The 115,343-nt window shown below is 51.8% G+C and carries 94 protein-coding genes, 4 pseudogenes and 3 riboswitches (2 of these 101 running past the window's edge); of the genes and pseudogenes, 73 read left to right on the top strand and 25 right to left on the bottom strand.

Annotation, left to right across the window (positions count from 1 at the left end; genetic code table 11):
- Positions 1-304, bottom strand: partial view of an ABC transporter substrate-binding protein gene (locus tag PV433_RS25185; protein WP_332074770.1) — the 5' end (the start) only. The gene continues 983 nt to the left of window position 1, outside the view; the window shows 304 of its 1,287 coding nt (coding positions 1-304); the start codon lies at positions 302-304; the stop codon falls past the left edge of the window.
- Positions 305-350: 46 nt separating this feature from the next.
- Positions 351-1,088 (bottom strand): histidine phosphatase family protein, encoded by a 738-nt coding sequence (locus PV433_RS25180; RefSeq protein ID WP_332074769.1) that lies wholly within the window; start codon positions 1,086-1,088, stop codon positions 351-353.
- Positions 1,089-1,358: 270 nt separating this feature from the next.
- Here PV433_RS25180 and PV433_RS25175 point away from each other — a divergent pair, with 270 nt between their 5' ends.
- The 7 genes from PV433_RS25175 (at position 1,359) to PV433_RS25145 (ending at position 9,768) form a co-directional block, all read left to right on the top strand.
- Positions 1,359-2,231: an AraC family transcriptional regulator gene (locus PV433_RS25175; RefSeq protein ID WP_332074768.1), complete on the top strand. Its 873-nt coding sequence runs from the start codon at positions 1,359-1,361 to the stop codon at positions 2,229-2,231.
- A gap of 230 nt (positions 2,232-2,461) precedes the next feature.
- Entirely contained in the window at positions 2,462-5,581 is a 3,120-nt protein-coding gene (locus PV433_RS25170; protein ID WP_442951574.1) for an ATP-binding protein, read from the top strand.
- A gap of 240 nt (positions 5,582-5,821) precedes the next feature.
- Positions 5,822-6,433: a TetR/AcrR family transcriptional regulator gene (locus PV433_RS25165; protein WP_332074766.1), complete on the top strand. Its 612-nt coding sequence runs from the start codon at positions 5,822-5,824 to the stop codon at positions 6,431-6,433.
- A gap of 6 nt (positions 6,434-6,439) precedes the next feature.
- Complete coding sequence (locus PV433_RS25160) at positions 6,440-7,033, top strand: GNAT family N-acetyltransferase (RefSeq protein WP_332074765.1); 594 nt, start codon at positions 6,440-6,442, stop codon at positions 7,031-7,033.
- Between the two features lie 324 nt (positions 7,034-7,357).
- Positions 7,358-7,714 carry a Rieske (2Fe-2S) protein gene (locus PV433_RS25155; protein WP_332074764.1) on the top strand — a complete coding sequence of 119 codons (357 nt, stop codon included), beginning with the start codon at positions 7,358-7,360 and terminating at the stop codon, positions 7,712-7,714.
- 15 nt (positions 7,715-7,729) lie between these two features.
- Complete coding sequence (locus PV433_RS25150; protein ID WP_332074763.1) at positions 7,730-8,797, top strand: amidohydrolase family protein; 1,068 nt, start codon at positions 7,730-7,732, stop codon at positions 8,795-8,797.
- 182 nt (positions 8,798-8,979) lie between these two features.
- Positions 8,980-9,768 carry a helix-turn-helix domain-containing protein gene (locus PV433_RS25145; protein WP_332074762.1) on the top strand — a complete coding sequence of 263 codons (789 nt, stop codon included), beginning with the start codon at positions 8,980-8,982 and terminating at the stop codon, positions 9,766-9,768.
- Between the two features lie 22 nt (positions 9,769-9,790).
- On the opposite strand, the gene PV433_RS25140 is transcribed toward PV433_RS25145, so the two are convergent.
- Positions 9,791-11,131, bottom strand: coding sequence for an ABC transporter substrate-binding protein (locus tag PV433_RS25140; protein ID WP_332074761.1), 1,341 nt, complete (start codon positions 11,129-11,131; stop codon positions 9,791-9,793).
- Positions 11,132-11,505: 374 nt separating this feature from the next.
- On the opposite strand from PV433_RS25140, the gene PV433_RS25135 reads away from it, so the two are divergent.
- The 3 genes from PV433_RS25135 to PV433_RS25125 all read left to right on the top strand — a co-directional run bounded on the left by PV433_RS25135 (position 11,506) and on the right by PV433_RS25125 (position 14,915).
- Positions 11,506-12,030 carry an RNA polymerase sigma factor gene (locus tag PV433_RS25135; RefSeq protein WP_332074760.1) on the top strand — a complete coding sequence of 175 codons (525 nt, stop codon included), beginning with the start codon at positions 11,506-11,508 and terminating at the stop codon, positions 12,028-12,030.
- A complete protein-coding gene (locus PV433_RS25130; RefSeq protein ID WP_332074759.1) occupies positions 12,027-13,178 on the top strand; it encodes a hypothetical protein in 1,152 nt (383 codons plus the stop codon). Before PV433_RS25135 ends, PV433_RS25130 begins: the two co-directional genes overlap by 4 nt.
- Positions 13,179-13,478: 300 nt before the next feature.
- Positions 13,479-14,915, top strand: coding sequence for a PAS domain S-box protein (locus tag PV433_RS25125; RefSeq protein ID WP_332074758.1), 1,437 nt, complete (start codon positions 13,479-13,481; stop codon positions 14,913-14,915).
- 100 nt (positions 14,916-15,015) lie between these two features.
- On the opposite strand, the gene hxlB is transcribed toward PV433_RS25125, so the two are convergent.
- Both hxlB and hxlA read right to left on the bottom strand, forming a co-directional pair.
- Complete coding sequence (gene hxlB / locus PV433_RS25120) at positions 15,016-15,600, bottom strand: 6-phospho-3-hexuloisomerase (RefSeq protein ID WP_332074757.1); 585 nt, start codon at positions 15,598-15,600, stop codon at positions 15,016-15,018.
- Between the two features lie 3 nt (positions 15,601-15,603).
- Positions 15,604-16,239, bottom strand: coding sequence for a 3-hexulose-6-phosphate synthase (gene hxlA, locus PV433_RS25115; RefSeq protein ID WP_332074756.1), 636 nt, complete (start codon positions 16,237-16,239; stop codon positions 15,604-15,606).
- 268 nt (positions 16,240-16,507) lie between these two features.
- Here hxlA and PV433_RS25110 point away from each other — a divergent pair, with 268 nt between their 5' ends.
- The 4 genes from PV433_RS25110 to PV433_RS25095 all read left to right on the top strand — a co-directional run bounded on the left by PV433_RS25110 (position 16,508) and on the right by PV433_RS25095 (position 28,505).
- The gene (locus PV433_RS25110; protein WP_332074755.1) at positions 16,508-16,906 is read left to right on the top strand and encodes a winged helix-turn-helix transcriptional regulator; all 399 of its coding nucleotides are present in this window, start codon (positions 16,508-16,510) and stop codon (positions 16,904-16,906) included.
- A gap of 275 nt (positions 16,907-17,181) precedes the next feature.
- Positions 17,182-24,525, top strand: coding sequence for a fibronectin type III domain-containing protein (locus PV433_RS25105; RefSeq protein ID WP_332074754.1), 7,344 nt, complete (start codon positions 17,182-17,184; stop codon positions 24,523-24,525).
- A gap of 124 nt (positions 24,526-24,649) precedes the next feature.
- On the top strand, positions 24,650-26,191 hold the full coding sequence (locus tag PV433_RS25100) for an extracellular solute-binding protein (protein WP_332074753.1): 1,542 nt from the start codon (positions 24,650-24,652) through the stop codon (positions 26,189-26,191).
- A 49-nt stretch (positions 26,192-26,240) separates the two neighbouring features.
- Positions 26,241-28,505, top strand: coding sequence for a helix-turn-helix domain-containing protein (locus PV433_RS25095; RefSeq protein ID WP_332074752.1), 2,265 nt, complete (start codon positions 26,241-26,243; stop codon positions 28,503-28,505).
- 469 nt (positions 28,506-28,974) lie between these two features.
- Here PV433_RS25095 and PV433_RS25090 read toward each other — a convergent pair whose 3' ends face one another.
- Both PV433_RS25090 and PV433_RS25085 read right to left on the bottom strand, forming a co-directional pair.
- Positions 28,975-29,898, bottom strand: coding sequence for a mechanosensitive ion channel family protein (locus PV433_RS25090; RefSeq protein ID WP_332074751.1), 924 nt, complete (start codon positions 29,896-29,898; stop codon positions 28,975-28,977).
- 108 nt (positions 29,899-30,006) lie between these two features.
- Positions 30,007-30,255: a hypothetical protein gene (locus PV433_RS25085; protein WP_332074750.1), complete on the bottom strand. Its 249-nt coding sequence runs from the start codon at positions 30,253-30,255 to the stop codon at positions 30,007-30,009.
- A 249-nt stretch (positions 30,256-30,504) separates the two neighbouring features.
- Here PV433_RS25085 and PV433_RS25080 point away from each other — a divergent pair, with 249 nt between their 5' ends.
- The 21 genes from PV433_RS25080 to PV433_RS24980 all read left to right on the top strand — a co-directional run bounded on the left by PV433_RS25080 (position 30,505) and on the right by PV433_RS24980 (position 54,367).
- Entirely contained in the window at positions 30,505-33,375 is a 2,871-nt protein-coding gene (locus tag PV433_RS25080; protein WP_332074749.1) for a Na+/H+ antiporter subunit A, read from the top strand.
- A 3-nt stretch (positions 33,376-33,378) separates the two neighbouring features.
- A complete protein-coding gene (locus PV433_RS25075; protein ID WP_332074748.1) occupies positions 33,379-33,717 on the top strand; it encodes a Na(+)/H(+) antiporter subunit C in 339 nt (112 codons plus the stop codon).
- Complete coding sequence (locus PV433_RS25070; protein ID WP_332074747.1) at positions 33,710-35,191, top strand: Na+/H+ antiporter subunit D; 1,482 nt, start codon at positions 33,710-33,712, stop codon at positions 35,189-35,191. The genes PV433_RS25075 and PV433_RS25070 overlap by 8 nt, the downstream gene beginning before the upstream one ends.
- Before the next feature lie 5 nt (positions 35,192-35,196).
- A complete protein-coding gene (locus PV433_RS25065; RefSeq protein WP_332074746.1) occupies positions 35,197-35,676 on the top strand; it encodes a Na+/H+ antiporter subunit E in 480 nt (159 codons plus the stop codon).
- Positions 35,673-35,966, top strand: coding sequence for a Na(+)/H(+) antiporter subunit F1 (locus PV433_RS25060; protein ID WP_332074745.1), 294 nt, complete (start codon positions 35,673-35,675; stop codon positions 35,964-35,966). The genes PV433_RS25065 and PV433_RS25060 overlap by 4 nt, the downstream gene beginning before the upstream one ends.
- Positions 35,950-36,309 (top strand): monovalent cation/H(+) antiporter subunit G, encoded by a 360-nt coding sequence (gene mnhG / locus PV433_RS25055; protein WP_332074791.1) that lies wholly within the window; start codon positions 35,950-35,952, stop codon positions 36,307-36,309. Before PV433_RS25060 ends, mnhG begins: the two co-directional genes overlap by 17 nt.
- Before the next feature lie 103 nt (positions 36,310-36,412).
- The gene (locus PV433_RS25050) at positions 36,413-37,948 is read left to right on the top strand and encodes a glycine betaine uptake BCCT transporter (protein WP_332074744.1); all 1,536 of its coding nucleotides are present in this window, start codon (positions 36,413-36,415) and stop codon (positions 37,946-37,948) included.
- A 223-nt stretch (positions 37,949-38,171) separates the two neighbouring features.
- Positions 38,172-39,755 (top strand): tetratricopeptide repeat protein, encoded by a 1,584-nt coding sequence (locus tag PV433_RS25045; protein WP_332074743.1) that lies wholly within the window; start codon positions 38,172-38,174, stop codon positions 39,753-39,755.
- A 262-nt stretch (positions 39,756-40,017) separates the two neighbouring features.
- The gene (locus tag PV433_RS25040; RefSeq protein WP_332074742.1) at positions 40,018-42,165 is read left to right on the top strand and encodes a sensor histidine kinase; all 2,148 of its coding nucleotides are present in this window, start codon (positions 40,018-40,020) and stop codon (positions 42,163-42,165) included.
- A 7-nt stretch (positions 42,166-42,172) separates the two neighbouring features.
- Positions 42,173-42,901, top strand: a complete 729-nt coding sequence (locus PV433_RS25035) for a response regulator transcription factor (protein ID WP_332074790.1) — start codon at positions 42,173-42,175, stop codon at positions 42,899-42,901.
- Between the two features lie 470 nt (positions 42,902-43,371).
- Positions 43,372-43,803 (top strand): hypothetical protein, encoded by a 432-nt coding sequence (locus PV433_RS25030; protein ID WP_332074741.1) that lies wholly within the window; start codon positions 43,372-43,374, stop codon positions 43,801-43,803.
- A gap of 14 nt (positions 43,804-43,817) precedes the next feature.
- Positions 43,818-44,429 carry a flagellar cap protein FliD N-terminal domain-containing protein gene (locus PV433_RS25025; RefSeq protein WP_332074740.1) on the top strand — a complete coding sequence of 204 codons (612 nt, stop codon included), beginning with the start codon at positions 43,818-43,820 and terminating at the stop codon, positions 44,427-44,429.
- A gap of 38 nt (positions 44,430-44,467) precedes the next feature.
- Entirely contained in the window at positions 44,468-44,629 is a 162-nt protein-coding gene (locus PV433_RS25020) for a hypothetical protein (protein ID WP_332074739.1), read from the top strand.
- A 14-nt stretch (positions 44,630-44,643) separates the two neighbouring features.
- Positions 44,644-45,351, top strand: a complete 708-nt coding sequence (locus tag PV433_RS25015) for a response regulator transcription factor (RefSeq protein WP_332074738.1) — start codon at positions 44,644-44,646, stop codon at positions 45,349-45,351.
- Between the two features lie 825 nt (positions 45,352-46,176).
- Positions 46,177-47,994: a sensor histidine kinase gene (locus tag PV433_RS25010; protein WP_332074737.1), complete on the top strand. Its 1,818-nt coding sequence runs from the start codon at positions 46,177-46,179 to the stop codon at positions 47,992-47,994.
- Positions 47,972-48,745 carry a response regulator transcription factor gene (locus tag PV433_RS25005; protein ID WP_332074736.1) on the top strand — a complete coding sequence of 258 codons (774 nt, stop codon included), beginning with the start codon at positions 47,972-47,974 and terminating at the stop codon, positions 48,743-48,745. Before PV433_RS25010 ends, PV433_RS25005 begins: the two co-directional genes overlap by 23 nt.
- 245 nt (positions 48,746-48,990) lie before the next feature.
- Positions 48,991-49,914 (top strand): ABC transporter permease, encoded by a 924-nt coding sequence (locus PV433_RS25000; RefSeq protein ID WP_332074735.1) that lies wholly within the window; start codon positions 48,991-48,993, stop codon positions 49,912-49,914.
- Between the two features lie 43 nt (positions 49,915-49,957).
- Complete coding sequence (locus PV433_RS24995) at positions 49,958-50,836, top strand: carbohydrate ABC transporter permease (RefSeq protein ID WP_332074734.1); 879 nt, start codon at positions 49,958-49,960, stop codon at positions 50,834-50,836.
- A gap of 79 nt (positions 50,837-50,915) precedes the next feature.
- Positions 50,916-52,565 carry a hypothetical protein gene (locus tag PV433_RS24990; RefSeq protein WP_332074733.1) on the top strand — a complete coding sequence of 550 codons (1,650 nt, stop codon included), beginning with the start codon at positions 50,916-50,918 and terminating at the stop codon, positions 52,563-52,565.
- Positions 52,566-53,450: a DUF6528 family protein gene (locus PV433_RS24985; protein WP_332074732.1), complete on the top strand. Its 885-nt coding sequence runs from the start codon at positions 52,566-52,568 to the stop codon at positions 53,448-53,450.
- Positions 53,451-53,491: 41 nt separating this feature from the next.
- Positions 53,492-54,367 (top strand): sugar phosphate isomerase/epimerase family protein, encoded by an 876-nt coding sequence (locus PV433_RS24980; protein WP_332074731.1) that lies wholly within the window; start codon positions 53,492-53,494, stop codon positions 54,365-54,367.
- Between the two features lie 134 nt (positions 54,368-54,501).
- Here PV433_RS24980 and PV433_RS24975 read toward each other — a convergent pair whose 3' ends face one another.
- The 3 genes from PV433_RS24975 to PV433_RS24965 all read right to left on the bottom strand — a co-directional run bounded on the left by PV433_RS24975 (position 54,502) and on the right by PV433_RS24965 (position 56,707).
- Positions 54,502-55,077 carry a DUF421 domain-containing protein gene (locus tag PV433_RS24975; RefSeq protein WP_332074730.1) on the bottom strand — a complete coding sequence of 192 codons (576 nt, stop codon included), beginning with the start codon at positions 55,075-55,077 and terminating at the stop codon, positions 54,502-54,504.
- A 167-nt stretch (positions 55,078-55,244) separates the two neighbouring features.
- The gene (locus tag PV433_RS24970) at positions 55,245-55,919 is read right to left on the bottom strand and encodes a potassium transporter TrkG (protein ID WP_332074789.1); all 675 of its coding nucleotides are present in this window, start codon (positions 55,917-55,919) and stop codon (positions 55,245-55,247) included.
- A gap of 125 nt (positions 55,920-56,044) precedes the next feature.
- Positions 56,045-56,707 (bottom strand): potassium channel family protein, encoded by a 663-nt coding sequence (locus PV433_RS24965; RefSeq protein WP_332074729.1) that lies wholly within the window; start codon positions 56,705-56,707, stop codon positions 56,045-56,047.
- Between the two features lie 133 nt (positions 56,708-56,840).
- Positions 56,841-56,991: riboswitch (cyclic di-AMP (ydaO/yuaA leader) on the bottom strand.
- A gap of 252 nt (positions 56,992-57,243) precedes the next feature.
- Between PV433_RS24965 and PV433_RS24960 the strand changes: the two genes are divergently transcribed.
- Positions 57,244-58,599, top strand: coding sequence for a TrkH family potassium uptake protein (locus tag PV433_RS24960; protein WP_332074728.1), 1,356 nt, complete (start codon positions 57,244-57,246; stop codon positions 58,597-58,599).
- 133 nt (positions 58,600-58,732) lie between these two features.
- On the opposite strand, the gene PV433_RS24955 is transcribed toward PV433_RS24960, so the two are convergent.
- The gene (locus PV433_RS24955) at positions 58,733-59,398 is read right to left on the bottom strand and encodes a universal stress protein (protein WP_332074727.1); all 666 of its coding nucleotides are present in this window, start codon (positions 59,396-59,398) and stop codon (positions 58,733-58,735) included.
- Positions 59,399-59,467: 69 nt separating this feature from the next.
- Between PV433_RS24955 and PV433_RS24950 the strand changes: the two genes are divergently transcribed.
- A complete protein-coding gene (locus tag PV433_RS24950) occupies positions 59,468-59,632 on the top strand; it encodes a hypothetical protein (RefSeq protein WP_332074726.1) in 165 nt (54 codons plus the stop codon).
- Positions 59,633-59,712: 80 nt separating this feature from the next.
- Here the strand turns inward: PV433_RS24950 and PV433_RS24945 are convergent, their stop codons facing one another.
- Entirely contained in the window at positions 59,713-60,411 is a 699-nt protein-coding gene (locus PV433_RS24945; protein ID WP_190927039.1) for a response regulator, read from the bottom strand.
- A gap of 31 nt (positions 60,412-60,442) precedes the next feature.
- Entirely contained in the window at positions 60,443-61,954 is a 1,512-nt protein-coding gene (locus tag PV433_RS24940) for an ATP-binding protein (RefSeq protein ID WP_332074725.1), read from the bottom strand.
- Positions 61,955-62,410: 456 nt separating this feature from the next.
- Positions 62,411-62,585: riboswitch (cyclic di-AMP (ydaO/yuaA leader) on the top strand.
- Between the two features lie 245 nt (positions 62,586-62,830).
- On the opposite strand from PV433_RS24940, the gene PV433_RS24935 reads away from it, so the two are divergent.
- The 10 genes from PV433_RS24935 (at position 62,831) to PV433_RS24890 (ending at position 74,569) form a co-directional block, all read left to right on the top strand.
- On the top strand, positions 62,831-63,232 hold the full coding sequence (locus PV433_RS24935; RefSeq protein ID WP_332074724.1) for a hypothetical protein: 402 nt from the start codon (positions 62,831-62,833) through the stop codon (positions 63,230-63,232).
- A 134-nt stretch (positions 63,233-63,366) separates the two neighbouring features.
- Entirely contained in the window at positions 63,367-63,447 is an 81-nt protein-coding gene (gene kdpF, locus PV433_RS34210) for a K(+)-transporting ATPase subunit F (RefSeq protein WP_379216962.1), read from the top strand.
- Between the two features lie 33 nt (positions 63,448-63,480).
- The gene (gene kdpA / locus PV433_RS24925; protein ID WP_332074722.1) at positions 63,481-65,151 is read left to right on the top strand and encodes a potassium-transporting ATPase subunit KdpA; all 1,671 of its coding nucleotides are present in this window, start codon (positions 63,481-63,483) and stop codon (positions 65,149-65,151) included.
- A gap of 26 nt (positions 65,152-65,177) precedes the next feature.
- Positions 65,178-67,205 carry a potassium-transporting ATPase subunit KdpB gene (gene kdpB / locus PV433_RS24920; protein ID WP_332074788.1) on the top strand — a complete coding sequence of 676 codons (2,028 nt, stop codon included), beginning with the start codon at positions 65,178-65,180 and terminating at the stop codon, positions 67,203-67,205.
- An 18-nt stretch (positions 67,206-67,223) separates the two neighbouring features.
- A complete protein-coding gene (gene kdpC, locus PV433_RS24915) occupies positions 67,224-67,796 on the top strand; it encodes a potassium-transporting ATPase subunit KdpC (RefSeq protein WP_332074721.1) in 573 nt (190 codons plus the stop codon).
- A gap of 82 nt (positions 67,797-67,878) precedes the next feature.
- Complete coding sequence (locus tag PV433_RS24910) at positions 67,879-70,209, top strand: histidine kinase (protein WP_332074720.1); 2,331 nt, start codon at positions 67,879-67,881, stop codon at positions 70,207-70,209.
- A gap of 333 nt (positions 70,210-70,542) precedes the next feature.
- The gene (locus PV433_RS24905; RefSeq protein ID WP_332074787.1) at positions 70,543-71,259 is read left to right on the top strand and encodes a metal ABC transporter ATP-binding protein; all 717 of its coding nucleotides are present in this window, start codon (positions 70,543-70,545) and stop codon (positions 71,257-71,259) included.
- The gene (locus PV433_RS24900; protein ID WP_332074719.1) at positions 71,256-72,059 is read left to right on the top strand and encodes a metal ABC transporter permease; all 804 of its coding nucleotides are present in this window, start codon (positions 71,256-71,258) and stop codon (positions 72,057-72,059) included. The genes PV433_RS24905 and PV433_RS24900 overlap by 4 nt, the downstream gene beginning before the upstream one ends.
- A 28-nt stretch (positions 72,060-72,087) precedes the next feature.
- On the top strand, positions 72,088-73,098 hold the full coding sequence (locus PV433_RS24895) for a hypothetical protein (protein ID WP_332074718.1): 1,011 nt from the start codon (positions 72,088-72,090) through the stop codon (positions 73,096-73,098).
- A gap of 169 nt (positions 73,099-73,267) precedes the next feature.
- Entirely contained in the window at positions 73,268-74,569 is a 1,302-nt protein-coding gene (locus PV433_RS24890) for a hypothetical protein (RefSeq protein ID WP_332074717.1), read from the top strand.
- A 21-nt stretch (positions 74,570-74,590) separates the two neighbouring features.
- Here PV433_RS24890 and PV433_RS24885 read toward each other — a convergent pair whose 3' ends face one another.
- The 3 genes from PV433_RS24885 to PV433_RS24875 all read right to left on the bottom strand — a co-directional run bounded on the left by PV433_RS24885 (position 74,591) and on the right by PV433_RS24875 (position 77,374).
- Positions 74,591-75,223, bottom strand: a complete 633-nt coding sequence (locus tag PV433_RS24885) for an SCO family protein (protein ID WP_332074716.1) — start codon at positions 75,221-75,223, stop codon at positions 74,591-74,593.
- Positions 75,224-75,441: 218 nt separating this feature from the next.
- Positions 75,442-75,942: a FixH family protein gene (locus PV433_RS24880; protein WP_332074715.1), complete on the bottom strand. Its 501-nt coding sequence runs from the start codon at positions 75,940-75,942 to the stop codon at positions 75,442-75,444.
- 16 nt (positions 75,943-75,958) lie between these two features.
- Positions 75,959-77,374, bottom strand: a complete 1,416-nt coding sequence (locus tag PV433_RS24875) for a PepSY-associated TM helix domain-containing protein (protein WP_332074714.1) — start codon at positions 77,372-77,374, stop codon at positions 75,959-75,961.
- 345 nt (positions 77,375-77,719) lie between these two features.
- Here PV433_RS24875 and PV433_RS24870 point away from each other — a divergent pair, with 345 nt between their 5' ends.
- The 5 genes and pseudogenes from PV433_RS24870 (at position 77,720) to PV433_RS24850 (ending at position 81,292) form a co-directional block, all read left to right on the top strand.
- Positions 77,720-78,544 (top strand): sensor histidine kinase, encoded by an 825-nt coding sequence (locus tag PV433_RS24870; protein ID WP_332074713.1) that lies wholly within the window; start codon positions 77,720-77,722, stop codon positions 78,542-78,544.
- Position 78,545: 1 nt separating this feature from the next.
- On the top strand, positions 78,546-79,193 hold the full coding sequence (locus PV433_RS24865) for a response regulator transcription factor (RefSeq protein ID WP_332074712.1): 648 nt from the start codon (positions 78,546-78,548) through the stop codon (positions 79,191-79,193).
- A gap of 147 nt (positions 79,194-79,340) precedes the next feature.
- Positions 79,341-79,682: pseudogene (locus PV433_RS24860) on the top strand (YugN family protein); the annotation flags it as partial.
- A 24-nt stretch (positions 79,683-79,706) separates the two neighbouring features.
- Positions 79,707-80,060, top strand: a complete 354-nt coding sequence (locus PV433_RS24855; protein WP_332074786.1) for a CBS domain-containing protein — start codon at positions 79,707-79,709, stop codon at positions 80,058-80,060.
- A 545-nt stretch (positions 80,061-80,605) separates the two neighbouring features.
- Positions 80,606-81,292, top strand: a complete 687-nt coding sequence (locus tag PV433_RS24850; RefSeq protein ID WP_332074711.1) for a sulfite exporter TauE/SafE family protein — start codon at positions 80,606-80,608, stop codon at positions 81,290-81,292.
- Between the two features lie 17 nt (positions 81,293-81,309).
- On the opposite strand, the gene PV433_RS24845 is transcribed toward PV433_RS24850, so the two are convergent.
- Positions 81,310-81,714, bottom strand: a complete 405-nt coding sequence (locus tag PV433_RS24845; RefSeq protein ID WP_332074710.1) for a FixH family protein — start codon at positions 81,712-81,714, stop codon at positions 81,310-81,312.
- Between the two features lie 76 nt (positions 81,715-81,790).
- Positions 81,791-82,507, bottom strand: coding sequence for a response regulator transcription factor (locus tag PV433_RS24840; RefSeq protein WP_332074785.1), 717 nt, complete (start codon positions 82,505-82,507; stop codon positions 81,791-81,793).
- Between the two features lie 297 nt (positions 82,508-82,804).
- On the opposite strand from PV433_RS24840, the gene PV433_RS24835 reads away from it, so the two are divergent.
- From PV433_RS24835 to PV433_RS24815, 6 genes and pseudogenes are all read left to right on the top strand, one after another.
- Positions 82,805-84,187: a c-type cytochrome gene (locus tag PV433_RS24835; RefSeq protein ID WP_332074709.1), complete on the top strand. Its 1,383-nt coding sequence runs from the start codon at positions 82,805-82,807 to the stop codon at positions 84,185-84,187.
- Between the two features lie 5 nt (positions 84,188-84,192).
- Positions 84,193-85,209, top strand: coding sequence for a cytochrome c class I (locus PV433_RS24830; protein WP_332074708.1), 1,017 nt, complete (start codon positions 84,193-84,195; stop codon positions 85,207-85,209).
- Positions 85,210-85,695: 486 nt separating this feature from the next.
- Positions 85,696-86,262 (top strand): SDR family NAD(P)-dependent oxidoreductase, encoded by a 567-nt coding sequence (locus PV433_RS24825; RefSeq protein WP_332074707.1) that lies wholly within the window; start codon positions 85,696-85,698, stop codon positions 86,260-86,262.
- A 93-nt stretch (positions 86,263-86,355) separates the two neighbouring features.
- Positions 86,356-86,610, top strand: coding sequence for a hypothetical protein (locus PV433_RS24820; RefSeq protein ID WP_332074706.1), 255 nt, complete (start codon positions 86,356-86,358; stop codon positions 86,608-86,610).
- A pseudogene (locus PV433_RS34205) lies at positions 86,597-86,743 on the top strand (TetR/AcrR family transcriptional regulator); the annotation flags it as partial. The gene PV433_RS24820 and the pseudogene PV433_RS34205, both read left to right, overlap by 14 nt.
- Before the next feature lie 6 nt (positions 86,744-86,749).
- The gene (locus tag PV433_RS24815) at positions 86,750-87,214 is read left to right on the top strand and encodes a hypothetical protein (RefSeq protein ID WP_332074705.1); all 465 of its coding nucleotides are present in this window, start codon (positions 86,750-86,752) and stop codon (positions 87,212-87,214) included.
- A gap of 229 nt (positions 87,215-87,443) precedes the next feature.
- Here the strand turns inward: PV433_RS24815 and PV433_RS24810 are convergent, their stop codons facing one another.
- Positions 87,444-88,211 (bottom strand): gamma-glutamyl-gamma-aminobutyrate hydrolase family protein, encoded by a 768-nt coding sequence (locus tag PV433_RS24810; RefSeq protein ID WP_332074704.1) that lies wholly within the window; start codon positions 88,209-88,211, stop codon positions 87,444-87,446.
- 372 nt (positions 88,212-88,583) lie between these two features.
- Here PV433_RS24810 and pepV point away from each other — a divergent pair, with 372 nt between their 5' ends.
- The gene (pepV, locus tag PV433_RS24805) at positions 88,584-90,044 is read left to right on the top strand and encodes a dipeptidase PepV (protein WP_332074703.1); all 1,461 of its coding nucleotides are present in this window, start codon (positions 88,584-88,586) and stop codon (positions 90,042-90,044) included.
- Here pepV and PV433_RS24800 read toward each other — a convergent pair.
- Complete coding sequence (locus tag PV433_RS24800; RefSeq protein WP_332074702.1) at positions 90,014-92,101, bottom strand: sigma-54 interaction domain-containing protein; 2,088 nt, start codon at positions 92,099-92,101, stop codon at positions 90,014-90,016. The two genes, pepV and PV433_RS24800, sit on opposite strands and share 31 nt — an antisense overlap.
- Positions 92,102-92,306: 205 nt before the next feature.
- On the opposite strand from PV433_RS24800, the gene PV433_RS24795 reads away from it, so the two are divergent.
- From PV433_RS24795 to PV433_RS34200, 9 genes and pseudogenes are all read left to right on the top strand, one after another.
- Positions 92,307-94,577 (top strand): helix-turn-helix domain-containing protein, encoded by a 2,271-nt coding sequence (locus PV433_RS24795; protein WP_332074701.1) that lies wholly within the window; start codon positions 92,307-92,309, stop codon positions 94,575-94,577.
- A 266-nt stretch (positions 94,578-94,843) separates the two neighbouring features.
- Positions 94,844-95,812, top strand: a complete 969-nt coding sequence (locus tag PV433_RS24790) for an ABC transporter permease (RefSeq protein WP_442951572.1) — start codon at positions 94,844-94,846, stop codon at positions 95,810-95,812.
- An 11-nt stretch (positions 95,813-95,823) separates the two neighbouring features.
- The gene (locus PV433_RS24785) at positions 95,824-96,714 is read left to right on the top strand and encodes a carbohydrate ABC transporter permease (RefSeq protein ID WP_332074700.1); all 891 of its coding nucleotides are present in this window, start codon (positions 95,824-95,826) and stop codon (positions 96,712-96,714) included.
- A 70-nt stretch (positions 96,715-96,784) separates the two neighbouring features.
- Positions 96,785-98,422: an extracellular solute-binding protein gene (locus PV433_RS24780; RefSeq protein WP_332074699.1), complete on the top strand. Its 1,638-nt coding sequence runs from the start codon at positions 96,785-96,787 to the stop codon at positions 98,420-98,422.
- Positions 98,423-98,546: 124 nt separating this feature from the next.
- The gene (locus PV433_RS24775; protein ID WP_332074698.1) at positions 98,547-100,376 is read left to right on the top strand and encodes a M3 family oligoendopeptidase; all 1,830 of its coding nucleotides are present in this window, start codon (positions 98,547-98,549) and stop codon (positions 100,374-100,376) included.
- A gap of 15 nt (positions 100,377-100,391) precedes the next feature.
- A complete protein-coding gene (locus tag PV433_RS24770) occupies positions 100,392-101,807 on the top strand; it encodes an NAD-dependent malic enzyme (protein ID WP_332074697.1) in 1,416 nt (471 codons plus the stop codon).
- Positions 101,808-102,004: 197 nt separating this feature from the next.
- Positions 102,005-102,214 (top strand): annotated as a pseudogene (locus PV433_RS24765) (2Fe-2S iron-sulfur cluster-binding protein); the annotation flags it as partial.
- Between the two features lie 747 nt (positions 102,215-102,961).
- Positions 102,962-103,219, top strand: a complete 258-nt coding sequence (locus PV433_RS24760) for a hypothetical protein (protein ID WP_332074696.1) — start codon at positions 102,962-102,964, stop codon at positions 103,217-103,219.
- 161 nt (positions 103,220-103,380) lie between these two features.
- Positions 103,381-103,924, top strand: a pseudogene (locus PV433_RS34200) (group II intron maturase-specific domain-containing protein); the annotation flags it as partial.
- Between the two features lie 641 nt (positions 103,925-104,565).
- Here PV433_RS34200 and gerPC read toward each other — a convergent pair.
- The 3 genes from gerPC to PV433_RS24740 are packed head-to-tail and all read right to left on the bottom strand — an operon-like array spanning position 104,566 to position 105,419.
- Complete coding sequence (gene gerPC, locus PV433_RS24750) at positions 104,566-104,985, bottom strand: spore germination protein GerPC (protein WP_332074695.1); 420 nt, start codon at positions 104,983-104,985, stop codon at positions 104,566-104,568.
- A gap of 19 nt (positions 104,986-105,004) precedes the next feature.
- Entirely contained in the window at positions 105,005-105,187 is a 183-nt protein-coding gene (locus PV433_RS24745) for a hypothetical protein (RefSeq protein ID WP_332074694.1), read from the bottom strand.
- 13 nt (positions 105,188-105,200) lie between these two features.
- Positions 105,201-105,419, bottom strand: a complete 219-nt coding sequence (locus PV433_RS24740) for a spore germination protein (protein ID WP_332074693.1) — start codon at positions 105,417-105,419, stop codon at positions 105,201-105,203.
- Between the two features lie 578 nt (positions 105,420-105,997).
- Between PV433_RS24740 and PV433_RS24735 the strand changes: the two genes are divergently transcribed.
- Positions 105,998-106,447 (top strand): hypothetical protein, encoded by a 450-nt coding sequence (locus tag PV433_RS24735; RefSeq protein ID WP_332074692.1) that lies wholly within the window; start codon positions 105,998-106,000, stop codon positions 106,445-106,447.
- A 352-nt stretch (positions 106,448-106,799) separates the two neighbouring features.
- Here PV433_RS24735 and PV433_RS24730 read toward each other — a convergent pair whose 3' ends face one another.
- Positions 106,800-107,672 carry an FRG domain-containing protein gene (locus PV433_RS24730; protein WP_332074691.1) on the bottom strand — a complete coding sequence of 291 codons (873 nt, stop codon included), beginning with the start codon at positions 107,670-107,672 and terminating at the stop codon, positions 106,800-106,802.
- 175 nt (positions 107,673-107,847) lie between these two features.
- Between PV433_RS24730 and PV433_RS24725 the strand changes: the two genes are divergently transcribed.
- Positions 107,848-108,420 (top strand): hypothetical protein, encoded by a 573-nt coding sequence (locus PV433_RS24725; RefSeq protein ID WP_332074690.1) that lies wholly within the window; start codon positions 107,848-107,850, stop codon positions 108,418-108,420.
- A gap of 352 nt (positions 108,421-108,772) precedes the next feature.
- On the opposite strand, the gene PV433_RS24720 is transcribed toward PV433_RS24725, so the two are convergent.
- Positions 108,773-110,620, bottom strand: coding sequence for an S-layer homology domain-containing protein (locus PV433_RS24720; RefSeq protein WP_332074782.1), 1,848 nt, complete (start codon positions 110,618-110,620; stop codon positions 108,773-108,775).
- 370 nt (positions 110,621-110,990) lie between these two features.
- Positions 110,991-111,083: riboswitch (cyclic di-GMP riboswitch) on the bottom strand.
- Positions 111,084-111,625: 542 nt separating this feature from the next.
- Between PV433_RS24720 and PV433_RS24715 the strand changes: the two genes are divergently transcribed.
- The 3 genes from PV433_RS24715 to PV433_RS24705 all read left to right on the top strand — a co-directional run.
- Positions 111,626-112,165 (top strand): cupin domain-containing protein, encoded by a 540-nt coding sequence (locus tag PV433_RS24715; RefSeq protein ID WP_332074689.1) that lies wholly within the window; start codon positions 111,626-111,628, stop codon positions 112,163-112,165.
- 217 nt (positions 112,166-112,382) lie between these two features.
- The gene (locus PV433_RS24710) at positions 112,383-114,062 is read left to right on the top strand and encodes a dockerin type I domain-containing protein (RefSeq protein ID WP_332074688.1); all 1,680 of its coding nucleotides are present in this window, start codon (positions 112,383-112,385) and stop codon (positions 114,060-114,062) included.
- Between the two features lie 5 nt (positions 114,063-114,067).
- Positions 114,068-115,343, top strand: partial view of an S-layer homology domain-containing protein gene (locus PV433_RS24705; RefSeq protein ID WP_332074687.1) — the 5' portion only. Its footprint extends 1,901 nt past the window's final position; the window shows 1,276 of its 3,177 coding nt (coding positions 1-1,276); its start codon is at positions 114,068-114,070; its stop codon lies off the right edge, out of view.

Here is a 115,343-nt window from a genome sequence, read left to right as displayed (position 1 = left end):
GCGTCAGCAAATCCGGGACGATACCCGAAGCGATAATATCGGGCAAATTGCCGCTCAGCGGCTCGAGCGTAATGTGCGGATATTTTTTCTTAAGGGGCTGCACAAGCAGTTGGTCCCACTCTTCGTCGCTGATCGCCTGGCCCTTGAATACGGTCAGCTTGACCGGCTCGGTGCTGATCGGCTCATTCACCGGCGGCGCGCTTGGGGTTTGCGTTTTCCCGGATTGCTGGCAGCCGGTCAAAGCGGCGGTTAAAGCGGCTAGAATGCACATGGTTACGGCGTATGTTTTGTTTTTGCTAATCATTCGTTATACCTCCTTGAAGTAGTCGGTTTATAACGGTGTTCGGATATTAGCCGGGCGTGCCGAAATCTACGCCCTCGGTTACATCTTCCGGCTCCAGGTGACCTACATAGTTTACGAATTTGATTTGCTTATAGCCGTCAAATACGTCGGCGGCCGATATCGCGGCATGGGCTTGGCTGAATAAGTTATGGTCCCCCGGAGGGCAGCTCGCGAGCAGCGAGAGCAGCACGGAGCCAAGCGCGCCGTGGCAGACGACGGCGAGTCGCGCGTTTGTTCCGCGGTAGCGGGCGACCAATGCGTGCAATGCTTCTTCGGCCCGCCCGTAGGCTTGCTCGCGGGTTTCGTCCTCCAGCGGCATCCACCATTCGTCCGGCCATGGAAAAGGCTGGTTGGCCTCGAATGTGCCGAACCGCTCGCGCAGCGTGTTTAACGGAACATGGTTCGGGTGGGCGAGCCGCAGCTCGGCCTCCACGGACCTCTCGAGTTTCAGCCCCGCCTCCAGGAGTTCCCGGACTCGCGGCCAGCCCCGCCGGTCCGTTTCGCTCAGAGCGGGCCATACGTACCACGGAGCCCCCGTTTGCATGGCAATCGGCCGAGCCGTCTCCAGCGTCCGCTGCATGCTGCTGGAGTAAATCGCGTCGACGCCCCAAAGCTTCATTTGATTGCCGACCCGCTCGGCCTGAAGCCGTCCTTTCCGGCCAAGTGGAGGATTCGGTCCTCCATCGTAGCCGGGCTCCTGGCTTGCGGGCTGCGCGTGGCGAATCAGATACAGGCGCAAGGTCATAGTCCGCCATCTCCGTTTCCATAGATGTGTTGGTTTACATTTTTCATCGTGCATCCCGTTGCATCCGGCCAAGCAGCGGTGTTCTCCCTGAACCCTTCTGCGTCTTTCCCGCGTTTCGCCCGGTGTTTCTATCGTAGCGCATGTGCCGAAACGGAATCTGTATAGAATATTGCGAAACTTTAATTTTTCTTTACCTATTTTGCTAACTTTCCGTGAGTGACCTTTGTTATAATTTGGGTATCCGATAAGTGCACGTGAGGAGGGGACGCGTTGTCATTAGCAGGCACCAGCATCGTCGACCATTACGGCTACAACGACGACGAATTTCTGTTGTCCTATTCGCACAAGAACGGCCCGTACAATATTACCGGACACGTCCACGACCAATACGAGGTCTATTATTTGCTCAAAGGGCAGCGATCGTATTTCATCAAAGACCGAGTCTATTCGGTGAATCAGGGCGATCTTGTATTTATTCCCAAATCCGTGCTGCATCGCACGCTTTTTGCCGGCGCTCTCCAGCACCAGCGCGTTGTCCTCAATTTCACCGACTCGTTTCTGGAGCGGTCGCGGGCGATGGAGTCGAAGCTGGATCTGCTGAAGCCGTTTCGCAGTCCGAACCCGACGCTTCGCTTGAAAGAGGAAGACCGCAAGTATGTAGAAGCGCTCCTGCTTCGCGCCATCGCGGAGATGAGGAGCAAATCGGACGGCTATGAAATGTGCCTGAAGGCGCTCGTCGTCGAGCTGCTCGTCCACCTGGCCCGCTGCTGCGGCAAGTATACGGAAGCGGTGCCGCCCGAGGATTCTCCCCTGCACCGCAAAGTAGCGGATATTACAGATTATATCGAAGCTCATTTCGCCGAACCTCTCACGCTGACCCATCTGTCGGAAACGTTTTATATAAGCCCCTATTATCTGAGTCGCGTTTTTAAAGAAATTACCGGCTTCTCCTTCGTCGATTACGTCAATCACGTCCGGATGAATGAGGCGAAGCGGCTTTTGCGGGAAACGGAATGGAAGGTGCTGCGCATCGCCGAGCAGGTCGGTTTCGACAGCATCGCGTATTTCGGTCGAGTGTTCAAGGAAATGGTTCATTTGTCTCCTGTTCAATACCGACGCATGCAGAGGGGGGTGTCCGGCTGAGTGGCGGATCGCTCCGTGCCCCTACGGTGCACGACAGGAGGGGAGAGCAAAGCAAGACGGTCCGCCTGTTTTTTCCCCGCGATTGAATGATGATTCCGGCTGCTTGGGCTGCATTAAAATAGAAGAAACTACTTCCTCGGCTAGGTATAGCTGTATAATAGACGAATGGACTTCTCTATCCATGACTAGGAGAGGAAAACGTCTTGGCCTATCATGCACCAAAATTCCAAATGAAAAAGAGCCATATTCTAATAGGAATAGGGATATTATTAGTTATTTTATCCGGTTTTCGTTTTTTGTGGATGGAATCGTTTCGCGATCAAAAACTGGAGCCCATTAAAAACGGGCAGTTAAATTTGCGCGACTGGAATGCCGAAGATGGCGACATTCTCTTACTTGATGGGGAATGGGAGTTGTATCCCTCGCAATGGTTGATGGTTGGCGAACGGCAAGGGGGGAATGAGCCGACATTTATTCAGGTTCCGGGTAGATGGAACGAAGCTCTGCATGCCGAAAAATCAACTCCATACGGATTTGCTTCTTATCGATTGCGTCTTTATGTAAATCCCGAAAAGGATCTGAATTATAGTATACGTGTACCCAGCGTACGAACCTCGTCGGAATTATATGTAAATGGCCGATTGCTTGCCAAATCCGGACGTGTGGCGGAATCGAAGGATGAATATACGGCGAAGAACCTGCCTTATTCTGCAGCTTTTACGGCAGACGAAAACGGCGTCATCGAACTAGTGATTCAGGCGGCCAATTATGTGGATAGTCGAAGCAGCGGCATCGTCCGGTCTATTAAATTCGGTTCGGAAGAAGCAATTGCGAAGGAAATGAAAGCCTCCATTTCTATGCAGCTTCTGGCAGCGATTATATTCCTTATGCATTCTGCCTATGCGCTTATTTTGTTCGTACTGGGAGATAAGGAAAAGAAGCTGCTTTATTTTTCTTTGCTCGCTTTATGTATAACCCTTACTAATGTGTTGAGTAATGATGAGAAGTTGTTCCACCAATTATTTTACATGGGCAGCGATTGGGATTTTCGGCTGGCTAATGCGGCTCTAGTTATTGGAGCTTATGCATTGCTCGAGTGTACGAACCATCGCGAACTTCCTTATTGGAGCAGGATATACCCGGTATATAGGGTGCTGACTTTAGGCACTGCCGGCATTACGTTGTTTTTAGATCCCCATCAGGTGATCATGCTCTTTCCGGTTTATTTTCTGTGGGGCGGTATTGCTGCAGTTATCACGATGATTGCGATCTTAAAAAAAGTAATCAAGGATATAAAGAGCAATCTATTACTGCTTATTTCTATTCTTGCTCTGCTTCACCATTTTCTTTGGTCGTTATTCTGGCGGGAAAGCGGATGGAGTCTTGTCTACTATCCGTTTGATCTGATTATTTCGATGGGGTGTTTAGCCTCTGTATGGTTTAAGGGTTATTTTATCATGCATGCCAACACGAAAGAGATTGCTACAACCTTGCAAAGAATGAATGACCATAAGGATCAATTTCTGGCAAATACTTCTCATGAATTTAAAAATCCGCTTCATAGCATTCTTAACATGTCACAATCCGTTTTAAAAAGGGAACGGCATTTGCTGCAGGAAAGAAGTGTCAAAGAGCTTGAAACGGTTTTAACCGTAGGACGCCGGCTGACCTTGATATTAGACGATCTGATAGATGTGATGAGTTTACGGGAAGGCAATCCGCGTCTACAGAAAAAAGCCATCCTTATTCAGCCGATCGTGACCGGCGTAATTGATATGCTGCAATTAAATGCAGAAGTGAAATCTGTAATCATCGTAAATCAGATTCCTGAAGATTGTCCTCCGGTACATGCGGATGAAAACCGGGTAATTCAAATCGTATTCAATCTGCTTCATAATGCTGTGAAATTTACGAACGAAGGGATCATTTCGATTCAAGCTTATGCAAAGGACGAACGAGCTTATATCGTCATTTCGGATACCGGGATCGGGATGGATGAAGACATGCTTAAGCGCCTGTTCCGTCCGTATGAGCAAGCCAGCACGAGTGAGACCCTGATTGAAGGCGGCTTTGGGTTAGGTTTGAGTATAAGCAGGCAATTGGTTGAGCTTCATGGAGGCCGATTGGATGTGTCCTCTGTATTAGGAGAAGGTTCAACCTTTACATTTTCGTTAAAGCTGGCAAGTTTGCAAGCGGAGGACGAGGAGGATGCTGCTAGCCTGTTGGAACAGGGAGTCTCGCCACCTATACCGATTCAGGAAAAAGTCCCGATAACTATGGAAGAAGCGGATATCCTCCCGCCTACGAAACCAATTACTTTATTGGAAATGAATCGGGACCGTCCGCTCCTATTAATTGTGGATGATGATCCGGTCAACCTTCAAGTGCTTGAAGCTATACTGCCGCCGGACGAATATGATGTAACGATGGTAACGAGCGGTAAAGAAGCGTTGGCTGTACTGGATACAAAGGAATGGGATCTGGTCATCTCTGATATTATGATGCCGCAAATGTCTGGTTACGAGCTGACGCGTTTGATTCGTGAGCGGTTTACACTTACGGAGCTCCCTATTTTGCTCCTTACCGCAAGAAGCCAACCGATTGATATTCAAAGAGGTTTTATAACGGGAGCAAACGATTATGTAACTAAACCGGTGGAAGCAATAGAAATAAAATCGCGGATAGAGGCGCTAACTACGATTAAACAATCCGTCCGGGAACAGCTGCGGCTAGAAGCTGCATGGCTGCAAGCGCAAATCCAGCCTCATTTTTTATTTAATGCAATGAATGCAGTCACAGCTTTAAGTACCATTAATCTGGATAAGATGCGTAATTTGCTTGATGAGTTCGGCAATTTTTTGAGAAATAAATTCAAATTTCAAAATATGGATGAACTTGTTTCGATCGATGAGGAACTAAGTCTAGTGCGCTCTTATTTATACATTGAGCAGGTCCGGTTTGAAGAAAGGCTGCAGGTTTTTTGGGAGACAGACGGCTGCGAGGAATTGAGAGTCCCCTTTCTTACGATCCAGCCTCTGGTTGAAAATGCAATAAGACATGGCATTATGAAACGCGCTCGCGGGGGAAAGATCTTTATTCGGATTTCTGTCCATGAAACGCATGCGGAGATAACCGTTGAAGACGACGGGGTGGGGATGGACGAAGTTCAAGTGCAACAAATATTAGAGAGAAAAGTAGATGGCAGGTCGGGTGTCGGATTGATAAATACGGATCTGCGATTAAAACGGCACTTCGGAACAGGACTTCATATCAAAAGTGAGCTAGGTACAGGGACGAAGGTAACTTTTCATGTACGCAACAGGAGGAATAGCACCATTGGGAGAGTGTAGGAATTCTGAAGGCTATTCCTTCAGGGACATAGGCGGCATTGCTGCCGCTTTTGTCTTCAAGTTGAACTAAATATCTTCCATGATTAAGCAGAATGTAGTGGAGAGTTGCCATGGAGATTATTTTGTTCAACATATGCCGAGCCTGGAGATCAGACTACGCAAATGGAATTGAGTCTTGATAATCCGTTTTTTTTAATTTATAATGAGTAAAAATTCACTCATAAAAAAGGAGCGGTTTGGTTGCCACGCACCAAGGAACAGTTTGAAGAAATGCGCAGGGCCACCAGGGAGAAAATCCATTCAGCTGCGATGCAGTTATTTGTGCATCAAGGTTTCGGTTCAACGAATGTTCAAGATATCGCGGATAAAGCCGGCATTAGTATCGGTTTGTTGTATCGTCATTACAAAACGAAGGATCAGTTATTTCACGAATTGGTTGCCTATGCAGTTGAAGGATTGAAACGTAATATAGCTTTCTTCGAATCCGGTCAATCCCCTAAAACATTGTTGACACAGTTTGTAGACGAAGTCTATTCCGACATGATCCATGGGGAGGAACTGGCCCATTTGATGATCCTTATCCATCAATCGCTCTTAGCTGGCGCTGCCACAGCCTCTGAATCCTATGAAGAGATTCTTCGGGTTAATGCCAGGCTGTTGGATACTACGGCACAGCTCATTCGTCAGGGGCAGCAGCTTGGGGAAATTTGCTCGGGCGATGCGAAGGAGATGGCCGTTTTTTTATACGCATCGATTCAGGGGCTGGCTGAGATGAAAGTACTGCTGAAGAGTAACTTTGCTATGCCCTCACCATCCGTCCTTACCGCATTTCTATTCAATGGAAGGGAGTGACCCTGCGTGCTTAACATGGTTAGAGCCGATCAGGCTGAGTTTGATGTGAGGCGAGGGATAGCTGCAATATTTGCAGAGGGATTCACCCAGTGGCTTGGTTTTTTCACCAAGGACCCGAAAAAGATTGCCGAAGCGTTCGCCCATATTTTCGTTTTGGATCAATTTTATGTGGCTTTACACAAGGGGCAAGTGGTCGGAATGGCGGCCTGCACGGACGGAACTTCACTTTCGGTAAAACTGGATAACAAGGAACTTCGCAAACATTTAGGCTTTTATAAAGGCATGATGGCCGGTATTTTCCTGAAAAAAGAGTTTGAAACCCCGTTTGTTCATCCTTTACACGAGGCAGGCTCCATCGAATTTGTAGGGACGGCCGCCGAATTCAGGGGGCAAGGCGTGGCTTCCCAATTGATACGTCATATCCTCGAGCATACACCTTATAAGGCTTACTTGATTGAAGAAGTCGCCGATACCAATATTCCAGCCATGAAACTTTATCAAAAATTAGGTTTTGAAGAATACAAACGCAAACAAATTCCAATGAAACGGGCAAACAAAATCGGAATCAATCACCTTGTATCGTTGAGGTATACGAAGTAGCCGATTTATCTTTCCGTGTTACTGGTTCGGTTACAAGGATATCTTCGACAAGTTCGGGGGTGCGTTCCTCGGGACGGTATGGACGAATTGTACGAATTGCATGAATTGTACGAGTTACCTATAGATGTATAATGCGATCGCTCCCTTGATGGCTTATTGCCAGTGGTGGGCGATCTTTTTATAACCTTTTTAAATGAATCGTAGAATCGTTCAGATCCGGAGGTATTGTTTATCGCTGTTCCAAGTCATTCATTTTATAATGAAAGCCAATAACGATCTTCCGGTAGACCGGTTCGTTATGAGTCCTAGGAGGAGGGGAGCAGGATGAGATTGTTCCCAGTAGCGGCCGCAAGCGAAATACCGGTCGGGACGAGAAGAGTCGTCGAGGTCGAAGGCCGTTCGATCGGCATTTACAATGTGCATGGGGAGTTTTTTGCCATTCACAATTACTGTCCCCATCAAGGCGCGGAGCTGTGCAGGGGGCCCGTGTGCGGCACAACGCTTGAATCGGACGTTTATGAATTTATATACGGCCGGGATCAGGAGATTGTCCGCTGTCCTTGGCATGGATGGGAGTTTGACTTGAAGACGGGCAAATCGCTGTTCAGCGACAAGGTCCGCGCGAGAAAGTATCCGGTCGAGATTACAGATGGCCAAGTGTGTATAGTGATCGGCCAATAAGGAGGAGAACAGAAGATGCATAAGGAAAAAGAAGAAGTATTGCGGGTCATTGATTGCGATGTGCACAACCAATTTCGCACCGGCAAGGATCTCTTTCCCTATCTGGAGGATACTTGGAAAAGTCAGGCGGTACTGCGCGGAGGCGGGCTGCCTTACGCGACTCCGATCGGCAATAAGCGCAAAGATGCGAATCCGCCAAGCGGCTTGCCGGTCGGAGCGGACCCGGAGTATATGATCCAACACTTGATCGAGCCTTACAACATGGATTACGCGCTGCTGTGCTCGGACGGGATTATTGCGGTATCGGCTTTCGCGGATGCGGACTACGCGGCGGCTCTATGCCGTGCCTATAACGATTACCAAATCGCCGAGTGGCTGTCGTATAGTCCGAAATTTAAAGGGTTTTTGTGCGTAGCTACGCAAGATCCGCTTCAGGCGGCGAAAGAGATCGATCGGATCGGTCCCCATCCTGACATCGTCGGCGTCTCGATTGTCGGCGGATCGCGAATGCCGTACGGGCAACGTTTCTTTCATCCGATCTATGAGGCATGCCAGCGCAACGATCTGCCGCTAGTAATTCATCCCGGGGCGGAAGGGTCCGGTATCTTCAATCCGCCGACCGCCGTCGGTTATGTGTCGAACTACCTGGAGTGGCATACGTGCTTGCCGCAGACTTATATGGCGCATCTGGTCAGCTTTGTATGCGAGGGCGTATTCGAGAAGTTTCCTAATTTCAAGCTCGTGCTCAGCGAGGGCGGGGTCTCGTGGCTTCCTCCGCTGCTGTGGAGACTGGACAAAAACTTCAAGGCGCTGCGCTCGTCCAATCCATGGCTGAAACGGATGCCGAGCGAATACGTCCGGGACCACATCTTCATGACGACACAGCCGATCGAGGAGCCGGATAATCCGAAGCATCTGGCCATGATGTTCGAAATGTTCGATGCCGAAAACATGCTGCTGTTCTCCAGCGATTATCCGCATTGGGATTTCGACGACCCGATGAAGATTTTGAAGCAGCTTCCGGTAGAGAAGCGAAAAAAAATATTAAGCGAAAACGCCAGAACATTGTTCAAGCTGGCTTAACCATTCCTGCCGGTGAGGCGGCCAGATGCGAGTAGGAGGAAGAGACTGACGATGCGGCAGGCCGCTTCCAGTCAGTCTCTTCGAATCCGGCCGAGCGGGACGTTTATCGGTCCTGTACGTGCTGGATGGATTATGCTTTCGCGAAGTGAAATCATTCGTTACTAGACTGGGAGGGCGTTGCCGTGTCGATAGTACTGGATGGCGTTTATTACGATGATCTTATCCCGAACTGGCATGTAACGCGCCCGCAGAACGAGAACTACATCTTCCTGTTGGCTGCGGAAGGCCAGTTTTTGTATTCGCTTAATTCAGCCACCGTCCAAATGAACAAAGGGGAAATCATGTTTATTCGTGATCGGACCAATCGGATCGGCACCAACGGCCAGTTTCCCCCGCATCGAAAATATTCCGCTCATTTCAGAATGGACAGTTCCGCCGAACCTTCGCTCGCCAAGGAAATTAACCGGATCGCGAACACGCCGGTCAAATTGCGGCGTTTCGAATATTTCAGGCAGCGGATGGCCACGTTGTACCGCGCATGGCGAACCCAGACGACATTCCGCGAAGTGACGAGCACCGGCATTGCGATGGAACTGGTCGGAGCGGTGCTGGACGATATTCGAAAGCAGAATATCGCCCCCCACAAATGGATGGTGGTCAAGGAAATGGAAAATTATATATTGGCCCGCTTCAGAGAGGAGATCAAAATCGAACAGTTGGCCCGGCATGTCAGCCGGACCCCCAATTATGTGAGTACGATTTTTAAAGAAGTGACCGGACAAACGCCGATCGAATACATCCATCAGATGCGCACGACGACCGCCCAGGATTTGCTGCTGCACACCAGTATGAATGTGGCCGAAATATCCGATTACCTTGGTTATTGCGACCCTACCTACTTCAACCGGATGTTTAAAAAATGGTGCGGCGAGCCGCCGTCTGCCATGGTGAAGCGAAGAAAGCAGCTATAGGGATAGGGCGGGGGCCCCGAAATCATTTGCCCGCCGCTTTTTGTTCCGCGATCTTTTTATTGATTTCTTCCTCGGCTTCCCGGAGCGCCGTGTTCGTATCCTTGATACCCTTTAAAATTTCGTTCACTTTACCGCTTAGCACGGATCTCGCAATCGAGTCGTATTTCGTCGGTTTCGGCGACGATGCAATTTTCGTCAGATGCAGCGATTTCATATTTTTCTGATCCAGGAAGCTTTCGCCTTTGCCGAATGCTTCCTTGACGTCCACCGCTTTCAGTGTCGGATATCTCAGCAGACGGCCTCCCTCGGTTTGAACTTCGGCGGATGTCAGCATGGAAATGATATGCATGGCCAAATCTTTGTTGCCGCCCATGGAAGAAATGCCGTACAACGCTCCGCCGTACTGAATGGTCGTATTCGGAGCCTGCTTGAATGTCGGCACGGAAACGATGTCCCAGTTAAAGCCGTCTCCTTTCTTCTCCAGATCGATCAGGCGGGGATATACTGCGTTGCCGACCCACATCGCGGCCGAACGCTCCTCGATAAACGCTTTCGCACCGTCAAAGGTGGCCGAATCGGGCTTTTGATTGCCGGAAATTTGGTAAAACGCCTTATACGTTTCGATCAATTTCTTCCATTCGTCCGTATTCACGGCGGCTTTATCCGTCTGGGCATTCACCAGCGGGAGGGAGAGCTGATTTTGTCCGATTAACCCGCCCATATTGATTTCCAGTCCGCGATACGGAACGCCGCCGTCCGTCCGGCTTAATTTCTCGACAATCGCTTTTAATTCCGGCGAGTCCCAGGTCATGCCGTCTTTCGGGTAAGCGACCCCGAATTTATCGAATATATCTTTGTTGTAGAAGAGCGCATACGTTCCGAATGTCCAGGGAAGCACGTACAGCTCGCCCTTGTCGGAATAACCGCGAAGCGTCTGGATCATATCGTCGCGAAATACGTTCAGATCGATGCCGTTCGTTTTGGCGACCGGATCGAGATTTTGCATGACGCCGAGATCCATATAGCGGATCAGGGAACTGTCTGTTGTCAAAATAATATCGGGCACCGTACCGGCCGTCACAAAGTTTTCCATCGTATTTTCTTTGACCGCGCTGCTGATGTAGGTAAGCGTAACGTTGGGAAACTTCTTCTTCACGTGAGGTTCGATATAGTCTGTAAAATATGAATCCGGAACCCCGATGTTATTGTAAAACGTCAATGTAGCGGACTGCCCGTAGTTAAACGCTTTCCCTTCCGCCTTCTCTGCTGCCGGATCGTCCGAACCCCCGGTATTGCCGCCGCAGCCGGCCGCCGACACAGCCGCAAGCAGCATAATCGTTATGCCTAGTTTCCTGTTGCTCATGTGTACAATGTCCCCTTCCTTGTATATGTGGTCTACTGGATTCATTATATTGGAAGGGCTTTCAAACTTACATTAACAATCCAAACGGTTCTTAACGATTCTACAACGAAACCTGTTTGTTGTCGCGCCTCAACTGACCGGCCGATTCAGCCTGCCGGTTCAAGCGGGACGACAGGGATTCCGAATCGTAGTCGGAGTCTGTAGCCGTAAGCGACGCCCTTCGTGTTATCAACGAGGGGCGTTTTTTTGCATGCCGTAAGCGGCCCCGGCTCCGGGTCCGTACACGAAATCAGAAAATTTTCCTGTAAGTAGTGAACCGGCATCGGGGTTATGACAATATATAGGCGAATGGCCATTCAGAAAGGAGCAGCCTCTTGGATATCGAAGAGTTGAGCGATCTGATCAAAGAGCATGGGAAAGCGATCTACGGATTTTGCTACAAGCTTGCAGGCAATCAGGCGGATACGGACGATCTCTACCAGGAAACGTTCCTGAAGGCGATGGAGATGCGTCATAAAATGGACGTGAATCAAAATCCGAAAGCCTTTCTCATCTCCATCGCGATCCGATTGCGCAAAAACAAACGACGGAAATTCGCCTGGAGGCAACGGATTGCCCCTACGGCCGGGCTTAATGAGGCTGTGGATCAGGCATGCGTGTCCGAAGACCGGGCGACGCCGGAACAAGCCGTGCTTTCTGACGAGCTGCGTCAAAGGATTCAAGCCGCTGCCGACAGGCTGGACGATAAGCTGAAAATACCGATTTATATGTACTATACCGCGGACATGTCCGTCGATGAGATCGCATCGGCATTGAAGATTCCCTCAGGCACGGTCAAGAGCAGGCTATATCATGCCCGCAAAGCGATGAAACAACTATTGGAGGTGGAGCCTTCATGAGCGATTCCACGAAATGGGACCGGATGTTCAAGCAAGCTCTCGCTTCAACGGAGGAACCGGGCGATAGCTTGAATGAAAGCATTATTCATTTGTATAAGGAGAGAACTGCGATGAAGCGAGGGTATCGAAAAAGAATTTCCGCCGGCGTCTTGGCTGCCGTATTCACGATTGTCATGTCGATAACGGCTATCGCCGCAACGCAGCTATTCAGCTCCAAACAGGTGGCCGAGCGTCTGGATCAGCAAGTGTTGGCCAGAGCTTTCGAAAGCGCTGACGCCATCGAAATCAATCATTCCGCCGATGCCGGCGGCTATACGTTCACCTTGCATGGGATTGTCTCAGGTGCGGGACTAACGGAATTTAACAGCACGTCGCAGCGTTTGAATCCCGACAGAACGTACGCCGTCGTTTCGATCGCCAGACAAGATGGCAGCCCGATGCCGGCTGCAAGCGCTCCGGAATACGGCCAAGTTCCGTTTTTCGTTTCGCCTCTTATTAAAGGGCAGAAGCCATGGCAGGTAAACATCGTAACGATGAACGGCGGTTATAGCGAAGTTGTGGTCGACGGAATCATGTACAGGCTGATTGAATGCGACGGGGTGGAGATGTTCGCCGACAAAGGGGTGTATTTGGCGATTATTAGCGGCAGCACCTTTTATTCCAACGAAGCATTTGCCTATGAGGAAAGTACGGGCGAAATTAGACCGAGAGCCGACTTTCAAGGAAGCTCGATTCTGTTCGACCTGCCTCTGAATAAAGCGAAGGCCGACCCCGCCAAGGCCGAAGCGTATCTGCAGAAACTGTTGAAGGAACCGCACTCCGCCGGCGACGCTTCGGGCCGGGCTGCGCCTGCCGATGAGGCCGGAGCGGAGCTTGCAAACCGTCTGGAACAATGGAAGAAAAAGCTGCCCGAAGGCACAGTCGTACCTGAATCCGTCAAAGCGGCGACCATCGACCAAAAAGGATATATTCACTATGAGCATGATGGTTGGCGCGTTACGCTGGCCCCCGGCATCTTGTTCGCGGAAGGCCAGACGGGCTTCTCGGACTCCGTCCAGTTCAGCGGGTCGGAGGATACGTATAAAGCCATGCAGTTTCATAAAGACGAGCAGGGCGTTATTACAGGCAGAATCATCAACCTGAACTAGAATGCCGGAGCCGGTCTCCCATGCAGGAACCCGGTCCGGGAGACGACTGAGGCAGAGAAACCAAAACTGCACAGATCAAGAAGCAAAGGAGCCAGGCAGCGTTCGTCTGCCGGCTTTTTTGCTTTTTTGGCGTCTGCTTCGAAAAGCCGGAAACTATCCATTGATCAAAACGGATGATTAATGATAATTTTACATGTAGAATAGAGCATTTTGTCCGCCGCAGGTGAGGCTGTAACGGCAAGAACAGTTTTCGTTCGAGAATCGTCGAAACCTAACTTGACTAACCGAGGTGAATGGTTGATGAGCACTCTAGACGGCGAGGGGGACCAGCAGCTGGTGCAGCTGGAGCTCGAAGAAACGTTACGGGAACAGCAAGGGATGACGTTCCGTTTTTACAAGACGGGGGGCAAGTTTATCCATACATATTGCACCGGAAGGCTGCTGCTGAAGCTGGGTTTAACGCCGGAAGAGGTGGTGGGCAGGGAGCTTATCGAGTTTTATCCGGCCCAGATCGCGATCCGGAAAGAAACGTTTTACGCGCGCGCCTGGGAAGGTGAAGAAAATGTGACCTACGAGGGGGAAATCGGCGGAGTCTCTTATATCGCCTCGCTGAGACCGATTCGAGTGTCCGGCAAGATCGTCGAGGTAGTCGCTTCCTGTGTCGATATTACGGAGCGGAAACGCGCGGAGGAAGAATTAAGAGCGACCAAGGAACTGCTGGATTCGCTGTTCCGAAATTCCGCAGACGGCATATGCGTGACGGACACAACGGGCAAAGTGATCCGGGCGAATGCCACTTTCGTCAACATGTACGGCTGGTCGGAAGAGGAACTGATCGGACGGAAGCTGCCTATTTTCCCCGATTATTTAAAACATGAGCTGGGAGACATTTGCAGCGTGCTTCAATCCGGAAATCATATCGTCAACCAGCACGCGGTCCGGCAACGGAAAGACGGCGAATTGCTCCATGTCTGCAACACCATATCGCCGCTTAAAGATGCGACAGGCAAAGTGATTGCTTTGGCCGGGATAACGAGAGATATTTCGGAACGGAAAAAGGCGGAGGACTTCCTTCAAAAAGCCGATAAATTAAATGTGGTCGGCCAGTTGGCCGCCGGGCTGGCTCACGAGATCCGCAATCCGTTAACGACGCTGCGCGGGCTGCTGCAGCTCATGCATGCAAACGGCAGTGGAAAGCTGGAATATTACGATATTTTAATTTCCGAATTGGACCGGATCAATAGTATGGTCAGCGAGCTGATTCTTATTGCCAAGCCGCATGTAACCAGTCTTCGCACACACGACCTGGCGGTGATTGTGCCGAACGTTATCGCTTTACTGGAATCGCAGGCCGCTATAAGCAATATCCAAATCGTTTTCGAATCGGAGGGAGCGCTCCCGTTCATCAAATGCTCGGAGGTGGAGATCAAGCAGGTCTTTATCAATCTGCTTAAAAATGCGATCGAGGCGATGCCAAACGGCGGAGCGATTCGCGTCGTCGCTTCGGCGCAGCCTCATCAGCATGTGCGTATCCGGATTATGGATCAGGGCGACGGCATTACAGAGGAACAGATCCGCAGACTGGGGGAGCCGTTTTATACGACAAAGGAAAAGGGGACGGGACTCGGACTGATGATGTGTTATAAAATCATCGGCGATCACGGCGGGAAAATCGCCGTCACCAGTGTGATCGGCAAAGGAACGACGGTGGAAATCGTGCTGCCTGTGAGCGTGTAAAAGTTAAAAAGCCGCAGATGCTGGGTCTCTGCGGCTTTTAGAGGATTGCAGTTCTAAACCTTCAATTGCTCATCAGGCTAAGCTTGGCTGCCAATTCGGACTATTCCAGGTTCGCATGTCTGCCGAACATAGCTGCGGAATCGATGCCAAGCCTGTCCATGCAGCATAAGACAACCGTATCGAGAAGGAGCAGGAGGCTCTGCTCGAACAAGGAGCCCATCGGCTGAATCGTCGTGGTCGCACTGCCGTCATTTCTTTCTTTGGCCGCAGCCGGAACGGCAATGACGGTGTCGGCCATTTGTCCGATTGTGGAATCCGGACGGACGGTGGCGAGCGCCACGCTGGCGCCCAGCTTTTTGGCTTTGGCCGCCATGTTGACCAGACTGCCGGTCTCACCGGAGCCGGAGCCGATAATCAGCAGATCGCCTGCTTGTAGTCCGGGTGTGACCGCCTCGCCAACTACATAAGCATGGAATCCGGCATGCATCAGGCGCATGGCAAAGGCGCGCAACATCAGGCCGGAGCGGCCTGCACCGGCGACGAAGATGCGGCCTGCACGCGCTCCTGTCTCGGCAATTTGTCCGACCAGCCGCTCGATCTCTTCCACCTGGATCGACTTGACGGTCTGGTCCAGCTCTTGAAGGATGCTGCGGGTGAGCGCAAGGATTTCGGTCAGCGTTGTCATGGATTATTTTCCTTGAGCGACCAGCTCGCGCATTTCGGAGGCTACCGATTTTTTGTCTTGCTGTCCGGTAATTCCGCCGCCTACAATAACCAGATCGGGGTTCGCTTTGACGACCTCCGGCAAGGTGTCCAGTTTAATGCCGCCAGCAATGGCGGTTTTTGCATGTTTGACGACGCGCTTGATCGCTGTAAGCTCCTCGAACGAATTTTTGCCCGCCGCTTGATGATCGTATCCGGAATGCACACAGATGTAGTCTACGCCCATCGCATCGATTTCTTGAGCCCGCTCTTCCATATGCTTCACATTGATCATATCCACCATAATTTTCCGGCCTTGCTTGCGGGCTTCTTCCACAGCGCCGCGAATGGTCGAATCGTCCGAAACGCCCAGTACGGTAATAATATCCGCTCCGGCTTCGGAAGCCTTCATGACTTCGTACCCGCCGGCATCCATAATTTTCAGATCGGCCAGAACTTTCAGATTCGGAAAGGCCTCTTTCATTTCTTTTACGGCCCGCAGTCCTTCATTAATCACGACCGGTGTGCCGATCTCGACGATATCGATGTAAGCTTCGACTTCCTTCACAACCTCTATAGCTTCCGGGATGTTGACCAGATCCAACGCTAATTGCAATTCCATAGGGATGATCGCTCCTTATTTCAATTTAGTAAGCTTGCCTCGGGTGGCTTCAATGGCTGCGCAGAGCCGGACGGCAAGGGTTGTAATTTCTCGTAACACGATTTATTCTAATTGTTGAGTTTCAATTGAGGAAGTACGCACTTTAAAGTGGGGTAGTTACCGTAAGGATACTATTGGACGTTTATCAAAAACGCAGCGGATGTTAAACTTGGGGGTACAGGGACTTCTGCGATAGGCAAGTTCGTATGAATTGACGAGGAGTGAGAGCATGGCGAATGTGTTGAAAGAGCGGATTAATCTGAAAGAGATCAACTGTGAGAAGGAACTGACGCTTGCTGTGATTGGCGGCAAATGGAAGCTGATTATTTTATGGCACCTGGGGCTGGAAGGAACGAAACGATTTAGCGAGCTGAAAAAGCGCATCCCGTCCATTACGCAAAAAATGTTAACCAATCAATTGCGTGAGCTGGAAGAGGATCAGCTGGTGGCCCGGAAAGTGTATGCGGAGGTTCCGCCGCGTGTCGAATATACGCTTACCTCTTACGGGGAAAGCTTAATGCCGATCTTGCAAATGATGTACAGCTGGGGGAAAGAATACGGCGATCAAGTGGTATGGAACGAACGCTGTTCCTCGGATCGGCCGGATTGCACAATGTTTGCGAAATAGGCTGCGGGCGGGTACCGCCGATTTCGTCTGCTGAGATCGCTGACGTTTTTGGGATGAAGTTCGGGCGGAGGTTTTTGGAGCTTGCTGCAGCGCGAACGATGATAGTGCGCTTTAACTTCATGTAACGCGATAATGAAGCCGTCCGGCTGGTTATCGCGTTTATTCAAGTTCAGCCACAAACGGAGTAATCATTATAAATGATTATTTCGCGCCGGAAATGCATCGTGCTACCATGAGCCCATTACTATGCTTTTGGAGTGGGAGGCGTCAAGTTGATGGGAAAGCTGAAGGTCATGCGGAAAATCTCCGTGCTGCTCCTAATCGCGATGCTCGTACAGATGGCGGGTTGGCCAGAGCTGAACGGAGTGATCGAGAGGGCGAGCGCCGCTTTCTACTGGAATTCCACACCGAATTTCGCACCAATGGAGGGCAACCAGGTCCAGGTGTATTGGGATCGGCCTTATGACACCGAGGACTATGAGCAGCGCTTCAGTTATGAGGTGAAGTTCTACAGCAGGCCGGGGCTTGAGCCGCTTGGCGCGCCGGGATATTTCTCATCTCCCGAACAGTGGGAGGAACCGGGAACGTTTATATCGACGAGGTGGATCCAGACCGGTCTGGACCCCGCTGTCGAATACGAGGTCAGAGTCATGGCGCGCAAGGAAGGCGAAACCGACATCCTCGGTACGAAAAGCGGGACGATCCGTTTGCAGGATACGTTCCAATATTACGCGGAGCTCGCCGTTTCGTATGAGGAGGAGACGAATCAGACGAAGAAACTGAAGCTGCACTGGAAACCCAGCGTGCGGCCGCAAACGACCGTATACTCCCTGGTTGTCCGAAAAGTAGGAACGGCGGGAGGGGAGTGGTCGTTCAGCGACGATATTGCCCATACGCCGGGGGTGCCGGGCTACGACTACAGCGTATCCGGTCTTCAGCCGGGGCAAAGCTACGACGTACAGCTGGCCGCCTTCGACGCGGCTTACAACATCGAGCTTCTGGAGACCCGGATAACGGTTCCGGGAGGAACGGGCAGCCCGTTATGGCCGCCGGACGCCCAATTAACAGTCAGCGGGCTGACCGACAGCGGGTTTACGATCGAATGGCCGCAAGGTACCGGGGACGTTGCCGCGTACGGGCTTTCATACGCGGTTAACGGCGGGGTCCCCGTCAACCGGATGCTGGGGATTTTGCCGCGCGGTTATACATTCACCGGCTTATCCCGTGGAGATTTGGTCGACGTGACGATGACAGTTGTCGGATCAACCTATGCCGCGAGTGCGCCGCTGCTGCTTTCGCAGCGCGTGGGAGAGGCTGTGCCTTTGTCCCCCAAGTGGCCAGCAGGCGCATCCTTATCAGTAAGCGATCTGTCGCAGGAAGGATTTTCGGTTAACTGGCCGAAAGCATCGGGTGTCGTCACCCAATACAAGCTGAGCTGGGCCAAAAACGGCGGAGCGCCGGTCGAACAGACGTTTGCGGCTGTACAGTGCGAAGGGTTTCCGGAAGTTTGTCGGGACCGTACGAAATTTACGTTCGGTCTGGAAGCCGGGCTGGCAGCCGGGGACCGGGTCGGCGTCTCGGTAAAAGCCGTCGACGGGGCCGGACGGGAAAGCGAGCCGCTGGCACTGGAGCAAGGTGTCCTGAAACTGGAATTTTCACCGCAATCGGTAGGTCTTTACGGGAAGATGGCCCTAAAAGCGGGGGAGCCGCTCGGTATCTCGCTGCAAACGACGAGCAGCGGTTACGAGGCGTCCGTATCGATCCAATACGACAGCTGGATCGACGGGAACGGCGATCTTCAGCCGGATCTGGTGAAACGAGAGCTAGAGGTCGGCCTGACCGAATCGCCGGCTGAACCGGGATTGTATACGGCCGATTGGATCGTGGCCGAATCGCTCGGCATAGAACGGATCGAGCAGGCGGTAGCCGTGTTGAAGCGAAGCGGGACGGTAATATCATCGCCCGTTGCCTTCGGGGATATCAATGCGCAAGGCAGCGGCAGCCCTTACGTAACCGGAAATTTGAAGCTCGACATAGAGGGCGACGTGTCGAATGCGTTCGTTTGGGTGTCGCCTTCCAATATGTCGGCGTTTTATCTGGACATTCCCGGTCCTGGCTCCTACTCGTTCACACAGCTGTTTCCGGGTATGGCGACCGTTCAGCTCAAGGACAAAGTCAGCGGCGTTTCTCTGCTGCCGGATCGCTCTGTTCAAGTGAAGGGATCGCAGACGGTACGCGAGCTGATGAACGTCGATACGGAATCGACGGAGCTTCGTATTACGGTACAGGACGATGCCGGCGTACCCGTACCGGGGGTCCGAACCTATTACCGGATCGCAGAAAAGGAGTGGCGTTCGGCGATTACGGACGACACCGGCCGGCTACGCATTCGCGAAGGGGTGGCGAAGGGTGATCCGGTCAGCGTGAAGCTGAGCCGAATCCCTCTGCACTTGAAGGAATTGCTTGGCGAGCGGCATTTAACGTTAACCGAAGGGTTAAACGAGGAGATCGTTACACTGGAAAGGCGCAAGCTCGTTATGTTATCCGGTCAGGTAACCCGTCATACCGGCCCTATCGAAGGTTTTCATCTGACAGTGTCGCCTTACAGCGGCAATCAGGATAACAAAGGGTACGTGCGTCAATTGCAAACCGACGCAAACGGCCGTTATGCGGTTCAGGTTTTCGCCGGTGTGGAGCTGCGGATTAACGGCTATAACGAACATGCTTCGCTCTCGCCCCTCGCGGTGGTCGTGGGAGACACCGAAGTACAGCAGGATCTGACGCCGGTCGAAAAAAGGCCGGGCACGATTCGCGTGACGGTCAAGCGGCAAAATGTCGACGGATCTTGGATCGTTCACGGCGAGTCGGGGATAGCCTCGTATACGATGGGATCCTATGAGCCCGTTCTCACTTACGTATCCAACGGTCAGCGCATCGATTCAAGGTACTATCCGTTTAACGTGTCCGGCAAGCCGGGAGACGAATTCCGGTTATGCATGCGCTATGAACCTTACAAAATGGATTATCGCTGCCAGACGGTTACACTGGGCGATAACCGCGAAGTGACTGCAGAGTTCGAATTTCCGGCTAACGGCGGGATGGTGCATTGGATCTTTGATCCGTACCTGATGCCGGAGTTCGGTGCGCCGTGGAACTCGGGATGGATGTACCGGGTTATGTCCGCCGACGGCCGATATGACGAAGTGAGCTTTTTCCCTTATCCGCCCCGGTCTGATTTCATGGAATTTCTCCCTGCCGGCGAATACACGGTGCAGATCTTTCATGCCGGGACGGGACTGGCGGACAGCTACAGCCGCACGTTTACGGTCGGCGGAGGCGAAACGGCCGATCGGGCAATCCGAATCGATTTGTTCAGGGAGCGGATGAATCCAGCGACCAAGGGAGCCAGCTTCGCCGTGAGCACGCTGGACGCGGTTGCGGGAGATTCGGTCGATATAAGAGCCGAGTATACAAAGACTCCGGATGTCGGCCCTCCCGTCACTCCGTTTACCGGAACGACATTTGAATTCGCGCTTCCCGCCGGCGCCACTGTAGTGCCGGGAAGCGTGCTTGTGGACGAGAAGCCGCTGGCGAGCTCGTTGTGGACCGTACAGGACGGCAAGCTTGTCGTGCAGACGGGCTCCATCTCCTTTTATTACGGGCGCAAGCTCGTCCGGGCGACAGTGCAACTGCCGTTCGACTATCCAGACCGCACCGCCGTCTTGGCCGGCACACTCCGGTACACCGCGGGGTCCGAGAGCGGCACGCTTGCGCTTGGCCAGCGGACGATATCCGTCGCGCCGGTCACGCTGGAGGCGCCGGACCGGACGAAAACCCGGGAACTGCTTCTGCAAGGGCGTGCCGCGGCAGGAAGCGATATTCTGATTTATGAACGCGAGCAGCTTCTCGGCCAGACGAGAACCGCCGATTCCGGAGTTTGGCAGTATGCCGTCGAGCTGCCGGACCGGGGCATGAATTACAGCTACCAGCTGTCGGCGGCAGCCGAGATCAACGGCCTGTCCCGGGCGTCGGATGCCCGAGAGGTGATTTACACGTCCGTTGGACCGAGGCTTACGAAAGTAACGCTGAGCAACGATTGGGGGTTTTACCACAGCTTTGACCCGAACAAGGGAATTGCCAAGTTTCCGTTTATGCTGGAGCCGGGGAACATGTTCATCGATCTGGAATTTGACGAACCGGACGCCGTCTCCGAGGCGGTTGTGAGTCTCGGATTCCATAGGGAGGGAGCCTACCGGACCGAAAGCGGCGTATACAGGTCGCTGATCAAGGTGGTCAACATGGAGGAGATCACCGGTCCTTTGTATGTGTCTTACCATGAAGTTCCGGCCGACAGCGGCATCGCTCCCAGAACCGAGACAGAATTGAGGCAAACGCTGGCGTGGTGGCTGCGCGACGCCGACGTCCCGCAGCCGTACGAGGTGGAGACGGTCCGGGACGGAAGCGGCAAGGAAACGTACAGCGTGAGCTACGATCTGCCTTCGCGCCTCGGTTCGGGAGCTCGGGCCGAGCTGAGCTTGTATGCGGAGACCGGAGTTGCCTACGATCCCGCAGGCAAGCCGCGGATGAGCGTAAACGGCAGGACACTGTATGAAGCTACCGGATCGGCGAAGCTCGCTCCGGGTTCTCCGACGCCGTTTCCATCCGCGCCCACCGGATACCGCGACTCGGCGGGAATGGTCAGGTCGTTCATCCGCAGCGGTCAGGCGAAAAACATGAGTCTGGTCGCCGAGTTTTCCGCTTACGTCCGCTATGAGCAGGCCGGCGGCGGGAACGTTAAAATATTGTCGGCTCCGACCGAGATTGCCAAGACGGGCACTCAGATTCTGGTCGAGGGGATCGATATGGGGCTGACGCTGGAAGGAAGCGGAAGCTTCGAATCGACGCTGGACAGCATTCAGGAGCGCATCAAGTCGGCTTACGCCCGATGCAGCTCGCATTCCGCCCATAGATATCATAACGCCTACGAGGACATTATGGGCGACATGATGGCTGCGGAGTCGGCGAAATGGGTAGCAAGTCTGGGGCTGTTCGCCATCGGGGCGGGAGCTCCGGGTCCGGGAACGCTGATTGCGGGTCTGACCGCCGTAGCCGGGCAAGGTCTCGGAAAAGTGATCGACAAGGAGATGTCGTATGAGCTGGCCGATATTGACCGCGCTGTGGATCGCGATATCGAATGCGAGCCGAAGGATCCGCACTCAGAGAGCGGGAAAACAAGCGAAGGCTTTCGCATAATCGCCAAGCCGAGCTGGCTGTACGATCCGAGCGGATACGTATACGAGGCTGTCCACGAAGAGAGGCTGGAGGGCGTAAAGGCGACGGTTATGCAGTGGGACGAAGCCGCTTCAGCCTGGGCGGACTGGGACGCGGAATGGTACCTGCAGCAAAATCCGCAAGTTACGGACCGAAGCGGCAAATACCGCTGGGACGTGCCGCCGGGCAGATGGAAGGTCCGCTACGAGAAGGAAGGCTACGAGACGGTATACAGCCATGAAATGACCGTACTGCCGCCGCATTTTGATGTCAATATCGCGATGACGTCCACTATTGCGCCAGTCGTAGCCGGAGTGCGATCGGAGAACGAAGGCCGGTCGGTCGACATCGTCTTTTCCAAGCCTATGAGAACGGACGGCTTTCCCACGGCTGCCGTTCAAGTGAAGAGAGGGGGGACGCTGATTGCCGGCGATCTGATGCCAGTTGCCCCGGCAGCGGACGGTGCTCTTGCAAAGCTTTGGTCGTTCGTGCCTGAACCGGACGCTGGTCTTGCCGCCGGAGATCGGCTGGAAGTGACGGTGAAGGCGGGAGCGCCGGGTTACAACGGGCTTGCGACGGCGTACGATCAGACGTTCCTGATTGAAGTGACGGCAGCCGACCGCACTCCGCCGGACCCCGCAACGAACGTGAGGGTTACGCCGGGCCACCGCAAGCTGATCGTCACCTGGAACGATCCGAAAGGCGACGATCTTGAATCGATGCTGGTCGAATGGAAGGAAACGTCGGGCACCGACTACCGGCAGCTTACGGTCGGCAAGGGCGTCGGCCTGGCGGAGCTCAATTCGCTTCAAGGCGGGAGGGATTACGAGATCCGGCTGGTTGCGGTCGATGCCTCAGGGAACCGATCCGACGGCGCAGCATTGCGGGAGAAGCCGGGACTAACGGAGGGAAAAACCGATCATATCGGCCCGTCGGCTGTCGTAGGGGCCAGCGCTGCTGCAGGAACCGATCAGATTACGCTAGCCTGGAGCGATCCGGCTGATCCGGATTTGAGCGGAGTGCTCGTCAACTGGCGGGAGCGGGGGAAAGCCGAAGACGGCGGTGGCGCAACGGTTGTGAAAGGACAGCAGCGCTATACGATAATAGGTTTGCAGCCGGGAAGGACGTACGAAATCCGGCTGGTGGCGGACGACGAATCGGGCAATCGCTCGGAAGCCGTTGTGCTGACTTCTGCGACAAGCGGCTCCGATACCGGGACGAATCCGGGCGGCGGATCGTATCCGAATCCGGGACCGGGAGCCGGAACGCCTCCCCGGACGCCGCCTACCGTAGCGAATGGAGCCGAGACGATAAGATGGCAGGATCTGCTTCTAGGCGAAACGTATTATTCGGCACTCGGCGGTAAGCTGCTGCTTCGCGCTGAAGATCCGCGGCCGTCCCCCGGTGGCGATAACGAACTTGTGGTCCGGGAAGCTTCCGACGTTCGCTGGCCTGCAGATATACGATTCATTCATGCAGCCGGAGCTGTCGAGCTGGAAACATCCGGCGATTGGCCGGCGCATTCCGAACGATTCTTACGGATACGGATGTCTATTGATGAAGAGAAATGGCAGCAGCACGACCGGCGTTTGCTTGCCTTATACCGGGCCGATCCAGAGAAGCCGGGTACATGGCACTATGCAGGCGGGAGATGGGATCCGGACAGCGGCCGGCTTGAAGCGGTCATCGGGCAGCCAGGGGTATATGCGGTTATGGCCTTTGCCCCTTCCTTCGCTGACCTGGCCGGACATTGGTCGGAGCAGACGGTCCGGCTGCTGGCCTCGAGGCATTTGGCGAATGGAGCAGGCGAGGGGGTTTTTGCTCCCGATCTTCCGGTAACGCGTGCCGAGCTGGCCGCATTCCTGATCCGTCTACTGGATCTCGCCGGCGGCGCTGCTGCTGCAGGCGACGGCTTGAGTTCCGGCGCCTCAAGCGGAGGCGGCTATCCCGCACTCGCGCGGTACACCGATGCGGACCCATCGGCGTGGTATGCACCTGTGCTAGAGCGCGCCGTTCAAATCGGTCTGCTCGAAGGCAGCGGCACGAAGCTTCGGCCGAACGACCCGGCAACACGGGAAGAAGCTGCCGTTATCGCTTACCGGATCATCGGCAAGCTTCACGTACCGGAAACCGGCACCGGCAATCCGGCCGCCGGAGACAGGCAGACGGAAACATATGCCGATGAGGAGCTCCTGTCGCCGTGGGCCGGGGAAGCCGTCCGGCATTTGAGCGGTCGGGGACTCGTGAACGGCTATCCCGACGGACGGTTTGACCCTCATTCCGATATTACCCGCGCCCAAGCGGCGCAAATCATCATGAATATTGCGCAAGCGTTCGGACTGTTATAAACTTGGCGAACCCCGGCGAACCATCGTTTGCCGGGGTTTGCCGTATTCGACCGGAGACAATTTAAGTGTCGTGTATGTATAATATAGGAAATGAGGGGATTATTCGTCGACGGGGGGCACCACCATGAGAAGAAGGTTCTGGGCGGCAGGATTGACAGCCCTGCTTGTCGCAGCGGGTTTGGCTGCAACGGCCGTGCTTCTGGGCCAGCCGGGATACCGGCTGCACGGCAGTGCCGGACCGGGCGAGGCTTCGGACCGGTTGACCGTTTCTATCATGCAGCCGATGTACGACCGGAAGCCGCAGAGATCGGAAGTCTGGGACCTTCTGGAGAACAAGTTCAACATTCGCTACGAGCCCGTCTCCATACCGGCTGCTTCCTACAGTACGAAGCTGATGATGGCGGTATCCTCGGGGAAACCTCCGGATATCGTTTTATGGACGTCTTTTATGTCGGAACTGATCAATTTTATCGAAAGCGGGTTGTTTCACGACTTAACGCCATATATCGGAAATTCGGCGAATTTGAAAACGGCGATTCCGCAGCGCATCTGGAACCGGGTGGAGCTGAACGGGAGTTATTACGGGATTCCGCGTCCGCGCGCCGAAGTCGATCAGGCTGTCATGATCCGCAAGGACTGGCTTGAGGCCCTTCGGCTGCCTGTTCCGGAAACGATCGACGATTACTATAACACGGCGGTCAAATTCGGGCAGTCGGACCCCGACGGCAACGGCAGGAAGGATACATACGGGTTCGCGGCGGGAGAAGGGTTGAACTTTTTGCACAACCTGCTTCCGGCGTTTGGAGCGGGCAACTCTTGGATTTTGCGGGCCGACGGTTCGCTGGAAGCGAGCAAGGTATCTCCCGAACGCGAATCGGGACTGCTGTGGCTCCGCAAGCTTTATGCCGAGAGGGGAATCGACCAAAGCTTCTCTTCGCTGCAGCAGTCGCAAGTATGGGACCGGTTTACCTCCGGCAAAACCGGCATTATCGTCGCTCCCATCGCCGATTACGAGCGGTTCCGGGCAAGGCTGGCCAGTGCAAACCCGAGAGCGGAACTGTTGATGCTGGGGCCGCCTGTCGGTCCGGAAGGCATATCGGGGTTCGGCGAGCGGCCGGGGTATTACGGTCTGTTTCTTATTCCGAAACGGGTGCCGGAGGAAAAAGTAAAACGGATCGTCGAGTTGCTGGACTGGCAAAGCGGCGAAGAAGCGAACCGGATTCGCAAATTCGGTCTGGAGGGCGTTCATCATACCGTAAAGGAAGACGGGACGCTGCAGATTAACCGTGAATCGCTACAGGTGGAGGATCTCGGGTCGCTGCTGCTGATGAATCCGTACGATCCGTATTATTATGTATCCACGAGCGCGCCTGAATACGTGCAGGAGAAGCAAAGAGCGATGCTCGATCTGGTACGGGATAAAGGAATCCCGAATCCGGCGGAAGGCTTTATGCCGAACACCGGATTGTCGGTTGCCAGTATTTATACGAAAAAAATCCAGAGATTCGAAACCGATTTCGTCAAAGGAAACGTGCCGGTGCAAGATTTCGCATGGTTTCGGCGGGAATGGCTCGATCGAGGTGGGAAGGAGGCGACACGGGAAGTAAATGAATGGTATCGAACCTACCGGTCGAACGGAGAACAGGGCAGACGGGATGGCGGATAGTAATCGGCGGTTAGAAGCGGCAATCAGGGTGCGGACAGGTGACAAGCGGTTGTCCGCCAAAACCGCGATGCGGCTTAAAATCGTCATGCTCGCGGCGATGATCGCGATCGTTCCCGTTCTTGTTGTCGGCTGGACCGCCTATACGGCGGCCAGAGGCAGTCTCGTCCGCGAGGTGGAGAACTACAATCATATGCTGATGAAGCAGGTGCAGCAGCGTACGGACAAGATGATGGAAACGGTCGACCGGGCCGTGATGCAGCATGTAATGGACGACGCGCTGACCGTATTGCTGAAGGACGGCACGCTGCTGAGCAACGAATACGAGCTGGGACAGGTGAAGACGGCTTTATCCGCGATGGAGACGCTGATTGATCATGCGGAAGCGGTATATTTATTCGTCCCAGAGGAAGAAGTGCTTGTGACCTCGGACGGGATCGACTCTCTGCCGGAGCGGACGCTGGGGGCTACCTTGTATCAGGCGATGGTGAGCAACAAGGAACTGTCGTTCTGGCATGACAGACTGGCGGCACCTGCCGATCCTGGCAGTTACGGCGTCATTCAAAGCATCGGCTACGCCAGGCGGCTGCCGTCCTCCTTTTCGTCTCCGCTCGGCTATTTTGTCGTGCTGCTTCGGGAACAGGCGATGTTTGATGTGCTCGAGGATGCCGATGCCGGTCAGGCGTGGGGCATGCTGGCCGTCAGTCCGGCCGGGAATGTGTATGCCGATGACGAGACGCAGACGTTTATCGGGGAGCACCTTCCGCCGGAGGAGCTTAAGCAGTGGCTCTCGGCTAAGCTGAATGACGGCGTAACCGCGGATTCGCTGGAGACGGTCGGAGGACGCGACTGGCTGGTGCATGCCCGAAAATCCGCAGAATCAGGATGGACCTATATGTCCATCGTTCCGTTTGAGGAACTGACCCGTTCTATAGGGACGGTGAGACGAATTGTAACGGTCATCTGCATTGCACTGGCTTCAATCTCGCTGGTTACGATATTGCTGCTGACGACGAATTTGTACAATCGGGTACGACGGGTAATCGAGCGCCTGCAATTCGAGAACACCGTACTGGAGCGCCGGATCGGAGAGACGGAGCCGGAACTGAGAGCCTATTGGGTCCAGAGATGGCTGCATGAACCGTTCGGGTCTGACATTGGCGGTCATCTGGAAGGGCTAGGGATTGAACTATACAGCCGCCGGTTCACCGCCGTTTGTGTGGAAGCGGACGAACTCAGGGACTGCGGCGAGATCGAAGCTGGCACCCGTTCCGGCCAACTGCTTGATTTGTTGCGGCGGTTGAATACGGAACAAGTGTCGGGACACTACATCCGGATGGGAAATGACCGAATCGCAGGCGTACTGATACAACGAACCGATGCGGACTCGGCAACGGAGTGGGCTTCGGAAAATTGGGGAGCAGAGCTGTTGGCGTACGTGGAATTGGAAGCCTTGGCGACCATATCTGTTGGGATCGGGAAAACAAAGGAAGCGGCTGAGGACGTAAGCGGTTCTTTTGACGAAGCGCAGCGTGCGCTCCGACAGCGGCTGGTCGATCCCGAGCGGAAGCTGTTTCTCTACGGGCTGGATAGGCGGACAGCAGAGCCGCTTGAATACCCGTTTGAGCAGGAGAAAATGATCGTGGCGCAGTTGAAGCTGGGCGACCGGGAGAAGGCGGCGCAAGCGCTGAGGGACTTTGTCGACACGTTGCTTGCCGCACCGACGATCGGCGAGAGGCAGGCCAATCAGGCTTTTGCGATGCTGCTGGCATCCATTCTGCGTCTGTTGTTTGATGGAAACAGCCTCCCCGCTCTCTCATTGCTCCCCTACAACGGCTATGAGCGGTTGAAGAGCTTTAGAACGGTTGAAGAGATCATCGGTTGGCTGGAGGGGGAATTATTCGTCCGGATTGTGGAGCAGGTAACGCGGGAGAGACGGATGCGCGAGGGGGTGAAGGACGATGTCATCCGACAGACGATCGCTTATGTGCAGCATCATTACGACCGGGAGCTTTCTCTCGGCATGCTGGCCGAGTTGACCGGTATGCCGGAGACGCAGCTGAGCCAGCTATTCAAACGGGAGGTTGGCCTTACTTTTACCGATTATTTGATCTCGTTCCGTGTAGAGAAAGCCAAGGAACTGCTTCGCTCCACAGAGATGAAGGTGGCTGACATCGCGGAGCGGATGAACTACAACAACTCGCAAAACTTCATCCGGGTGTTTAAACGGATTGCCGGTATGACGCCGGGGGAGTACAGGAAACGTTATCATAACGCTGCAGGCGGGGAAACGGAGGGAGAAAGGAGCCGGACCTGATCGGAACCTGTGCGATTAATGACAAAAAGCGGACGCCTCTAAGGAGGCGAACCGCTTTTTGTCCATGCCAAATCCCATCTGACGCACCGAAACACTAACGAATCGTATTGTGCTTATGGGCTGAAAAACGACGTTATTGCAGGCTAACGAATCCGGGTAACGTTATCGAGCAGAAAGTGGAAAAAAACGATCCGATTTGCTGGAATAACGATCCAAGAGTTCGTTACAAATTCAAACGTCCTCATTCGGCTCTAATAACGAATGCTGGGTTCGTTAGCCATACCACGGGATGAAGATACACGACTTCAACGGCGGTTGGAGCCACTACCCGTTTCCTCCGACGACGTAGGGGTTTGAAGACCAAGCAATTGTCTCCGGGTGGTTTTAGCGGACGGTTTATCTAAAAGTTCACTTTTTATCCATGCCGGCACTTTGCCGGAGCAGCGGAGCCGTGGGGATCACGCGCCGCTTATCCCGAGGTCGTGACCGATTCGTAGCCGACGTCCGGATCTCTGCGCTCGATTCGGCGCGGATAAGAAATTTGGATGCCCTTTCCCCTCAGCTCGCGGACAAGAGCTTTGCGGATTTCTTTGCAGGCTGTCCAGTAATGCTCGTCCTTAACCAGGCTCGTAATTGTATATTTGGCCCCGAGGGCGTTGTTTTCTACGTCGGTAATCCCATACAGCTGAGGAGGCTCTACCGGCTCTCCCTTATCGTCCTTGAGAAACAACTGCGGCCACTCCTGGACCATCTGCGAGGAGACGGTTTGCACGGCAAACTCGATTTCCGCAGGATCGCGTTCGTAAGGAACGGTGATATTCACGATCGCTCGCATACGTTCCCGGTTGAAGTTTTGACTGATGCGGATTTCCGAATTTTGGATGACAACGACATGCTGAGCCCATGTGCGGATTTTCGTCGCGCGAAGCCCGACGCTGACTACAGTGCCGTTAATTTGCCCGTTGTTGATCGAGACATAGTCGCCGACCGAAAACTGATCTTCGAAAATGATAAAAAATCCGGTAATCAAATCTTTGACGAGCGTCTGGGCGCCAAAACCGACGGCAAGTCCGATCACCCCGGCTCCCGCTATGATCGGCCCGACCTCAAGTCCTAAATTGCTCAAACACATCATAAAGGCCAAAATAAACAACACATACCGGGTAAACGACATCAGCAGCGATTCCAGCGTATTGCGCTGCTTTTCTTCCAGCCGAGCGATGCGGAAAACCCGGTTGATTAGCAACTGCCGCACTTTCAGCGCCAGCCAGGTCAGTCCGATAATAAACACAATCATAAATGACTTGTTAAGGAGCAGCCCCGTCAATGACGACCAAAACTCCCAGGTCAACAGCTTTGCCAGCTGTTCCGGCTGCTCGGTTAACCAACTCATGCCCCCACCCCCCATATAATTGTACGTTCCATTGTACGGGATATGCGCCTGCTTGTGAAGGAATAATCCCGAATTTGGACATACTGGATTCCGGGCGCCTAATCGGATTTAGGGAGAGGAGGGGGCCGGGGAATTCAATTTGATGATCCTCACATACTCTCTCGGAAAAAAAGGCAAGTGGCGATTTGGCGCTTGCGGTGCTTTCGTCGTCGAGAGATTCGTATACGGTACCGTTGAAGAGCCGCCGCTGTGGTGGCTATGGCTGCGCGGACCGGCCAGATTGGCGTTCCCTAGCCATCCCGCAGCTAGAAGCAGCGCGAACAGAAGCAACGAGATCGTAATTTTCCGCTTTAACAAGGGGGGCCGTCTCCTTTCTTTTTTAAAAGTTATCCCCACAGTCCGGGCAGCTTATTCTTGTTTTGACAACCGTGTCCCGGCAAGCTATACTGTAAAGCGGTGCAAGTTGTAATTGAATATGAGGATTCAACCGGAGGAGCCTGTCAACGCAGGCTCCTCTTTGCTTTTTTTCCGGTTGCAGGTCTATTGGTGACGGATAGTTGGAGATGCTGGATGGGGTAGACAATTCAACAAAGAGGAGGATGGAAGTTGTCTGTTTTGCACGTGGTTGTACTTATTCCATTTTTGTGGGCGGCCGCCGTTCCGCTTATGCGTAAATGGACAAGGCGGTTGCATGTTGGCTTGTTGATTATTCCGTTGCCGGCTGTGCTCTTCGCCTATTTTATCGGACAAATAAGCGAAATCGGGAACCAATCCTACACGCTCGCCGCACTGCCATGGATTCCTTCCTTACACATTTATTTTACCGTTTATTTGGACGGACTCAGCTTATTGTTCGCTCTGCTCATATCCGGAATAGGCTCCCTGGTCGTGCTATATTCGATCTTTTATATGGATAAGCAAAAGGAAGCGCTCGGGCCGTTTTACATCTACTTGCTGCTGTTTATGGGAGCGATGCTCGGCGTTGTGCTGTCCGATAATTTAATAGCGCTGTACGGCTTCTGGGAGTTGACCAGCATATCTTCGTTTCTGCTGATTGCCTTTTGGCATCGCAGAGAAAGATCGCTTTACGGCGCATTGAAGTCCATGCTCATTACGGTGTTCGGCGGCTTGGCGATGCTGGCCGGCTTCGTGCTGCTATATATGATGGCGGGTACGTTCAGTATCCGTGAACTCGTGGCGAACGTGGACGTAATAAGCGGGCAGGAGTTGTTCATCCCTGCCATGCTTCTCGTGCTGCTGGGCGCTTTTACGAAATCGGCCCAGTTTCCGTTCCATATTTGGCTGCCGGATGCGATGGAGGCACCTACCCCTGTTAGCGCCTACCTCCATTCGGCGACGATGGTCAAAGCCGGCCTCTACTTGGCGGCACGTCTCAGCCCGGTTTTTGCCGGGGAGCCTGTCTGGTTTTGGCTCGTATCGGGGACGGGAATCGCGACACTGATCTACGGGGCGTACCGGGCGCTGAAGCAAACGGATCTGAAGGCGATGCTCGCATTCTCCACGATCAGCCAGCTGGGACTGATCATGAGCCTGCTTGGCCTTGGCTCGGCCGCAGCCTTTTACTCGCAAACCGGCGAATCGCTGCTGTATGTCAAGGCGACGACGGCCGCCGTCTTTCACTTAATTAACCATGCGATATTCAAAGGTGCGATGTTTATGGTCGTCGGCATCGTCGACCATGAAACCGGGACGAGGGATATCCGCAAGCTCGGCGGGCTCATGTCTGTTATGCCTGTCACCTTTACGATCGCGCTGATCGGATCTTTCTCCATGGCGGGATTGCCTCCGTTTAACGGTTTTCTGAGCAAGGAAATGTTTTTTACCGCCGTCTTGAGCGTTTTGAAGCTGGACGTAGGGAATATGCAGCAATTGGGGGCGATATTCCCGGCGGTCGCGTGGATCGCCAGCATTTTCACGTTTGTCTACAGCATGCTGCTCGTATTCCGGACATTCGCGGGGAAAAGACAGTTCGAGAAGCTCGCGAAGCAGCCGCATGAAGCTCCGCTTGGGATGCTCGTTCCGGCGGTCATACTCGCCTCACTTGCGGTTGTGTTCGGGCTGTTCCCGAATCTGCTGTCGTATACGCTCATCGCGCCCGCCATGGCGGCCATTCATCCGGCGCTGCTTGCAGAAGGTGGGCAATTCGAAGTTTCGATCTATCTCTGGCACGGCTGGACGCCCGAGATCGCGATGACGGTTGGCGTCATCGCAGTGGGCACGCTGCTGTATCGCTTGCATGGCCGTACGAAAGTACTGCATCAGCCTTTGTTCGAAAAGATCAGCCTGAACGGGGTGTATGACGGAGGGTTGAGGGGGGCTGTATCCGGTGCGAAGCGGCTGACCGACCGGTATATGACCGGCTCGATTCGTCAATACCTGATTTACATTTTCGTCTTTCTGATCGCTTCACTCGGTATAACGATGGTCCGGTCCACCGATTTGAGATGGGATTTTACCGGCTTCGCCCCGATGTCGCTGTATGAGGGGGTCATCATTTTCGCGCTTATCGTGGCCGTTATTGCCGTGCCGTTTGCCCGTTCGCGGATGATGGCGATTATTTTGACCGGGACGGTCGGTTATATCGTCACCTTGTTTTTCGTTATTTTCCGCGCCCCCGACTTGGCGCTGACCCAAATGATCGTGGAGACGGTATCCGTAACGCTGTTTTTATTATGTTTTTATCATCTGCCCAAGCTGAAAAAAGAACTGGAGTCGCTGCGTTTCCGGCTGCCCAATTTCCTGATCGCTCTGGGCGTAGGAGTCACGATGACACTTGTCGCTCTGTTTGCCGTAGGCGGCCGTTCGTTCGAGTCGATCTCCGACTTCTTCCTTAAAGAAAGCTACAATCTGGGCGGCGGCAAAAATGTCGTAAACGTCATTCTGGTCGATTTCCGCGGCTTCGACACGCTGCTGGAGATCACCGTGCTGGGCATCGCATCGTACGGGATCTATGCCCTGATCCGGTTGAAGCGTGATGATGAAGCTATCCCGGTTCCCGCCGGACACCGGGAAGAACGCAGTCCGATCAAGCTGATCCGCAGCAACGACGTAATCTTTAATACGATCGCCAAACTGGTTATTTTCATCATTCTGACTTTCTCGTTATTTTTGTTCTTTTCGGGACACAACGAGCCGGGCGGCGGTTTTATCGGGGGGTTGATGACAGCTGGGGCGCTGGTGCTGTTTACGATGGCGTTTGGCATGAGCACCATCAAAGAAGTGATTCCGATCGACTTCCGCCTTGTAAGCGCCATAGGGATCCTGGTTGCGCTGTTCACGGGAATCGGCTCCTTTCTGTTCGGCGCACCATTTCTCAGCCATACGTTCGGTTACTTCGATCTGCCCCTGCTCGGGCATACCGAGCTGGCAACAGCGATGCTGTTCGATCTTGGAGTGTATTTAACCGTGGTGGGGATTACGATGACGATTATTTTGGCTATAGGGAGGGACAGGTAAACTATGGAACTTTATATGGCTATAGCGATCGGCGTGTTGTTTACTGTAGGCGTCTATATGATCCTGACCCGAAGCCTGCTGCGCATTATACTTGGAACGGCTCTGCTGACGCACGGCGTTCACTTGCTGCTGCTCACCATGTCCCGGTTAAAAACGGGAGCGGCCCCGCTGCTCGGCCAAAAGGCGGAAGTATATGTTGATCCGCTGCCGCAGGCGCTGATACTGACTTCGATCGTCATCAGCTTCGGCGTGACCTCCTTTTTCTTCGTGCTGGCGTACAAAGCCTATCAGAGGCTGGGAACGGACGATATGGAACAGTTGAAGGGGGACGAGCATGAATAACTTGCTGATCTGGCCCTTACTGATCCCTTTATGCACAGCGGCTGTGCTCATCTTTTTCAAAAACAACATCTTCGTCCAACGATGGCTGAGCGCGGTCAGTTTATCGGCGACCACCGGTTCGGCGGCGATTTTGCTCCTACAGGTGAGGAAGGAAGGTATCCAGACGCTGTATATGGGCGGCTGGAGCCCGCCTTACGGGATCGTATTCGTCGCCGATATGACCGCTGCCTTGCTCGTACTGGCCGCAACCGTCGCCGCTGCCTTTTGCCTGTTGTACTCCTTTGGTACGGTCGGGGTGCAGCGCGAGCGTTATTATTACTACCCGCTGTTTCAGTTTCTGCTTGTCGGCGTGAACGGATCGTTTCTGACCGGCGATATATTCAACCTGTTTGTCTGCTTCGAGGTCATGCTGATCGCCTCATACGCGCTGATCGTGCTTGGGGGAACGAAACGGCAGTTGCGGGAAACGTTGAAGTACATGATGATCAACATCCTGTCCTCTACCTTGTTCGTCGCGGCGGTAGCCTATCTGTACGGAACAGTGGGCACGTTAAATATGGCGGATCTGTCGCTTCGTGTGGCGGAAATCGGACAATCAGGAATTATAAATGTCATCGCCATTTTGTTTTTGATCGTATTCTCGCTGAAGGCCGGCTTGTTTTTGTTTTTTTGGCTGCCGGGTTCCTACAGCGTTCCGCCGGCTGCCGTATCCGCCTTGTTCGGCGCATTGCTGACGAAAGTGGGTCTTTACGCGCTGCTGCGGATGTTCACGCTTATTTTTCATCACGATCCGGGCATCACGCATCAGTGGCTGGGGTGGATGTCCGCCGCTACGATGCTGCTTGGCGCCATAGGGGCGATCGCTTATACCGACGTTTACCGGATTTTGAATTACAACGTCATTTTGTCGGTCGGATTTATCGGATTCGGCATGTCCGTTTCGAACGGGGAAGCCTTGAACGGAGTCGTTATTTATTTGCTCCACGATATGATAGCGAAAGCGCTGCTGTTTATGCTAGGGGGGCTGCTGATCACCGCAGCAGGCACGAGCCGGCTGGACGAGATGGGAGGGCTGATCAGGCGCCGTCCCGCGATCGGCTGGATGTTTTTCATTACGGCTTTGTCCGTCGCGGGTATCCCTCCTCTAAGCGGATTTACAGGGAAGTTGCTGATCGTCCAGGGCGGACTGAAAGATCACGCGTTCTGGTTAACCGGGATTTCCCTGCTAACTAGCCTTGTCGTGCTGTATTCGCTGGTGCGTATGTTCATGGCGGCTTTCTGGGGGGAGGAGAAGCGGCCCGCTGAGGCTCCCGCTGCGGGTTCACCCCGAACGGCTTACGTCTCGACGGCACTCCTGCTCGTCGTCATGATCGCGATGGGAATCGGATCGGAATGGGTGTACCGGTTCGCGACGGACGCCTCGGACACGCTGCTGCATCCTAATACGTATATTCATTCGGTCTTGAAGGAGTAGATGAGATGGCCCTGCAGCTTTTATTAAACCTGATCATTGCCTTCGTCTGGATGTTCCTGTTTAACGACTGGTCGTTCCAGCGGCTCCTTGTCGGGTATCTGCTCGGTGTGCTGCTGATCGGTCTGCTCCACCGGTTTTGGCGGCACGAGTTTTATATGAAACGTCTGTGGGCGATCGTGAAGCTGCTGCTCCTATTTGTTAAAGAACTGCTGATATCGAGCTTTGCAGTTATGGTACAAATCGTCAAGCCCCGCCTTTCGATTCGTCCGGGCATCTTCGCCTTAAAGACGGAGCTGAAGTCGGATTGGGAGATTACGATTTTGTCCTGCCTGATTTGCCTGACTCCAGGCACTTTAACGCTCGATGTGTCGAAGGACGGACAAATTCTATATATTCACGCGATGGATATCGAGGACGCAGACGAGCTTTCCAAACAAATCAAAGAAACGTTTGAAAAAGCGATTTTGGAGGTGACTCGGCCTTGATGACCAGTCTGCTGCTATTGTCGCTTGCACTGATGGCTCTTGCCGTCATCGGCTGTATTTATCGTCTTTTGAAGGGACCTTCCGTCCCCGACCGGATCGCTTCGCTGGATCTGATCGGCGTCCTGCTGCTGTCGATGATTGCGATCATAAGCATCCTGCTGAGAACGAGTGTTTATTTCGACATTATTTTGGTAATCGGCATTCTTACGTTTATTGGCACAGCGGCCTTTGCCCGTTACATGGAAAGGGGGGTTGTCCTTGAAAGCGGAGACGATGAGTCTACTCGGTGAAACATTGATCGGCATCCTCATACTGGCCGGCGCTTTGATCAGCGCATTAAGCGCCTTCGGCCTGATCCGGCTCCCGGACGTGTATTTGCGCTCGCATGCGGCTACCAAAAGCGCGACACTTGGAGTCTTGCTTATCCTGCTTGGCGTGTTTCTATACTTTGCCTTTTATTTGGACCATGTAAGCGCCAAGCTGCTGCTGGGCATTTTGTTCGTATTTGTTACCGCCCCTGTAGCGGGTCATCTGAACGGCAGAGCCGCTTACCGGACCGGCGTTCCCTTATGGAAAAAAAGCGTCCAGGATGACTGGGCGCAGCAAAGCCGGGAGCAAGAAAAGGGCGAGTAGCAAAATAACCGGAGGACAATGCAAGTCGGGCTGCATAACGGACAGGCGGCACGCACATAATGAAGACCTGCGGGTATAACTCCCAGAGAATGGAGGGACACGTGTGGTCTTCGTTGCAACAATCGTCGTCATCGTATTGTTTGCCGTCTGGGGAACGGCTGCTCCGGAACAGTTGGCGGCATTCGCCAACCAGGCCTATCAGTTTTCGATTCAAAATTTCGGCTGGTTTTACTTGATGGCAACGTTATTTTTTCTTGTGTTTTCGCTATACCTAGCCTTCAGCAAATTCGGTAACATCCGACTTGGAGACGATGAACCGGAATATTCGCTGATCTCCTGGTTCGCGATGCTGTTCAGCGCCGGGATGGGAATCGGACTGATTTTCTGGGGAGTAGCCGAACCGCTGTCCCATTATTTGACTCCGCCCGAAGGGGTCGCAGGCCGTACAACGGAGGCGGCGCGGCTCGCGATGCGGTATTCGTTTTTTCATTGGGGACTGCATCCTTGGGCTGTATATACGGTTATCGCTTTGACGCTCGCTTATTTTCAGTTTCGTAAAGGATATAAAGGCCTGATCAGCTCGGCATTCGTTCCTTTGCTTGGAGAGAAGGCCGTCAAGGGAATCGCCGGGCAGGCGATCGATATGCTGGCCGTCATCGCAACCGTTTTCGGTGTCGCGACCTCACTAGGGCTTGGAGCCCTGCAAATCAACGGAGGCTTGAGGTTCCTGTTTGGAATCCCGAATACCGTCGCCGTCCAGATTTTAATTATAGCGGTCGTAACGGTTCTGTTCCTGGTATCGGCGACGACCGGCCTGGACCGGGGGATTAAGACGCTCAGCAACTCCAACCTGATCGTTGCGGTTGTCCTGATGCTTTTTGTATGGGTGACCGGTCCTTCTGCGTTTATCTTCGATACGTTAACTACGACGCTGGGCAGCTATTTGCAAAATGTGATCAATATGAGTCTCAGGCTGACCCCATTCTCCAAAGGTACCTGGGTCGGAGAATGGACGCTGTTTTATTGGGCCTGGTGGATTGCCTGGGCTCCTTTCGTAGGCAGTTTTATCGCTCGCGTATCAAAAGGCAGGACGATTAAAGAGTTTATACTCGGCGTGCTGCTGGTACCGAGCGCCTTCGGTTTTATCTGGTTTTCCGTGTTCGGAGGCACGGGCTTGCATCTGGAGCTGTTTGACAGGCTGGAGTTGGCCGATTCCGTCAAGCAGGATATGACGACGGCGCTATTTGTAGCACTGAAGCAGCTGCCGCTCGGTACGGTGATTGTCTCGATTGCGACGCTGCTCATTATTACGTTTTTTATCACTTCTGCCGATTCGGCGACCTTTGTTCTCGGCATGTTTACCTCGAAAGGGAATCTGAACCCGGGAACCGGCATCAAAATCACATGGGGCGTGCTGCAATCGTCCATCGCCGTTGTGTTGCTTCTAAGCGGGGGACTCAGCGGTCTGCAAACGGCTTCGATCGCGGCGGCACTGCCTTTTGCGGCTATTTTGCTCGGCATGTGCGTTTCGCTGCTGAAATCGCTGCGGGAAGAGGATAAAATACGACGGGCTGAGGAAAAACGGCTCAGACGCCGGTTGAAACGGCTTCTGGAGAAGGATGAGCCGGTGCCCGAATAATCCGTTTCATGCGCACGTCATGCTAGAGATAGGTGGGAATGACCACAAAACGATAGACGTATTTACAACCGACCACGGCCACTTTTTCGGCCTGGGCTGCAGTATAAGGGACTCTTGTGGTACGATTCAAGAGACATTACTTTGGTGGCTGCCGGATGTTGTAGTAACATCCTTTGTGATAAAAGACTGTCGCAAATGATGACAGAAAGCAGGTTTATTACGAATGGGAGAGAATGGACAACAAAGATTTCGCTTCAGCGAATCACCCCTCTGGGATTTACAGCGCAATTATTTTGAAGAACAAGGACTAAACGCTTGGAGTAATGACCAGGTTCCGCAATATATAACAAGCAATCCCATGATTGCTACAGCATACGCAGAAATGATATTCGGATTTCTTCAAGACCAGTCGGATAGGGGAGAAAATTCTGATCCCGTTATCATCCTAGAACTGGGTGCGGGAGCTGGCCGTCTTGCATTTCATGTATTACATGAACTATGTAAACTGAGAGATTACGCGGGTATTGTACTGCCTCCTTTTCGTTATGTTATGACCGATCTGGCTTTAAAAAATGTTAAGGTTTGGGGAAATCACCCTGCAATGCAATCTTTCATTCGAGAGGGACTGCTGGATTTCGCAGTATTTGATGCCGTGCACGACACGGAGTTAAATTTGGTCGTTTCTCAAGCAAGCATCCGGCCGGGTGATCTGAAGCAGCCGCTGCTGATTGTGGCAAATTATTTTTTTGACAGTATTCCGCAAGAGTTGATCTATGTGGATGATGGTAAAATATTTGAATGTGATGTTTTAGTCGAGCTTCCAAACAATTCCAATCAACTAAAACTGTCAGAAGTATTGGAAAAAATGACATTGAAATATGAACGTCGCAGAGCGATTGAATATGAAAAAGAAAATTACCAATATCACAATGTGATCAAGCTTTATAGGCAAGAGCTTGAGGATTCGTATATCCTGTTTCCAATGACAGGATTGACATGCTTGGAGCGGCTGAATCAGCTGTCTCAGGCAGGCTTCCTGCTGATCACAGCGGATAAAGGCGACCACCAACTGGAGAACTGGAAATTTGCGGAGCCCCCCCAGTTCATTCATCATGGTAGTTTCTCATTAACGGTAAACTATCATGCGATTCAGTATGTGTATGAGCAAAAAGGCGCAAAGTCACTCTTCACCATGCAGCATTATAAGAATTTAAATGTCGGATGTATACTTATGATGGAATCGCCAATGAGTTACGCCAACACTAGATTGGCTTACCGGCGATTTATCGAACGTTTTGGGCCGGATGAATTTTTTAGTATGAAGGAATGGGTAGATCGGCGGCTCGACACAATGGGACTACAGCAAATTCTGGCTTTTTGGCGTTTGGGCGGATATGATGCGGAGTTTTTCAACCAGAGCGCAAAACACATTTCGGTCTTGCTACCAGAGATGAATGATGAAGAAAGGCTGGATATCCAAAAAGGCATACACATCATGTGGGCTTCGTACTATGCGATGAAGCAGCGCTATGATTTAGCTATGGACGCTGGGCTACTTCTGTTCGAGATGGACATGTATGAAGATGCAAAGATGTTCTTGGAAACATCTTTATCTTTACGTAATGATGAAGAAGAGTCGGTCCCGACTATTTTCTATTGTCTAGCTATATGCAGCTACGAACTTGGGTTGGCTGAAGAGACTACGAAGTTCTTGCGAAAGGCACTGGTACTGGAGCCTGAACATGTAGAGGCTCTAGCTCTGTTAAATGCCTTAAATGAATCTGCTGAAAAAAGAGATTTCCATTGAAAAAGTGTCTAAAGTACATTAACTAGGAAAAGTCCTTGATTTTCAAGGATTTTATTTTTTATGTGATCGAACATCATCAGCATCCCTATCATCCTATCATTAGGAATTGAATTATGTGTTCTTAGCGTTCAAAAGGATCTCATCGTGATGTATGTGTTCAACGACTCGTAGATAATTGTAGGGCACATTTTCCTTTAATGATGATATGATTTAGATAATTAACTTACTTATTGCGCTCTTGTAGATTGGGGTTGGGTTTCTAATGAGGGGTATTCTCCGATTCGGTTCTCGTACGATCTTGCTTCATATAGCTGCTGCCGTTGTTCTTGGTTTGGTTGCAAGCTATGCCGTCATCTCTGTACCGGATTCCCCTAAGTTCCAAAGTGAAGAAGGCATTCTGGATGTAACGCAAGTGCATGTCAGTGAGAATCCGCTAAAGATAAAAGGGGAGTGGGCGTTCTACTGGCAAGAACTGCTGTCGCCTGAGGACATACAGAATCGCTTAGCAAGGGACGGAAATCATGACCGCTGGATCAGCATCCCGGGTTCTTGGCTAGGCTATCGGCTAGATGGTCAGCAGCTGAACGGTACAGGCTTTGCAACCTTTCGGGTGGTTATCGAGCTTAGCGAGCAGGATCGAAATGAGCGGCTTGCTCTGCGGCTGCCTACCATCTTTCATGCGTATAAATTATGGGTTAATGGTGAACTTCTGGCGGAAGTTGGTGCGGTTGGTCAGGACAAGAGCAGCGTGACGCCGCAACTGTCAACGAAGCTGGTGTTCTTTCAGCCCGAGAATGACAGAGTGGAGCTGGTTATGCAAGTAGCCAACTTCCATCATAAGCGAGGCGGCATCACCAAGTATATCGAGCTGGGCGGCAGTGATGTGTTAACGGTCCGGACAAATCTGAGAATCGCCGCTGAAATGTTCATCACCGCAAGCCTGCTGGTGATTGGCGTGTATCACCTGCTGTTGTTCGTCCTGCGACGCAAAGACAGGGCTCCATTGTATTTTGGTCTGTTCACTATGTTGCTTGGTACCCGATCCTTGCTGGTCGGCGAGCTGTTGCTCACACAATGGTGGCCGACGTTTCCGTGGGAATTGCAGTTCAAGATTGAGTACCTGATTCTATGCAGCTGTGGATACATCATCACGATGTACTCGGAATGTATCTTTCCAAATTATGTGTCGCGATGGTTTCGTCTTGGCACCCGGATCGCAACCGGCGCACTCTGTCTAGTAGTTGCGGTGGCTCCTGCGCTTATATATACCCATTTATTACCGATAATCGGTGTGGTCGTTGTTCTCCATATGATGTATCTGATGGTTGGGCTGGTCCAAGCGGCTGTGCGGCGTATGGAGGGAGCGCTGATCTTCCTGCTGGTGTCGGTAGTAGCTTTAGTGACGGTCATCAACGATTTTTTATATTACAACGAATGGTCACGAATCGGAAATACATCTCCGCTTGGTCTGCTGGTGTTTACGATTGCGCAGATGATTCTGCTTTCTTCAAGATTTACGAGAGCGGCATCGAACGAAGAGAGGATATCACGTGAGCTGCAGGATGCTAACAACAAGCTGACCGAAATGAATATGAATTTGGAACGGACCGTGCAGGAACGCACACAGGCCTTATCCGCAGCTCATGATGATCTCCGCACTTCGTATGACCGGTTGCTTCACTCCGAGCATGGGAGAAAAAAGCTTCTTGCCTATATTACGCATGATCTGCGTACGCCGCTGACTAGCATGCTTGGTTATGTAGAAGCTGTGCAGGACAGGGTTAAGCCGGAACGTAATGAACAGTACCTGAAGTATATCCGGGATAATACGATAAGGATTAACCGAATGATCGAGGAGTTGTCCTTCTTGTCGCATTTGGAGACGGGACAAGTCTCGTACCGAATGGAGCCGGTTCATGTGGTTCACTTCTTGCGTGGTTTTTTTGAACAATATGAGCTGGTTGTGCGTGACGCAGGGCTCAATTTCATGCTGGATATCGGAGATGGGGAAGATCAACGATCGAACTTGCCTGTTGTCGAGATGGATGCGCAAAGATTTGAGCAGGCGTTGTTTAATCTAGTGTCGAACGCGATGAAGTTCACCTCTAATGGCGGGGTTGTGTGTGTTGGGCTAGCTGTGGACGAGGTGAATGATACCCGCTATGCGATCATTAGCGTACAAGATTCTGGCACGGGTATTCCTCCAGATCAGCTCGAGCAAATCTTCAATCGCAATTACAGGTATGATCGGCCGGGCGCGGAGAAGGGCGTAGAGGGCAGCGGGCTCGGGCTGGCGATTTGCAGGGAAATCGTACAAGCCCATGGCGGGTCGGTTCGAGCGGAGAGCGACGGGAAGACAGGGTCGATCTTTTATGTATCGCTTCCTTGTATTGTAGAAGAAGGAAGGTGACGGTGTGATGGACACGCACAAAATCATGATCGTCGATGATGATCTTCATATATGCGAGATTGTTCAGGCGTATTGCGAGCGGGAGGGTTTCATATCCTCCTACAGTCATAGCGGGACAGAGGCCATGAAGCTGCTAGAGTCTTTCGAGCCGGATTTGATTGTGCTGGATATCATGCTTGCTAATGAAAACGGTATTGATTGGTGCATGAACGCACGTACCTACACGAATGCGCCGATCGTGTTTCTAAGCAGCCGTGAGGAAGACGAGGTGAAAATCAGCGCATTATCCTATGGCGGCGACGATTATGTGACCAAGCCGTTCAGTCCGGGAGTCCTCATGGCCAAGATCAAGGCTCATCTTCGCAGAGTGTCGACGGGCAGGAGGGAGCAACTGCTGGAGTTACCGGGTTTGACGCTGGATTTCTACGCACAGTCCGTCAACATGGGTAGTGAACCCATCTTTTTATCGAAAAAAGAGTTCAGTCTACTGTCCTATATGGCACAAAACGTGAATCGTGTCGTTAGTAGCGATGCGTTGTTTCAGCTCATCTGGGGAACGGAGAGTCTGGAGGATACGAGAACGGTCGCCGTACACATCAGTAATTTGCGCAAAAAAATCGAGGCTGACCCTGCCCATCCTGAGAGGATTGTTACGATTCGAGGGGCCGGCTATATGCTGGTTGCCAAAACTGCGTTGAAGCTAACACGCGAACAACAAAATTGCAAGCTGAACTGATGGATCGGGGTCGGTCAAGATCCAGAAGAGATGCTTGATCAAACTAATCGGGAAATCACAAGCTAAAATAATCCCGCTTGAAAAGACTAGCCTCAAGCGGGATTTGATCCCCCCAAGAGATATGAGCACACCGGACGATCCGAGGGCGATTATGGGGTATTGGATCGTTTCAGCCTTTTGGGAGACGGCACATCATTTGACGAGGATGGAAAAGCGCAGACTTGTGTTGAGGAATTCATTACATTAGGTATCGATTGCAACGCTAGCGGAAAGAACAAAAAATGTGTCAGTGCGAACTTAAAGATTTCTTTATATTTCATATATAGAGCAATCTACTATGATAAATTAGAAGTAATATTTTGGGTTTTTGACGAAGAACAGCTAGCTGTCGTGGGACTGGTATATACAACCAAATGCTTGGACCAAGGCATCGTTGCATGTGACGACATTTGTAATTAGGGGGGAATGGCGTGAATGTAAAATCCATGCAGCCGGTCAGTGATGATTTCAAAGCGATGCAGCAGTGCAAGGACGCACGCGCGACGAAGGATCAGTCGCGTTTGGCGTCTACTCGAAATATACTCATGCTGGGCAAGAAGCTACGCACCGACGAAATGGACTACTTGCAGCGACATGATCCCCATCTACATGATCAAGCAATAAGCCTCTCGATGGAACGCCAAGCGTATGAGGATGCATTGCAGCATAGCCGTAACAAAGCGGATGCGAACTATTACAACACTTTCAAGCTGATGCAGATTGCCGGACAACTGAAGCATGGTGGTTCCGAGGAGCTGCTGATGCGCGCGAACGCGATTCAGGAAGCCCATCGTGAGTTCGTGCGATCGAGCAAGTATGCCTCACTGAGGTCAGAAGGATACGCACCCCGTAAATTACGATGATGAAACCATAGGATATGCAAGCATCGGCGCAAAAATTAATGCAGAAGGATCATTCATCTTTCCAAGCAAGGACGGCGGAATCATCGGAGAGCAAAAAGGTTACTGCAACTGCATCGGCCGGAGCTGCGAGCAAAACTTATGAAGTTAAAGTGAATGCGATCGCGACTTCTCAAACGAACAGTGGAACATTTTTGTCTAAAGTAGACACGTCCGTTGTAAGCAAAGGTATCAATCAGTTCAACATTACGATAGGCGGCAAGACTACGAAGGTATCGGCTGTTATCTCCGATAACGATACGAACGCTCAAGCGTTGACCAAGCTAAAAGATGCGGTCCATGCTGCGAAGACGGGCGTAACCGCCGGTATTGAAACGGATGATAAAACAGGCAATAAGAAGCTTGAGTTAAGCAGCGACAAGACAGGAGCGGATCAGGCTTTCGAGGTTGAAGATATTACCGGCAACGCGATGTCGGCAACCGGCGTTAAGAATGTAACCCAACTAGCATCCAATGCGTCCTACAGCGTGAACGGCGGCGCAACTCAAACTTCGCAGGCGAACACGATAGATAAAGGCAATAGACAACAATTTAAAGATAAAGGATATAATAGTTCAAAACCCGCTTGAGTAGATAAAAATCTATTCAGGCGGGTTTGTCCATGTAGTTGGTAGTGAAACCGACTCAGGCGGTAGCTGTGCAGGGCAGCGGGCTCGGGCTGGCGATTTGCAGGGAAATCGTACAAGCCCCATGGCGGGACGGTTCGAGCGGAGAGCGACGGCAAGACGGGGTCGATATTTTATGTATCGCTTCCTTATATTACAAATAAAGGGAGGTGACGGTGTGGTAGACGCGCACAAAATCATGATCGTCGATGATGACCCCCATATATGCGAGATTGTTCAGGCGTATTGCGAGCGGGAGGGTTTCATATCCTCCTACAGTCATAGCGGGACAGAGGCCATGAAGCTGCTTGAGTCTTTCGAGCCGGATTTGATTGTACTGGATATCATGCTGGCTAATGAAAACGGCATTGATTGGTGCATGAACGCACGTACCTACACGAATGCGCCGATCGTGTTTCTAAGCAGCCGTGAGGAAGACGAGGTGAAAATCAGCGCATTATCCTATGGCGGCGACGATTATGTGACCAAGCCGTTCAGTCCGGGAGTCCTCATGGCCAAGATCAAGGCTCATCTTCGCAGAGTGTCGACGGGCAGGAGGGAACAACTGCTGGAGTTACCGGGTTTGACGCTGGATTTCTACGCACAGTCCGTCAACATGGGTAGTGAACCCATCTTTTTATCGAAAAAAGAGTTCAGTCTGCTGTCCTATATGGCACAAAACGTGAATCGTGTCGTTAGTAGCGATGCGTTGTTTCAGCTCATCTGGGGAACGGAGAGTCTGGAGGATACGAGAACGGTCGCCGTACACATCAGTAATTTGCGTAAAAAAATCGAGGCTGACCCTGCCAATCCTGAGAGAGTCATTACGATTCGGGGAACCGGATATATGTTGGTCGCCAGAAGTGCATTGCAAGCGCGAACATAACGTGCCACCCTGATTAAAGAATTCATGAAAAAATAGCGGCGTAGAGATTACCTCGCCTACACCGCTATTTTCTAGTATTTTGAATATCTTGTTTTAGTAGACATAGGCGTTCCAAAAGGATTGTTCTTGGCCTATGTCGTTATGCTAGTGACCTCTGTAGAGCTTGAAACTATTCATCACCAAGGCCAGCCTGGGAAACCTCCGCCGCCAGATTCTGCACCAAGAATAATTTTATAGATTACGCTGTGCGCAGGCATTGCAGTTGAGCCTCCGTAACTTAATTCCGGACCTCCATTATCGCTTCCCAACCGATAACCTCATAGCCTTCATAGTTATTTAACATAGGATGGGTAAATTGGGCCTCATATCGGTAGATCTCTTCTGATAGGACTTAACCTCTTCCGTCAAGGTACCACCGTTCAGATCAAAGGTTGCCTTGTACAAACGCTCGTAATAGAGATTCCGGCTGATTCTCCCCCCAACTTTGATATCCAAATTCAGAAGAGAATCGTTCGCAACAGTCCATTAAAACGACTTGCCGCGTTCCGTGTCGTCGACGTGGATTTCAAAGTGAACAACTTTTCCCATAGCATCCTCCTTAATATTGGACGTCTCTATAGCTTTCTCCAGGATGATCATTCCTGACATTTCCCAACCGATTGCAACAATTTCGCTGCCGTTTGCAACAGCTCTCTTTACATAATATTAATTGGTCAAAATAACACTTCGCCCTTTACAATGACTACAACCGCCGTGGACGACTGACGCTTCCTGTCCGATCAACGAGAATGACTGACTTACCCAAAAGGGAGGAGCGTGCCGGCTTTGCTGCGCAACTATTCGATCCGGCTACAGCTGCTGTTCATCGGGATCATCATCCTGCTACTGCTGATAGGAACAGTTCTGTGGAGCTATTACCGGATATTGGATATCACGTACGAACGCAACAGCGAATATACAACCGAGCTTATATCGACGATTAAGCAAAATATTGCCCAGACAGTCGACTCGGTCAATCGGATCATGCCCAACATTACGTACAATGAGACGATTCAGCAATATTTGATGGCAGATAACCGGCTGAAGCAGTTCGAGCTTCATGGCCAAATCGAGCCGCTTCTCGTCAATCTGCAGGCGATGAAGCAAGGGATCGTCGGAATTGTACTGCTGTCGACGGCCGGCGGGGGCTTTTATAACTGTGTCAATTGCGAAAACTATATCCCTTTCAGCGATATTCCGGAGCGCGCAGGGTCTCACTTTACAGGCGTATACCGATATCCGTTCACCAATCCGATGAGAAGCGTCGTCTACATCGGAGCTCCCGTCTACGATAAGAGAAATCTCGTACCGGCCGGCACCCGGATCGGATATGCGGTTATCGTGCTGGATGCGGGGGCCATCGCTCCGCAGATGGGCACGATGTCGGATCGGATCGCGGGAAGCTTCTACGTACTGGATCGTCATAACGTCGTGATGGGTGCCGCCGACGCTGCACATATCGGGTTGCCGATCGCGCAGGTGAATGCGCCCCTCGCTTTGCGAATCTCCCCGGCCCAGGCGGATCCCGTCGAATACCGGCATAACGGAGACAAATATGTCGTGCATACGGAATATATCGGCGATATCGGCGGAATGGCCGTTAGCGTAATTCCGGTGAAGGAGCTGTTTCGCGGGCTGGAGGAGGTGCAACTGCTGCTGATCGGCATATTTGGCGTGCTAAGTGTAATCATGTATTTGTTTTATATCGCCATCAGCCGCAATATTTTACTTCCGCTCCGCTCCTTCATGACTTTTATCTACGGTTTGCGCGCCAAAGGGCTGGATAATCCGAACCGGAGAGTCGCGTTGAAAGGGTATGCGGAGATTAGTGTCATGGCCAAACAATTTAATTCGCTGCTCGATGAAATCGACGATTTGTCAGGAAGGCTGATTGCTTCGAAGACGCATATTTTTGAGCTTCAGTTGCTGCGAAAGCAAGCCGAGCTGCAGTTTTTGAAGAGCCAGATCAACCCTCACTTTTTGTATAACACGCTGGAAACGATCAAAGGCATTGCTTATGTGAAGGGCGTTCCTGAAATTCGCGAGATGACCGATTCGCTCGCCTGCATGTTCCGTTACAGCATTAAGGGGCAAGAGACCGTGATGCTGAAAGAGGAGTTGGAGATCGTTGAGGCGTACATCCGCATTCAACAAATCCGATTCTCGGACCGGTTTGACGTCCGGTTTGAAATCGGTGAAGAATGCCTGAGCCGCAAAGTAATGAAAATGATGCTGCAGCCGCTCGTCGAAAATGCAGTGTTTCACGGAATCGAACCTTCCCTGCACCGATGCAAATTAACAGTCGGCTGCATGATCGGTGCCGATAATGTCATGCGGCTATGGATTGAGGATGACGGCGTGGGGATGAATGGGGAAACGCTGGAGCGGATCCGCGGCAGTTTGGCCGGGAAGCCGCCTTTGCACGATACCGAACATCCCGGTTCCAGGCATATTGGTCTCATGAACGTGAATAACCGGATCAAATTCGCCTGCGGAGGCGAATATGGCATAACCGCTATCGAGAGCGCCCCGAATAGCGGTACGCGGGTGTTTCTAACGCTTCCGGGAGGAGGTTTGGCACATGTACCGGGTCATACTGGCTGATGACGAGAAGTGGATTGCGGAAAGCTTGATTGGATCCGTCGACTGGAAGGAGCAAGGGTTTGAGATAGTCGCCATTGCTTCGAACGGCGCGGAGGCGATGCGCCTGATCGGAGAGATGAAGCCGGACGTCGCTTTTCTCGACATTCGAATGCCCGGCATGACCGGTCTGGAAGTCGTCCGGATGCTGCGTGATACCGGGTCCGAGGTCGAATGTGTCATGGCGAGCGGCTATGCGGAGTTCGAATACGCCCAGCAGGCACTGCGGTACGGCGCTGCGGGATATTGCCTGAAGCCGTTTCAAGCGGAGGAGATCGCCGGAATATTGAGTGAAGTGAAGGTGCGCATCGAGAAGGGGAAACAGCTCCGGAGCCATCTTCAGGAGCAGGAGCGGCCGGAGGAAGCCGCACTGGACCTGGATCTGGCGGAAGTGCGCGGGGAGGAAACCTTCCCCAGAATCGTCCAATATGTGAAGGAGCATTTTCGCGAGCCGATCTCGCTTCCGGATATAGCCGGTCGGTTTTATATGCACCCGAACTACGTAAGCCAGCTGTTCAAGAAGGAGATGAACATGTCGTTCACCAAATTCCTTGCCGATATCCGGATGGAATATGCCGGTGAACTGCTTCGGACTACCTCGCTTTCTGTCGGGGATATTGCCGAGTTGTCCGGCTACAACGACTATTTTTATTTCGCCCGTTTCTTCAAAAAACATACGGGAGTAACGCCCACCGAATACCGGAACCGGTTCTAAGGGGCATGCTCGCCGTATGCCGTATGTCCGGACTGCCGGCTGCGGCCCCCGTCTGTTCCGCCGGAACCTGATCGCAGGGTTTCGGCGGTTTTTCACTTGTGTCAAAAGCCGATCGGCTGCAACATCTTCAATATCTTCGAAATGTCCATAGAGCATCTAATAATCGTTCATACGGCTCAAGATGTACGGCGCTTATACTGGATTGGTAGAGGAATCAAGCACTGTGCTATGGGGGGAGAGTTCGGTTGAACAGGCATAATGGCGTATGGAAACGGGTAGTGGAACACAAATATTTATATGTACTGGTCAGTCCGCTGCTTGTGTTTTATGTGCTTTTCGAATACATGCCGCTTTACGGTCTGATGCTTGCATTTAAGGAATTTAACTTTGCCAAGGGCATCTGGGGAAGCGAATGGGTCGGTCTGGCCAACTTCCGGGAAATATTCCGGCTGGACGATTTCTGGACCGCCTTCCGCAATACGATTATCATTGCTGCGGGCAGGTTGCTGATCGAGTTTCCAGTCCCGATCGTCGTTGCGCTGCTGCTGAACGAGGTGCGCCGGGCGGGGCTGAAAAAATTTTATCAGGTCGTATATACGTTCCCGCATTTTTTGTCCTGGGTCATCGTCAGCGGCATTCTGGTCAATTTTCTCGGATCGTTCGGCGTGTTGAACCAACTGCTGGAACTGTTCGGATTGGAGAAGACGAATTTGCTCGTTCAGCCGGATACGTTCCGGGGTTTATTGTACGGAAGCAGTTTGTGGAAAGACATGGGCTGGGGAACGATTATTTACTTGGCGGCGATCGCCGGCATCAATCCGACCTTGTACGAAGCGGCAAGCATCGACGGAGCCGGGCGGTGGCAGCAGATGCTGCACATTACGTGGCCTTCGCTGCGCAGCACGGTCGTGATCCTGTTCATTCTGCAGATCGGCAATACGATGAGCTCGGGCGGCGGCGGATTCGATCAAATCTTCAACTTGTACAATCCGGCCGTCTATGAGAAAGCGGACATTCTGGACACCTACGTATACAGGCGGACATTCTCCATCGGCGAGAGCTATGGCACGTCCACCGCAGTCGGACTGTTCAAGTCGGTCATTAATTTCGTCCTGCTGATCGCGGCGAACCGGATGGCCAAGCGGATGGGCCAAGAAGGTTTATACTAAAGCGAAATGCCAATCAAAAGTACGGGAGAGGGAGGGGGATCAAATGCGACAACGCCAACGCAGCTGGGCCGATTATGCCGTCAACGGCCTGCTTATGATGCTCGCTCTTTTGACGGTGCTGCCGTTTTATAACGTATTCATCACCTCATTCGCCGATCCGGCCGAGGTTGCCAAGCAGCAGTTTTACCTGATCCCGACCAGCTTCACGCTGGATTCATACAAGACGCTGCTGGACGGAAGTTATGTCGGGAGGGCGTTAGCCAATTCGCTGATTGTCACTTTGGCGGGGACTTTCGTCAATATGCTGGTTACGACTTGCGGCGCTTATGCGCTCTCGAAGAAAGGTATGCCGGGCCGCACCGCTATGATGGCGGGTATCGTGTTCACCATGTTGTTCAGCGGCGGGCTGATCCCTTACTACTTGACGATTAAAAATTTGCATCTGATCAACAACTACGGCGCGATGATTTTTCCCGTCGCCGTGAGCACCTTTTTTTTGATCGTGATGATCAACCAGTTCCGCTCCATACCGCCGAGCCTCGAGGAGTCGGCCAAAATGGACGGCGCCAACGACATCTACATCCTGTTTCGCATCGTCATTCCGATCACCAAGCCGATGATGGCCGCCATCACGTTGTTTTATGCGGTTGCGCGCTGGAACGAATGGTACAACGCCATGCTGTTCATGACGGATACGAAAAAACATCCGATGCAGCTGTTTCTGCGCAATATGCTTGCGGATGTAACGAGAATGGCCCGGGACGACATGGGGGCGACGATGATGTCGCAGATGACGCAGACGTATCCGGACGGCCTGAAGATGGCCAGCGTCATCGTTACGATGGTACCGATCATGCTTGTCTATCCATTTTTGCAAAAGTACTTTTCGGCAGGCGTTACATTGGGCGCCGTGAAGGAGTAACCGGCCGGTTTTAAAACCAGCAGATACGTTCTGCGGTTTTGAACATATATATAGCTGATCATAAAGGGAGGAACCATCCATGATGAAACTCAAACGTATCGGCACGGCAACCGTAACCGCCGTCGCAGCTCTCGCTGTTGTCGCAGGTTGCGGAACCGCTCAGCAGGAAGTAAAGCCGGAACCATCCGCACAGGCCGGTCAAACCGGACAAGCCGGAGCTGCCGGGAGCAACAGTAAAAAGCTGGACATATCTGTATCGTACTTCAATATCGGTCAAGCCTTTACGAACCGCGATGCGGACCAATACTTGAAATTCATGGAAGACAAGTTTAACGTCCGCTTCGTCGACAAAGTGATCAGCTATTCCGACTACAAGGAAAAATACCAGCTGTGGAGCGCCTCGAGCGAGCTGCCGGATGTATTCAGCCACGATATTATTAATTCGGAAACGTATTTCTCCTGGATCAAACAAGGCATTATACGTCCGCTTCCCGACAACCTGAGCAAATATCCGAACGTGCAAAAAGTGTTGAGCCTCCCGGATACGAAGTCGCTCAAGGTAGACGGCAAAACGTATATGATCCCGCGCCAAACGTATCGCGACAGCGATTCCTGGGCGATGGAGAAATCGCTGATCGTCCGCAAAGACTGGATGGACAAGCTGAAAATCAAGGACCCGGCTACCTACGAGGAATATTTGAGCATGCTGAAGGCGTTCGCCAAAAACGATCCGGACGGCAACGGCAAAAACGATACGGTTGGCGTTACGTTCCGCTCGTCGTCTATGATGTCGGCGCTCGCAGCAGGTTCATTCCCGAACATCCTGAACGGCTCCTGGGTGAAAGAGAACGGTCAATATATCCCGTATTACGCTTCCGACAAAATGAAGGAGCCGGTGAAGCAGCTGCGGCAAATGTTCGAGGAAGGAGCGATTGATCCGGACTTCGCGATTATGAAAACGAACGACGGCATCGAGAAATTCGGCCAGGGCAAAGTAGGCGCGATTTCCATGCAGGCGACACCGAACGGGCTCGGCAAGCTGGATGCCGCATGGAAAAAATATAATAAGGATGTGGCCTTCGAGGACATCGTCAAAGTCATACCCGTTACTTGGGCGGCTGCAGATGGCAACCAATACCGGTATACGGCCGTCACGTTCTGGTCGGAAAGCTACTTCAGCTCCAAGGTCGACGACGAGAAGATGGACCGGATCTTGCAAATATACGATTATTTGCTGTCAGACCCGTTCCGGATCGATAAGCAGTACGGAATCGAAGGGAAAGATTACAAAAAAGAAGGCGACAAGTTCGTCATTACCCGCGAGAAGGACGAGAAGGGGCAGTACAAATCGATCGGCGCCTTGTACCCGTCGTTCAACTTGTTCGGCGGTCTGGCGGCATGGGGCCAGGAGCTGGAATACGTCGAGAACGAGGTGAACAACATTCAATATGGCGTGAAGCTGTCCAAGCTGTCGAGGGAGATGCTCAAGCACCGGATCGAGACGTTTAAGCCGGTTCCGACCAACTTTGCTGTCGAGCAGTTGTATACGCCGGCGAAGTCGAAGCTGAGCGCCATTAATCCTTCGGAAGATTTGACCCGTGTTATGCTTGGCAAGGAAGATCCTCTCGCGATGTGGGAAGCGATCGTAAAAGGTTACGAAAATAAAGGATTATCACAGGCGATCAAAGAAGTAAATGAAGAAGTTCGAAAACAGGGGCTGGATCAATAAATGGACAACCTTGGGAATCTAGTGGCGGGGACCGATCAAGCGTCCCGCCGAATCCTACTGCTTGATCCGGAGGCGGACGACTGGAGCTCAGATGAGGCGGTGCGCTGGAGCTGGGCGGCGTGTACGGCAAACGGCTTCGACGGCCTCGAAGCTTACTGGGGAGTCCCGACGGATGTCAAAGTGCGTAATAACCCCAGGCTGGGGGAGCAGGCCATGATCGTTACTGACTCGCTCGGGCTGGCTGCGATGCTCCCCTTTCCCGCAGGGGACCGCAAGCTGTGGGGCTGCCATGTCGGAGGCAATCCGCATTCGGCCGAGCTGCTGCCGAACGGCAATGTGGCGGTGGCGGCCAGCACAGGCGGCTGGGTCCGGATCTATGCGTCGTCGCAAGGCCCGTCCTGTGCCGACTATGCGGAGTATGCGTTTGCAGGCGCACACGGCGTTCACTGGGACCCCGGATTTCAACTGCTTTGGGTGCTCGGAGACGACGAGCTCGTCGGCCTTCGGGTCGAAGGCACCGATGCCAAGCCGGAAGTCCGGCCGGTTTGCCGGACCTTGCTGCCGAGCCGCTTCGGACACGATCTTCAGCCGGTGTACGGCGACCGCGATCGGCTGTGGGTCAGTACAGGGACGCAAGTGTACCAATACGTCAAGTCCGCGGACCGTTTCGATTCCGATTACCCGGGCAGGGAGCGGATCAGCCGGGAAGACGTCAAGAGCATAGGCAACCTGGCTTCAGGCCAGACGGTCTCGACCGTCCCGAAGCCGGGAGGGACGTACGAATGGACGACGGACACGGCGGAATTTCATTGTCCCGACCGGGTGAAAATCCGCAGCGGAGCCGGCTTCTATAAGATGCGTGTACTGAATTCGGAATACGAGTAAGAGCAGCAAGTAAACCGTGCCGGGGAAGGATGAGAGTGGTTATGGGGACGATGGAGGAGCGAAGGTCCGGAGCAGCGGTGGTTCATCCGGCGGACTGGCTGATTGGGGCGTCCATCTCATTGAACGACTGGGATATGGGCCGCGTCGATGTGGCTGATATAGTGCAAGCAGGAATCCGCTGCATCGAGCTTGCATGGCGAAACGATACGTTCGATATGTTCGATCCGGTGCAGGAAGCAAAATGTACCCGCTGGATCGGGGAGGCGATAGAGCACGGCATCGCCATAAGATCGCTCCATCTGCCCTACGGCCCGCTGTTCGATGTGTCCGCGACGGGAGACGGCGAGAGTGAGGCAGCCGTGTTGCGTCATGTACGGCTCATGCGGCTCGCCCGGCAATGGGAGATCGGCATCGTGATCTTGCATCCCAGCTACGAACCTATCCGGGATGAAGAGCGCGCGGCCCGGATGGCCGCTTGCAAGGCTGCGCTGGCGCCGCTTGCCGCCGAGGCGGAACGGCTCGGCGTGCGGATCGCCGTCGAAAACTTGCCGCGCACGTGCCTCGGCCGCGACAGCAGCGAGATGAGCGAGCTGGCGGCGGCCGATCCGCGGCTGCTTGTCTGCTGCGATGTAAACCATATGCTGCTCGAGTCTCAGGAGACGTTTATCCGAAGGCTGGGCGTTCGAATCGGCGCCGTGCACATGTCGGATTACGATGGTGTGGACGAGCGTCACTGGATGCCGGGCCGCGGGGTCATCCGTTGGAACGAAGTGCTCCGCTCTTTGGCGAAGCACGGTTACCCCGGCCCGTTTCTATTCGAGGTTCGCCAGCCGGTCCCGACAGAGCTGGCGGCCTGTTGGCAGGAGCTGCTGGCGGATTACCAGAAAGAGAGCGTGTCCGAGCGAGCGCCCGGATGATCGGCCGATCTGAGGTGTTTTGCAATTTAACGAATCTAGGCGCAGCTTGTAACAAGCTGCGCCTTCTGCATGTCTCGGGCAAAGCAAGGCAAATATGGATACAAGTCGACTCCAATGCGACTGACTTGAAGTACTTACTGCAATTTGGGGTCGATTGGGGCCGCATGGTGGTTTGTTTTTGTTTCCTGAAATAAGTTACTCTGTTCCATTGTTATTCCTGATTTTAAATGAAGAAGTCGCTCCAATTCTCCAATCGTTACAGGCTTGGCATGCCGCATTAACTCGTAACCTACTTGACCGTTGGGTTCCAGAGTAGCAAATTTGACATCGCTTAAATTAGAAATTCCATTTTGCCGGAGCCGCATTTCTAACTGATCCACTGTGATTCGAAGGGAGCGTAAATGTTTAGAAATGATTTGTCCATTTTCGATGATGATTTTAGAACGACCGCTTATGAGATTCTCCAACCAATCAAATTTCAGTTGCAAATATTCAATGATCAGCAAAGAGACAATAAAGATCGCAGCGGAGCCAATTGCTTTCCATAGCTCATGGTTGGCAATCGGTTGAACAATGGTCGTACCGATTGAGATCATGATTACAGTTGTAGCGACGCTCATCTGAGAAATTGATTTTCTCCCCGCAATACGAAGAAGCAGCATTCCGGCAATGACCAACAAGGCTGATTTCCAAATCCAAGCCATATCCATTGTGTAACCTCCCCATCCAGAATATCCAGAATTAGGGTAAGTACTTTTGCCTAGATTTATTCATCCTAATGATTCATTGGCGGTTGGTGGCAGCAACGCTGGGACTACTCCTTATATTGGGGCGAATATAAAAAGGAGCGGAAACCCGCCCCGTTCTTGTTTATTGTTTAGCCTATCAGAATATGATCCTCGGGGTAGCCAATTTTGGATGAACGCTTTTTTTGAGCTAGGGCAAAGGCCAGTGTGAGGGGGCCAAGTCGTCCGGCATACATGGTAATGGTCACGATGATTTTACCAATCGGAGACAAATCGCTCGTCAGACCCATGGATAATCCGGTTGTACTAAAGGCCGAAGTGGCCTCGAAGAGTACCTCCAGAAAGTGCTCCTCCAGCATGCCTTCCGAGACCGTCAGCAGAAGGGAGACCAAAAGCACAACGGCAAGGGAACTGACTACAACAGCCAATGCGCGCATGACCGTCTCGCCTGCGATTTTGCGCTCGAAGGCGTGAATTTGCCCGCCGCCGCGGAACGTATTAATGGTTGCCAGTACAAGAACAAACACCGTATTAATTTTAATGCCCCCGCCGGTTCCGCCTGAAGCGGCTCCAATGAACATTAATATGATGATCAGGAATTGTGATGAGGCCAGCATGCTTCCGATGTCAATGGTATTAAAACCGGAGCTTCTGGGCGTAGCCCCTTGGAACAAGGAGGCCCATACCCGCTCCCCAGCAGACAAGGAACCGAAGGTTGCGGGGTTCCAGCTTTCCAGCAAATAAATCAAGCAGAAACCTGCGGCAAACAAAATGCCGGAACCGAGCAAGACAACTTTGGCATGCAGCGATAACCTGCGCCATGAATGTTTGCGGAAAACATAATATGAGTTGGGGAGGGCTCGTTCGCGTCTTTAGCCGGTTAACAATAGAGACAAGGATAGCAAATAGGGAACGGCTATGAATACGTTTTTCATTTCTGTTCATAGTCGTCTTCCAGATCTCGAATATCTGAATTGCTTCCGATTATTACCAGAATATCCCCTGTATTCACTTCATCTTCCGCCTTCGGAGAAATATTGATATGAACCCCCTTCTTGATCGCCATAATCGTACACCCGTACTTGGCCCGAATATTTAATTGTTGTAGAGATTTGCCGTTCATCGCAGGTGGGGCCTTCAGTTCAACCAAATTGTGGTCGGGAGACAACTCGATGTAGTCAATCAGATTATCAGAGCTTAGCTGCTTTCCAAGACGAGCAGCCATGTCTCGTTCCGGATACACAATATGATCTGCGCCTATTTTAGATAGGACCTGGCCATGCATTTCATTTTTGGCTTTGGTTGTTATTTGGGGTATATTCAATTCTTTAAGCAATAAGGTTGTTAAAATGCTCGCTTGCAAATCATCGCCAATAGCCACGATGGCATGAGTAAAGTTCCGCGCTCCAAGCTCTTTCAGCACCCCTTCATCTGTACAATCGGCTTGAACGGCATGGGTTGCTATGCCGGCTATGTCCTGAACAAGTTGCTCATCTTTATCAACGGCGAGCACTTCGTGACCATTTTGAATCAAAGTACGCACCAGGCTCGACCCAAATCGGCCCAAGCCAATCACAATAAACTGTTTTTTCATGTCCTGCACATCCTTCTAAAGAAATTGATCCGTATGACGGTTTTTCTGGGAAAGAACAAAAAAAAGCTTGGAGCAGAGAAATTCTGCTGCCAAGCTTCGGAATGTGAGGGCAGGACAAACCAAAGACGCATTCATGTTCTCTCTCATGACGCCTACGAGGTTAGCTGTCGGATTCGGGTCTGAGAGTCCCCGTTCTTTCTGCAAATGAAAGAATTTACCCCTGAAGCGAAAAACGCTTCGTTGGTTCCCCCGCTCCTTCATTAAGGATTAAGCGATGAATATGAAGTTGTTGTACCCTATCATAAAGCAGTTCATTTCGAAAGTAAACAGGTGACCCGGATCATCCATTATCGATTGCCCGCATAGAGTTATAATTCCGCGCCGTCCCTCCTTGTTTGAGCTATGGGGATAAAAATGCTTCGGATGCGAGGCGGCTTTAGGGTTGAATGCAACGGTACTTTCAGGTAATAATACGAAGATAAAGCTTAACCGGTTTCAGTTTATTTGAGCAGAGCTTGGGAAAGGGGATGATGGTTATGGCTGTACATCCATTCAGATCCACAGCACTTATTCATTTCACGTCATCACGAGTCATTCTCTTAAGTTTTGCCATTCCGATCTTGTTGGGGGCGATTTTGCTAGCTTTGCCCGTCTCTTCTGCATCCGGCAGCAGTATCAGTTGGTTGGACGCGCTTTTTACTTCGACGTCAGCCGTATGCGTTACAGGATTAGTTGTTGTAGATACAGGGACAGCCTACTCTTTGTTTGGGCAAATTGTTATTATGTGTCTGATTCAGATCGGCGGACTCGGATTTATGACATACAGCGTGCTGGTAGCGGTCGTCTTGGGCAAAAAAATAAGTTTGAAGGACCGGCTGCTTATTCAGCAATCGACGAATGCGCTGTCTACACAGGGAGTCGTAAAGCTGACGATTGGTATTTTTGCGGCAGCTCTTGTTATTGAAGCGTTCGGTGCCATTATTTTAACGATTCGCTGGATGGGCGATATGGACTTTATAACCGCGCTTTATTACGGTATCTTTCACTCCGTTTCATCTTTCAATAATGCGGGATTTGGCTTGTGGTCAGATAGTTTGAGCCGATATGTAGGAGATCCGCTGATTAATATCGTAATTCCGCTGTTATTCATCATGGGCGGTCTGGGGTTTACCGTCATCCTTGATCTTTGGAAAAATCGGAGCTGGCGCAAATTATCTCTTCACTCCAAAATCGTGTTATCCACTTCTGCGATTTTATGTGCGGGAGGCTTTCTTGTAATCACAACTATTGAATCATTTAATCCCGACACGTTCGGTGCATTGACAGGATCTGAAAAAATGTGGGCAGGATTTTTTCAGGGGGTAGTGACGAGAACGGCAGGATTTAACACCATCGATATCGCATCGATGATGACGGCTTCTCAATTTTTTATGATTTTCCTGATGTTCATTGGGGCTTCTTCCGGATCAACCGGGGGAGGGATCAAGACAACTACCTTTGTCGTTCTGCTGCTCACGTTAATCAGCATTGTGACAGGGAAGCGGGATGTTCAAATCATGCATCGAAGAATTCCGCAATCGATTATTATGCGTGCCTTAGCTGTCATGGTGATATCAGTTGGCGTAGTCATCGCGGCCACCTTTTTGCTTACGTTAACCGAACATAGCCTGCAGAAGGATTTTATGGAAGTTCTGTTTGAAGTCACATCGGCCTTCGGCACAGTGGGCTTATCCATGGGATTGACACCGGAGCTTTCCGCGCTCGGCAAGCTGATCATCATCCTGACCATGTTTATCGGCAGGCTCGGGCCATTGACGCTGGCATTTGCTTTGTCGCAAAAGCAAAGTCGGGAGAAATTCCGTTATCTTGAGGAGAAGGTGCTTATTGGCTAGAGAGATCCCCTTTTCGGGAAGCCTCTCTCCAAAGCATGGAGCTCCGGGTCAACGGGCCCGGAAGTCCGCGAGAATGATAAATCGTTCAGGCAGGTTAGCCCGTAATGGTAAGGTCAAAAAAGCTCTCACCTTGTTAAGGTGAGGGCTTTGTATCGATAGTAGATGCGATACCATCACATATAAGATATTTCATTCCGCCATCATCTGCCTTAAAAACGCCAGTGTTGAAGTCTGTATGAACACTTCGGTAAAAGACGCCTTCGATCTTCTCAGGAACAAGGGAATTCAACCGCAGTAATAAGCGGTTCCCGTCTCTTACAAGATAGGCTTTAACTCCTGCTTCATAGTCCTCGTCTTGTTTTTGCCTCTCGCGCCGTACAGATACGATATGAATATCTACACCTTCAATCAAATGGAGAAGCTGATTAATAATAGAACCTTTCGTAATCTCTTCCCATTTGGTTTGAGCCGACTGCCCGATAATAATTTGTGTGATACGCTTTTCGTTTGCAATGTCTGCAATAACTTCTGCGACATTTCGGGAATCACTCTTTTCCACAATCAGTTCTGCTTGTAATGTTTCGGCCATGGAGCTCCAAAAGGCCATGTTTTTCTCCCGCGCCTCACTATACCGGTTATCATATATCGGATCTACCGTAAGCAAGGTAAGCGGTGCATGTAAAGCGGTAGCCAGCTTCCAGCCACGGCGAATTAATAACTCTGAGCTTGGTCCGTAATACAGACAAACGAGTATTTTTTCTTCAGTTTCGGTTATCTTGGAGTTAGATGTTGTGATCATTTTACGTTTCCCCTGTCGGTAAATATTCGCAATAACGAGCAGAAGCTCGCTTCAGGTTGCTTAAAATTGATGATGAAAACCAGAATAAAAACAAAAGAAGCCGGAAGGAAGAGGGAACTTTGCGCGAATGAAATGCATGATTTAGTTGTTGATGGACATATTACGTTATTTCGATTGCAAAGTAAATCGCCAAAACAGACTGAAAATCAATCCGTTTTTGCCCAGAAATTTTGATCCGGGTCCTATTTTGATGCGGTGACGTTCATTTTTGATATTGTACTTGCGGTTTTCTTCACATCCGTGAATGTGAGCGGTCATTCAGCAGCGAGAAAGCGATATCCAACGCCGGATTCTGTTACAATGTACTTGGGATCTGCGGGATTGTCTTCAAGCTTCTTCCTCAAGTGCCCGATGTATATGCGTAAATAATGCCGATTGGAATCATCGTGCTCGTTCCAGACTTGCTTCAGCAATTGGCTTTTTGTAATGACTCTCCCTGCATGGATAGCCAGAATTTTCAATAAATCAAATTCCGTCGGAGATAGCTTGACCGGTTCTCCCTTCAATTCCACACTTCTTTGCGCAATATTGATCGTTAGTTCCCCATGGTGCAGAACCGGCTCTTCTTGAGCCCTGGCTGAGTGTCGCAGCGCTACGCGAATCCGCGCCACTAGCTCTCCCATTCCGAAAGGTTTGGTCACATAATCGTCGGCCCCATTATCCAGCGCAAAGATTTTATCCGCTTCCCGGTCAATGGCAGTGAGGACGATTACTGGCAAATCGGACCGTTCCCGAATACCCCTCAGTACATCCATGCCGGATAGATCCGGCAATCCCAAGTCGAGTATCACGAGATCCGGAGCGGCGAGAGAAACTTGCTCCAGTCCCTCTTCTCCGGTTGACGCTTCGTATACGTTGTATTTATGGGCTTGCAGCGTCACCTTGAGCAACTTCCGTATTTGAGTGTCGTCTTCCACAACAAGTACTCGAACATGATGTTCATGGTTTGACATACGTCTCGCCCTCCTATTGCTCGCTAGCCTATTAGTTATCTTGGACAAGCGGAAGCGATATTGTGATGATGGCTCCTTTTGGCGCGTTAGGCTGGGCGGAGATGGTTCCTCCATGAAGTTCGGCGATCCCTTTGCTGATGGCCAGCCCCAAGCCCGTTCCCGTGAGGTGCCCGGTTTGTTCGGAACGATAAAATTTTTCAAAAATGCGCTCCAACTCGTCTTCCTTCAGCCCGACACCTTCATCGGCAACAGTTAGTTCGACGAATTCACTGCCTGCCTTGACAGACAGGATGATCTCGCTGTAATCGGGGCTATATTTGATCGCATTGCTGATCACATTGATCAGCATTTGCTCAAGCAGAGCTTCATCGCCAAGAACGATGGGGATTTCATCGGGCAGGTCAAGGCGGATCGTGCGATGCTCCTGGTAGCCTTTCAACTGCATGAAGGTAGAGCCGATGATTTCCTCCAATTCGCACTCATCTTTCCGTAAGGTAAGCATGCCGCCTTCGAGCCGGGCCATACCCAGCAAATTCAAAACCAACCGATTCATACGAAGCGCGCCATCGCGAATGGTCACAAGAAGTTCCATTCGTTCCTCGGCGGTAAACAGTTTCTCGCCATCGATCAGCCCGGTTGCCGAACCGATAATGGCTGCGAGCGGTGTACGAAGCTCGTGCGAGACGGAGTTCAATATGGCGATGCGAAGCCGCTCGGATTCGGCGGTCAGATGGGCCAGCTTTGCCTCTTCCTCGAACTTGACACGTGCGACTGCACTGGCCGCCAACCCGCCAACCGCTTCAAATAGCAAGGCTTGTTCCGGGAAGGTTTCGCTTCGCTCGTGCCTGGAAATAAGAACCATAACTCCGAATCTTTGTTCCTCAATCTGAAGCGGGATAAAATGCCCGATGAGTCCTCCGGTATGTGAAATTCTTTTTTCCAATGACTTACCTTCTTTGTAGACGCGTTTAGCAAGCGCAAGCTCGGCTTGTTCCTGTACATGATGGGAAAATGGACTGGAACGACGGGCGAGCGTAAGCTCATTGTTGTTTTCAGCCAAATAGATCGTGACGTCCATTTTCAGGATTTCAGATAGCTGTCGGGAAAAACGGTCCAGCAAGGACGGCATATCGACGGCAGAGCTAATCTGTTTACTGAGCGCATAAAGCGTGGCGGTTTGCTTCTCTTTTTGCTTGGAATAAAGCACTTGTTGTTTGAGTCGTGCGGCCAAGCTGGCTGTTAATACCGCAACTGCTATATAAACGGCAAAGGAAAACAAATACCTAAGATCCGCGACGGTAAAACTGAGCACCGGCGGTACAAAAAAGAAATCAAAGGACAATACGCCCAGGAAAGCGGCGAAGAAAGCCGGACGCAGTCCCCAAACTACCGCATTAAGAAGCACTGGAAGCAAGTAGATCAGCGAAATATTGGCCAAATCAAAGGCGAGCCCGAAAGGTTGTATTAGGATCGTCATTCCCGCAATTAGCAGCGCGGTAGTGATGTAAGGACGCAAATCGTGCTTGGTATGAAAAAAGGGCATGGCTGAACCTCCTGCTGCGCTTATGACTCAAACTGAGACTGTCGATTCATTATGAACAACCAAGTGGAAAGTGAAAAGATTGCCTTCTGGCGAGTTTTGTTCGGAATCCCAAACCTTAAATTCCATTTAAATAAAGGGATTCCGGACAACCTGTCTGAGCAGAAGAAGGCAATTTTTCACTTGGAACGGCCAGATAACACTTCTACACATTTAATCGACAGTCTCAAACTCACCATTAGCGTACTGTAAATACTGCGCAAAAGAAATGGTTCCAGGGGGTAAAAGTTCCGTAAAAATGATGGAAAAGATCGAAAAACGGCGTGTGAAGGAGGGAGATGAAGGAAATAGAGGCCAGGGAATCAGATCGAGATGTAGAGAAGAAAATGAAACCAATTTACCTTGCGGCTCGCTTTACAATTATTTGCATGGGGAGTAACATTCGGTTCATGAATTCAATGATTCACTGTGCTGAATTGCCTTTCAGGCAAACGGGGGAACCAATCACGGAAGCTTGTGTGAGAGCGAGCATCCGTACGGGGTGAATCCTGCCGCCGGAATATGACCCGGTTGCAGGTAGGGCGACTCTCACCGCCCGAATCCGTCAGCTAACCTCGTAAGCAAGAGCAACTCTTTGGAAAATAGCGTTGCTTATGGAGAGAGGATGATGAAGCTTGTGATCGTAACTTCCGACCACAGGGCTTAGGCCTCCTGTGGTTTTTTTGTAATTAACTAACTACGCAAGCGACATAAGAGAGGCAACATTTATTATAACTAGACACGGGTTTACTCGCTTTGCCTTGGAAGTTGAGGAAGAGCAATCTCAATTCGTTAGCTTCTTTTTTGTTGCCTCCCCGTGTAGGGATAGGAGGGACACACGTGAACGATCAAGACAATTATCTTCTCGTTTCAGCGCCTACAGAAGCCGGTCTAGCATTTCTGCGGGTGCTGGCGGCAAAGGGATCGCACTATGCTGCATTAACCTACAATAAAGCGGAGAAGCAAGCTCTGGAGGAAATGGGAGTGGAGAACATTCTTATGGTGGATACAAAAGACAGTCGTTCACTACTGGTCCCCGAGCTGCCGATCGGTAAGGTTTACTTGTTTGAACAAAGCTTGGATTTGTGCTGCAGGTATATTCAAATATGCCGTTCCTGGACGGCAAAGCCGATTTATGTCATCACACAGGGGAATAATGCCCGGCTCATCTACAAAGGGCTTGGTGCGAAGTACGTAATTTTATCACAAGGGACGGACTTGTCCTTTCTGTTAAGCGAGTAAACGTAAAGCCTGTAAAGGAGACGTGAAAGTATGTTGGATATCGGAATGATTGCACTGGTTGCTATACTGGCTGCAGCCATGATAGGCCTCGCTGCTTGGGCAGGCAAGGTTGTCGAGGAAGGGCGTGAAGAAGCATGATGTGGGCGCTCGGTATCGTCGTGATCCTGTTGTTTGTTTATTTGGTTTACGCTCTGGTTAAGCCGGAAAAGTTCTAAAAAACGCCTGTTCTCAGGAAGGAGTATTGTGATATGGCTGGAATCCTTGCCATTGTCGTTACATTGTTGCTGGTCCTGCTGTTGGCTCGGCCTACTGGACTATATATGGCCCGAGCTTTTGAATATAACCGGACGGGACTGGACCGGTTTTACAGTCCATTGGAGAAATGGATTTATGCCATCGGAGGCATTCGCCAAGAGAATCAGACATGGCGAAAATATGTCGCCACATTAGTCGTCAGCAATACCGTCATGATTTTGCTCGTATATCTGGTGTTTCGAACACAGGCGTATTTGCCGTTGAATCCGGCCGGTATTGCCAATATGGACCCGAGCCTAGCCTTTAATACGGCAATCAGCTTTATGACAAACACCAATCTGCAGCACTACAGCGGGGAGAGCGGATTATCGTACTTGTCGCAAATGATTGCGATCGTCTTTATGATGTTTACGGCTCCGGCTACCGCGCTTGCAGCGGTGTTCGCTTTTATGCGCGGGCTGGCAGGAAAACCGTTAGGCAATTTTTTCGTCGATATGACTCGTGCTATTACACGGGTATTGCTGCCGATTGCTTTTGTTACGGCCCTTATTTTTGTTGCGCTAGGCGTTCCACAAACGCTTGAACCGGCGGCGGTCGCTCAAACGATTCAAGGCGGTGAACAAACCATTGCCCGAGGCCCGATGGGTTCGTTCTTGTCCATTAAGGAGCTCGGGAATAACGGCGGGGGATTTATGGGCGTCAACTCGGCTCACCCATTTGAAAACCCTAATGCAATTAGTAATTTGATTCAGATCCTGCTAATGATGTTACTTACGACATCCCTACCTTTTGCATACGGCAACATGGTCGGGAATGCCAAGCAGGGACGGGTACTGTTTGTTTCTATGGCAATGCTCTTTATCGTTTTGCTGAGCGTTTCGCTGACGGCTGAACATACTGGCAATCCGGCTCTGAATGCAATCGACATTCAGCATGAACAAGGCAGTATGGAGGGCAAGGAGGTTCGCTTCGGAGTTGCACTATCTTCCTTATATTCAGTCGTAACAACGGCATCCGAGACGGGGGCGGTCAATGCGATGCATGATACGCTGACGCCAATCGCCGGGTTGATCACCATCGCCAACATGATGTTGAATACGACTTTTGGCGGCGTAGGAGCCGGCTTTATGAACGTACTGATGTATGCGATGATCGGCGTGTTTCTCTCCGGTCTGATGGTTGGGCGTACACCGGAATTTTTGGGCAAAAAAATCGAAGGCAAGGAAATGAAGCTGATTGCCGTCACGATGCTGGTTTCGCCTGTTCTCATTCTGGTTCCAACGGCAATTGCGCTGTTCAGCTATCCCGATACGCTGTCCAATCCGGGCTTTCACGGCCTGACGCAAGCGATGTACGAGTATACCTCGTCTGCTGCGAACAACGGTTCCGGATTCGAAGGGCTAGGTGACAATACATTGTTCTGGAACACGACAACCGGAGTCGTTATGTTTTTAGGCAGATATTTCTCCATTGTCGCTTTGCTTGCTGTAGCCGGGTCGCTTGCTGCCAAGAAGACGGTGCCGGAAACGACAGGCACCTTTAGGACGGACACGGGGTTGTTCGCGATTGTATTTTTGGCTGCTGTGCTGATCGTTGGAGCGTTAACGTTCTTCCCAAGTCTCGTACTCGGCCCAATTGCAGAACAGTTGACATTGAAACCATAAGTTTGATTGTAATGGAGGTTCTCACGATGCAAACTAAAACATCCGGACTTAGCGGGTCGATTATCCGGAATGCTGTCAAGGAAGCGTTCATGAAGCTGGACCCTAGAGTCATGTTCCGTAATCCGATCCTGTTTGTAGTGGAGATAGGATTTAGTATCACATTATTTCTATGCTTTTTCCCCGGAGCGTTCCAAGGCTCGACACCGGCTTGGTTCAATATAGTGGTTGCCGCCATTTTGCTGGTGACGTTGTTGTTCGCGAACTTTGCGGAGGCATTGGCTGAAGGAAGAGGCAAGGCGCAAGCGGATTCGTTAAAGCGGACAAAAAAAGACATTGTTGCAAACAAATTGGTCGGCGGAGAGATCAAGCAGGTGGCTTCAACCGATCTTCGTAAAGGAGATATTGTCGTCATAACACAAGGAGAAATGATTCCGGGGGACGGCGAGGTTGTCGAAGGGCTCGCGTCGGTCGACGAATCAGCGATTACGGGAGAATCCGCGCCTGTCATTAAGGAAGCTGGCGGCGATTTCAGTTCCGTCACAGGCGGAACGCACGTCATCAGCGACCAGATCAAAGTAAGGATCACCAGCGACCCGGGAGAATCGTTTCTGGATCGGATGATTTCACTTGTCGAAGGGGCTAAACGGCAAAAAACGCCGAATGAAATTGCCCTGAATACGGTTCTGATCAGTTTGACCCTGATTTTCCTGATTGTCGTGGTGACACTGCCGTTTTTCGGGGACTACCTCAACATTGAAATTGATGTTCCCGTCCTGATTGCCCTGCTTGTTTGCCTTATCCCAACCACAATCGGAGGGTTATTGTCTGCGATCGGAATAGCGGGAATGGATCGGGTGACCCGGTATAACGTAATTGCCATGTCGGGGAAAGCTGTGGAAGCTGCGGGGGATATTAATACAATCATTCTGGACAAAACGGGTACGATCACATATGGCAACCGGATGGCGAGTGAATTTATCCCGGTTGGCGGCGCCAAACCGATTGAACTAGGCGAGTGGGCGGCGATTGGTTCAATGAAGGATGAGACGCCGGAAGGGCGTTCCGTGCTGGACTTGATGAAAAAGCTGGAACTCGGGTATAACGGATCAGTAGCTGCCGGTGGAGAGTTCATCGAATTCAAAGCGGAAACACGAATGAGTGGGATCGATTTGTCGGATGGCCGAAAAGTGCGCAAAGGGGCCGTCGACGCGATTAAAAAATGGGTAGCTGCCCAGAACGGGATCATACCGACCGATTTGGATGTGGCAGCTGATAGAGTAGCTTCTGCCGGGGGCACGCCGCTGGCCGTCGCAGTCGATAACCGAATTTACGGCGTCATCTATTTAAAAGATACGGTCAAGCCCGGGATGCGTGAACGTTTTGACCAAATGCGCCAAATGGGCATTAAAACGGTGATGTGTACAGGCGATAACCCGCTTACTGCCGCTACCATCGCGAGGGAGGCGGGCGTTGATGACTTTATCGCAGAGAGCAAGCCGGAAGATAAAATTGCCGTGATTCGGCGAGAGCAGGCAGAAGGTAAACTGGTGGCTATGACGGGTGACGGCACAAACGATGCGCCTGCATTGGCGCAGGCGGATGTGGGAATTGCGATGAATAGCGGTACGGTAGCGGCCAAGGAAGCGGCGAATATGGTGGATCTAGACTCCGACCCGTCCAAAATTATTGAAGTTGTAGCGATAGGAAAGCAGCTTCTGATGACCCGCGGCGCCCTGACGACGTTCAGCATCGCCAATGATATTGCCAAATACTTTGCCATCCTGCCTGCCATGTTTATGCTCGCCATTCCGGAGATGAATGCTCTGAATGTCATGCAGTTGGGATCGCCGATGTCGGCTATTTTATCTGCGCTTGTCTTTAATGCGATTATTATCCCGCTATTAATTCCGCTTGCGATGAAGGGAGTGGTGTATAAAGCAGTCAGTTCGGCGCAACTGCTAAAACGCAATTTGTTGATTTATGGCTTAGGCGGTGTCCTTGTTCCCTTCGCTGGAATCAAACTCATCGATCTTGTTATCCATATGTGGGTATGAAGAAAGGAATGACCTAAGATGAAATTATTGACATCCAGTCTACGAACCAGCTTGCTATTCATGTTATTATGCGGACTCGGCTATAACCTTGCAGTTACCGGAATCGCACAGATCGTGTTCCCCGAACAAGCTGAGGGGAGCTTGATTCAAGACGAAAAAGGAAATGTTATTGGCTCGAGGCTGATTGGACAGTTGTTTTCCGAACCTGAGTTTTTCCATAGCCGTATCTCCAGCATCGATTATCAGGCGGACGGATCGGGATCGCCGAACTATGCGCCGTCACATCCTGCATTGTTGGAGAGAATAACGAAATCCTTAGAAGAATGGAAGATCAATAATCCCGAAGTTCCTGTCAGCGGCCTTCCGATTGATCTGATTACCAACTCCGCCTCCGGCTTGGACCCCGATATCAGCCCGGAAGCGGCACGTGCACAAATTCCGCGGATCAGTCACTTGACCGGTATTGAACAGCAACATTTGGAAAGACTTGTGCAAGAACAAACGAGCCATCGGACGTTTGATTTCTTGGGCGAACCTGCGGTAAATGTATTGCAGCTCAATATCGAACTGCAACGTTTGCTTACAAGGTAAACGAAATATGAATCTCCCTGCCTGCTTTTATCGGGCAGGGAATTTCCGTTTGCAAGCTGCTTCAGGGAAAAAGGAGACAAACATGGAGCCATTCAAACGAAAAACGCCGGAAGAAATTTTATATTCCATCTCCAGGCTTCACCGAGGCCGATTAAAAATTTACATTGGTGCGGTCAGCGGTTCAGGTAAAACGTATCACATGCTTCAGGAAGGACAAATGTTAAAGCGGCAAGGGATTGATGTGGTTATTTGTGCCGTTTCAACCAGACAACGTCCCGGCACTTTGGAGCAGATCGGTGACTTGGAGCGGATTCCGAGCATCCATTGGGTGAAGGATGGTGTCGAGCACAAAGATTTAAATCTGGAGCGGTTGTATGAACGCAATCCGGAAGTTGTCCTCGTAGACGGACTGGCTCATCGTAACCGGAAAGGGGCGCTCCATCCGACAAGACTGGAAGACATTCGTTGCCTTCTTGATAAAGGAATCAGCGTAATCGCTACGGTTAATGTCTATGAATTGGAAGGCGTAACCGAGCTCGCTTATAAGTTAACAGGCATTGCCGCAGAACATACCATTCCTTCCGATACCCTGGATTGGGCGGACGAGGTACGCCTAATTGATGTAACGCCGGAGGCGATACTGGAGCGATTATCGGATGGCCGTTTCCAGCATCCTGATCCTACCTTGTTCAAACGGGGAAATTTGGCGAAGCTTCGAGAGCTTGCCTTGCGGCTTGTAGCCGAAGGGGTCAACGAATCGCTGGAAAAGCATCGGGAGGAGGCAGGGTTATTTGGTCCATCCGGTGCAACAGAACGTATTCTTGTATCTGCGCAATACCATTGGAACGGTTCGATCTATGTTCGCAGAGGTCAGCAGGTTGCCAAACGGCTTGGTGGCGATCTTCTGGTCGTGACCTTTATCAATCCTAAAAAAACGTTGTCTAAGGAGGCTTCGACCTTTAAACGTTCGCTTCTTCAAATGATCAAAAAGGTAGAGGGGACATTCGAAGAAATTCCGCTCGCTTCCCGGCGCGCTCTGCCTCGGAAATTGGTTCACTTTGCGGCCAGTCATAATGTCACCCGTATCGTCATGGGGCATTCCAAGATGAGTCCATGGCAAGAGTTTTGGAGGGGATCGATCGCAAACCGGCTGTTGAGCCTAATTAAAAATGTCGACCTCTTGTTTATTGCAGACCGCTCGGAACAGGAAGGCAGGCGGATCTTGCCAGCCGGAACGCAGCAAAAGCGGGAGCCGAGCTCCTATCATCGGCTGACGGATCAGGAGATGAAAGAAAGAATACAAAAAATAAGACGCGGCAAATTTAAAGTCTATATCGGCTCTGCGCCCGGCGTAGGGAAAACGTATACCATGCTGCGGGAGGGGAACGATCTGTTAAAAAAACAGGTCGATGTCATAATCGGCCTGCTGGAGACACATGGTCGCACCGAAACATTGGAACAGGTAGGCGCGTTGCCGATGATACCCAGAAGCAACACTCACTACCGGGGGGTGGAACTCGAGGAAATGGACGTGGAAGCGATTCTGAAGCGGAATCCGGAGCTCGTATTAATTGACGAGCTTGCCCATACCAATGTACCCGGCAGCAAGAATCGCAAACGTTATGAAGATGTGCTGAGCATTTTGGATGCCGGGATTTCCGTCATTTCCACGATGAATGTGCAACACCTCGAAAGCTTGAATGATGCAGTTGAACAAATTACAGGTATTCGGGTGCACGAAACCGTTCCGGACCATATCCTGCATTTGGCGGACGAAGTCCAGCTCATTGATGTATCGCCTTCGTCCTTGCAGCAGCGCATGAGAGAAGGACGGATCTATGCAGCCAATAAAATAGAACAGGCATTGAATTCCTTTTTCAAGACAGGAAACCTGATTGCGCTGCGTGAGCTTGCACTTCGGGAGATTGCGGATGATGTAGATGAGCGATTGGAGTCCTGGGAGCGCAAAGCCTCGCTTCGTGGTCCATGGCGAAAAAAAGAAACGATTTGTGTTGGCGTGACGGCAAGTCTTAACGCGGAGCGTTTGATTCGAAGGGGATTTCGTATCGCCTATCGTTTGAAGGCCGAGTGGTATGTGATTTATGTTCACAGAGGAAGTGTAATTCCGGATGAAGTGAACAAACGAATCGAACGCATAAAAGAACTGTCCGTGCGATTGGGAGGTATATTCGAAGTGCAGTTTATTGATAAGGAACGAGATGTGGCTTCCGTTCTGATCGGCAAATCGGACGAGAAAATGGCAACACAGATGGTTTTGGGGCAATCTGCAAGAAATGTTTGGAAACTTGTGCGCCATGGCTCAGTCGTCAAAACGGTGCTCCGTCACGCACGGCATATGGATGTTCTGATTGTTGCGGACTACGATCCCTTTGTTAAACCATTCGACACATGATTGAGCTCATAACGACAGGGATTAATCAAATTGATTATGCTGACAGACGATAACCGGGGAACGGCATGAAGCATTAAGAAAAGTCCGGTTTAACAGTGTAAACCATTATTTTGACTGCAATATGCGCCGCATCAAACAACAGCCCGTATCGGATTATCCGGTGCGGGCTTGCTTATTTCTTCTTGCAGGCATGACTTGTCACAAAATAGTAATGCATTCCTGACTTAGTAGCTCCAAGGAGTCATTTCGGAGATGCTGCTTTTTCTATAGAATGAATTGCAGCCATCTGGAGGGGTTCGAGTTCGATTTTACGAAGTGAAAGCGGTGTTCGACATGGAGGTATCAGTAAAAGAAGAATTCGCCATAGAAATGAGCCGTTTCACAGGAGGCTACAGCCGGAACCCTATTTTGCAGCAAATCACTTTTCGTATCAAGGCTGGAGAAGCGGTTGCTGTAGTGGGGGAAAACGGTGCGGGAAAAACGACGTTTTTTCGGGCGATCCTTCAATTGTTGCCCGTGCATTCCGGAAGTATGGCAATTATGGGCCGTGAGATTCGTTCGAAGCGTGATAAACGCTGGGCGCGTTCCATGATCGGCTACGTACCTCAAACACACGGGACAGGGAAATTTCCGATATCAGCGGAAGACGCCGTATTATTGGGGAGGTGGGGAACTTCGTTCGGATTTGGCCGCCGTCCAAGCAAGCAGGATGTGGAGATGGCCGGGGATATGCTGGAGCGGGTCGGTTTGACGGCTATGCGCCAAACGGATTGCCGCTTATTGTCCGGCGGTCAGAGGCAGCGCTTGAATATCGCTCGTGCGTTGGTCCGCAAACCGAAAATCCTTCTGTTGGATGAACCGACAACCTATTTGGATGAGGACTCCCGGAATATGCTGAACGCTTTGATCGACGAGGTTAGACATGATAGCCGGACGACTGTGATTACGATTACCCACCTCAAAGAAGAGGCTATGCTAATGTCGGACCGGGTTGTGCACTTGAAAAACGGTAATCTCTACACGGCAGCTGGTGCGGAGGAAGCCACATGACGGTATGGGAATATTTTCAGCTCCCGGTATTTCAAAAAGCGCTGCTAGCTGCGATTCTTGCAGGCGCAGCCATTTCCTTGCTGGGGATTGTCATTGTCATGTTGAATCTGACAACGATTCGGTTTGCTCTTATGCACATGGCCCTTCTTGGAGGAGCGATTGGCTTATTGTGGGGGACCGCACCCATTGTAGGAGCTATGGGCGGAATTGTGGCCGGCTCGTTGTTGTTGGGACCGCTCTCGCGCAAGCTCAATCTCGATACGGGACTGATCGGGGCTTTTTTCATGACGGGGGCTATCGCGCTCGCCTTTCTGATTTTTCACGCTGCGGGCATTCCGGCAATGGATGTATTCGGGCTATTTGCCGGAAGTATTTTGACCTTAACCACGCTAGATATCACATTCCTTGCCGTGCTGTCTCTGGTCGTGATCGGGACGTACGGGTTCTTTTACAGGGAGCTGCAGCTGCTGTTTTACGACGAAGCTCAAGCGTTATGGCTGGGCGTACCTACGGAAACGCTGAAGAGCGGGTTGCTGTTTCTTACCGGTCTGTCGATTGGGGTTATCATGAAAATAGTAGGGGCGCTGATGGTTGACGCGATTATTTTGCTGCCTGCCATGGCCGCACTAAGAATCGGGCGAAGCTTTGGACAATTAATCGGATGGACGTCCGTCTTTGGCTTGATTACGACTTGCGGCGGGCTACTTCTTTCCATGTTATTCGACTTTCCAACCGGTGCGAGCATTACGATTACGGGCGTTGCTGTTCTGGTCGCGACTTTTGTGTTGCGGCGTTCCTAATATCTTATTGAATGAGGTGGAGAATGAGATGAAGAAACGAATAAAGGGCAAAATGCTTGTCGGTATGGTGCTGACAACGACGCTGGTCTTGTCGGCTTGCGGCAATGCGAACGAAGGGACGGAATCCAACAAGGAGACGGGCAGCCCTCAACTTGCTGCAGGGCAAACGCAGCAGGCGGCTACTGACCATGAGAAACAGAAGAACGGTTCGGAATTACACGGGCAGCAAGCAGGAAATAATCTTGGAGCTAACGGCGGGGGACAACACGGTCAGGCGGCGTCCGGGCAACACGGGGGCAACCATACTCCCGGCGGACAGCAGGCGAGCGGCCATCCCAATAAGCCGGTCCGTCTATCCGAGGTGCAAGGAGTTGTCGCCTCGACCAGTTTGACGGCCTTGATTGCCGAAGCGGCCGGCGCAAGTGAGGTTCGGTATATTGCGCCGTCGGAGCTGCGTCATCCGCCCGAATATGATTACCGTCCAAGCGATATTAGCAAAGTGAAGGACAGCTACCTGGTCTATCTCGGGTACGAGCCGTTTATGGCCAAATTGATGGAAGGCGCTAAGATATCGCCGGATATGGCGGCTACCATTGAGGTGGACAACACACCTGACGGCTATAAGAAAGCAACGAAAAAATTGGCCGACATATGGGGAACACAGGATCAACAGGCCAAATTTGAAGCGGAAATGGATCAATTGGCTCAAGAAATCGTTCGCTTGGCAGGCGAGCACAAGGTCTCCGGTCAAAAGGTCGTATCGCAGATTTATATGACCCCGATCTTAAAATGGTTGGGTTACGAGATCGTCGGGGAATTTGGGCCGAATGAAGTGACCCCGTCTCAACTGGCCGATCTCGCCAAGCTCAAACCGGATCTAGTCGTTGATAACCTGCACATGCCGCTAGGTGCCGGATTTTCCGAAATATCCAAGGAGACCAAACGGATTGAGCTTCGAAGCTACCCGGACCCGAATATGGAATCTTTGCTTGATATTTTGCGCCACAACGCGAAGCAGCTTGGAATTATAGGGGAATAGCAATTCAAGTTATCTGCAAAAGGCGGGGAGCCGGCAAACCGTGGGAGATTTGGTTCAAAGCTCCCACCGAGATCCCGATTACCCGTCGATTAACCGGCATGTGCGCTATCGCAAGGCTGTATCAGTTGTATCAGTTCAATCGTCACAATGGAGCGGAAGGAGTACCGATATGCGTGTTTTTATGAGGCGTTTTGCTGCGGCGTTGCTCTTGACAGCAGTTTGCCTGTATGTCCCGTCTGCTCCGGGATGGGAGGCGGCGGCCTCCTCCGGACATGAGCATATGCACGCGGAGGTAAGCGGAGAATGGAGCGGTCTGCTTGTCAAGCTGAAGAGCTTTGCGGAAATGAGCTCGGTTATGCTTCTCCTGGGCGTATTTGTGTTCCGTGCCGTGCTATTGCCCGCCTCAGGCGAGCGGGAAGTCTGGCCGGCGATCGGGCGGATCGAACGGATTGCGTCCGTTGCGGCCTTGTATGCCCTGATGCTTGCAGGCTCCAACAACTCGCTCACTATTATCAAAGTCGCCGTAGCTATCGTGTGGCTGCTTGCAGTCTGGGAAATCTTTACCCCTGCCAAATTGTCCACGGTCCTTAAAACGTTGTGCGCGTTGGTCCTTGTTCCGCTTTTGCATATGGAGAGTGTCGGAGCCTTCCTTTCGATCACCGGTACGATCGCCTTATTGGTCTCCAGTATCCATACGGCATCGCTCGCTGTCTGGATTGGCGGAGGCGTTTCGGTTTATGCGGCGTTGGCCCGGAAGCCGGAATTATCCGGACCGCAGCTTCAATTGCTGCTTGCGAGATTCATGACATGGGCCGCTGCTGCCTGCTGCGGTATTGTTTTTTCAAGCTTGATCGGTTTGTTTCCAGGTCCGGGCGCAGACGGCCGGGCGGAATGGATGAGCAGGCCGGAAGACATTCTGATATTGTTCAAGCTGCTGCTGATTCTTGTTATTGTCTGGGTTGCGACAGACGGATACGGACGATGGAGACGAGCGGGGGACGAAGAGATGCGTTTTCGCTTCCGCTATAAGCAAAGCGTACGTTTTTCGTTGAGCCTGACAGTGCTTGTGATGCTGGTATCCGCTCTGGTCTCAACGCCGGTTCCTGGAGGAAGAGTGCTGAAGGAGCCGATTTACTGGCATGTGATGGGGCAAGAAGCCCACATGTCGCTGCGGATACGGGAGTGGAGCGGCAGAGGGCAGCAAGTCCGCCTGGATATTTGGCTTCCGAGCGGAACGGGCAAACCCGTGTCAGCCGAGGTAGCTCTTCGGCGAGACGAAAAGGGGGTGAAAGTGCCGATTCTGTACAAGGAGGGAGGCCCGGACCCCTACGGTTTTGAAGGGTTTGATAAATACACCTACGAATCCGAAGGGAACTATATGGCCGGTAACGGTTCTTGGACGATCGAGGTAGTTGTCACCGATGGGAGACAGAAGCGGCACACCTATGAGAAAGTCGAAGTGATCCCGTAAATGCGGAAGCAGCAGCCGGTATTACGAATCCCGCTGCTGCTCTTCAAGCAAGGTTTTGATATCGGACATCATCTTTTCATTGTCCATCTCTTCGCCCATCTTGTATATATTGCGTACCCGCTGCTTGCCGTCGATCAACAATAAGGAAGTTACCGAATGGGCAAACAAGCCATCGTCGAGCCGTACAATGGAAATATTGTATTTGGAGGCTATAGTTTTGACTTCCCCTTCTTCTCCCCGCAGCAACGTCCAACCGCGTTGATCAATTCCCAATCGTTCGGCGTATTGTTGCAATACGTCCGGTGTATCGTTAACAGGATCGAAAGTAATGGAAACAAACTCGACCTCTTTTCCAAACAAGCCTTGTTTCTGAAGCTCGGACTGGAGAGCGACCATATTGGCGGTTGTGGCGGGGCAAATATCCGGGCAGCGGGTAAAAATAAAGGAGGTTATTCGGATCTTTCCGTCAAATCGTGCCTCAGTGACGGTTTCCCCATTCAAATCGGTTAAGGAAAACGCAGGAGAATTCATCTTAATCTGGAGCGAATTTGAACGGAAAAAAGTATCATACAGCCAATAGGCGACGACAACAAGGAATAATATCAGCAGAGATACGAGCAACGGGTTTTTCGAAGATCTACGGTCAGCACTCACGCGGTTTTATCACTCCTGCTTCATTTGGTGGATAACGGTTCCTATTTTATCTGAAATGACGGGCTCTTTACTATGACTACATAGGGCTATGATTGCGGGCTGGAAATGATCATCAAGCTGCCGGAGGTCCCGGTTCATGAATGAAACGGGTCTTGTCACCTCTGAATGACGAGTCAGGCAGCATGCCGGACTTTCGCCGACATGCTGCCTGTAATCGGTTAGTGGTGAAGACCTCCGCTGCTTCCGCCGGAAGCCGGCTGGTTGGACGATTGTTGATGTTCTAGCGAAGCGAGGCGCAGGACGGATTCTTTGCCGATAGCGAACCGTTTGGCCGGCATCGCTTCAAGCGGACCGGATGTAACCCGGCAGCGCACAACATATACGCCTTCATCGTTCATACGGTGTTCGGCGGTATACAGTCCGTTGCCGCCAGATACGCCGGCGATTTCTAGGCGCTGCTCGGGGCTTCCCTCCGGCCAGAACTCAAAGGTTACGCGCGCGCTATCGACTGGCGCTCCCCTCTGCCCGACGGTGACGCGAAATTGTAACGGAGAACCGGGCGACAGCTCCGGCGGAAGCCGCATATCCACGGTTAGATGCGGAAGGAGGCCGTGCTCGTCCGTGGAGCCGAGATTGGCTGTACATGCGCTCAGGAAAAGGGCAGCCATCATGGTGAGGACGACGGCTGTTCCGCGAACGGAAAAGCGGAATAGATTCATGAGAGTTCTCTCCTTGTTATGCCGAAAACCAATGTTTCAATGGGCGTATTCGGCGGATGATGAGCAGATCAAGCATCAGAACAACGATAAGCGACAAACCAACCAACGGCATGAGAGCTCCGAGCACGAGCATGATGAGCAAGACACCGATTGTAACCCGCTTCTCGCCCGGCCTTCCCGGAGCGCCCAGTTTGCCTTGCGGCTTGCGCTTGCGCCACATGAAATAGGAGCTGACGGCCATCAGCATAACTCCGATACAGGTGATCAGGCCGAGCAACTGATTGGCCAGACCGAACAGCCGCCCTTCATGCAAAGCAATGCCCATGGTGATCCCCTTGGCCATCAGTCCGTAATCGGCGTAACGGACATCGGTAAGTACGGCGCCGCTGTATTGATCGAGGTGCAGCGTGGCATTGTCTCCCGGTCTTGTGTGGGAGGTCGAAATTGTATAAACGCCTGTTTCGCCCCGTGGCATGGAAATGGTGTAGGGGAGCTTCACCTGTTGTTTGCCGGAAATGGTAACCATGTCCTGCACGGCGAGGGGAACGTACCCGCCGACCGCCGATTCGGGAACGGGAAGATTCTCTGCAGCCCAAGGCACATCGTCGGCCACATCCTTGGCTACCGTTACCGACTCCGGTTTGGCCATGAAACTGAGAGCGTAGGGCGGATAATTGGTATGGGTAGCGTTGGCGAGTCTGTCGATTTGGCCGCCCAGCACGCCGGACCAAGGCAGTCCCGTCGCAATGAGCACAAGGGTGCACAGGGATAACCAGAACGCCGGAACGGCGTGCAGGTCGCGCCAAAATGGACGGCTGCCCGGCTTGCTGAGCCGCGGCAGAATCGTGCCCCAGATGGCCGACTTGTTGCGCGGCCACCACAGGTACAGACCGGTGATCACAAGAATGACTGCCCAGCAGGCGGCAAGCTCAACTAGCCGGTTGGCCCATGTGCCGCCAATTACCAACTCGCTGTGCATCTTTTTGAAGAAAGCGGAAAAGGTTTTGTCACTGTTCAGTATTCCGGTGATATTCCCTGTGTAGGGATCGGCATACATCGTTGTGGAAGTCCCGTTGCGATTGGCTGCCATCTTGACGGTTGATTCCGGATCATCGGGAAACGTAATGGATGAAATGGTAGTACCGGGGTAAGCGCGCACCGTCTTGGCGATGATGTCATCTGCGGACATCGCTGTAGTTCCGATTTCACGTACAGTCAACATGTCCTTGTACAAGTAACCTTCAATTTGGGGTGTAAATAAATACACGGAGCCGCTGAAAGCTAGGATGAGCAGGAACGGAGCGAAAATAACACCCGCATAGAAGTGCCATCGCCATACGGCTTGATACAGGGAAGACAGCAGTTTGTTCGTTGCGGACTTGCGGGAATCAGGTGTTGACGTTTCAGGCGGTTTCGAAACGATTGCGTTCATACCGGTCTCCTTTTTTCCTAATTTCATTACCCTCTATACGCTGGTTAATTATAGTCGCGAAAATCCCGTTGGTTCTATGGCTCTTTCGTGTTAAAGGGCTCGGAGGTTTGTCCAAATTGTGAGCGAGGAGTTGCCTGAGCCTATGACGATCCGAAGATTTGTTCAGTATGAGCGATACAAGAATGGTCTTTTATCATACGCTTCGGATATACGTGGCTCCGCCTTGTTTTAACCAACAAGTCTACTTCTGAAGTGAGAAATACAGTAGCCATTTGGAGTCATATCTGTCCGGTTCGCTTCGGGGTAGAATAAGAAGAGGCGGACTTTGAGGAGAGGAGACTTAAGTTGACATATAAACAAATCAAATGGCTGATTCTGATCATCCCTACTTTGACAATTGGCATATGGGAGTATGTACGGCACGAGTTTCTGCTCCCCTATATTTCCATGGAACTGGGCAACTGGCTCGCACCCGTATTGGTACTGCTGGTAACCTTGCTATTCCTGACACAGTTGTTCACCATGATCGAGCATAATCAGGAAGAATTGAATCGAGCGAAGGCTGTGCGGGCGGTCATGGAGGAACGGGAGAAGATTGCCCGGGAATTGCACGACGGGATCGCGCAATCGGTATTTTTCTTGAATGCTCAGGTATCCCGTATGGAGCGGATGAAGCATGCGGATGACTTGCCCTTGGACAAGCTGAAAGAAAGCGTGCACCGCACGAACGATTACGTAAGGCAAGCGATCGCAAATTTGCGGCATGCGGCCGATGCGGATAGAAATCCGTGGCTGCAAGGAGTGGAGAGTCTGATTGACGAGCTGCGCCGTGAAACCGATTTGCAATTTGAAACGAAATGGGAAATCCCGGAATCGCAGCTTTCCTCTAAAGATAAAGTGGAGTTACTGGCGATCGTTCGGGAGGCTTTGCTTAATATTCATAAACATGCGGATGCCACCCGTGTCCGCGTACAAGCGCTGACGACCGACACGGGATGGATTTGCCGGATCTCGGATAACGGGAAAGGATTCGAGCCGGAGACTGCGGTTGGAGGAAATCGCTATGGTCTTAAGATGATGAGGGACCGCGCCAACAATATGACTTGGCGGCTGCATATCGAAAGGAACGAGGGAGAAACGAAAATAACTATCGCAAAGGAGGCAACTTGAAATGTCAACATTCCGGGTGATTATTATAGACGACAGTGAGATGGCCAGAGAAGGGATTCGGATGATTTTGGAGAGCGACCCGACCTTTGAGGTGGTGGCGGAGGGAAGCAGCGGTGAAGAGGCGCTCGCTCTCAGCGAAGCATGGATGCCGGATATGATTCTGATGGATATCCAAATGCCGGGAATAGGCGGGCTGGAGGCGACGAAACGGCTGAAAGAAAAATACCCTTATGTCAAAGTAGTGATGGTAACGGTTTCGGACGATATTGCCCACCTGTTCGATGCACTCAAAAAAGGCGCGCAAGGTTATTTGTTAAAAAATCTGAAGCCGGATGCATGGCACGAGTATTTGAAAGCAATTGCCGTCGACGAGGCGCCGATGACGCGCGAGCTCGCGTTTCGCATCTTGAAAGAGTTGTCGCCCATAGGCTCCAACGAATCTCAGGCCAGTCCACTAACCAGCCGGGAACGTGAAATATTGGGGCTGGTCGCGAAGGGGATGAGCAACAAAGATATTTCCAGTAATCTGGATATTTCTGAGCATACTGTAAAAAACCATCTAAAAAACATTCTTCAAAAGCTCCATTTGGAAAACAGAGTTCAGCTTGCGCGGTATGCCTATGAGCAAGGCTGGATGAGCAAGCGATGATGGAACGTGCGTATTATTACTCAAGTTCAAAAATCATTCACTAAAAACAAGTGATTAGAAGGCTTATGACTCCAAATAGCTACTTACACGCCTCTGCAAGTCAAGTAGTATAAATTGCAGACTGAACGTTATGGAGGAGGTTGCCTGATGATTATAGAGAATGCGCAAATCAATGGGATTCAAACAGACCTGGCTTATTTGGATGAAGCAATGACCAAGCTTGACTTTGTCAGATGGCAATGGGAATACAGAAGGGCGACCTATGATTTCAAAATGGAGGCAAATGCAGGCGGGGACGCTTATTATTTGCGGATCAATACTCGGGCAGTTGAAGGAAAGCTGGAGTCTCCAGACGCCATATTACGCATAGAGGCCGTGTATATCGGAAAGGCAACATTTCCCCATGGCCTTGATTACGATGCTTTAATACCGGATCTTGTTTTACAGGAGGCTAATCAAAAAATTGCGGGACTGTATCAGCTGTTAAAAAAGGAGCAGTTAATTGAAGAGATCATGAGAAAGGAAGTGCCGCGCATTGGGCCGCATGTTTCGTTGTACGAGGCTGCCCAAATGATGAAAACGACTCAATCGGGAATTCTAGCGATTATACAGGATGATGATTTGGTCGGTGTGATAACTGAACGGGACTTAGCAATTCGCGGCTATGCGGAAAAGCAAACTGATTCCATTCCGGTAGAAAATATAACCTCATCCTCTTTGTACAGTGTGGATGCAAACTATTCAGTTGCGGAAGCTATCCGGATTATGGTGCGTGAGAAAATAAGCGGGGTTCCCGTTGTCAAAAACGGCGTTTTGGTCGGAATGGTTACACTTGACGATTTGGCGGCAAAAAATTACTTTGCTTAATCGCCTTCTGAACCATTGACGATTCTGCAATAACTTCAATTTGAAAATTATTTTCCGATTTAACGAAAAGCCCATTTGCATCCTTTGCAAAAAGGGCTTTTTTTCGATGATCAGAATAGTTAAGTTCTCACCGTGTTAAAGCGCAGATGAACCCGGAATTTACCCTAAACCACGCTCTAAGGGACATGATGGAGGCTATTTTGCTAAAAAACAGTTTTGTAAAATGTAACGGTCACCACAGCGCTTATTTACTCCGAAACACCTCCAAAAGTGACACTTCTCATCAAATAACTGCATCTATGTCCGTTAGAAATCAAATGGATCGAAATTCGCCACAATAACGGCCGCTGTGTCCGTTAGAGTTTTTTCTCGTTATAGAAACTTTAAAACCCATAATACCAGAGAGAGCTTCGTTTAGAAGCTTTTTTTCGGCTCCTTGCAGCCATTCTTTTTATCCACACATTTTCATACAAATGAATGGACGGGCGATTACAATACCATGCCATTAGTTGCGAGGCGACTAGGATGGAACGGAGTGAAGAAGAATGCCCTTAACCGGGAGCTCATTACTGCTGGTTGCAATGGCAGGTTTGATGGGGGCACCTCATTGTCTGGTCATGTGCGGAGGGATCGTGTCTTCTCTGGCTATGCGAGCCCAGGGCTCTCCGTTGTCGTCGGTGCTCGCCTACAACGCCGGCAGAGTGATAACTTACGCGGCGATTGGCGGCTTTATGGGGATGGTTGGCTCGTTTCTGGATGTGGCCGGAAGTTTTGTGGGTTTTCAGGGCGCAGCAAGCATCGCGGGAGGCGTGCTCATGGTGCTGTGGACGTTACGGAAGTATACTCTGCCTCTCTACAGCCCGTATCTGCCGAGACATCCGCTGCTACATGAGAAGTTGGCGAGGCTCGGCCGGCACTACGGGATGCTATCGACTTTCTTAACCGGCATCCTGCTCGGATTTTTACCGTGCGGCTTGACTTATGCCATGCAGATGCAAGCGGCGGCATCCGGCACCATGGCGTCCGGCGTCCTGATCATGTTGACGTTCGGGCTTTCGACATTCCCGATTTTGCTGTTAGCGGGGCTGTCTGCCGGCGGATTGACCAGAAAGTGGCGCGGAAGTATGCGTAAGCTCGGCAACTGTCTCGCCTTTACGATGGGGATGCTCTCTATTCTGAAAGGACTGAGCGCTAATGAATGGATTCCAGGCGTTCACCCGTGGTTGTGGTAACGGTCTGCATTTGCCGGTTAACGAACGTCGAATTGCGAGTGGACCCGGATCGGGCCGTTCTCGCGGCGGAGGACCGCTTCGGCATGCCATCGGCCCTGCATGACAGGAATCGCTGTAGCGATGTAAACTCCTGGCTGCGATTGCGTTATGGCTCCCTGAAATACGCCGCAATACATATTCGGCATTGAGATAAACAGTTGGAGGTCGGCGTCGATAACCGGAGTACCGGACTCCTCGGTGACGAGAAGCCGGAAAGCCGTCTCTTCCATGGAGCGAGAGACCAACGGTTCGGCTTGCAGCTCCATTCGTATACGTCCGTCCGTATATACCGAACTTCCGTTTGAATCGTCCTGCACATACCGAAGCCACACGACAGCCCCGATAAAGATCAGAAGCAATGCAAATGCCCAACCGGTCTTCATTCCATCCCTTCTCTCGCCCTGAACATGAGTATTCTCTCATAAACGTATGTAGGGAAAGGGCGGAACATGCACCGTGTTATCCGGTCAGGGCGGAAGGATCCAACAGGCAATAACCGCGTCCGCGGTCAGTGTGAATCATCTCTGCCAAATCGGGACTAATCTGTTTCAGTTTCTCGCGAATGCGTTTGATGTTGGTGTCTACCGTGCGATAGTAACCGATCTCCTTCGACGTCCATACTTTTTGCAGCAATTCTTCCCGGCTCACGGTTTGATTCGGGCGATCCGCCAAGTAGCGTAACACTTTATATTCGCAGTAAGAAAGGCGGACCGGGGAGCAATTGACCCACACCAACGGACTGTGCCGCTCCAGTTCCAGCTTAGTACTCAACAATCGGCTGCGAAAAGCTACATTCACCGGCTGCCTTGAATGCCCGCCCGCCCGTTCTATCAGCACCCTCATGCGATATAGCAGCTCCCGCATACTGAAGGGCTTACTAACACAGTCGTCCGCTCCCGCCTGAAAACCCGCCAGCCTTTCCATGATCCCGCCCTCCGTAAGCAAAAGAAGTGCCGTTTTCTCCGTAAAGGCGCGCCTGATCTCCAAGCATTGCTTGAAGCCGTCTTTTGTGGTAGGCGAAATATGCAGCAAGATGAGGGCATACTCGTTCGCTTTGATTTTGTGCAAATAGTTGTGTTGCATGGATTTTTCTTCTACTGACCAGCCTTCCTCCCGGGCATAATACCTTATGGTTTGTCCCGCTTGCTCCGTAAAATTAAGTAGCAGGATTCGCATTGGAAAGGTTGTCAATGGGTACGCCTCCGGTTCATTTCGAATTTTCTCAAGAATACCACTACCGCGTTTGATGTTTCCATGACCACTTGGTGCTATTTCTCAATATGGCACCAACGAGCTAGCTCGAAATAATTACAGAAATATGGAGTATAGTGACAATATGAAGAGAATACAATTGGTTTTCACAGAAAATTCATCGATTATGACGATATGAGGAGAAACTGGCTCCATAGGGTCATTTTTTTTGTGTGCACCGAAATCTATACTTGGGAAATAAAACAGGAGGAGGAACCCGCTTTGAACTTTCCAACCATCGATTTCGGTTGGCTCGGAAACGGCAATTTGATCGGCATGATGGCCGTGCTTCATGTCATGATCAACCATGCGGTAGCCATAGGCGGCTGTGTGCTGGTCGTTTCCATCGAATACCGGGCATACAAAGATAACAATCCCGCGCTGGACGCCTATGCCCGGTGGCTGACCAAGTGGATTATGATCATTACGACTACGCTAGGCGCCATGACCGGCGTCGGCATCTGGTTTACCACCACGGTTATATTGCCGGACGCGATCGGATCGTTATTGCGCATTTTCCACTGGGCCTGGTTCACGGAGTGGCTCGTATTCGTATCGGAGGTCATCTTGCTTCTGACCTATTTCTACACGTGGGACAAGTGGAGCGGGGAGAAGAAACGGAGACATCTCCGGGTCGGCGTCGCGTTATGCATTATGTCCTGGTTCACACTCGTTATCATTACCGGTATTTTGGCGGCACAAATCAACCCTGGGAACTGGGTCGAAACACTGTCGTTCTGGGACGCTTTTTTTAATCCGACTTGGGTACCGTCCACTATTTTCCGCACCTTCGCCGCGATTGCCCTGGGCGTAGCCGTGCTTCATTCGCTCATCCGTTGGACGGTCAAGGATATGCGGGGTCGCGTCGCGGTGCAGCGTATATTCGGCAAATGGCTGGCGGTTTCGGTTCCGATCATGCTTGCGAGTGGCTTCTGGTATTTACGCACGTTGCCTGACAAAGCGCAGACTTTGGTCAAGTGGGCCTCCGGCATGAATGAAACAACGTTCATTTGGCTCAATATCGGCGGTCTGTTTCTCATATTCATCCTGGCGATTACGCTGCTGGACGGCAAGCCGAAAATGCCGGTCGCACTTACGGTATTTACCGCGGGCTTCTCCCTGCTCTTGATTACGGAGTTCGAGATCGTGCGGGAAAATATTCGCAAACCTTACGTGATCTATAACTATATGTATGCCAACGGGATCCTGAAAGAAGAGGTGGACAAGCTTTCAAGGGAGGGTGCTCTCCGGCATGCCAAGTTTTCCAAAGTGAAGGAAGTGACAGAAGCGAATCAGTTGGAAGCGGGAGAAGAGCTGTTTCGCATGCAGTGCATCGCCTGCCACAGCATTGACGGCATACGCCGGAGCAGGGCGATGACCGAACGCATAGACGGATGGAGCAAAGAGACGATAGCCGGCTTCATCCCCTCCATGCACCATGTCCGGGATGTCATGCCGCCTTTTGCAGGCACACAGCAGGAAGTAGAGGCGCTCGCTGCGTATCTGGCCAATATCGTTGCACAGACAAACGAGACGAAAGAGGCAGAGAACAAGGCTGCGTTATGGAGCCCGTTTTCACGGACAGAGACTTACGAAAAGGAGTAAGCGCTATGTATATAAAAGCCGATTCACCGGTTCCTAATGATCTGGGTTTGGCCATTCCCGGGAACATGCCCCTGTTCGAAGTGCTGATCGTTATCGGGTTTATACTGCATCTAATCTACGTCAATATTGTCGTTGCCGGATCGGTTAATGCCGTGTTGCTGGAAATCAGGGGAATTCTCAAACGTGACAAAGTCGCGGACGGTCTGGCACTTCAATTGGCGACTCTGGTGTCTATCCATAAAAGCATTGCCGTTGTTTTAGGTGTTGCGCCATTGTTAATTATCAGCACGATTTACACCCAGTTCTTTTATCCTTCTACCATTCTGATCGGTAAATGGTGGCTGATGCTCATTCCGCTATTAATTATTTCGTTTCTGCTGCTTTACGTCTACAAGTTTACGTGGGACAAGTGGCAGGACCGCAAGAAGCTGCATCTATCGTTCGGAATTGCCGGCGCGATCATTTTATTGTTTGTCCCCTTGCTTTTTATAACTAATGTCGCATCGATGCTGCATCCGGAACTTTGGAGCGGCTCCAAAGGTTTTTTTGACTCCTTGTTTCGTTATCCCACAATATGGCAGCGTTACTTTCATTTTATGGCAGCCAGTTTTGCTATCATCGGAATGTACATGTATGGGTGGGGGAGACGGAAAATCCGGGTAAAGGACGATCCTGTCTACAGGTTAGCCCAAACATTCGGGAAGGGCTCCGCATTTTTGTTCACGCTGCTGCAGCTGATTGCCGGTCCGTTTTTATTGTTAAGCATGAGCTCGGAGGTACGATCCAGCTTCCTGGGCGGTTCGGCCTTTCACACATCGCTTCTAGTCGTCTCCGTAACGCTGGCCTTTGTGCTGATTGTTCTTTTATTCCGACTCTACAAGGCGGACTCGCGGAAATTGTTTATTTCCTCGGCAGTGGTTTTGCTTGTGATCATGGGGCTTATGAGCTGGATCCGACATGAGGTGCGCGAATTGTACTTGGCTCCCTATATGGAACAGGCGCCGCGGAGCTTCAAAGAGTAGGCCGTAGTTGGTCTAGTTCATAGGGCGGATGCGGTATTCTATGTGTATGTGCTCCATAGGCCGGTGCTCTCTTCTTGATATCCAGATCCAGTCGGTACAAGAAATCGGGGAACGGGAGTTCCGATATTCTAGCGGGTTTTGGGTTGATTTTCAATTTACTATCGCCCGGATGCGGTGGTTTACTTTCAAAGTAGCTGTTAACAAAAGAGCATCCTCATTGAAGAGAATGTTCTTTTGGGCATTACTGATTTAATTTGTCCTGTGTCGTCCAAAGCCAGCCGAGGGGTGCTGATGAAGTAGATTTCTTCCCCATTGTCTAAACGGTTAAGCCATTTTTCAACTGTCCAGACCGATAATCTGGGTTCTGCGGGATTGTCTTCAAGCTTCTTCCTTAAATCAACTATTGACCACCTGGTCAAATGGCGATATATTAAGAATAAAACAACATTGACCAGTTGGTCAAAAATGCAAAGAAAGAGTGAAGTTATGAATAAAGCGGACTGGGATATGACGGGGAAAGTGTCGCTTATTACCGGAGCCAACGCGGGGATCGGGAAACGGGCGGCTAAACGGCTGGCCGCGCTCGGATCAGAAGTCATCGTCGTATGCCGGAATGCTGTAAACGGAGCGGCGGCAGTCGAAGAAATTAGACGCGCCACGGGCAACGTCAAGGTAGAACTGCTGCAAGCCGATATGTCGTCGCAGAGAAGCGTGCGGTTTCTCGCGGATGAGGTCCGGACCCATTATCGAAGACTTGACGTTCTTATCCATAACGCCGCCAACTTCGACCTGACCTTAAAGAAGCCCCTGATTACGGACGACGGAGTAGAAACGATTTTTGCAACCAATCACCTGGGGCCATTTCTGCTAACACATTTACTGCTCGACATGCTCAAGCGAAGCGCCCCTAGCCGGATTATTACGATTGCTTCCAAAGGACTTTTGACGTTCCCTGGCCTTACAATCGAATTTGATAATCTGAACGGAGAGAAGAAGTTTTCTCCGACTCACGCTTACTATCATTCCAAGCTGGCGCAGCTTATGTTTACCTAAGATCTGGCCCGGAAGCTTAAGGAGTCCGGCGTTACCGTAAACTGCATACGCGTGCCTAGTGTCAAGATTGATGAGGGAAGACACGCCGAGAATGTGGCCGGATGGCTACAAGCTGTTTACCGGCTGAAACGCAGCTTTTCGATTGAGCCCGATACGATGGCGGAAACGTATGCTTACCTTGCCGCCGAACCGGCTTTAGTCGGAGTAACCGGCAACTATTATACCGAGAAAAACAAGATTGTTTCTTCCTCCAAAAAATCCTATGATGAAACCGTTTGGAGAAAATTATGGGAGGCCAGCACACGGATGACCGGACTCCATATAGGAGGGATCGATCATCGAAGCTAAAGAACAGCTGGTACTCAAGTGCGCGCTTGCTGAATTCAGCGAACACGGCTATCGAAATGCATCTACCAATCGAATTGTAAAAGCGGCCGATACGTCCAAAGGTATCCTTTTTTTTTATTTCGGAAGCAAAAAGCAGCTGATGCTTACCGTGCTGGACCAGTCTCTGGATGTATTTGACCAGTACTTGGAAAACGAAATGAAGGAGCTGCCGCAGGAACTATTGACCCGTTACTTAGCCCTTAGCAAGGCGAAAGTGAAAATGTTCATGGAATATCCGATGATCTACAAGCTGGTTTCCGATGTGTTCCGGGACGTGCCGGAAGAGCTGGGCGAGGAGATCGTTATACGGCAACGGCGCATGCAGGCACGATACGCCGCTACTTTCTTGGAGGATGCCGATTATTCCGCATTTTCGTCCGAATTTAAGCGGGAGAAGGTGGTTCAGTTGATACATTCCGTACTAGACCAGCTTACGCACCGATTCATGGAACAATTCAAACATGCTCCGGATCGGGGACTTTCGGAATTGCCGAACATAATCCGAGAGTTCGAGGAATATACGGACATGCTGAAAAAAGGGATTTACAAGAACGATTCCCGGTAAGACCTATTAGCAAGGACATCTGAATATAGTCGGTATCGCCTTCCTTTCAACATTGCGAAAGCCGTCATTTCAAAATGGCGGTATTTCGTTGCGTCATGTAGGGAGTTTTAGGAAGATCCGCAGTCCGAAAAACACGTTCCGTGTGTGCCGCAAGCGGGGGAGAGGAAATCTCCCCCGCTTGACGTGCGTTTTGATGGCTGGAACTCAAAAAAAGGCGCGGCGCCGCCCCTCACACGGCTCGAACGGAAGCGGCGGATCGGCCGACGAACGCCTCGAACAGCGCGGCCGCCGCCGCATCGGTATCGTGCATCAGCTCGGGGTGCCACTGGACGCCGAGGACGAAGCGGTCCCCCTTCATCTCGATTCCCTCGATCGTTCCGTCGTCGGCGGTCGCCGTGACGGAAAACTGCGGACCAACCGTCTTCGCCGCCTGATGATGGAAGCTGTTGACGGCCAGCCGCTCCGTTCCGACGATAGCGCACAGCTTCGTTTCCTTTTCGATCGTCACCTGCTGCACGGCTTCATGCTTCGGGGATAACCCGGCATAGCTGTGGTTCGCGCTGCCTTCCCGCTCGGAGGGAAGGTCCTGATACAGCGTACCGCCTCCGGCTACGTTCAGGAGCTGGCAGCCGCGGCATATGGCGAGAACCGGGATCGTCGTCGATCGCAGCGCTTCGCCGATCAAGGCGAGCTCATGCCGGTCGCGCCCGGGATCGGTCGCGCCGATTTTGTCGCTGCGAGTAGCGTTGTAATAGCTTGGATCGATATCCGAGCCTCCGGTAAACAGAAGACCGTCGAGCGATTGAAGCAGTTTGGCGTAGTTGCCGGACTGTTCGTATACGGGGATAATAACAGGAATGCCGCCTGCACGCTCGATCGCTTTTACGTAGTCGTCCGCTACGTGCTGGATCGTTTGATCGGAGAGGGCGAGTCCTTGACTCGTTTGGCGGCTTGGATCTGTTGTGCGGTTGGATGTAATGCCTATTAGCGGCTTCATCGGTTTTGACTCCTTCTAGGTATAATTGGCTCCGGCAGGGATGAGGTTCGCAGCCCGGATTGTCTGGCAATGTTGTGCTGCCTTAACTATGAGAATGCAATAACCGTGCCAATGGAGGGAAAGTTCAATGAGCCGATACAGACAACGGCCGGTTTCGATCGGAATCAAGGCATTATTTCCGGATGCCGCACCATGCCGGACGTGTTCTGCGATTAATTGGCTAGTCCAATAACGGCGTGAAGTATACGAAATTTTGATTAAAGATAACCAATTAACGGTAATGCTGGTCGTCTGTCCATATTTTTTTGATTGGCACGATTATTGCTTGCTTAATATGGAGCGGAATTCATCCGAAGTAACAGGGGGATACAAATGGATTGGTACGGGGAAGTGTTGAAGAGAAAGGAAGCTTTGCTGGCAGATTTGCGTTCGCTGCTTCGCATACCAAGCGTGAAGGATCCCGCAACCCAACGGCCGGGTCAGCCGATGGGAGCGGCAATCGCCCAAGCTCTCGATTGGATGCTGGAGCAGGCGGAAAGCTCTGGTTTCCGGACGCGCAATCTGGACGGATATGCAGGATATGCGGAGTATGGGGAAAGCCGCGGTGAAGACTATATCGGGGTGTTGTGCCATCTGGACGTTGTTCCCGCCACCGGCGAATGGACTCATCCTCCGTTCGAACCGGCGATCGTGGACGGCAAGCTGTACGCCCGGGGAGCGATCGATGACAAAGGGCCGACGATCGCCGCTTATTACGCGCTGAAGATCGTACAGGAATCGGGCTTGCCGTTAAAACATAATGTGCGGCTTATCTTCGGAACGGACGAGGAAAGCGGGATGGCATGTGTGCGTAAATATGTGGAGGAGGAGCAAATGCCGGTCGCCGCGTTTTCGCCCGATGCCGGATTTCCGATCATTCATGCGGAGAAGGGGCAACTGAATCCCGTCTTCACTCTCGACTTGACTGCGGCGAATAAGGCGAAGTCCGCTCCGACCTGCATCCTCGCTTCGTTCGAAGCGGGGGAGCGAACGAATATGGTGCCGGACAAAGCGGTTGTCCGGATGAAGGCTCCCCGCCCGCTGCTGGAGCGGCTGGCCGCGGAATTTCAACGATACGGCGTGTCTCTCGGGCTTCCATGCGAATGGAGGCTGGAGGAATCCTCCGGCAGCGCGGAGCTGATGCTGTACGGAAAATCGGCGCACGGCGCTTATCCGATGAAAGGGCTTAACGCCGCTCTCTTCATGGCGCAGTTTCTGCGCGGATATGAGCTGGATGCGGCAGGGGCTGCGTATATCGCGTTTCTGGACGGCAAGCTGGCCGGCGACTGCTACGGCGAGAAGCTGGGCATCGCCTATATGGACGACATCTCCGGTCCGCTTACCGTAAATGCGGGCGTCCTCCGATACGAACACGGCAAAGGCGGCTTCGTCTCGCTCAATATCCGCTGTCCGGTAACGACCGACTTCCCGGCAGCAATCGCAGGGCTTGAAGCGGCGGCAGCCGTATCCGGCATGAGCATAACGAGCATCGGCAGCAAGAAGCCCCATTACATCGAGGCGAGCCACCCGCTGATCCGGACGCTCCAGCGGGTATATGAAGGCGAGACGGGGCAGGAGCCGACGCTGCTCTCGATCGGAGGAGCGACCTACGCCGGCCTGATGGGCAACTGCGTCGCGTTCGGGGCGATGTTTCCGGGTAAGGAAGGAACGGCGCACCAGAAGGATGAGTATATCGAGCTGGACGATCTGTTCAAGGCGACCGCCATCTACGCGCGGGCGATCTATGAGCTGGCGAATGCCGATTACGGCGACGGTCTGGTAGAAAGGCAGTAGCCCAGGAACCGCTGCCCCCTGGTCGTTATCCTCTCACCGCTGCGCCCGCGTCCGCTCGCAATCAGCTCGCTGCCGGCGAGCAGCTTGAGCCGGTACCGGAGCTGAGGGTCGGACAGCGACAAGCGTCCGCTCAGACGAGCCAGAAGGGAAGGACGTCCCGCGGTACCGTTCGGACTCGCGGCGAGGCTCTCCAGGATAAGCAGCATTTCGTTCAGGTAGCCTTTGCTCTCCCAATCGCGTGCCAAGCTTTTCGAGCGCTCCGCCTCCAGCGCCGTTTCATCGGCCGCCGCGTGTCCGGTAGAATAGAAGGGCAGCTCGTCCAAATATATCGTTCCTTCGCATACATGAACCGCATATTCGATCACGTTGCGAAGCTCGCGGATATTGCCGGGCCAGTCGTAGTCGATCAGCGCCTGCCTGACGGCTTTGGAGACGTGCAGCGGAGGCGCGTTCAGCCGGAGCTGAAACTCACGGAGAAATCGCTGCGCGAGAGGCACGATGTCCTCGCGCCTCTCGCGCAGCGGCGGCAGGCGGATCGGCAGCACGTTTAACCGGTGATACAGGTCGCGGCGGAATTTCCCTTCCTCCATCAATTGCTCCAGCACCTGGTTCGTCGCCGCAATCACCCGCGTATCGATCGTAAGCAGACGCTCTCCTCCTACCTTCATAATCTGTCGTTCCTGCAGGGCACGAAGCAGACGATTTTGAATAGAGGGTGAAGCGTCGCCGATCTCATCCAGAAACAGCGTACCCTGATGGGCCTGCTCGAATACCCCGATATGCCCGCTTTTTTTCGCACCCGTGAACGCTCCGCTTTCGTAACCGAACAACTCGCTCTCCAGAAGACTTTCGGATAATGCCGCGAAGTTGATTCCGACGAACGGCTGATGCTTGCGGGGCGAAGCGTTGTGCAGCGCCTGGGCGAATACTTCCTTGCCGGTCCCGGTTTCACCCAGAAGCAGCACGGTGGAATGGCTTAACGCCAGCTTGCGGGCGATCCGGACCGTATGGAGAAGCGACGGGCTCTCCGTCAGAATGTCGTCGAACTGATATTTGGCAGTAAAACTGCTTTTCTTCAGGTTCGAACGATATTCATGCTCGATATGGCGAATGTCCTCGACCTTGCGGAATACGAGCAGCCAGACGGCGGTATCGGCATCGACGTTCATGCATGTTTTGCGAATGTAATAGGCGGTTCCGTCGACGTCGCGGAACAAGTCGCGACCGGAATCGAGCAGCCGGACGGCGTCGTAAAAAGCTTGTCCGGCCCATTCCCGGAGCGGCGCGCCGGAGACTTGGAGCAGCGGAGCGTGAAGCAACTGCCGAGCCTTCTCGTTCGCCGTTTGAACCTTCTCGTCCTGCGAGTAGATCACAACCGCATCGTCGATGCTGTTCACGACCCATTCCAGCTTGCGCTGCAACCGCTCCGAATGCATCATCTCCTCGCTTAGCTCGCGGACCATGCGGAAGAGCGACTGCATGTACCTCATCGACAAAAGATCGTTTTTGAATTGTGGCGATATGCGGAAAAAATGAAAAATTTCGAACAGTGTCGACAGTTCGATCAGCCGGTCGCCGATGTCAATCATCGTCTCGACGTGATCCGGGACGTAATCGGTCTCCCCCGGGGTTACCGCTACGGTGATGTCCGGCCTGGCGGCTTGTCCGGGATAATACGGGATAAACCGGAGCGAGACGCCCATCTCTAGCAGATTGCGGATCGTATCCTCGGCGGCGTCTCTGGTATTATTGACGAGGTATACGCTCGTCTGCGGCGGTATGCTCAGCACTTCGCGAATATTCGAGAAGTTGATCACCCTTCTCGCGATCAGGTATGAAGTGTCGGCCGAGAAAAACGGCTTCACCTTCATATACGTCGTTTGGCTTGTCAAAAGCACGAGAGCGAACCTGCTGACGCAGGCATGATCGATCTCGTCGATCGTGCGCGTCTCGATATGAAACAGCTCGTCTAAACCGATTTCGAGCAGCTGCTCGGCCAGCTTGACCAGAACGGCGCGATGATGGGCGATGATCAGAATGGACTTCGTTTCTTTCATCATTCTCACTCTTTTATCGTAATCTGGAAGCCCCGGTGTAAACCTCCGGCCGTTCCCATCATAGCAGGAAGCGCCCGTTATGGGAAGGAGGGGGAGCCGCTGTTTCGCCAGTTTCGATAAAGCTCGCCCGATTGTTCCGGGATGCAGTATAATGGTGTACGGACGATTTCTTGCCGATTTTCATAAACACGTTCTCGGAGGCTCCATGAAGAAACATTGGTTTAATCGTTTCCTCGTTTCCTATCTGCCGATCTTTATTTTTATTAACTCCGTCCTGGTGTTTATTTTTTTTCTCGTACTCAGCGACCAGGTAAGAAGCCAGGCGGTGAAAGCGAATCAGGCTGCAGCGGAGCAAGCGCTGCAATCGGTCGACTATTCGCTGCGCTCCGTTCACGAGATGGTGATGAAGGAGTTTCGGATCAACGAAGATTTGCAGCAGTTTTTTATCGAGACCGCCGTCCCTTCGCCGATCGTTCACGCCAAAGTTTCTTCGCTGCTTAGCGGTATGACGCTGTCCAACGATTTGATTCACAATATATATCTGTACAGAGACTACGACCGCCGCGTCTTGACGAACAAGATGATGGTCGACGCAGACGAATTTGCGGAAAAGGAATTCGTTCAGGAAGCGTTTGCCGATAAAACGGTGGCGAATTGGACGAATATCCGGGAAGTGTTATCCGAACCGGCCGTGACCGAGCCGGTCAAGGTCGTATCGCTGGTGCGGCGGTACCCGATATTAAGCGGCGATTCCGGCGTCATCGTTATTAATGTCAACGCCTCCCTGCTTCAGAAGAGAGTCGATGAGATGACAGGCGGCCGGATGAGCTTCATGGAGCTGTACGACCGGGAGGGGACCCGGTTTTTCGACAAGCGGCTGCAGTTTGCCGGCAACGCGGAAGCGGAAGGGAAAGGCGATCCGGTGCTGTCCACGGCAGTGTCGGATTTGACCGGATGGGAGCTGCGCAGCGGCTATAAAAGCATCCCGTTTTTCAGCTTCGCTTCGCTCGTCTCCAACGTTTGGGCGTGGCTCGCATTCGGCTCCATCCTCTTCGGAGCGGCCGCGATCTTCTACGTATCGAGGCGCAACTACAAGCCGATCGAGCTTATCCTCGAGCGCATCAGCGCCTCTCCCGCGCTCGCTTTGGACGCGAGTCCCGGAGAGGGCAGGTTTGACGAGTTCAAGCGGATCTCCACGGCTCTCGACGATTTGATCGAGCAGTCCGACCATTTCAAGCGGCGGCAATACGAGGATCTGGCGTACCGGAAACAATTTTTTTTCGAAGAGCTGCTGTCCGGCGAACGACCGGTCAGTCTGGACGAATGGAACAAGGAGATGACGCGGTTCGGTCTCCGCTCGGGATTCGGCAGCCTGATGACGGCGGTTGCGGAAATCGACCGGTATTCGGCGTTTTCGGATACGTATTCGCACAGAGACCAGCTGCTGCTGAAATACGGCCTGTCCGCCGTCATCAAGGAGATTGCCGAAAGCGAATCGGCCGCAGTCGCGTCGGAGTGGATGTCGAACCGCCATCTGGCCGTTATTTTCCTGCTTCCGGGCGGTCCTTCTGAGCAGGCGGCGCGGGTGCCGGAGCTGTGCGAGCGCGCACGGGAATGGGTCAAGGCGAACCTGCGCATGACCGTTACGTTCGGCATCGGCGACCGGGTCGAGGAGATCGGGGATGTGTCCCTGTCCTACGAGGAAGCGATGCAGGCGCTTAAGTTCAAGCCGGTGCTCGGCAGCGACAAGGTCATCTCGGCGGCGGACTGCATGCCGGCCCAGCATAACGGAATGGACCTGATCCTTCAGACGGCGCGGGCGCTCGCCCAGTCGTTCCGGTTAAACGAGGAGTCCTGGAAGGAGATGTACAGCCGGATTTTCGACATCCTGCGCGAAGGCAGCTTCTCACGGGACGATATCGTACATGTGCTGAACTACATGAATTTTTGCCTGGAGAAAGAAATGATGGATTTGCCCGCGGACGTGCAGCTCGTCTGGAGGGAGACGGCCCAGCCGCAGCTGCTGGCGGGAAGCGCCCGCTTCGAGCTGCTGGAAGACATCGAGCTCGAGCTGCAGCGCGTATTGTCTGACGCCGCCGGGCGGTTCCTTGCGATGCGTCAGCAGAGGCACAATCACAAGCTTATTCAGGAAATCAAGCTGTATCTGGAGCAAAATTATGCGAACCCGGATCTTTCGCTCGATCATATCAGCGAGCATTTCGAGTTAAGCCCGAAATATTTCAGCCGTCTGTTCAAGGAGGAGTTCGGCGAGAAGTTCATCGAATTTCTGGCCAAGCTCCGCGTGCAGGAGGCGAAGCGGCTGCTCGTCGAGACGGACGAGACGGTTCAGACGATCTCGGTCAAGGTTGGCTATTTGCATGCGTTATCGTTTATCCGCATGTTCAAAAAAATTACGTCGATAACGCCGGGATTATTCCGCAGCGAGCACCAGAATGCGGACAAAAGCGAAAATTGAATACGGTGCGAAAGATGTATATGCCCGTGAAGTTCGGGCCGTGAATCGTGCGATAACCGCAGCTGCGGATGCGCCTTTTGCGGCTTTTTGCCGTTGCCGGGGGGGCGGCGCCAAGTGGCGGAAAGGCCGTCCTTCCAAGGCGTTTCACTGCGATGAGAATTAAGTATATGGGGAAGAAACGTGTATATTGATGCGCAGCCCGGGGAGGAGGTAGATTAGGGATTGTTCTCGTAAAAGACGATTCCGAAAGAGGGGTGATCCACTGTATGAATCAACAAATGGCCGGTCATTCGGGCGGCCGGCTGATGGAACGGACGGAGAGCGCGAGATTGCGGTCGCAGAGAAAGAAACGATTCCGGCAAAACATACCGCTGCTTATTTTGTTCGTGCCGATTATTTTGTACTTCGCCCTATTTAAGTACGCTCCCATGCTGGGACTTGTAATTGCTTTCAAGGATTACAGCTTCCGGGACGGCATTCTCGGCAGTCCGTGGGTCGGCATCGATAACTTCAAGCTGCTGTTCGACAATCCGATGATGCTGGAGATTATCCGCAATACGCTGATTCTCAGCCTGCTGAATATTATCGTCGGATTTCCGTTTCCAATCATGCTGGCGATCCTGATTAACGAGGTACGCAAGGCGTGGTTCAAAAAGACGGTGCAGACGCTTGTTTATTTGCCGCACTTCCTGAACTGGGTGATCATCGGCGGAATTATCGTTACGCTGTTCGCCCAGCAGGCGGGCACGTTCAACCTGCTGCTGGAGAAGCTTACCGGTTCGATTTATCCGTTCCTTTATAACGAGCTGAGCTGGATTACGATTTATGTGGGGTCCGGTATCTGGAAGTCGATGGGCTGGGGGGCGATCATTTATTTGGCGGCGCTGTCCGCGATCAGTCCCGATTTGTACGAAGCGGCCAGCATCGACGGCGCCTCGAAGTGGCGGCAGATGTGGCATATCACGCTCCCGGGCATCCGCTCCACGATCGTGCTCGTGTTTATTTTGAGCATGGGCAATCTGATGGAGGTCGGCTTCGACCACGTATATGTGCTGCAAAATTCGGCGGTATCCAGCATATCCGAGGTCATCAGCACGTGGAACTACAAGATGGGCTTGCGCGGCAATCAGTTCAGCGTAGGCGCGGCGCTCGGCTTGTTCGAATCGCTGATCGGCCTTATATTCGTCATCACTGCCAACCGGATCGCGCGCCGGTACGGAGAGAGCATTTGGTAGGAGGAACACTAGTGAGAGCCACCAGAGGGGAACATCTATTTTACGCCATTACCTATACGATCCTGTCTGTCCTAGCGCTGTCGTGCCTGCTGCCGCTCGTCCATATTTTTGCGGTTTCGCTTAGCGATAACGATGCGGTGATGTCCGGCAAGGTGTCGTTCTGGCCGGTCCAGTTCACTCTGGAGTCGTATAAGCTGCTGGTCGAAGGAACGCCGATCGTGCGGTCGTTTAACAACAGTATCATCATTACGGTGATCGGGACGATTCTGAACATGATCTTTACGGTTATGGCCGGATATCCGCTGTCCCGGAAATATTTTTACGGACGCCGTTTTTTCAGTATGGCGATTGTATTTACGATGCTGTTCAGCGCCGGATTGATTCCGAACTTCCTGCTCGTGAAATCGCTGGGCCTGCTCGACTCGTATTGGTCGCTTTGGCTGCCGGGTATCGTCAGCGCGTGGAATCTGCTCGTTCTCAGGTCGTTTTTCGAGAACATTCCGGAGGAATTGGTCGAAGCCGCGCGGATCGACGGATGTTCGGAATGGGGGCTGCTGGGACGTATTTTTCTTCCCTTGTCGCTGCCGGTTCTGGCCGCCCTGTCGCTTTTTTACGGAGTGGGACACTGGAACTCGTTTTTCAGCGTGCTGATGTACATCAACGATTCGGCCAAGCATAATTTGTCGGTTTTGGTGCAGAACATGATTCAGAGTCAACAACTGCTGAATGAAATCAATCATCAGATGAACATGGGCACTGCGGACGATTCGATCAACAAAATAACGCCCCAGTCGATTCGTGCGGCGGGCATTATGACAATGGTCATTCCGATGGTAATCGTTTATCCGTTTCTGCAGAAGTTTTTCGTCAAGGGTATGCTGATCGGCTCGATCAAAGGGTAGCTTCAACGTTTGCCTTATGCGGCAAGCGATCCTAATAGAAGTGTATGATACTGACGGGGGAGAGATTGGAATGAAGAGGAAGTCGTGGAAAAAGGCAAGCGTCACTACATTGGCTGTAGCTTTGGCCGCCGGCTCGTTGCTGGCCGCCTGCTCGAGCGGCGGCTCGGGAGGCAAGGAAGCCGCTGCCGGCAAGGAGGGCGAGAAGGCGCCCGAGAAAAAGCCGAAAATTACCGTCACGATATACGACCGGGGACAAGTGCCGCAAGGGGAAGGCGATTATGTAAATAACCGCTGGACGCGGTGGATCAACGAAAACGCGCCGGTCGAGGTCGAATTCGTTCCGGTGCCGCGTACCGGGGAAGCCGCGAAGCTGAATACGCTGTTTGCGTCGAATACGGCTCCCGATCTGATCCAGACTTATTTGCCGTCGTACCGCAATGATCTGTACACCTCCAAGCAGATTATTCCGCTGGACGATCTGATCGAGAAGCACAGTACGAATTACAAGGCGCTGATGATGCAGTATCCGCTGCTCAAAAAGCTGGGCTACAAAAGCGACGGCAAAATCTACGAGCTGGGCCGCGTAACCGGTCTGCAGCAAAACGTAACGGTCGTCATCCGTCAGGACTGGCTGAAAAAGCTGAACCTGGACATGCCGAAAACGACGGACGATCTGTTCAAGGTGATGAAAGCGTTCGCTGAGATGGACCCGGACGGCAACGGCAAGAAGGATACGTTCGGTTATAACCTGAGCGGCAACGGCAACGAAGTGATCAATGCGATTTTTGGCAGCGACACATGGCATTTTGACGCAAACGGCAAGCTGTATCACGATTACGAACGGGCGGAAGCGGCGCTTGCGTACAAGAAGCAAATTTACGACGCGGGCATCGCCGACAAGGACTATTTGACCGACAAAGGCGGCACGAAGGCGCAGCAGGACTGGGTGAACGGCAAGCTCGGCATCTACGCCTCGGTCAAAATTACGTCGAATCTGGCGCTGCATCAAACGTTCAAGAAAAACAATCCGACCTCCGAGGTGGCCGTATTGGAGCTGCCGAAAGGGCCGTTCGGCCAGTTCAGCCCGCAGGTCGATACGCCGGCCGGCTCGGTGGGCGTCGTCAACGCGAACGCCAAAGATCCGGTGGCGGTTATGAAATACATCGATTGGCTGATCTCCGAGAGCACGCTGCGGACGCTGAAGTACGGCTTCGAGGGCGAGCATTGGAAGATGGGCAAGAACGGATGCCCGGAGCCGATCGATCTGGAGAAAAACAAAAAAGAGCTGGACTGGAACTACGAATATTACACGCTGTTCGGCAACACGGTGCTGCTCGGCAAGTGCGGAGATCCGTCCAGCAGCTACGATTTGAGCGATCCGGTTCAGAAGGAGCTCGCTGACTTGTACGCCAAAGGCAAAGAGGTATGGCTGTCGAAAAGCCGGCCGGTCTTTAAGGACGTAGGCTTTATGCCGGCGCTTCCGAAGGAGCTGCAGCTGATCAGTACGAACGGCTTCAAGTATGAAGATCTGTTCCAGAAGGCGATCGTCAGCGGTCCGAGCTACACGGTGGAGCAGGCGGTCAAGGAAGCGAAGGAGATGTGGGAGAAGGCGGGCGGTCAGAAGGTCGACGAATTTTATACAAAGTATTACGCCGAGAACAAAGACAAAGTGTACATGGCGAAAATCGACGCTTACGACATCAAGTAAGCCCGCAGACCATTCTGATTACTGATGCTAGGAGGCTGCGCTGGAAAGGCAGCTCCGATTCGATCGCCTATCTTCCGGCCCCGGCCGGCGGGTAGGCGTTCCGTTATGAAAGAAGGGAAGAACGATGGAAAAGCCGCAACGCCAAACTTGGGATTTGGACGTATTTTTCCCGGGAGGAAGCGATTCACCGGAATTCGCTTCGTTTCTTGGACAGCTTGAGTCGGATGTGGCCGGGCTCGCAGGCGAGCTGGACTGCCCAGATACGCCGGAGGAGCGGAAGCTGGCGTTTTGGTGGGGGCAGTTGCAGCTGCTGCAGGAGCGGGTCAGGCAGGCGGGGGCGTTCGTCAGCTGTCTGTCGGCCCAAAACCTGTCCGATTGCGGCGCTCTTCGGCTCGGCAGCCGGATGGACGGCATCCAGGCCGCTTATAAAACCGTTATGAACCGGTTCGACGCCAAGCTGGAAGGGCTGCCGGAAGCGGAGTTCCAGGACATGCTGTCGCGCGAGCCGTGGTGCGTCGCGTCCTTTAATCTGCAGGAGCGCCGGAAGCAGGCAAGAGACAAGCCGGCGCCCGCGCTTGAGGCGCTGATGATCGATCTCGCGGTCGACGGTTATCACGGCTGGAGAGCGCTGTACAACACAACGGTCAGGCAGATGTGGATTCCGTACCCGTCCGGAGATCGGGAGGAGATGCTGTCGGTCGGCCAGTATGCGGGCAAGCTGCGGGAGCCGGACCGTGCGAAGCGGAGCGAGCTGTTTCGCCGGTGGGAGCGGGCCTGGGAGGAGCGGGAGCAGCATTGCGCCGACGCTTTGAACCGGATCGCCGGCTTCCGCTGGCAGATGTATAAGCATCGGGGGTGGGACCATCCGCTGCGCGAGCCGCTGGAGCAAAACCGGATGAGCGAAGCGACGCTTAAGGCGATGTGGGATGCCGTCTCGGAATGCAAAGGTACGCTCGTCGCTTATCTGGAACGGCTTGCCCGGCTGAACGGCGTGCGGAAGCTGGCCTGGCACGATTTGCACGCTCCGCTGGCGGTAGGCGGCGAATCGGTCGGTTACGATAAAGCGGCCGGGAAAATCGTGGCGATGTTCGGGAGGTTTTTGCCGAAGCTGGGCGAGTTTGCCGCTCGCGCCTTCGCGGACGGCTGGGTCGAAGCGGATAATCGGCCAGGCAAGCGTCCGGGCGGATTTTGCACGTCGTTCCCGCTTAGCCGGCAGAGCCGGGTGTTTCTGACGTATTCCGGCGGCGGCAGTCTGTCGACGCTTGCTCACGAGCTCGGCCATGCCTACCACCAGCAGGCGATGATGGAGCTGCCGCCCGATTCCCGCAAGTATGCGATGAATGTAGCGGAGACCGCTTCGACGCTGGCCGAGCTAATCGTAGGCGACTCGGCGCTGGCCGAGGCCGACACGCCGGAGCGCAAGCTGGCGCTGCTGCAGGAGAAGGCGGGACGGGCGGTTACGTTTTTTATGGATATCCATGCGCGGTTTTTGTTCGAAACGCGGTTTTATGAGGAACGAAAGTCGGGGTTGTTGACGGCCGACCGCCTGAACGAGCTGATGATTGCGGCTCAGGAGGAGGCGTTTTGCGGCGCTTTGGGGGACTATCATCCCCGGTTCTGGGCGTCGAAGGGACATTTTTACAATACGGCTGTGCCGTTTTATAATTTCCCGTACACGTTCGGGTTTCTTTTCGCATCGGGTCTGTATGCGGCGGCGCAGCGAGACAAGGAATCGTTCGAGGAGCGCTACACGGCGCTGCTGCGGGATACGGGCAGGATGACGGTAGAGAACCTGGCGGAAAAGCATCTCGGCGCCGATCTGACCCAGCCTGAGTTCTGGCGGGAAGCGGCCAAGCTGTCGGTGCGGGATGTTCGTCTGTTTTTGGAGCTTACCGAGGCGGAGGCCCAAGCAAGAAGTACCGAAGTTAACCAGTCGGATTCGTTTAGGAGCTAGAGGGAGAGTGGGACCGTGAAAACGTCAACGAGCATTATTTTCAGAATCGAGCTGGATCACCGCGTCGCCAATTTTGGCCAGGTCGCCTCGACGATCGGCAACGCAGGAGGAGACGTTACGTTTATCGACGTCATCCGCTCCGGCAAGGACGTATCGATCCGGGACTTGACGGTCGATATGGCGGAGCAGTCGGTCGAGCAGCTGGCCGATTCGCTGAAGGAGCTGGACGGGGTCAAGCTGATCAACGTCTCCGACCGGACGTTCCTGATGCATCTGGGCGGCAAAATTACGACGCAGCCGACCGTACCGATCAAAAATCGCGACGATTTGTCCCGGGTCTATACGCCCGGTGTCGCGAGAGTCTGCTCGGCCATCCACGAGAGTCCGGGCAAGGCGTTCTCGCTGACGATCAAGCGCAATACGGTTGCCGTCATTTCCGATGGTACCGCTGTGCTCGGTCTCGGCGATATCGGGCCGTATGCCGCCGCGCCCGTTATGGAGGGCAAGGCGATGCTGTTCAAGCAGTTTGCCGGCGTGGACGCGTTCCCGATTTGCCTGGACACGACCGATACAGAGGAAATCATCCGGACGATCAAAGCGGTAAGTCCGATATTCGGTGGCATCAATCTGGAGGACATCAGCTCCCCGCGCTGCTTCGAGATCGAGAGAAGGCTTGTCGAGGAGCTGGACATCCCGGTGTTTCACGACGACCAGCACGGCACTGCGGTTGTCGTCACCGCGGCCATCCTGAATGCGCTGAAGGTGACCGGCAAGCGGATCGGGGACGTCCGCGTCGTCGTCAACGGCATCGGTGCGGCCGGCGTGTCCATTTGCAAGATGCTGCTGGAAGCGGGCGTAAGACGGCTTGTCCCGGTTGACAAGGAGGGCGCTATCGTCCGCGGGGGAAGTTACGATCACCCGATGTGGCAATGGCTCGCGAAGCAGCCGCAAGTCGGGGATACCGGCGGCTCCCTGCGCGATCTGATCGGCGGCGCCGACGTGTTCATCGGCGTATCGCGGGGCGGCGTGCTGAGCGGCGAGGATGTGCAGCGGATGGCAGGCGATCCGATCGTGTTCGCGATGGCCAACCCGGTGCCGGAGATCGCACCGGAGGAGGCGCTGCCGTATGCGGCCGTTTATGCTACGGGACGAAGCGATTACCCGAACCAGATCAATAACATGCTCGTGTTTCCAGGCTTGTTCCGGGGGGCGCTCGATTGCCGGGCCAGACGGATCAACGAGCCGATGAAGCTGGCGGCGGCGCAGGCGATCGCCTCGGTCGTCACGGAGAGTGAGCTGCACGCCCAGTACATTATTCCGAGCATCTTTAATGAAGACGTCGTAGCGAAAGTGCGGCGCGGGGTGATCGAAGCGGCGATTGCTTCGGGAGAAGCGAGACGCGTGCCGCCGGACTTCCGTTCGGAGGCGTAAGCGGGAAATATCTTACTCCATGGGATTGTAAAATCAGGATACAGCTGATACGAATTTTCTTGGCTTCGGCATCCATTCTGTATGGTCCGAAGGAAGATGGTTCAATAGGAATCGAGTAGGAGAGGGCAACTAACCCCCGTCTTCTCACGCCACCGTACATGCGGGTCCGCATACGGCGGTTCCAAAAGGTTAACGGAGGGCTGCGCGATACGCCGATTCAGCAAACGTTTCTGGAATATTGGGCTTTTCAATGGGGGTATTGTACGCCAGGTTTTATCATGAATTGCCACGCGCTTGTCATGAAGCATCCCCAAGCGGACGGTTCGATGATTGAAAACTGGCTGCAATCGAATATATGCCGATGTACTGGTTATCAGGAATTTAAAGAAGCGCTCGGTTCGGTCATGGCTTATTCAGTAAGTCCCATCAGAAGGAGTGATAGCCTATTATCTAACATTTTCGACGCAGTCCACGTCTTTTGCCGCGAAGAATTCGTCTTAGGTAGTGCGTCGAGAACAGTAGAGGGTCTGTGCGTGGATCGAATGATGCGATTGAGTTGATGACTCAACAGTTCTTTCAAACACTACTTGCAAAATTGTTGCACTGGAGTCCGATCGGTCCGAGAAAACGGACCGATCGATTGTTAGGGACTAGAAATCCCCTCTTTCCTGCACTCGCATGTCGGTCTACCGATCAGCGTCGAAGGACCGGAAGAAATCGACATTAGACTTGTGGTGGGTATTATCCGCAAATACGTTTGCGCAAGAAGGCGAGTATCACTTATGAGTCCATTAAAAGCTTCCATTGACGTTCGGAGGACAACCATTAGGAATCTTTACGCTAGCAGTGGCACTTCAGTCCCAGTCGAATTATTGTGGTTGTGAACGAGGAAGAGCCAATATGCATGGATGCAGCCAACGGGATATCCAGGTCGATACATGCCCGGCATTCGCGAAGCAAGCTTCGTAGTTTTGCTATGCTTGTTAGTTAGAGGGTATCTTCGATCCTAAGACATTAACAGCTTATCATTTCAATTTCGAGGAAAGTTCCCCATCAAAAATGAACTGTTGCCTGAATATTTGTAACTGATAGATGAATAGGACATTGAATATACGGCATATATATGGCTTATTACATCTGACTGGAGGAGTAATATGCCTACTTCAATTGTTTTCAACGGTATTTATGTCAACAACCAAGGTCCGAATGGAGCTGTATTCGTGGGTGAAACATCGGCACCAGGGTGGGATTCCCACAATAAAATTCAAGCATCGACAGGAAAAAATGTGAATGGATTCGGCGGTGGTGAATTATACACGGGGAATTTATACCTTTTATCAGATAACGACTTCATAGATACGCTGATTCTAGATGGTTTTGAGAAAGAAGGAGGGCCGACTGTCCAATCGTAATGATGATCCGACTCGGGATCAGCAGCTAGTTCACAAAATTATCACTTCACTTCGACCTAGATGTGTCTTTCATCATGTGAATAAGTTCTATATAGACCGCAATTAAGATCATAACCTGACAAGCAAACGATCTCTTATCTGGAGAGGAATGCGGCACATGCGCATACCTGAGTGGAGGCATGATGGAAATTGGAGTTTGGCAGAAGTCGGAAGAGGGAACGTCCCAAGGTGGGCCGCTCAGTCCGCAGTTGGTAAACATCCTCTTGGACGATCTGGACAAGGAACTAAACAGCCAAGAGCTGCACTTCGTTTTCGCTAGGCGGACGACTGCAAAGAAAAGGTGCGGAGGATCACCAGCCGCACGAGAGCGATGTCGATGGAAGACCGTATCGGCCGATTGAACCGTTACCTGACGGGATGGATCGGCTATTTCCGATTGGCATCAGCAAAGTCGTATGGCGAACAGTTCGATCAATGTATTCGCAGGCGACTGCGCATGTGCCTATGGAAGCAGTGGAAGTGAGTCCGCACACGGATTCGGGAACTGCGAGCGCTCGGCGTGCCGAATGGGCATGCCTGGTGATGGTAAACTCCCGCCGTGGAGCATGGGAAATGTCCCGAACATAAACAACGCCCTTCCGACCTCCTATTGGGAGGTCGGAAGGGCTGAAAAGTCAACGTTCACGTTACTTGGAGCTTTGGTAACCTTTGGAACCTCCGTATGCGGACCCGCATTTACGGTGGTGTGAGAGCTCGGAGGCTAGCCGCCCACTGCTACTCGATTATATTTTGATTGATGCTAGACTTTACATTTGGACACAGGAAACCGAGAGTGTAACAATTGATACATTCTAAACCGAGGTGCCCAGTCTGATCCAAGAAGAAGGGAAAGCGGTGGCACAGGTAGCTCGAGAAATGGGGGCTGCTTGCAAGCACACTCTACCGATAGATAGCTGAATTCAAAAACGATGGCACACATGCATTCCCTGGTAGTGGCCAACTGAAACCGGAAGGCAAAGCTTTACGTGATATTCAATTGTGTATCCGTGATCTGGAGGAAGCTTAAAAAAGGCGATGCAAGACTTGCTAAAGACCGGCGTTGATCTATTCTTTTATCCACAAACACCACCTACAGTTCCGCGTCGAGAAGATGTGCCCCTACTCGGTATTTCCAGACAGGGAGAAGATATTTGAGTACAACGACGGGCTCTTTTGTTGGAGGGACAAGCCCCAACTTTCGTCTATCTTAGAGACATAATAATAAAAACATATGAATCAAGTTGAAACCTTGCTTAGATTGCGGCCTATTACGTCAATAAATCCTTACTAACTCAAGATATCGGCTATCAAGGGTTCTCCATATTCTGTGAAAAAAACATGTTATCAGCAATATGGCCAGGATCGGTTTTTAGTTTCTCAACTATGCCGCGTAACTGCTCGGTCGCTGCGGTGGATGTCAGGCCGATGTTAAGTGTACCCTTTAGTTCGTTTACATGAAGTTCCTGAATTTTGTAGGTAATATTCGGGGGCGTCGTGCACTTTGGGTCGGCAGAATGATTATCCAATTTCTCTTTGAGTTGGTTATCCAGATGATCTTTCAGTTGAGCCTTGAGCCGATCCTGCAAGTCATTTAATACTGGTCCGAAGAGTTGATCTTTTAATCGTTGATTTTCCGCAACCAATTCGCATTGCTTAGACTCAAGCATAGCGATCATTTGCTCGAATCGGCAAATCAAAGAGCGTAGATAAGCATTCGCATCGTTCATAAGGCCACTTCCTTTCCTATCATTGAACTATAGGGTGTGGAGGCGGCGTCATCTCTTCTTCCGGAGTAACGGCTGCCGTCTTCTCGTTCACGCCTTCCGCAATTTCTGTCGCCCTGTTATCCGACAAAATGTTGCATCCGATATTGAGGGCACCGAGGTTAGCAATGGAGTTGATTTTAATATGGTTAATATAAAAGTTCATCACTTGCGCACTCCTATACTAGATTGCTGTTTCCCTGATCGATGATATCAGGATCCAGAACGTTGTTTCGGTCCGTATTAACGGAAGATGTTGCATCCCCGATGACTGTGTTACCACCAACTGCTTTGGAATTAGCTGCATTACCGCGCAACAGATTGTCTCCGAAGTTGACAACGCCCCCCGTAGCGACTTCGTTAATTCTGATATTAAAGATATTAAACACGTTCGGCATACAACTCATCCTTTTGGTAGTTTGACCGGTAAAATATCGGTCGTTCGCGCGCTTGGGTCATGCCATGCGAAAGTTGCGAATGACTTACAGAAACCCGAATCCGCAGAGCTACCAAGGTTTGCTAAGCGTTTGGAATTTTGATCCAGTATATAAGTTTCCCATGCAGTGGGCATCGGGCTTTCCAAAGTCGGATTCGATGAGTTTAGGATTATGCAGTATAAGTTGCGGATTGGATGCTACCGCCCGACCGAAGATTCGTGTAATGTCATCCCACAGGAAAGCTATCATCGTCTGTTTCATCCGATTTCCACTCCCTTTCACTTACGCTTTGTGTATTGTATTCATTTGTCTGGGCATCTGTTCCTCAAATTATCGTCGGAGGAAAATGGAGTATACTGAATTCAAACCATTGAAGTCCGATAGCTTCGCCGTCACCCTGATCCAATTCACAATGGACTGTTATGCGCGTTCTTTTGACTCCGCAGTCAGGAAATCACCGATAACCTAGTGGATTTGCTTGTCCAATTCATACACCGAATCAGCGTTCGTGCGCGGAACGGAAGGTTGAAAGAGAGATTTTGAACGATCTTCGCAGGGTGAACAATAAATACGGAATTTTGTTTAACAAGGCCCAGAAAGCCATTGATAACCCAGAAGGCAAACAACAGACCTTGAAGGACTTAATCAAGGAATTCAAACACTCCGGCTCCGCATACCGGGAGAAGATCCCCACCGCAATTCGATCTTCCTACGGAAGCCATTACCGGCGTATGGTTCCAGAAATCATAAGCATACTGAATTTTCATTCCAACAATGAGGTTCATCGTCCGGTAATCCGCGCCCTTGAGCTGAATCAAAGGTATGCGAATTCTGGGATGCATTATTTTCCGATCTCTGAGGATATCCCCATTGAAGGTGTCACTTGCACCGTAAATCGAGACATCATAGTTGAGAAGGAGTTCGCATCACTGAAAAAGAAGGCGGCTGGATCGCCGTTTCCCCGCTGGAGCCCCAAGCGGAGCCAATGAATCTCTCTAGGCTGAAAGGCGAAATGCTGCGGCGCTGGCCGGCCGACTCGCGAGAGGTCTCGGGGCGGGCCAGGGAGGCGATGGCTTACTCCGTCAGCCAGGGGTGGCACCAAGGCATGACGACTGCCGAGCTCAAGCCGCGTGGCGAGGCGAACCGCACCTAAACCGCCACGTTGCTGCTTCGGGTGCTCACAAACCTCGGCGCGATCACGAAATAGTCCGACATTATTACAACATGACGAGGCTGCCGATGAATCCATCGGTAGCCTCGAGCTGCTTACTGGCAGTATAGTATATTTATTATTTCAAGAAAGTGTCTACTAATATATTACAGCGCAGTATAACAGCTGTCCTACGATTTCGTCGGAGTCAGGCCTTCCGCTTCGATTTCTTGCCTGATATCTGCGGCGACATTTTCCAGACCGGGGAACAAGTCGTGCTCGGTCAGCCCGTAATGGAACAACTGGTCGTTCATGGCTTCCCTTGCCGCTTTGTTAATTATAATTTTATACAAATATTTGAAGCTATCCGGAAGAAGATTCAAAGGAACCATGGTGGGTGTAATGGGGAATACGGTAAAGGTGCCGGCCTGCTTAATAATTCTCGGGTTGTTAAGCGGGCCGACCGCTGCGGCGGCTTTTACATTGTCGTTTTTGGCGTTGGGGCCAAAGCGTGCAGTAAAGGCAGGCTCCGTAACATTCGGGATATAGCCGGGCTTGAGAAAGGGATAAAACCGGAACGCTTGATTCAAAACTACCGGATTCAAAACCCAGACAACCTTGTCATGGGTCTCTTCCGTCGCATTTGCCGGCATGCCCAGCGCGAACAGCAGGGCAACCAGCGCTTCCCGGGACCAATCCAACAGACGGGTGGGCACGCTGTAATGCTGCATCAGGAAAAGCCAGCCCCAGTAGGAGTGCGTTTTGTCTTCGGAAAAGGGGAAATAGGGGACATTGCCCAAGTAAGGATAGGCAAGCGAGCGAAATTTGGACAAGTAGACAATTTCGGATTGGGCCCCGAGCCCTCTGGCGATAGACGGCTCGAGGTTGAAGGTCGTACTTTTGGTTCCTCTGAACCAAAGCTCGCAGGACCGGGGCTTTTGGGGCGGGCACACCATCCGATAAATTTGATCGACGGCCTTTAAAAATTTCTCCACGGTATCTACGCCGGTAATTTCGAAAATATTGTTTTGTAATACTTGAACAGGTTTGGCGGGCTTCAACATGCTGACGTTCCTCCTCGGCTCATATACACCCAGACTATGTGCGAATGCCTATAGAGGTTCGTCGGAATATGGGGATCCGGATACGAATAGGGAGAAACGGCCCCTGGCAGGAGCACAAGAATTTTTGGAGTGAGCCTCATACGATGCAGGATCAAGAGTAAGGAGTGAGGTTCATTTGGCTACTATAAAAGCTGGGGATTGCGTCGGCATCCTTTACTTTACTACGATGGGGGCGCCGGCTACCGTCCACGATGGCGTTTTGGTTTCCCCCAATAGCCTGAATCCGGCAACGTATAGCGGACCTGTTACCATTTTGCATTACAACATCAACAGGAAAACGGGACACCTGTTCCGCCAGTTGATCACGGTTACGCCTATTGAAATTCGAAAAACACCCTTTAAAAAGAGCGATCAGAAAGGGCGCTGCACCGGTACGGTCCCTTCGCCCGCCATACCGGCCGGCTCATGCGTTGCCGTCAAATTCAAAGTGCCTCAATCACCCGCATTCCCGGCAGGAAGGGAAGTGAAAAACGGCAGATTACTTTGTCCGATCAAAAATGGGAATACGCCCCCAAACGAAGTATGGATCTATCATTGGTTAGTGCGAAATCCGAACAGCGATTCTCCGAGCTTAAGATTGGAATTGAAAAAATATACCGGTGTTACGTATGTGGAAAAAGCAAGGGTATTTCCTCTCCCGAAATCCGGAAAACGGATAACTCGAATGGTCAAGAAAAAAATCGGTTGATATAAAAAATCCTCTCCCGGTCTAAGGCCGCAGGGGATTCTCTTTTTCATCGCCGGGAAAGTTCATCGGTTCAGCCTCCTTGGCAACAGATCGCGTCGGGCGTTCCATGGACGGCGGTCTACTACAGGCTAAGGGCGATCCGATCGCCGATCTCTACGAAGCCGCCCCTATATAGGGAACCAGTCTTTCACAGTTGTACAACGATCCCTTATCGGAACGGCCCTGGGTCAGGTCTGCATACAGGCAGCTGAGTTGAATTAGAAGAACGTTCCCCAGGAAAAAACCTCCATCCAGCATTCGCAAGAATGCATAGATAGAGGTTATGGTCATTCTCAACCCATATCGCTGCCAGTTATGGTTTGTCTTGAAGCATGCGGACCAGCACTGCAACGGCTTCCGCCCTTGTGGCCGTACTTGACGGTTCGAATCGGTTATTGGAGCGGCCTTGGATAATGCCTTCTCGTTCCGCTTTCGCGACATACCCTTTCGCCCAGTCCGGAATGTCCGCATCGTCCAAGAACGAGGTCACCCCGTACGAAGCCGTTATTTTCCAGCCTCGGATCAGCATGGTGACCATCTCCGCCCGGTTGATCTTCTCGTTCGGACGCAGCGTCTCATCTTCATAGCCTTCAATGATGCCTGCCCCGACAGCAGCGGACAATTCAGCCGTCGCCCAGGCAGGGATGTCTGCCTGATCCGCGAAATTGTCCAAGACAGCTGTGTTCCCCGAATCTTGCAGCTTCATTGCACGTTCTACCATCAATGCGAATTGCAGCCTCGTCACCTCATCGTCCGGCAAAAATTTGTCGATCGAAGGGCCTTGAACTATGCACAGCTGCGAAGCCGATTCGATGTCCGATTTCGCCCAATGGTTCTGGATATCACTCCAGGTGAGCTTTGTACAAGCAGCCCCGCCCGACTGTTCCGGCGGCTTTTCCGTATCCGGCTTGTCTACAGGAGGATTTGTCGGATTAACGGGGGTCGTTGGTGTTGATACGCCTCCGCCACTACCGTCACTGGAATCCAAGTCTCCATCATCTGTTGGCGTCGAAGCTTCAGCTTCGCGGGTAATCATGATCGTATACGTCTTATCTGTCACTTGGTCCTGAGCCGTGACCGTTACTTTGACCTCGTTGTTCCCAACGTTCAGCGGAATTGCTTGCGACGGCATGCCACTTGCTACCGATGCGCCGTTCACCGTCACCGTCGCATTCGGATCGTATACGGACGGCGTAACCGTCAGGTTGTTCATACTGCCCGACACCGTAGCCGTATAGTTCGTCGTTCCACTGTTGAACGTCGGCGACAGCTCACCTTCCGAGATTACCAGGCCGCTCAGGTTTGCACTGGAAACGGTCACCGTACTCGAATTGGTAAAGTTCCCTTCTTCCGTCGTCGCGGTTATGGTCGCTGTGCCGAGGCCAACCGTTGTAACACGCCCGCTTGCGTCTACGGTCGCGATGGCGGTATCGGACGATGTCCACTGCACGTTCTTGTTGAAAGCATCATCGGGCTGCACATTGGCACTCAGTTGTCCGGCACTTCCTCCCAGCACAAGCGGCAGGGTAGCCGGCGTCACAACCACGCCCGTTGTGGGTACATACGTGTAGGAGATGGTCAATTTCGGTCGGCTGGTCTGCGTGGTTGAATCATCCGAATGAAAGCCTCTATGCCACGCCATCACTCCAGAGTCCAATTCCGTAACCTGCAACATGAACCCATAATTATCCGCAGTGCCGTCAACCCATTGCTGCACAAGAGCGGTTAGATCCAGACTGCTTATGGAATTGGCTAGTCTGCCGTCCATCGATTGTATGGTGACAGGAGTCGGATCATAGACCGCAGCGCCGACCGAGTTATTCCATGTAATCGTTGCTTCATCCCAAGGAACTGTGATTTTATGGACAGCTACATTTGCGCTCGTAGATGAAACGCCGTTAGAAAAAGTGGTCAATTCCAGCGTCGCGCTGTCGATCGTTGCATGTCGCGGTATGGATGAAAGATTGAATTGCATAAAAGGAGCCCGAAGGTCCAACAGGGTTTTTCTAATGGAAAATATGGTATCTGTACCGTAATTATCGTCAGGATTAGCAAAGGTGATAAAGGTACTCTGATTGCCCGCATACCCGTCAAGACCCTCCTGAAACACTTTTGTCTCCGAAGCTGCCAAAGCCGGAGCCGGAAAAAACAACAATCCCATCAAAGTAGAAAGAACCAGGGCTGCGCTAAGCGCAACCGAAACAAATGGCCGCAACGACCGCAGTCGAGGACGAGTCCACATTTTACATACCTCCTGTTGTGAATAAGATGCATATTGAGATTGTGAAAAGAAAGAGTCGTATCTGCACGATCTTAAGTCATCCCCGACTGTTTCGAAACCTCTTTTCCATCTCAAGTTTCTTCAAATTTGTAGCCGATCCTTAAGCCCCAGGGGATGGCGGCCCTTTTAAGAAAAAACTCGAACGTTATTTTCACCTCCTTCCAGCATCCAACGGTTATCTCCGTTAACAAACACAAAAAACCCCCGTCTGGTCAGCACAAAGCAAACAGACGGAGGTCAGTCCTCCGTTGCGGGCAGCTGGCTGGCATCGCGGACGTGCAAGTCCGTTTTAGCCCCTGTAGCTTTGCGTCTCCGCTTTTCAGCGGGTTTGCCTTTATTCCAATGTTCTATTTAATTCTACAAATCTTTACAAGGAAAAATATATCAATAAGTATAGATGATTTGTATAGGTCTGTAGTTATATTATCGGAAGTTTTTTCTATCCATTTAGCCCTATGTGGTGGACTTATCCATAATATGAGCGGGTAGGCGTTCCGTTATTTTGCGGCGATTGCTTCGGGAGAAGCGAGACGCGTGCCGCCGGACTTTCGTTCGGAGGCGAAAGCGAGAAATATCTTACTCCTTGGGATTGTTGATACGAATTTTCTTGGCTTCGTCATTAATTCTGTATGGTCCGAAGGAAGAAGGTTCAATGAGAATAGAAAAAGAGGCCTCCCTTAAAAAGGGAAGGCCTCTTTTTGCTGGGAATAACAGGTGCTCTTCAACCAAAGCTGACTCGGCTGCATGAATAGCAAATTTTTTGTATTTGTTCTGTCATCATTTATTAGGCTATAGCCTGTTATTGTAAATTTTGCAGTCCATTAAATAGGTAAACGCATAGGATAAAAAGTAAACAATGAAATCATAAGAGGAGAATGAATAAGCATGTACTATAATTCTTGCCGTCGTTATCAAGGGTATAATCCTATGCGTAGCAACTGGATCAACCACTATTGGGGTTATAATCCTTATTATTACAATGGGTACAGGAACGACAGTAATCACACTGGAAATATAATGCTAAGAGATTACGGTCCGAAGCCTTTTGTAGTGAATATAGATCAGGCAGCAAAGCAAAATCATACTTACCGTACCGCTTTATGGACAGGGAAGCATCTTCAAGTGACTCTGATGAGTATTAATGTCGGTGATGATATCGGACTGGAGGTCCATCCGACGACTGACCAATTCATACGGATTGAAGAAGGCCAGGGGCTTGTTCAAATGGGTGATCGGAAAGACCGGTTGGATTTTCAGGAAATGGCCTATGACGGCTACGCCATTATGATACCTGCCGGGAAATGGCACAATGTAACCAATACAGGCAACACCCCCCTTAAAGTTTACGTGATCTACGCGCCGCCGGAGCATCCATTTGGCACCGTTCATGAAACCAAAGCAATGGCGATGTCTGCTGAAGGATAGTTAAATCGAATAGCAAAGCTGCTAATATGTATCCCGGCGTGGAACCCATGCCGGGATAATTGCATTCAACGGGCCCTCCAGCATTTAAATAGCTGCACGTTCGAACATGTTTTGCCTGGAAACTAGCGAGTATGAGAGTTTTTTGTGAGAAGTAGTTGATAAATTAGAATACAAGTCCATATAGAAGTGGATAAAACAATAGAAAAAGGTGAGGGAAATGTCGCGTTTATTGAAGCGCATGCTGATCTTCGGTCTGGTAATGGTATGGGCATTCGCCGGATTGAAGGCGGCACCGGTGCAGGCAGCATCCGAGTGGAAGGATGTGAGCAGCATTCACGAAGGGGGATACATAGCAGACAATGCGATCGCTACATACGACGGCAGTCCTTATGTCGCTTATATCCAGACGGAAAACAATAACCCAAGGGTGAAGGTGAAGAAATTCAACGGGAGTACCTGGGAGCCGGTAGGCAGCGAATCCATCTCAGATGATAATCATAGCCACATCTATACCGTCCAAATGAGCATTAGTAATGACGGGATCATTTATGTTGCCTATACGGCCAATACGAATCAAGGGGATAGGTTGTACGTGAAAATGTATGACGGAAACGCTTGGTCTTTGGCGGGAAATACCACATTCTTTATAGGAACCGTAATGGAGCAGTACTCTCTTTTTGTTGACGGAGGCGTTCCTTATCTTTCTTATTCGATAGGGAAAGTGATTGTTATGAAGTTGGAGGATGGGACCTGGAAGACCGTCGGCAACGCACAGCTCGGCCAGCAAACTCAGGCTAACGATCTGTATGTCTATCAAGGAACACCCTATGTGGTTTACCAGGAAATAAGCCCAATATCTATAGTAGTGGAAAAGCTGAATGGCAATACGTGGGAGAAAATAATAGGCGGATCTTCCCAGGTTCAGTTGCCATCTAGCCACCTTTTTTTTCCTGATTTCGTGCAAAACCCCAAAATTTACGTTGACAATGGAACGCCTTACGTTGCCTACAATCATCAAAATTCTTCCAATCAACAGTATGTTAACGTACGGAAATACAACGGAAGTGAATGGGAAAGCGTAGGTGCAGTCCATTTCTCGGAAATGTCGCCCATGTACATCAACTTCGTAAAGGCGAAGGATTCGTTTTACGTATCGTATTTCAAAATTGACATGCAGGGCGGAACGTATGTTTCAAAAACGTTGGTCCATCAGTATGCAAATGGAAGCTGGACGGTGATCGGCAACCAGGAGACGTTTCCGAACAACAGTGGCGGGCTCACCCTTTATGGGAACAACAGCGCGCTTTATGCTGCACACAACCCTTTTGACATTGCCAATCCAAATTCAGCTCAATTAACGCTCAAGGCAATTCCGTTTGGCCTGCAAGTCAGCAGCTTCAGTCCGTCCGCGAACGCGACCGGTGTTCCACTGAAGACGGAACTGAGCCTCACCTTCAACGAGAACGTAACGGCCGTGAGCGGGAAAAGCATCATCATCCGCAAATCGTCGGATAACAGCGAAGTGGAGAAAATCGGGGTTCATGATGCGCAGAAGGTGAGCATTTTGGGAAATACGGTAAAAATTCAGCCCAAACTGCTGGAGAGCGGTACCAAGTTTGATGTATATATTGAGGCTGGGGCGTTTCAGAATCAGGACAGCAGCATCTACGAAGGGATATCGACCCCTGGGGTATGGAGCTTTACGACTCTTGTTAAGGGAGATATGAACGGGGACGGGAAGGTTACACCCGCAGATATTCTTCTTGTCAATCAATACATACTCGGGAAAATCTCTTTGACTGCCGAGCAACTCGAAATAGCCGATCTGAACGGCGATGGAGCAGTGAATGCGGCAGACACGGTGATCATGATGAACATTTACCTGGGAAGGCAGTGAAAGAATTGGATAAACGTCGATATGGAACCAGACAATGGTTGCACCAAATGCTTATTTTTATCGTGGTCTTGTGCATGACGGCTTCATTCGGACCGATGGGCGGAGCTGAGGCTGCTACGGCGACAGGCGTGAAGGCTGAAGCGGTCGGGGCGTCAGGCGAACCGGGAAGTACGGTAAGTGTATCAGTCTACATGGAGCCGGGAACGACACCCGGTGTAGACGATTATATTCTCGGATACAACATCGAATTGTCTTACGACACTCAGGTGTTTGAGCTTGTTCAGGGGAATTCAGCGGTAACGAATGAAGCGCCGATGCCGCCACCGTCCCTTTCTCCATTTCATACAGATACATCCGTGGCCGGAACGATTAAGGTTGCGGCTACGGGTTTAACCGACTTTGGGTTTCTTAGCTCCAAGCAAAAGATATTCACGGTTCAACTGAAAATAAAAGATAACGCGGTACCGGGCGACTCCCTTATAAACTTCACCTCTGCGAAATATACGATGGACGATACGGCTTTCACCGCTATTCCCGGACTTGCCGCCGGTACGGTACGCGTTAATCCGCTTGCGCCCGAAACGGTGAGCCTTGTGATCGGCAGTGTCAGTGGAGCGCCAGGCGAAACAGTCGATGTGCCCGTATCTGTAAGCGAGGCTTCGAGTGGAGTAGGTTCTTACGGAATGGAAATCGGCTATGACGCAGCCTCGCTGGAAGTGACCCGAATAACAGGCCAGTCCGGCGACACCTTCGATTCCGTATACGACAACACTTCCGGCTCGCTCAAAGCCGCCTGGGCGGACCAGAGGGGCGGCGATGCTCTCATAACGGCAGGACAAAAGCTGTTTACGGTCTCCTTTCGTATTAAGGACGGGGCTATGACCGGGGATAAAGCTATAACCTTGATGGGAAACCGTCCGGAACAATTTACCGTGACCGACGGATCGGCGAAGGAAATGACGAAAACGCTGCAGTCCGGTAAAGTTGAAGTTGCGTTTCATTTGAAGGCGGCTGCGGGCGACGGCACCGCTCTCTTGAACTGGAACAGCGTAACTGGAGCGACCTACTACAATCTATATATGGGTACAGCAAGCAGCATTTACGACGCAACCTACAAAGCTTCCGTTACACAAACAACCTATAGCGTGAACGGCTTGACGAACGGGAGCACTTACTATTTCGTAGTCAAAGCCTACAATGCCGGCGGATGGATATCCGATTCCAATGAGGTCCGCATCAAGCCGGACACGGCAGTGGCGCCGACGTTGACGAAGGTGGGGA

Source organism: Paenibacillus sp. GYB004 (assembly GCF_036577605.1).
GTDB lineage: Bacteria > Bacillota > Bacilli > Paenibacillales > NBRC-103111 > Paenibacillus_AB > Paenibacillus_AB oceani.
Note: the sequence above shows the minus strand (reverse complement) of the source record. Positions and strands in the feature narration are given on the sequence as shown.

Coding starts and splice junctions, on each gene's coding strand:
- PV433_RS25180 (WP_332074769.1), bottom strand. CDS start 1,088: ATGACCTTGCGCCTGTATCTGATTCGCCACGCGCAGCCCGCAAGCCAG.
- PV433_RS25170 (WP_442951574.1), top strand. CDS start 2,462: ATGAAAAAGAGCCATATTCTAATAGGAATAGGGATATTATTAGTTATT.
- PV433_RS25155 (WP_332074764.1), top strand. CDS start 7,358: ATGAGATTGTTCCCAGTAGCGGCCGCAAGCGAAATACCGGTCGGGACG.
- PV433_RS25150 (WP_332074763.1), top strand. CDS start 7,730: ATGCATAAGGAAAAAGAAGAAGTATTGCGGGTCATTGATTGCGATGTG.
- PV433_RS25140 (WP_332074761.1), bottom strand. CDS start 11,131: ATGAGCAACAGGAAACTAGGCATAACGATTATGCTGCTTGCGGCTGTG.
- PV433_RS25130 (WP_332074759.1), top strand. CDS start 12,027: ATGAGCGATTCCACGAAATGGGACCGGATGTTCAAGCAAGCTCTCGCT.
- PV433_RS25125 (WP_332074758.1), top strand. CDS start 13,479: ATGAGCACTCTAGACGGCGAGGGGGACCAGCAGCTGGTGCAGCTGGAG.
- hxlB (WP_332074757.1), bottom strand. CDS start 15,600: ATGACAACGCTGACCGAAATCCTTGCGCTCACCCGCAGCATCCTTCAA.
- hxlA (WP_332074756.1), bottom strand. CDS start 16,239: ATGGAATTGCAATTAGCGTTGGATCTGGTCAACATCCCGGAAGCTATA.
- PV433_RS25110 (WP_332074755.1), top strand. CDS start 16,508: ATGGCGAATGTGTTGAAAGAGCGGATTAATCTGAAAGAGATCAACTGT.
- PV433_RS25105 (WP_332074754.1), top strand. CDS start 17,182: ATGGGAAAGCTGAAGGTCATGCGGAAAATCTCCGTGCTGCTCCTAATC.
- PV433_RS25100 (WP_332074753.1), top strand. CDS start 24,650: ATGAGAAGAAGGTTCTGGGCGGCAGGATTGACAGCCCTGCTTGTCGCA.
- PV433_RS25090 (WP_332074751.1), bottom strand. CDS start 29,898: ATGAGTTGGTTAACCGAGCAGCCGGAACAGCTGGCAAAGCTGTTGACC.
- PV433_RS25075 (WP_332074748.1), top strand. CDS start 33,379: ATGGAACTTTATATGGCTATAGCGATCGGCGTGTTGTTTACTGTAGGC.
- PV433_RS25070 (WP_332074747.1), top strand. CDS start 33,710: ATGAATAACTTGCTGATCTGGCCCTTACTGATCCCTTTATGCACAGCG.
- PV433_RS25065 (WP_332074746.1), top strand. CDS start 35,197: ATGGCCCTGCAGCTTTTATTAAACCTGATCATTGCCTTCGTCTGGATG.
- mnhG (WP_332074791.1), top strand. CDS start 35,950: ATGAGTCTACTCGGTGAAACATTGATCGGCATCCTCATACTGGCCGGC.
- PV433_RS25045 (WP_332074743.1), top strand. CDS start 38,172: ATGGGAGAGAATGGACAACAAAGATTTCGCTTCAGCGAATCACCCCTC.
- PV433_RS25040 (WP_332074742.1), top strand. CDS start 40,018: ATGAGGGGTATTCTCCGATTCGGTTCTCGTACGATCTTGCTTCATATA.
- PV433_RS25035 (WP_332074790.1), top strand. CDS start 42,173: ATGGACACGCACAAAATCATGATCGTCGATGATGATCTTCATATATGC.
- PV433_RS25025 (WP_332074740.1), top strand. CDS start 43,818: ATGCAAGCATCGGCGCAAAAATTAATGCAGAAGGATCATTCATCTTTC.
- PV433_RS25005 (WP_332074736.1), top strand. CDS start 47,972: ATGTACCGGGTCATACTGGCTGATGACGAGAAGTGGATTGCGGAAAGC.
- PV433_RS24995 (WP_332074734.1), top strand. CDS start 49,958: ATGCGACAACGCCAACGCAGCTGGGCCGATTATGCCGTCAACGGCCTG.
- PV433_RS24990 (WP_332074733.1), top strand. CDS start 50,916: ATGATGAAACTCAAACGTATCGGCACGGCAACCGTAACCGCCGTCGCA.
- PV433_RS24985 (WP_332074732.1), top strand. CDS start 52,566: ATGGACAACCTTGGGAATCTAGTGGCGGGGACCGATCAAGCGTCCCGC.
- PV433_RS24980 (WP_332074731.1), top strand. CDS start 53,492: ATGGGGACGATGGAGGAGCGAAGGTCCGGAGCAGCGGTGGTTCATCCG.
- PV433_RS24975 (WP_332074730.1), bottom strand. CDS start 55,077: ATGGATATGGCTTGGATTTGGAAATCAGCCTTGTTGGTCATTGCCGGA.
- PV433_RS24965 (WP_332074729.1), bottom strand. CDS start 56,707: ATGAAAAAACAGTTTATTGTGATTGGCTTGGGCCGATTTGGGTCGAGC.
- PV433_RS24960 (WP_332074728.1), top strand. CDS start 57,244: ATGGCTGTACATCCATTCAGATCCACAGCACTTATTCATTTCACGTCA.
- PV433_RS24955 (WP_332074727.1), bottom strand. CDS start 59,398: ATGATCACAACATCTAACTCCAAGATAACCGAAACTGAAGAAAAAATA.
- PV433_RS24950 (WP_332074726.1), top strand. CDS start 59,468: ATGATGAAAACCAGAATAAAAACAAAAGAAGCCGGAAGGAAGAGGGAA.
- PV433_RS24945 (WP_190927039.1), bottom strand. CDS start 60,411: ATGTCAAACCATGAACATCATGTTCGAGTACTTGTTGTGGAAGACGAC.
- PV433_RS24940 (WP_332074725.1), bottom strand. CDS start 61,954: ATGCCCTTTTTTCATACCAAGCACGATTTGCGTCCTTACATCACTACC.
- kdpF (WP_379216962.1), top strand. CDS start 63,367: ATGATGTGGGCGCTCGGTATCGTCGTGATCCTGTTGTTTGTTTATTTG.
- kdpA (WP_332074722.1), top strand. CDS start 63,481: ATGGCTGGAATCCTTGCCATTGTCGTTACATTGTTGCTGGTCCTGCTG.
- kdpB (WP_332074788.1), top strand. CDS start 65,178: ATGCAAACTAAAACATCCGGACTTAGCGGGTCGATTATCCGGAATGCT.
- kdpC (WP_332074721.1), top strand. CDS start 67,224: ATGAAATTATTGACATCCAGTCTACGAACCAGCTTGCTATTCATGTTA.
- PV433_RS24910 (WP_332074720.1), top strand. CDS start 67,879: ATGGAGCCATTCAAACGAAAAACGCCGGAAGAAATTTTATATTCCATC.
- PV433_RS24905 (WP_332074787.1), top strand. CDS start 70,543: ATGGAGGTATCAGTAAAAGAAGAATTCGCCATAGAAATGAGCCGTTTC.
- PV433_RS24900 (WP_332074719.1), top strand. CDS start 71,256: ATGACGGTATGGGAATATTTTCAGCTCCCGGTATTTCAAAAAGCGCTG.
- PV433_RS24895 (WP_332074718.1), top strand. CDS start 72,088: ATGAAGAAACGAATAAAGGGCAAAATGCTTGTCGGTATGGTGCTGACA.
- PV433_RS24890 (WP_332074717.1), top strand. CDS start 73,268: ATGCGTGTTTTTATGAGGCGTTTTGCTGCGGCGTTGCTCTTGACAGCA.
- PV433_RS24880 (WP_332074715.1), bottom strand. CDS start 75,942: ATGAATCTATTCCGCTTTTCCGTTCGCGGAACAGCCGTCGTCCTCACC.
- PV433_RS24875 (WP_332074714.1), bottom strand. CDS start 77,374: ATGAACGCAATCGTTTCGAAACCGCCTGAAACGTCAACACCTGATTCC.
- PV433_RS24865 (WP_332074712.1), top strand. CDS start 78,546: ATGTCAACATTCCGGGTGATTATTATAGACGACAGTGAGATGGCCAGA.
- PV433_RS24855 (WP_332074786.1), top strand. CDS start 79,707: ATGAGAAAGGAAGTGCCGCGCATTGGGCCGCATGTTTCGTTGTACGAG.
- PV433_RS24850 (WP_332074711.1), top strand. CDS start 80,606: ATGCCCTTAACCGGGAGCTCATTACTGCTGGTTGCAATGGCAGGTTTG.
- PV433_RS24845 (WP_332074710.1), bottom strand. CDS start 81,714: ATGAAGACCGGTTGGGCATTTGCATTGCTTCTGATCTTTATCGGGGCT.
- PV433_RS24840 (WP_332074785.1), bottom strand. CDS start 82,507: ATGCGAATCCTGCTACTTAATTTTACGGAGCAAGCGGGACAAACCATA.
- PV433_RS24830 (WP_332074708.1), top strand. CDS start 84,193: ATGTATATAAAAGCCGATTCACCGGTTCCTAATGATCTGGGTTTGGCC.
- PV433_RS24825 (WP_332074707.1), top strand. CDS start 85,696: ATGAATAAAGCGGACTGGGATATGACGGGGAAAGTGTCGCTTATTACC.
- PV433_RS24815 (WP_332074705.1), top strand. CDS start 86,750: ATGCTTACCGTGCTGGACCAGTCTCTGGATGTATTTGACCAGTACTTG.
- PV433_RS24810 (WP_332074704.1), bottom strand. CDS start 88,211: ATGAAGCCGCTAATAGGCATTACATCCAACCGCACAACAGATCCAAGC.
- pepV (WP_332074703.1), top strand. CDS start 88,584: ATGGATTGGTACGGGGAAGTGTTGAAGAGAAAGGAAGCTTTGCTGGCA.
- PV433_RS24800 (WP_332074702.1), bottom strand. CDS start 92,101: ATGAAAGAAACGAAGTCCATTCTGATCATCGCCCATCATCGCGCCGTT.
- PV433_RS24795 (WP_332074701.1), top strand. CDS start 92,307: ATGAAGAAACATTGGTTTAATCGTTTCCTCGTTTCCTATCTGCCGATC.
- PV433_RS24790 (WP_442951572.1), top strand. CDS start 94,844: ATGAATCAACAAATGGCCGGTCATTCGGGCGGCCGGCTGATGGAACGG.
- PV433_RS24780 (WP_332074699.1), top strand. CDS start 96,785: ATGAAGAGGAAGTCGTGGAAAAAGGCAAGCGTCACTACATTGGCTGTA.
- PV433_RS24775 (WP_332074698.1), top strand. CDS start 98,547: ATGGAAAAGCCGCAACGCCAAACTTGGGATTTGGACGTATTTTTCCCG.
- PV433_RS24760 (WP_332074696.1), top strand. CDS start 102,962: ATGCCTACTTCAATTGTTTTCAACGGTATTTATGTCAACAACCAAGGT.
- gerPC (WP_332074695.1), bottom strand. CDS start 104,985: ATGAACGATGCGAATGCTTATCTACGCTCTTTGATTTGCCGATTCGAG.
- PV433_RS24745 (WP_332074694.1), bottom strand. CDS start 105,187: ATGAACTTTTATATTAACCATATTAAAATCAACTCCATTGCTAACCTC.
- PV433_RS24740 (WP_332074693.1), bottom strand. CDS start 105,419: ATGCCGAACGTGTTTAATATCTTTAATATCAGAATTAACGAAGTCGCT.
- PV433_RS24730 (WP_332074691.1), bottom strand. CDS start 107,672: ATGTTGAAGCCCGCCAAACCTGTTCAAGTATTACAAAACAATATTTTC.
- PV433_RS24720 (WP_332074782.1), bottom strand. CDS start 110,620: ATGGGATTGTTGTTTTTTCCGGCTCCGGCTTTGGCAGCTTCGGAGACA.
- PV433_RS24715 (WP_332074689.1), top strand. CDS start 111,626: ATGTACTATAATTCTTGCCGTCGTTATCAAGGGTATAATCCTATGCGT.
- PV433_RS24710 (WP_332074688.1), top strand. CDS start 112,383: ATGTCGCGTTTATTGAAGCGCATGCTGATCTTCGGTCTGGTAATGGTA.